The 114,470-nt window shown below is 53.9% G+C and carries 106 protein-coding genes, 5 tRNA genes and 1 riboswitch (1 of these 112 cut by a window edge); of the genes, 62 read left to right on the top strand and 49 right to left on the bottom strand.

Features of this window, described 5'->3' with window-relative positions; genetic code table 11:
* Both AC5TBW_RS13685 and AC5TBW_RS13680 read left to right on the top strand, forming a co-directional pair.
* Positions 1–366, top strand: partial view of a cation diffusion facilitator family transporter gene (locus AC5TBW_RS13685; protein ID WP_495509089.1) — the end only. The gene continues 501 nt to the left of window position 1, outside the view; the window shows 366 of its 867 coding nt (coding positions 502–867); the start codon falls outside the window, past its left edge; it ends in the stop codon at positions 364–366.
* Between the two features lie 100 nt (positions 367–466).
* Complete coding sequence (locus AC5TBW_RS13680) at positions 467–739, top strand: hypothetical protein (protein WP_495509088.1); 273 nt, start codon at positions 467–469, stop codon at positions 737–739.
* A 63-nt stretch (positions 740–802) separates the two neighbouring features.
* Here AC5TBW_RS13680 and AC5TBW_RS13675 read toward each other — a convergent pair whose 3' ends face one another.
* On the bottom strand, positions 803–988 hold the full coding sequence (locus AC5TBW_RS13675) for a DUF3008 family protein (protein WP_495509087.1): 186 nt from the start codon (positions 986–988) through the stop codon (positions 803–805).
* 223 nt (positions 989–1,211) lie between these two features.
* On the opposite strand from AC5TBW_RS13675, the gene ybaK reads away from it, so the two are divergent.
* From ybaK to AC5TBW_RS13645, 6 genes are all read left to right on the top strand, one after another.
* Entirely contained in the window at positions 1,212–1,679 is a 468-nt protein-coding gene (ybaK, locus tag AC5TBW_RS13670) for a Cys-tRNA(Pro) deacylase (RefSeq protein WP_495511971.1), read from the top strand.
* Between the two features lie 87 nt (positions 1,680–1,766).
* Positions 1,767–3,200: an ATP-dependent RNA helicase DbpA gene (dbpA, locus tag AC5TBW_RS13665; RefSeq protein ID WP_495511970.1), complete on the top strand. Its 1,434-nt coding sequence runs from the start codon at positions 1,767–1,769 to the stop codon at positions 3,198–3,200.
* Between the two features lie 33 nt (positions 3,201–3,233).
* Complete coding sequence (locus AC5TBW_RS13660) at positions 3,234–4,109, top strand: PA4780 family RIO1-like protein kinase (RefSeq protein ID WP_495509086.1); 876 nt, start codon at positions 3,234–3,236, stop codon at positions 4,107–4,109.
* A 182-nt stretch (positions 4,110–4,291) separates the two neighbouring features.
* Complete coding sequence (locus AC5TBW_RS13655) at positions 4,292–5,317, top strand: AbrB family transcriptional regulator (RefSeq protein WP_495511969.1); 1,026 nt, start codon at positions 4,292–4,294, stop codon at positions 5,315–5,317.
* 77 nt (positions 5,318–5,394) lie between these two features.
* Complete coding sequence (locus AC5TBW_RS13650; RefSeq protein ID WP_495509085.1) at positions 5,395–7,299, top strand: ABC transporter ATP-binding protein; 1,905 nt, start codon at positions 5,395–5,397, stop codon at positions 7,297–7,299.
* Between the two features lie 35 nt (positions 7,300–7,334).
* Positions 7,335–8,342 carry a zinc-dependent alcohol dehydrogenase family protein gene (locus AC5TBW_RS13645; protein ID WP_495509084.1) on the top strand — a complete coding sequence of 336 codons (1,008 nt, stop codon included), beginning with the start codon at positions 7,335–7,337 and terminating at the stop codon, positions 8,340–8,342.
* 86 nt (positions 8,343–8,428) lie between these two features.
* Here the strand turns inward: AC5TBW_RS13645 and AC5TBW_RS13640 are convergent, their stop codons facing one another.
* Entirely contained in the window at positions 8,429–8,695 is a 267-nt protein-coding gene (locus tag AC5TBW_RS13640; protein WP_495509083.1) for a hypothetical protein, read from the bottom strand.
* A 150-nt stretch (positions 8,696–8,845) separates the two neighbouring features.
* Here AC5TBW_RS13640 and AC5TBW_RS13635 point away from each other — a divergent pair, with 150 nt between their 5' ends.
* The gene (locus AC5TBW_RS13635; protein ID WP_495509082.1) at positions 8,846–10,000 is read left to right on the top strand and encodes a hypothetical protein; all 1,155 of its coding nucleotides are present in this window, start codon (positions 8,846–8,848) and stop codon (positions 9,998–10,000) included.
* 37 nt (positions 10,001–10,037) lie between these two features.
* On the top strand, positions 10,038–10,889 hold the full coding sequence (locus tag AC5TBW_RS13630) for a mechanosensitive ion channel family protein (protein WP_495509081.1): 852 nt from the start codon (positions 10,038–10,040) through the stop codon (positions 10,887–10,889).
* Here the strand turns inward: AC5TBW_RS13630 and AC5TBW_RS13625 are convergent.
* The gene (locus AC5TBW_RS13625; RefSeq protein WP_495509080.1) at positions 10,886–11,620 is read right to left on the bottom strand and encodes a YebC/PmpR family DNA-binding transcriptional regulator; all 735 of its coding nucleotides are present in this window, start codon (positions 11,618–11,620) and stop codon (positions 10,886–10,888) included. The two genes, AC5TBW_RS13630 and AC5TBW_RS13625, sit on opposite strands and share 4 nt — an antisense overlap.
* A gap of 227 nt (positions 11,621–11,847) precedes the next feature.
* Here AC5TBW_RS13625 and AC5TBW_RS13620 point away from each other — a divergent pair, with 227 nt between their 5' ends.
* Together AC5TBW_RS13620 and AC5TBW_RS13615 are read left to right on the top strand one after the other, a co-directional pair.
* On the top strand, positions 11,848–12,465 hold the full coding sequence (locus AC5TBW_RS13620; protein ID WP_495509079.1) for a LysE family translocator: 618 nt from the start codon (positions 11,848–11,850) through the stop codon (positions 12,463–12,465).
* A gap of 57 nt (positions 12,466–12,522) precedes the next feature.
* Positions 12,523–13,014 (top strand): glutathione peroxidase, encoded by a 492-nt coding sequence (locus AC5TBW_RS13615; protein WP_495509078.1) that lies wholly within the window; start codon positions 12,523–12,525, stop codon positions 13,012–13,014.
* Here AC5TBW_RS13615 and AC5TBW_RS13610 read toward each other — a convergent pair.
* Positions 13,011–13,397 carry a DUF7079 family protein gene (locus tag AC5TBW_RS13610; RefSeq protein ID WP_495509077.1) on the bottom strand — a complete coding sequence of 129 codons (387 nt, stop codon included), beginning with the start codon at positions 13,395–13,397 and terminating at the stop codon, positions 13,011–13,013. The genes AC5TBW_RS13615 and AC5TBW_RS13610 overlap by 4 nt on opposite strands.
* A 202-nt stretch (positions 13,398–13,599) precedes the next feature.
* Here AC5TBW_RS13610 and fabV point away from each other — a divergent pair, with 202 nt between their 5' ends.
* The 3 genes from fabV to AC5TBW_RS13595 all read left to right on the top strand — a co-directional run bounded on the left by fabV (position 13,600) and on the right by AC5TBW_RS13595 (position 16,225).
* Complete coding sequence (fabV, locus tag AC5TBW_RS13605; RefSeq protein ID WP_495509076.1) at positions 13,600–14,811, top strand: enoyl-ACP reductase FabV; 1,212 nt, start codon at positions 13,600–13,602, stop codon at positions 14,809–14,811.
* 55 nt (positions 14,812–14,866) lie between these two features.
* Positions 14,867–15,082: a hypothetical protein gene (locus AC5TBW_RS13600; RefSeq protein ID WP_495509075.1), complete on the top strand. Its 216-nt coding sequence runs from the start codon at positions 14,867–14,869 to the stop codon at positions 15,080–15,082.
* 165 nt (positions 15,083–15,247) lie between these two features.
* The gene (locus AC5TBW_RS13595; RefSeq protein ID WP_495509074.1) at positions 15,248–16,225 is read left to right on the top strand and encodes a GlxA family transcriptional regulator; all 978 of its coding nucleotides are present in this window, start codon (positions 15,248–15,250) and stop codon (positions 16,223–16,225) included.
* Here AC5TBW_RS13595 and AC5TBW_RS13590 read toward each other — a convergent pair.
* Complete coding sequence (locus AC5TBW_RS13590; protein WP_495509073.1) at positions 16,217–17,011, bottom strand: SDR family NAD(P)-dependent oxidoreductase; 795 nt, start codon at positions 17,009–17,011, stop codon at positions 16,217–16,219. The two genes, AC5TBW_RS13595 and AC5TBW_RS13590, sit on opposite strands and share 9 nt — an antisense overlap.
* Before the next feature lie 217 nt (positions 17,012–17,228).
* On the opposite strand from AC5TBW_RS13590, the gene AC5TBW_RS13585 reads away from it, so the two are divergent.
* The 6 genes from AC5TBW_RS13585 to AC5TBW_RS13560 all read left to right on the top strand — a co-directional run bounded on the left by AC5TBW_RS13585 (position 17,229) and on the right by AC5TBW_RS13560 (position 24,022).
* Positions 17,229–18,443 (top strand): aspartate aminotransferase family protein, encoded by a 1,215-nt coding sequence (locus AC5TBW_RS13585; protein ID WP_495509072.1) that lies wholly within the window; start codon positions 17,229–17,231, stop codon positions 18,441–18,443.
* 38 nt (positions 18,444–18,481) lie between these two features.
* Complete coding sequence (locus tag AC5TBW_RS13580) at positions 18,482–19,546, top strand: arginine N-succinyltransferase (RefSeq protein WP_495509071.1); 1,065 nt, start codon at positions 18,482–18,484, stop codon at positions 19,544–19,546.
* Positions 19,546–20,577 (top strand): arginine N-succinyltransferase, encoded by a 1,032-nt coding sequence (astA, locus tag AC5TBW_RS13575; RefSeq protein WP_495509070.1) that lies wholly within the window; start codon positions 19,546–19,548, stop codon positions 20,575–20,577. Before AC5TBW_RS13580 ends, astA begins: the two co-directional genes overlap by 1 nt.
* A gap of 53 nt (positions 20,578–20,630) precedes the next feature.
* A complete protein-coding gene (gene astD, locus AC5TBW_RS13570; RefSeq protein ID WP_495509069.1) occupies positions 20,631–22,103 on the top strand; it encodes a succinylglutamate-semialdehyde dehydrogenase in 1,473 nt (490 codons plus the stop codon).
* Positions 22,100–23,467, top strand: coding sequence for an N-succinylarginine dihydrolase (gene astB / locus AC5TBW_RS13565; protein WP_495509068.1), 1,368 nt, complete (start codon positions 22,100–22,102; stop codon positions 23,465–23,467). The genes astD and astB overlap by 4 nt, the downstream gene beginning before the upstream one ends.
* A gap of 129 nt (positions 23,468–23,596) precedes the next feature.
* Entirely contained in the window at positions 23,597–24,022 is a 426-nt protein-coding gene (locus AC5TBW_RS13560; protein WP_495509067.1) for a GNAT family N-acetyltransferase, read from the top strand.
* Between the two features lie 91 nt (positions 24,023–24,113).
* Here the strand turns inward: AC5TBW_RS13560 and AC5TBW_RS13555 are convergent, their stop codons facing one another.
* The 3 genes from AC5TBW_RS13555 to AC5TBW_RS13545 all read right to left on the bottom strand — a co-directional run bounded on the left by AC5TBW_RS13555 (position 24,114) and on the right by AC5TBW_RS13545 (position 27,045).
* Positions 24,114–24,992, bottom strand: a complete 879-nt coding sequence (locus AC5TBW_RS13555; RefSeq protein ID WP_495509066.1) for a DMT family transporter — start codon at positions 24,990–24,992, stop codon at positions 24,114–24,116.
* 187 nt (positions 24,993–25,179) lie between these two features.
* Complete coding sequence (locus AC5TBW_RS13550) at positions 25,180–26,019, bottom strand: PhzF family phenazine biosynthesis protein (RefSeq protein WP_495509065.1); 840 nt, start codon at positions 26,017–26,019, stop codon at positions 25,180–25,182.
* A 156-nt stretch (positions 26,020–26,175) separates the two neighbouring features.
* Positions 26,176–27,045: a LysR family transcriptional regulator gene (locus AC5TBW_RS13545; RefSeq protein WP_495509064.1), complete on the bottom strand. Its 870-nt coding sequence runs from the start codon at positions 27,043–27,045 to the stop codon at positions 26,176–26,178.
* A gap of 88 nt (positions 27,046–27,133) precedes the next feature.
* Here AC5TBW_RS13545 and AC5TBW_RS13540 point away from each other — a divergent pair, with 88 nt between their 5' ends.
* The 6 genes from AC5TBW_RS13540 to AC5TBW_RS13515 all read left to right on the top strand — a co-directional run bounded on the left by AC5TBW_RS13540 (position 27,134) and on the right by AC5TBW_RS13515 (position 32,462).
* Positions 27,134–27,889 carry an NAD(P)H-dependent oxidoreductase gene (locus AC5TBW_RS13540; RefSeq protein ID WP_495509063.1) on the top strand — a complete coding sequence of 252 codons (756 nt, stop codon included), beginning with the start codon at positions 27,134–27,136 and terminating at the stop codon, positions 27,887–27,889.
* A gap of 59 nt (positions 27,890–27,948) precedes the next feature.
* Entirely contained in the window at positions 27,949–28,638 is a 690-nt protein-coding gene (gene bluB, locus AC5TBW_RS13535) for a 5,6-dimethylbenzimidazole synthase (RefSeq protein WP_495509062.1), read from the top strand.
* Positions 28,639–28,698: 60 nt separating this feature from the next.
* Complete coding sequence (locus AC5TBW_RS13530) at positions 28,699–29,175, top strand: GNAT family N-acetyltransferase (RefSeq protein WP_495509061.1); 477 nt, start codon at positions 28,699–28,701, stop codon at positions 29,173–29,175.
* A gap of 124 nt (positions 29,176–29,299) precedes the next feature.
* Positions 29,300–29,527 carry a hypothetical protein gene (locus tag AC5TBW_RS13525; RefSeq protein WP_495509060.1) on the top strand — a complete coding sequence of 76 codons (228 nt, stop codon included), beginning with the start codon at positions 29,300–29,302 and terminating at the stop codon, positions 29,525–29,527.
* Positions 29,520–31,022, top strand: a complete 1,503-nt coding sequence (locus AC5TBW_RS13520; protein WP_495509059.1) for a sodium:solute symporter family protein — start codon at positions 29,520–29,522, stop codon at positions 31,020–31,022. Before AC5TBW_RS13525 ends, AC5TBW_RS13520 begins: the two co-directional genes overlap by 8 nt.
* 117 nt (positions 31,023–31,139) lie before the next feature.
* Positions 31,140–32,462, top strand: a complete 1,323-nt coding sequence (locus tag AC5TBW_RS13515) for a DUF2252 domain-containing protein (protein WP_495509058.1) — start codon at positions 31,140–31,142, stop codon at positions 32,460–32,462.
* On the opposite strand, the gene AC5TBW_RS13510 is transcribed toward AC5TBW_RS13515, so the two are convergent.
* The 8 genes from AC5TBW_RS13510 to AC5TBW_RS13475 all read right to left on the bottom strand — a co-directional run bounded on the left by AC5TBW_RS13510 (position 32,428) and on the right by AC5TBW_RS13475 (position 42,030).
* Positions 32,428–34,269, bottom strand: a complete 1,842-nt coding sequence (locus AC5TBW_RS13510; RefSeq protein ID WP_495509057.1) for a GGDEF domain-containing protein — start codon at positions 34,267–34,269, stop codon at positions 32,428–32,430. The two genes, AC5TBW_RS13515 and AC5TBW_RS13510, sit on opposite strands and share 35 nt — an antisense overlap.
* A gap of 254 nt (positions 34,270–34,523) precedes the next feature.
* Complete coding sequence (locus AC5TBW_RS13505) at positions 34,524–35,576, bottom strand: SPFH domain-containing protein (RefSeq protein ID WP_495509056.1); 1,053 nt, start codon at positions 35,574–35,576, stop codon at positions 34,524–34,526.
* 2 nt (positions 35,577–35,578) lie between these two features.
* Positions 35,579–36,073 carry a nodulation efficiency, NfeD-like protein gene (locus AC5TBW_RS13500; RefSeq protein WP_495509055.1) on the bottom strand — a complete coding sequence of 165 codons (495 nt, stop codon included), beginning with the start codon at positions 36,071–36,073 and terminating at the stop codon, positions 35,579–35,581.
* A 286-nt stretch (positions 36,074–36,359) separates the two neighbouring features.
* A complete protein-coding gene (locus AC5TBW_RS13495) occupies positions 36,360–37,976 on the bottom strand; it encodes a T6SS phospholipase effector Tle1-like catalytic domain-containing protein (RefSeq protein ID WP_495509054.1) in 1,617 nt (538 codons plus the stop codon).
* A 169-nt stretch (positions 37,977–38,145) separates the two neighbouring features.
* Positions 38,146–38,607, bottom strand: coding sequence for a DUF3304 domain-containing protein (locus AC5TBW_RS13490; RefSeq protein WP_495509053.1), 462 nt, complete (start codon positions 38,605–38,607; stop codon positions 38,146–38,148).
* A 38-nt stretch (positions 38,608–38,645) separates the two neighbouring features.
* Positions 38,646–39,074, bottom strand: coding sequence for a DUF3304 domain-containing protein (locus AC5TBW_RS13485; protein ID WP_495509052.1), 429 nt, complete (start codon positions 39,072–39,074; stop codon positions 38,646–38,648).
* 23 nt (positions 39,075–39,097) lie between these two features.
* Positions 39,098–39,961, bottom strand: coding sequence for a DUF4123 domain-containing protein (locus AC5TBW_RS13480; RefSeq protein WP_495509051.1), 864 nt, complete (start codon positions 39,959–39,961; stop codon positions 39,098–39,100).
* The gene (locus AC5TBW_RS13475; RefSeq protein ID WP_495509050.1) at positions 39,958–42,030 is read right to left on the bottom strand and encodes a type VI secretion system Vgr family protein; all 2,073 of its coding nucleotides are present in this window, start codon (positions 42,028–42,030) and stop codon (positions 39,958–39,960) included. The genes AC5TBW_RS13480 and AC5TBW_RS13475 overlap by 4 nt, the downstream gene beginning before the upstream one ends.
* 242 nt (positions 42,031–42,272) lie before the next feature.
* Between AC5TBW_RS13475 and AC5TBW_RS13470 the strand changes: the two genes are divergently transcribed.
* The gene (locus AC5TBW_RS13470; RefSeq protein WP_495509049.1) at positions 42,273–42,995 is read left to right on the top strand and encodes a trimeric intracellular cation channel family protein; all 723 of its coding nucleotides are present in this window, start codon (positions 42,273–42,275) and stop codon (positions 42,993–42,995) included.
* Between the two features lie 3 nt (positions 42,996–42,998).
* Here the strand turns inward: AC5TBW_RS13470 and AC5TBW_RS13465 are convergent, their stop codons facing one another.
* Positions 42,999–46,025, bottom strand: a complete 3,027-nt coding sequence (locus AC5TBW_RS13465; protein ID WP_495509048.1) for a translocation/assembly module TamB domain-containing protein — start codon at positions 46,023–46,025, stop codon at positions 42,999–43,001.
* 109 nt (positions 46,026–46,134) lie between these two features.
* Between AC5TBW_RS13465 and AC5TBW_RS13460 the strand changes: the two genes are divergently transcribed.
* A complete protein-coding gene (locus tag AC5TBW_RS13460; RefSeq protein WP_495509047.1) occupies positions 46,135–46,842 on the top strand; it encodes a DUF3581 family protein in 708 nt (235 codons plus the stop codon).
* A gap of 23 nt (positions 46,843–46,865) precedes the next feature.
* On the opposite strand, the gene AC5TBW_RS13455 is transcribed toward AC5TBW_RS13460, so the two are convergent.
* The 3 genes from AC5TBW_RS13455 to AC5TBW_RS13445 all read right to left on the bottom strand — a co-directional run bounded on the left by AC5TBW_RS13455 (position 46,866) and on the right by AC5TBW_RS13445 (position 53,573).
* A complete protein-coding gene (locus AC5TBW_RS13455) occupies positions 46,866–47,732 on the bottom strand; it encodes a transglutaminase family protein (protein ID WP_495509046.1) in 867 nt (288 codons plus the stop codon).
* A complete protein-coding gene (locus AC5TBW_RS13450) occupies positions 47,729–50,140 on the bottom strand; it encodes a circularly permuted type 2 ATP-grasp protein (RefSeq protein ID WP_495509045.1) in 2,412 nt (803 codons plus the stop codon). Before AC5TBW_RS13450 ends, AC5TBW_RS13455 begins: the two co-directional genes overlap by 4 nt.
* A gap of 82 nt (positions 50,141–50,222) precedes the next feature.
* The gene (locus AC5TBW_RS13445; protein WP_495509044.1) at positions 50,223–53,573 is read right to left on the bottom strand and encodes a transglutaminase family protein; all 3,351 of its coding nucleotides are present in this window, start codon (positions 53,571–53,573) and stop codon (positions 50,223–50,225) included.
* 363 nt (positions 53,574–53,936) lie between these two features.
* On the opposite strand from AC5TBW_RS13445, the gene AC5TBW_RS13440 reads away from it, so the two are divergent.
* On the top strand, positions 53,937–55,418 hold the full coding sequence (locus AC5TBW_RS13440; RefSeq protein WP_495509043.1) for a circularly permuted type 2 ATP-grasp protein: 1,482 nt from the start codon (positions 53,937–53,939) through the stop codon (positions 55,416–55,418).
* 4 nt (positions 55,419–55,422) lie between these two features.
* A complete protein-coding gene (locus AC5TBW_RS13435; protein ID WP_495509042.1) occupies positions 55,423–56,433 on the top strand; it encodes an alpha-E domain-containing protein in 1,011 nt (336 codons plus the stop codon).
* A 4-nt stretch (positions 56,434–56,437) separates the two neighbouring features.
* Here the strand turns inward: AC5TBW_RS13435 and AC5TBW_RS13430 are convergent, their stop codons facing one another.
* Positions 56,438–57,493 (bottom strand): zinc-binding metallopeptidase family protein, encoded by a 1,056-nt coding sequence (locus AC5TBW_RS13430; RefSeq protein WP_495509041.1) that lies wholly within the window; start codon positions 57,491–57,493, stop codon positions 56,438–56,440.
* A 284-nt stretch (positions 57,494–57,777) separates the two neighbouring features.
* Here AC5TBW_RS13430 and AC5TBW_RS13425 point away from each other — a divergent pair, with 284 nt between their 5' ends.
* Positions 57,778–59,277, top strand: a complete 1,500-nt coding sequence (locus AC5TBW_RS13425; protein WP_495509040.1) for a CoA-acylating methylmalonate-semialdehyde dehydrogenase — start codon at positions 57,778–57,780, stop codon at positions 59,275–59,277.
* A gap of 96 nt (positions 59,278–59,373) precedes the next feature.
* On the opposite strand, the gene AC5TBW_RS13420 is transcribed toward AC5TBW_RS13425, so the two are convergent.
* A complete protein-coding gene (locus tag AC5TBW_RS13420; protein ID WP_495509039.1) occupies positions 59,374–60,066 on the bottom strand; it encodes a hypothetical protein in 693 nt (230 codons plus the stop codon).
* A 178-nt stretch (positions 60,067–60,244) separates the two neighbouring features.
* On the opposite strand from AC5TBW_RS13420, the gene AC5TBW_RS13415 reads away from it, so the two are divergent.
* The 7 genes from AC5TBW_RS13415 to AC5TBW_RS13385 all read left to right on the top strand — a co-directional run bounded on the left by AC5TBW_RS13415 (position 60,245) and on the right by AC5TBW_RS13385 (position 67,843).
* Complete coding sequence (locus tag AC5TBW_RS13415; protein ID WP_495509038.1) at positions 60,245–60,847, top strand: peroxidase-related enzyme; 603 nt, start codon at positions 60,245–60,247, stop codon at positions 60,845–60,847.
* 43 nt (positions 60,848–60,890) lie between these two features.
* Positions 60,891–60,997: riboswitch (TPP riboswitch) on the top strand.
* Complete coding sequence (locus AC5TBW_RS13410; RefSeq protein ID WP_495509037.1) at positions 60,987–62,375, top strand: SLC5/6 family protein; 1,389 nt, start codon at positions 60,987–60,989, stop codon at positions 62,373–62,375. (Overlaps the previous riboswitch by 11 nt.)
* A 56-nt stretch (positions 62,376–62,431) precedes the next feature.
* Complete coding sequence (locus AC5TBW_RS13405) at positions 62,432–63,883, top strand: diguanylate cyclase domain-containing protein (protein ID WP_495509036.1); 1,452 nt, start codon at positions 62,432–62,434, stop codon at positions 63,881–63,883.
* Complete coding sequence (locus AC5TBW_RS13400; RefSeq protein WP_495509035.1) at positions 63,880–64,848, top strand: magnesium transporter CorA family protein; 969 nt, start codon at positions 63,880–63,882, stop codon at positions 64,846–64,848. The genes AC5TBW_RS13405 and AC5TBW_RS13400 overlap by 4 nt, the downstream gene beginning before the upstream one ends.
* A gap of 129 nt (positions 64,849–64,977) precedes the next feature.
* Positions 64,978–65,556 carry an NnrU family protein gene (locus tag AC5TBW_RS13395; RefSeq protein WP_495509034.1) on the top strand — a complete coding sequence of 193 codons (579 nt, stop codon included), beginning with the start codon at positions 64,978–64,980 and terminating at the stop codon, positions 65,554–65,556.
* 32 nt (positions 65,557–65,588) lie between these two features.
* A complete protein-coding gene (locus AC5TBW_RS13390; RefSeq protein WP_495509033.1) occupies positions 65,589–66,779 on the top strand; it encodes an alcohol dehydrogenase catalytic domain-containing protein in 1,191 nt (396 codons plus the stop codon).
* Positions 66,779–67,843, top strand: a complete 1,065-nt coding sequence (locus AC5TBW_RS13385; protein ID WP_495509032.1) for a proline racemase family protein — start codon at positions 66,779–66,781, stop codon at positions 67,841–67,843. The genes AC5TBW_RS13390 and AC5TBW_RS13385 overlap by 1 nt, the downstream gene beginning before the upstream one ends.
* Positions 67,844–67,854: 11 nt before the next feature.
* Here the strand turns inward: AC5TBW_RS13385 and AC5TBW_RS13380 are convergent, their stop codons facing one another.
* The 6 genes from AC5TBW_RS13380 to AC5TBW_RS13355 form a co-directional block, all read right to left on the bottom strand.
* Positions 67,855–68,070: a DUF1289 domain-containing protein gene (locus AC5TBW_RS13380; RefSeq protein WP_495509031.1), complete on the bottom strand. Its 216-nt coding sequence runs from the start codon at positions 68,068–68,070 to the stop codon at positions 67,855–67,857.
* A gap of 30 nt (positions 68,071–68,100) precedes the next feature.
* A complete protein-coding gene (gene arfB / locus AC5TBW_RS13375; protein WP_035560043.1) occupies positions 68,101–68,517 on the bottom strand; it encodes an alternative ribosome rescue aminoacyl-tRNA hydrolase ArfB in 417 nt (138 codons plus the stop codon).
* 75 nt (positions 68,518–68,592) lie between these two features.
* Positions 68,593–69,540: a D-2-hydroxyacid dehydrogenase family protein gene (locus AC5TBW_RS13370; protein ID WP_495509030.1), complete on the bottom strand. Its 948-nt coding sequence runs from the start codon at positions 69,538–69,540 to the stop codon at positions 68,593–68,595.
* A 12-nt stretch (positions 69,541–69,552) separates the two neighbouring features.
* Positions 69,553–71,490, bottom strand: a complete 1,938-nt coding sequence (locus AC5TBW_RS13365; RefSeq protein WP_495509029.1) for a TRAP transporter permease — start codon at positions 71,488–71,490, stop codon at positions 69,553–69,555.
* 125 nt (positions 71,491–71,615) lie between these two features.
* A complete protein-coding gene (locus AC5TBW_RS13360; protein WP_495509028.1) occupies positions 71,616–72,602 on the bottom strand; it encodes a TAXI family TRAP transporter solute-binding subunit in 987 nt (328 codons plus the stop codon).
* Positions 72,603–72,786: 184 nt separating this feature from the next.
* Positions 72,787–73,737, bottom strand: coding sequence for a LysR family transcriptional regulator (locus tag AC5TBW_RS13355; protein ID WP_495509027.1), 951 nt, complete (start codon positions 73,735–73,737; stop codon positions 72,787–72,789).
* A gap of 219 nt (positions 73,738–73,956) precedes the next feature.
* Here AC5TBW_RS13355 and AC5TBW_RS13350 point away from each other — a divergent pair, with 219 nt between their 5' ends.
* From AC5TBW_RS13350 to AC5TBW_RS13320, 7 genes are all read left to right on the top strand, one after another.
* Entirely contained in the window at positions 73,957–74,649 is a 693-nt protein-coding gene (locus tag AC5TBW_RS13350; RefSeq protein ID WP_495509026.1) for a GntR family transcriptional regulator, read from the top strand.
* 89 nt (positions 74,650–74,738) lie between these two features.
* Positions 74,739–76,706 carry an aconitate hydratase gene (locus AC5TBW_RS13345; RefSeq protein ID WP_495509025.1) on the top strand — a complete coding sequence of 656 codons (1,968 nt, stop codon included), beginning with the start codon at positions 74,739–74,741 and terminating at the stop codon, positions 76,704–76,706.
* 90 nt (positions 76,707–76,796) lie between these two features.
* Positions 76,797–77,411 carry a flavin reductase family protein gene (locus tag AC5TBW_RS13340; protein WP_035560057.1) on the top strand — a complete coding sequence of 205 codons (615 nt, stop codon included), beginning with the start codon at positions 76,797–76,799 and terminating at the stop codon, positions 77,409–77,411.
* A gap of 256 nt (positions 77,412–77,667) precedes the next feature.
* The gene (locus tag AC5TBW_RS13335) at positions 77,668–78,867 is read left to right on the top strand and encodes an ABC transporter substrate-binding protein (RefSeq protein ID WP_495509024.1); all 1,200 of its coding nucleotides are present in this window, start codon (positions 77,668–77,670) and stop codon (positions 78,865–78,867) included.
* Between the two features lie 59 nt (positions 78,868–78,926).
* Entirely contained in the window at positions 78,927–81,023 is a 2,097-nt protein-coding gene (locus AC5TBW_RS13330) for a methyl-accepting chemotaxis protein (RefSeq protein ID WP_495509023.1), read from the top strand.
* 114 nt (positions 81,024–81,137) lie between these two features.
* A complete protein-coding gene (locus tag AC5TBW_RS13325; RefSeq protein ID WP_495509022.1) occupies positions 81,138–81,707 on the top strand; it encodes a DJ-1/PfpI family protein in 570 nt (189 codons plus the stop codon).
* Positions 81,708–81,833: 126 nt separating this feature from the next.
* Complete coding sequence (locus tag AC5TBW_RS13320; protein WP_495509021.1) at positions 81,834–82,196, top strand: ribbon-helix-helix domain-containing protein; 363 nt, start codon at positions 81,834–81,836, stop codon at positions 82,194–82,196.
* A gap of 42 nt (positions 82,197–82,238) precedes the next feature.
* Here AC5TBW_RS13320 and AC5TBW_RS13315 read toward each other — a convergent pair whose 3' ends face one another.
* Entirely contained in the window at positions 82,239–83,006 is a 768-nt protein-coding gene (locus tag AC5TBW_RS13315; protein WP_495509020.1) for a DUF1499 domain-containing protein, read from the bottom strand.
* An 89-nt stretch (positions 83,007–83,095) separates the two neighbouring features.
* Between AC5TBW_RS13315 and AC5TBW_RS13310 the strand changes: the two genes are divergently transcribed.
* A complete protein-coding gene (locus AC5TBW_RS13310; RefSeq protein WP_495509019.1) occupies positions 83,096–83,230 on the top strand; it encodes a GFA family protein in 135 nt (44 codons plus the stop codon).
* 61 nt (positions 83,231–83,291) lie between these two features.
* Positions 83,292–83,639, top strand: coding sequence for a hypothetical protein (locus tag AC5TBW_RS13305; RefSeq protein WP_495509018.1), 348 nt, complete (start codon positions 83,292–83,294; stop codon positions 83,637–83,639).
* On the opposite strand, the gene AC5TBW_RS13300 is transcribed toward AC5TBW_RS13305, so the two are convergent.
* The gene (locus AC5TBW_RS13300; protein WP_495509017.1) at positions 83,636–83,869 is read right to left on the bottom strand and encodes a DUF3820 family protein; all 234 of its coding nucleotides are present in this window, start codon (positions 83,867–83,869) and stop codon (positions 83,636–83,638) included. The two genes, AC5TBW_RS13305 and AC5TBW_RS13300, sit on opposite strands and share 4 nt — an antisense overlap.
* Before the next feature lie 32 nt (positions 83,870–83,901).
* Positions 83,902–84,786: a LysR family transcriptional regulator gene (locus AC5TBW_RS13295; RefSeq protein ID WP_495509016.1), complete on the bottom strand. Its 885-nt coding sequence runs from the start codon at positions 84,784–84,786 to the stop codon at positions 83,902–83,904.
* A 133-nt stretch (positions 84,787–84,919) separates the two neighbouring features.
* Here AC5TBW_RS13295 and AC5TBW_RS13290 point away from each other — a divergent pair, with 133 nt between their 5' ends.
* Entirely contained in the window at positions 84,920–85,345 is a 426-nt protein-coding gene (locus AC5TBW_RS13290; protein ID WP_071693883.1) for a VOC family protein, read from the top strand.
* A gap of 20 nt (positions 85,346–85,365) precedes the next feature.
* On the opposite strand, the gene AC5TBW_RS13285 is transcribed toward AC5TBW_RS13290, so the two are convergent.
* Complete coding sequence (locus AC5TBW_RS13285) at positions 85,366–86,259, bottom strand: AraC family transcriptional regulator (protein WP_495509015.1); 894 nt, start codon at positions 86,257–86,259, stop codon at positions 85,366–85,368.
* A 232-nt stretch (positions 86,260–86,491) separates the two neighbouring features.
* Between AC5TBW_RS13285 and AC5TBW_RS13280 the strand changes: the two genes are divergently transcribed.
* Positions 86,492–87,553 (top strand): NAD(P)-dependent alcohol dehydrogenase, encoded by a 1,062-nt coding sequence (locus tag AC5TBW_RS13280; RefSeq protein ID WP_495509014.1) that lies wholly within the window; start codon positions 86,492–86,494, stop codon positions 87,551–87,553.
* An 84-nt stretch (positions 87,554–87,637) separates the two neighbouring features.
* Here the strand turns inward: AC5TBW_RS13280 and lnt are convergent, their stop codons facing one another.
* From lnt to miaB, 5 genes are all read right to left on the bottom strand, one after another.
* Positions 87,638–89,116, bottom strand: a complete 1,479-nt coding sequence (lnt, locus tag AC5TBW_RS13275) for an apolipoprotein N-acyltransferase (RefSeq protein ID WP_495509013.1) — start codon at positions 89,114–89,116, stop codon at positions 87,638–87,640.
* A 62-nt stretch (positions 89,117–89,178) separates the two neighbouring features.
* Complete coding sequence (locus AC5TBW_RS13270; protein WP_495509012.1) at positions 89,179–90,084, bottom strand: CorC family transporter; 906 nt, start codon at positions 90,082–90,084, stop codon at positions 89,179–89,181.
* Positions 90,085–90,232: 148 nt separating this feature from the next.
* On the bottom strand, positions 90,233–90,739 hold the full coding sequence (ybeY, locus tag AC5TBW_RS13265) for an rRNA maturation RNase YbeY (protein WP_495509011.1): 507 nt from the start codon (positions 90,737–90,739) through the stop codon (positions 90,233–90,235).
* Positions 90,736–91,815 carry a PhoH family protein gene (locus AC5TBW_RS13260; protein WP_495509010.1) on the bottom strand — a complete coding sequence of 360 codons (1,080 nt, stop codon included), beginning with the start codon at positions 91,813–91,815 and terminating at the stop codon, positions 90,736–90,738. The genes ybeY and AC5TBW_RS13260 overlap by 4 nt, the downstream gene beginning before the upstream one ends.
* Before the next feature lie 98 nt (positions 91,816–91,913).
* Positions 91,914–93,257, bottom strand: a complete 1,344-nt coding sequence (gene miaB, locus AC5TBW_RS13255; RefSeq protein ID WP_495509009.1) for a tRNA (N6-isopentenyl adenosine(37)-C2)-methylthiotransferase MiaB — start codon at positions 93,255–93,257, stop codon at positions 91,914–91,916.
* A 199-nt stretch (positions 93,258–93,456) separates the two neighbouring features.
* Between miaB and AC5TBW_RS13250 the strand changes: the two genes are divergently transcribed.
* The 4 genes from AC5TBW_RS13250 (at position 93,457) to AC5TBW_RS13235 (ending at position 94,403) form a co-directional block, all read left to right on the top strand.
* Positions 93,457–93,532 (top strand) — tRNA-Asn (locus tag AC5TBW_RS13250).
* A 61-nt stretch (positions 93,533–93,593) separates the two neighbouring features.
* Positions 93,594–93,669, top strand: a tRNA-Asn gene (locus AC5TBW_RS13245).
* A 65-nt stretch (positions 93,670–93,734) separates the two neighbouring features.
* Positions 93,735–93,810: transfer RNA gene (locus AC5TBW_RS13240), tRNA-Asn, on the top strand.
* Between the two features lie 227 nt (positions 93,811–94,037).
* On the top strand, positions 94,038–94,403 hold the full coding sequence (locus AC5TBW_RS13235) for a metalloregulator ArsR/SmtB family transcription factor (RefSeq protein WP_495509008.1): 366 nt from the start codon (positions 94,038–94,040) through the stop codon (positions 94,401–94,403).
* A 62-nt stretch (positions 94,404–94,465) separates the two neighbouring features.
* Here AC5TBW_RS13235 and AC5TBW_RS13230 read toward each other — a convergent pair whose 3' ends face one another.
* A complete protein-coding gene (locus tag AC5TBW_RS13230) occupies positions 94,466–96,586 on the bottom strand; it encodes a carboxy terminal-processing peptidase (RefSeq protein WP_495509007.1) in 2,121 nt (706 codons plus the stop codon).
* 138 nt (positions 96,587–96,724) lie between these two features.
* Here AC5TBW_RS13230 and AC5TBW_RS13225 point away from each other — a divergent pair, with 138 nt between their 5' ends.
* Complete coding sequence (locus tag AC5TBW_RS13225) at positions 96,725–98,044, top strand: M18 family aminopeptidase (RefSeq protein ID WP_495509006.1); 1,320 nt, start codon at positions 96,725–96,727, stop codon at positions 98,042–98,044.
* Positions 98,045–98,111: 67 nt separating this feature from the next.
* Here AC5TBW_RS13225 and AC5TBW_RS13220 read toward each other — a convergent pair.
* The 9 genes from AC5TBW_RS13220 to AC5TBW_RS13180 form a co-directional block, all read right to left on the bottom strand.
* Positions 98,112–98,188: transfer RNA gene (locus AC5TBW_RS13220), tRNA-Met, on the bottom strand.
* A 67-nt stretch (positions 98,189–98,255) separates the two neighbouring features.
* Positions 98,256–99,347, bottom strand: coding sequence for a redox-regulated ATPase YchF (gene ychF / locus AC5TBW_RS13215; RefSeq protein ID WP_007113453.1), 1,092 nt, complete (start codon positions 99,345–99,347; stop codon positions 98,256–98,258).
* Positions 99,348–99,450: 103 nt separating this feature from the next.
* Positions 99,451–100,038, bottom strand: coding sequence for an aminoacyl-tRNA hydrolase (gene pth / locus AC5TBW_RS13210; RefSeq protein ID WP_495509005.1), 588 nt, complete (start codon positions 100,036–100,038; stop codon positions 99,451–99,453).
* A gap of 174 nt (positions 100,039–100,212) precedes the next feature.
* Positions 100,213–100,857 (bottom strand): 50S ribosomal protein L25/general stress protein Ctc, encoded by a 645-nt coding sequence (locus AC5TBW_RS13205; RefSeq protein WP_495509004.1) that lies wholly within the window; start codon positions 100,855–100,857, stop codon positions 100,213–100,215.
* A 96-nt stretch (positions 100,858–100,953) separates the two neighbouring features.
* Positions 100,954–101,895, bottom strand: a complete 942-nt coding sequence (locus AC5TBW_RS13200; RefSeq protein WP_009287569.1) for a ribose-phosphate pyrophosphokinase — start codon at positions 101,893–101,895, stop codon at positions 100,954–100,956.
* Between the two features lie 58 nt (positions 101,896–101,953).
* Positions 101,954–102,028: transfer RNA gene (locus tag AC5TBW_RS13195), tRNA-Gln, on the bottom strand.
* 49 nt (positions 102,029–102,077) lie between these two features.
* Positions 102,078–102,932, bottom strand: coding sequence for a 4-(cytidine 5'-diphospho)-2-C-methyl-D-erythritol kinase (gene ispE, locus AC5TBW_RS13190; RefSeq protein WP_495509003.1), 855 nt, complete (start codon positions 102,930–102,932; stop codon positions 102,078–102,080).
* A gap of 14 nt (positions 102,933–102,946) precedes the next feature.
* Positions 102,947–103,594: a lipoprotein insertase outer membrane protein LolB gene (gene lolB, locus AC5TBW_RS13185; RefSeq protein WP_495509002.1), complete on the bottom strand. Its 648-nt coding sequence runs from the start codon at positions 103,592–103,594 to the stop codon at positions 102,947–102,949.
* A gap of 73 nt (positions 103,595–103,667) precedes the next feature.
* Positions 103,668–105,503, bottom strand: a complete 1,836-nt coding sequence (locus AC5TBW_RS13180) for a tetratricopeptide repeat protein (protein WP_495509001.1) — start codon at positions 105,501–105,503, stop codon at positions 103,668–103,670.
* Positions 105,504–105,756: 253 nt separating this feature from the next.
* Here AC5TBW_RS13180 and hemA point away from each other — a divergent pair, with 253 nt between their 5' ends.
* Genes hemA through AC5TBW_RS13155 form a run of 5 tightly spaced genes read left to right on the top strand, consistent with a single transcriptional unit; the run spans position 105,757 to position 110,297 of the window.
* Entirely contained in the window at positions 105,757–107,070 is a 1,314-nt protein-coding gene (gene hemA, locus AC5TBW_RS13175) for a glutamyl-tRNA reductase (protein WP_495509000.1), read from the top strand.
* Positions 107,067–108,155, top strand: a complete 1,089-nt coding sequence (gene prfA / locus AC5TBW_RS13170; RefSeq protein ID WP_495508999.1) for a peptide chain release factor 1 — start codon at positions 107,067–107,069, stop codon at positions 108,153–108,155. Before hemA ends, prfA begins: the two co-directional genes overlap by 4 nt.
* Positions 108,155–109,003 carry a peptide chain release factor N(5)-glutamine methyltransferase gene (gene prmC, locus AC5TBW_RS13165; RefSeq protein ID WP_495508998.1) on the top strand — a complete coding sequence of 283 codons (849 nt, stop codon included), beginning with the start codon at positions 108,155–108,157 and terminating at the stop codon, positions 109,001–109,003. The genes prfA and prmC overlap by 1 nt, the downstream gene beginning before the upstream one ends.
* 33 nt (positions 109,004–109,036) lie before the next feature.
* Entirely contained in the window at positions 109,037–109,537 is a 501-nt protein-coding gene (locus AC5TBW_RS13160; protein WP_495508997.1) for an Lrp/AsnC ligand binding domain-containing protein, read from the top strand.
* A 4-nt stretch (positions 109,538–109,541) separates the two neighbouring features.
* Positions 109,542–110,297: a HesA/MoeB/ThiF family protein gene (locus AC5TBW_RS13155; protein WP_495508996.1), complete on the top strand. Its 756-nt coding sequence runs from the start codon at positions 109,542–109,544 to the stop codon at positions 110,295–110,297.
* 34 nt (positions 110,298–110,331) lie between these two features.
* Here the strand turns inward: AC5TBW_RS13155 and AC5TBW_RS13150 are convergent, their stop codons facing one another.
* Positions 110,332–110,913: a bactofilin family protein gene (locus tag AC5TBW_RS13150; protein ID WP_495508995.1), complete on the bottom strand. Its 582-nt coding sequence runs from the start codon at positions 110,911–110,913 to the stop codon at positions 110,332–110,334.
* Between the two features lie 204 nt (positions 110,914–111,117).
* Between AC5TBW_RS13150 and AC5TBW_RS13145 the strand changes: the two genes are divergently transcribed.
* Both AC5TBW_RS13145 and AC5TBW_RS13140 read left to right on the top strand, forming a co-directional pair.
* Complete coding sequence (locus AC5TBW_RS13145; protein WP_495508994.1) at positions 111,118–111,693, top strand: bactofilin family protein; 576 nt, start codon at positions 111,118–111,120, stop codon at positions 111,691–111,693.
* Positions 111,694–111,825: 132 nt separating this feature from the next.
* Complete coding sequence (locus AC5TBW_RS13140) at positions 111,826–113,505, top strand: methyl-accepting chemotaxis protein (RefSeq protein WP_495508993.1); 1,680 nt, start codon at positions 111,826–111,828, stop codon at positions 113,503–113,505.
* 77 nt (positions 113,506–113,582) lie between these two features.
* On the opposite strand, the gene AC5TBW_RS13135 is transcribed toward AC5TBW_RS13140, so the two are convergent.
* A complete protein-coding gene (locus AC5TBW_RS13135; RefSeq protein ID WP_495508992.1) occupies positions 113,583–114,350 on the bottom strand; it encodes a methyltransferase domain-containing protein in 768 nt (255 codons plus the stop codon).
* Between the last annotated feature and the right edge of the window lie 120 nt (positions 114,351–114,470).

The raw sequence follows: 114,470 nt of genomic DNA, 5'->3' as shown, positions 1-114,470 counted from the left end.
CTTACTTGGGTGTTAACCCAGTCCCCCTGGGCCAGCTATGCGCGATTTGCCGACCCGGTGATGGTGCTGATCATTGCAGGCTACTTCTTGCCCATGCCGATTAGGATGGTGAAAGGGGCGTTACGTGAGCTTATGTTTGGAGGCTCATGCAGCAGCGTACGCCAGAATGTGGTCAAGGATGTCGCCGATTTTGATGTATCCGCCGACGATGTGCGTCTGGCCCAGGTGGGCAGTTTTCTGATGGTGGATATCCAGCTTGATAAGCAACAGTTCAATGATGCCCAGGAAATTGTCGATAGCGTAGAGCAGCGTTGTAAGCGGTTAAATCTGCGTCCGGTGACCAGCCTGACGCTGGTTGCTGGTTAATGTATGCGAAAAATATTGACGTTCTGTTTAAAGCAATGCTATTTAGCGCTACCGACAATAGGTGTCGGCCTAATATTGATACGTTGAGGGTTGTAAAAACATGCCATTGCGCCGCTGTTTACCCGTACTGCTACTGACCGCTATGGTCGCTGGCTGTGCAAGTTCTACCATTGCCCCAAGCTATACCAGTAGCAATCCTGATGTCATGCGGATTGGCGGTGAACGACCAGCCAATCGGGATGCGACGGTCGAAAGCGCCGGTTCGTTCTGCCTGGAAACTACAGAACGTTGGAATGAGCATGGCCGTACACCCGATGATCAAACGCTATGGGCGAAAGACACCCTGCGTAAAGTGGTGCCTTGCAAGCAGTAATCGTTAGTAAAACCACAACCGCCAGCTTCGATAAGCTGGCGGTTTTGTAGGCAAAGGTAAGAGTTAGTCCTGTTTCTTTTCCGGCTTGCCTTTGCGCTTTGTGCTTGCGAACTCTTCTAGTTCCTCCTCGCTCATCGAGTCATACATCTCTTTAGACGAACCATAAAGTTCACTCGGCTTGGTTTCGCCGCGCTTAGCGGAAAGCGCCGCGCCCGCCGCTTTTTGCTGCGCCTTAGAGGTTGCTGGCATTGCTGGACTCCTTTCAGTTAGCTTCCTTCTTACCCACTTCATTATTTAGCACTGTATTATTGAGCATAGTAGCTGAAGCGCAGCTTTCCATAAGCATCAGTCAAACCTTCCATCTGTCCCAATCAGTTGACTTTCTTTTACCTGTCGCGCTATTAACCTAAAGGGCGAAATGCGCCTCCACAGTAAAATCCTTAGCATCAACGCCGTTAACGAAGAGAGCGACATGACACCGGCTATTCATAGCGCGAAACACGCAGGATTTGCCTTTAAGCTTCATGAGTATGAACACGATGCCACCGCAAACTCCTACGGGTTGGAGGCGGCAGAGAAGCTGGGCGTATCGGTTGAGCAGGTATTTAAAACGTTAGTCGTGAAGCTAGATGGTAAACAATTGGCGGTAGGTATTGTGCCGGTGAATCGCCAGTTAGGTTTAAAGCAAATTGCCAAAGCGGCCGGGGCCAAGAAAGCCGCAATGGCAGATCCATCGGAAGTAGAGCGTACCACCGGTTACGTGCTGGGCGGCGTTAGTCCGCTGGGCCAAAAACGGCGTCTTGCTACCTTTATCGATAGCTCCGCAGAAACCTTTGCCAATATTTATGTCAGTGCCGGGCGACGCGGGCTAGAGATTGAACTCTCGCCTAAAGACCTAGCCACCCTGAGTCAGGCTACTTTTGTGCCTCTGGCAACGTGATGGCGGCGCAGGCCGAAGCACTTTCTGGTATGGTGCGGTTACGTTTGTGCGTCACTTGCCCTCCAGGGGGCGCACGCTGTGTTTCTGATGGTCACTCACCTGTGGCCCAAGCAAGGTAATATCGTGTCTGACTCCTCTTTCTCCTCGTTAGCGTTGCCGCAAGCTTTGCTGAGCAACCTTGCGTCCCTTGGCTACCATGAAATGTCGCCAGTGCAGGCCGAAAGCCTGCCACCTATGCTTGCTGGGCGCGATGTGCTGGCGCAGGCGAAAACCGGCTCAGGCAAAACGGCAGCCTTTGGGTTAGCGCTGCTGACGAAGCTGAAGGTAGAGAGCTTTGCGGTACAAGGCTTGGTGCTTTGCCCCACCCGGGAACTTGCTGACCAGGTGGCGGAAGAGCTGCGCCGTTTGGCTCGTGGTATGGCGAATGTGAAGATACTGACTCTTTGCGGTGGTGCGCCGTTTGGGCCCCAGCTCGGCTCTTTGGAGCATGGCGCGCATATTGTCGTAGGCACGCCAGGGCGTATTGACGAGCATTTACGCAAAGGGTCGCTGACCCTCGATTCGCTCTCGATACTGGTGTTGGATGAAGCCGACCGCATGCTGGATATGGGGTTCCAGGCCACAATTGATGACATCATTGCCGACACCCCAACTGACCGCCAAACGCTGCTGTTCAGCGCGACCTTCCCCGATGAGCAGTCATCGGGCGGCCTAACGGTGATGACCCGCGGCGTGATGCGTGAACCGGTGATAGTGAAAATCGCCGAAGTGCATGACGCCAGCACGATTCAGCAGCACTTTTATAGCGTCGCTAATGAAGACGCGCGGTTTGATGCCCTGCGGCAGCTACTGCTGACCTATCGGCCTGCCACCAGTGTGGTGTTCTGCAACACCAAACGTGAAACCCAAGCAGTGGCTGAACAGCTGACTGATGCCGGGTTTAGCGCCGTGGCGCTGAATGGCGACTTAGAGCAGAAAGACCGTGACCGGATACTCATTCTGTTTGCTAACCAAAGTGCCTCTATTCTGGTGGCCACGGACGTTGCCGCCCGTGGTTTGGACATCGCCCAGCTGGACGCTGTGTTCAATTACCAGATTGCCCGCGAGCTTGATGTCCATGTGCACCGGGTAGGGCGCACGGGTCGCGCTGGTGCCAGCGGTATTGCATGTACGCTAGTAACCCCTAAAGAGAGTTACCGCTTAGAGCGGCTAGAGGGTTTGCTGGAACAGCCTATTGCTACTGAAAGTTTGCCTAAGCCCCAGCATTCCGTGCCGTTTGAGCCGCTAATGGCAACGCTGCAATTAGCCGGTGGCAAAAAAGATAAACTGCGCCCCGGCGATATTCTTGGCGCGCTGACCAGCGAAGGTGGCTTGCGCGGCGAGCAAGTGGGTAAAATTAAAGTGCTTGCGCGCAGTGCCTATGTGGCCGTTGAGCGCGACGTGATTCAGCAGGCTCAGGCCAAACTCGAGCGTGATAAATTAAAAGGGCGGGCTTTTCGTGTTCGCCGTATCCGTTATTGAAAGCGTACCAAAGAGGAGCCGACGCAGCTAACCATGAAAATCCCTAAGCGATTACAGCCCCTGGTCGATGATGGCATGATCGACGAGGTGTTGGTTCAGTTAATGAGTGGCAAAGAAGCGCAGGTCTACGTGGTGCGCTGCGGTGAAGAAGTACGCTGTGCCAAGGTGTTTAAAGAGGCTAAACAACGCAGCTTTAAACAGGCCGTTCAGTACCAGGAAGGGCGCAAAGAGCGTAACAGCCGCCGTTCACGGGCGATGGCCAAGAAAACCCGCTACGGCCAGAAAGAGCAGGAGCAGGCATGGCTCAATGCCGAAGTCGATGCGCTTTATCGTCTTGCCTCTGCGGGGGTACGAGTGCCCGAACCACACGGTTTTGTCGACGGTGTGTTGCTGATGGAGATGATCAGCGATGCCGAAGGGAATGTGGCACCGCGCTTGGATGAAGTGACGCTCGCGCCAGAGCAAGCCGTTAACTACTACGCCAAAGTCATTCAAGATGTGGTTAAAATGCTGTGCGCGGGTTTGATTCACGGCGATCTGTCGGAATTTAACGTGCTGGTCGATGCTTCTGGCCCGGTAATTATCGATCTACCCCAAGCCGTCGACGCCGCAGGCAATAACAGCGCCGCAGCAATGCTCTATCGCGATGTGGATAACATGCGCGACTATTTCGGTAAGTATGCGCCAGCGCTTCTGAACACCGAATATGGCAGAGAGATGTGGGCGCTGTATGAAACTGGCGAACTACATCCGGATAGCAAGCTTACTGGCCACTTCGATGCCGACACCCATATTGCTAACGTCGATGAATTGATGGAAGTGATTGACGATGCCAAAGAGGAAGAGGCGGAACGCCAGGCGCGTATGCGCGATGATGATGATGACGGCGAGATCCCACAGCCTTACTGAACCAACGCTGTTGATAGCTCCTGAACAATAGTCCTTGAAGAACAGCCCCGTCCAATAGCCATAGCTGACGTAAATCGATATCCTTAGCTTGTTAACGGTTGTTGGCCGCTCTGCTCTTTACAGGACTGCCCGTGAAAACATGGCTAAGGTGAGGAGTACGTGTGAAGGGCGGCTTAAAGGAGGTGTCGGCAGGGAGTGCAAAAGCGTTATTAACATCGTTAGCCTTTGGCGCCGTCGGCGGCACGCTGTTTCAACTGACCGGTTTACCCCTCGCCTGGATGCTGGGCCCCTTGATTGCCAACCTGCTGGCTTCTTCACAAGGCGTGAAGGTCGCCGTACCAGAACCACTGCGTAACGTATTTCTAGCGGTGATGGGCATGGTCTTGGGTAGCCAGGTGACCCCGCAGTTGGCACACCGCGTGTTGGATTGGCCGGTTTCCGCTGCGCTATTACTGCTGGGGGTGGCAGCGTCCACCGCCGTTGCCGCTGCCTGGTATCGCCGCTGCGGTTTTGACCCGGTCAGTGCCTGGTTTGGCGCTTCTCCTGGCGCCATGACAGCGATGATCCTGCTGGGTGAAAAGTGTGGCGGGGATCCACAGCGCATTGCCGTCGCCCAGTCGCTACGCATCATTTTAGTCATTCTTTTTTTGCCGTCCCTATTTTGGGCCTATGAAGGCGGGGGCGAGGGTATTGGACCTGCGCACAGTGGCTTGGAGCATGGTTGGATGCTACTGCTGATCCCGCTCCTGTTGCCGCTCGGCCGATGGCTTCGCATTCCCAGCTCTGCACTGCTGGCTCCACTGCTGATGGCTGCTCTATTATCTGGCTTTGATATTGCCAGTCTCACTCTGCCTGGGTGGGGAATGAACGTGATGCTATGGGTCTTGGGCAGTGCCATTGGATCGCGCTTTCAAGGTATGACACGCAGGCTTTTTGGCCGCTATTTATGGCAGTCAGGCGTTGCCACGTTGTTAGCGCTGATAGTGTTGGCACTGTTTGCCGAGCTAATCCATCAGCTGTTGGGCGTCGGGCGCGATGTGGCGCTACTGGCGCTGGCACCCGGCGGCATTGGTGAAATGGCGATCTTAGCGGTAGCGTTAAATATCGATCCGGTATTTGTTGCCTTCCACCACTTACTGAGGATGGTCACCCTGATGATCATTGCCCCGTTCTGGGCACGCTGGTTGATGCGCCGCTCCACTTCTTGATACTCGAACAATTCAACGTTAAATCATAAATAACCCAAAGACCGTCAATACCAACGCCAGTGACGTAAGGAAACATCATGCTATCGCGTGTTTTACAGCCGCTATTTCGTTACTTCGAAACGCGGGTTAACCCCTACCCCGAAGGCGAGGTGCAAACACCACCTAAAGGGTTAATTCCGTTTATCGTGCACTTTTCCCGTCCGATGCTGCCGCTGCTGCTGTTAATGACCCTATTCACGGCGCTGGTGTCGGCGGCTGAAGTGGTTTTCTTCAGCTACATGGGCCAGTTAGTGGATTGGTTAGGCAACGTTGAGCGTGCCGGCTTTTGGGCTGAAAACGGGCTATGGCTTTCAGGGCTCGGGTTAGCAATGCTGATCGGCTTGCCGCTGTTAGTGCTGTTGCAGTCATTGGTCACCCATCAAAGTATATTCGGTAACTACCCGATGATCGGCCGCTGGTTATCGCATCGGCATATGCTGAGCCAGAGTTTGGCGTTTTATCAGGACGAATTTGCTGGCCGGGTCTCGCAAAAGGTAATGCAGACGGCACTGGCGATCCGCGAAACCGTGACGAAAGTGATGGGGCTGCTGGTTTACGCCATTGTCTACTTTACCGGTGCGGCCTTTTTGTTAGGTCGGGCGGATCTCTTGCTGCTTATTCCGCTGGGGCTATGGTTGGTGGGTTATTTGGGGATTATGCGCTTCTTCGTGCCGCGCCTGCGCGACGTCTCCATGGCTCAGGCGGATGCCCGAGCGCAGATGACCGGACGTGTGGTGGATAGCTACAGCAATATTCAAACCATCAAGCTATTTGCCGACACCGAGCGTGAACAAAGTTACGCCAAAGATGCCATGGAGGGTTTTATGGTCACCGTTCACCGCCAGATGCGGTTGGTGACGATCATGAGCGTAGGTCTCACGCTGTTAAATACCGCGTTACTGGTGGGCACGGCCGCTATGGCCATCAGCGCTTGGTATATGGAAGCTATTTCGCTGGGCGTGCTGGCGATCGCCATTGCGCTGGTCATGCGTATTCGCTTCATGTCCGACTGGATTTTGTGGGAAGTAGCAGGACTGTTTGAAAATATCGGTACCGTGCAAGATGGCATGAACACCATCGCCCAGGAGCCGACGGTGCGTGATATCCCAGGTGCATTGCCCCTGAATGTACCGAAAGGGGAGATTCGTTTCGACGCCATGCGCTTTGGTTACGAGCAGGCTAAAGGCGAAAGCAAAACCGTGTTTGATGGTTTGAACCTCACTATCGCTCCCGGTGAGAAAATCGGCTTGATTGGACGCTCTGGGGCGGGTAAATCCACCCTCGCTAACCTGCTGCTGCGTTTCTACGATGTGCAGGGGGGGCGTATTCTGATTGATGATCAGAATATCGCTGAAGTGACACAAACCTCATTACGCCACCAGATTGGTATGGTCACCCAGGACACGTCGCTGCTGCACCGTTCGTTGCGTGACAACATTCGTTACGGCAGCCCCCATGCCAGTGACGAAGATGTTTGGAGCGCAGTGTGCCGCGCTCATGCGGACACCTTTATCAATGAGCTGGTCGACCCGAAGGGGCGTAGAGGGTTAGACGCCCATGTGGGTGAGCGAGGCGTTAAGCTTTCAGGCGGCCAGCGTCAACGCATCGCGATTGCCCGGGTATTGCTCAAAAATGCGCCAATCCTGGTGTTGGATGAGGCTACCTCGGCGCTGGATTCTGAAGTGGAGGCCGCCATCCAGGAGCAGTTGGATACGCTGATGGAAGGCAAAACGGTGATTGCCATTGCCCATCGACTTTCCACGATTGCCATGCTCGACCGGCTGATAGTGGTGGATGAAGGCCGTATCGTCGAAACCGGTACGCACCAGGAGCTGCTGATGAAAGACGGTATTTATGCCAGCCTCTGGCAGCGTCAGTCCGGTGGTTTCTTGGGCTTGGACGTGTCAGAAGATGCTTCGTCTGCTAACGTGTCTTACACATAATGCGGTAGCAGCTACTGCTTCGAAGGAGGTACACGATGCAAATGATTACATTGCAGCAGCCCGGCGGGCTAGACAACCTCAAGGTGCAGCAAGCGGAGGCCCCCGGTGAGCCGGGGGCGGGTGAAATCAAGGTCCGTCTACACGCCAGCTCGCTGAATTTTCATGACTACGCCGTGGTCGCGGGGATGATTCCAACGGAAGACCAGCGCATTCCCATGTCTGATGGCGCCGGTGTGGTGGAAGCGGTCGGTGATGGCGTAAGCGAGTTCGCAGTGGGCGATCACGTGGTGTCGACCTTCTTCCCGACTTGGTTGGAAGGCCCAGCCAGAGTGGGAGATTTTCGCACTACGCCTGGCGACGGCGAAGACGGCTATGCCCGTGAGCAGGTTGTGCGCCCCGTTGAGTGGTTTACCCATCAGCCGAAGGGTTACAGCCATGCGGAATCGGCCACGCTAACCACTGCAGGCTTGACCGCTTGGCGGGCCTTGGTCGTCGATGGCGGCATTAAAGCGGGTGATACTGTACTGGTGCTGGGCACCGGCGGGGTGTCCATTTTTGCCCTGCAGTTTGCTCGTCTGATGGGCGCCAACGTGATTGCGACGTCATCGTCTAACGAAAAGCTGGCACGACTGCGCGAGATGGGCGCTGAACACACCATCAACTACAAAGAGACACCCGATTGGGGTAAGCGAGTTAAAGAGCTTACCAACGGCGACGGCGTTGATCATGTTGTTGAAGTCGGCGGCCCGGGCACACTACCGCAGTCCATTGAAGCTGTGAAAATTGGTGGTCATATCGCCCTGATAGGCGTGCTCACGGGACGTGAGGGTGAGGTGCCTACGGCCAAATTAATGGCCAAACAGGCGAGTTTGAAAGGCTTAATTGTCGGCAGTCGTCGTCAGCAGATCGAGATGATTCGTGCTCTCGAAACGTTCGATATGCATCCGGTGATTGATCGCGAATTCCCGCTGGCTGAAATTGCTAACGCTTTCCGCCACCAGGAGTCAGGTCAGCACTTTGGTAAGATCTGCCTGACATTTTAAGACCTTAACAACCTAGGTTTTTAGCAATCGATAAAAGTCAGCTTGCACGCCGTGTCCTGATGGCAGGTTTCAGGGCGTGCAAGGGACTACTCGGGTAGGCGACTATAGACCACACCTTTTACTTCAAGCTCCAGGATCTCATCGTAGGGCACCGTAACACCCTCCACATCCCCAGGCGTTTTGTGGCTGTTTTTCATCTCTGATTCAGGTATTACCTTCACACCTTCTAAACCGACGTGCTGGATTCTGGCACTAAATCGATTGCCTTCATGCTCAATCAGTAAACGCTCACCGGCTATACACTTCTCAAGCTTGTCGTGCAGCTCTTCTTCGCTAACATGAACAACACTCATCGCTCTCTCCTTAAAAATACAATAGTCCTTTATGTGCCCTACTTACTGTCTATAAAGACTTTATTTTAGACCATTAGTTCGTCTGTGAGGTTAGAAGCTGGATGCGCCGTGCTAAAGTGAGCGCTTATCGCTAGCCATAGGGGCAATGTCATGGGGGAGCCATCATCAACAGTCGAGACACCATTGTGGGTAGTCGTCGAGCTTGATCAATTTCGTACCCCCGAACAGACCCAGGCAAGCCAGTGGCGACGCTCGCTACGCTCGGTCTCGACGTGGCTGGGGGGTAAGAATAGCGCTGAGCAGCAGGTGAAAGATGAAAGTGAGTTGCGCGCGCTACCTAAGGTTAAGCTGGCGCATTTAGTGCCGCCCATTGATTGGGCTCCTGCGGCGAAGGCGTTAGGGCAACAGCTCGAAGGCCAGGAAGCGCCGATAACGTTCTTTATTACGACGCCCTACAGCGGTCACGACTCGGTGGTAACCCGTTGGGCTGAAAAGCATCATATCGCCTGCTTAGCGCCGCCCACACTTAGCGAACTCGCCGAGGGGAGCACTCAGTGGGTAGAGCGTTGTATCAATCAACGAGAATGGGCCGTTCCAGCTCTGGAGCGCTACTTTTTACGTCATACCCAGGGCGTTCAGGGCATTCGAGAGTTTCTTGAGCGCGCGTTAAGTGGTCGGTTAGGCAGGGGGGTGATTGGCTGTGACAGCTGGACCTATGCCTTCCTTCAACGGGTGATCGGTATTGATGGAGCACCGGTGTTTACACTTCAATCGATGGAAGGCGAGCAGCTGTCGCGATATTTTGCAGACATCGCGACACATTCGGGACAGCCTTTGCCTGTTTACAGCACGCGAACTGGTAACCAGGTATTGCCTGACTCATCATCCAATCAAAGCGATAAACCCGCAAATTCTAATAAAGAGCTACAGCGTTTAGCGGCCCACTGCCGCGGTCATATAGGCCTTGCTTGGCACTACTGGCGAGAGCGGTTGCGTGAGCCAAAATCAGATGATGTAGAGGCGCTTTGGCTAGTAGATGCACTCGCCGAGGCGGAGCTTTCCACTGATACCGGTGATGTTGCCACGCTGGTACTGCATGCGCTATTGATCCACGGCGGGCTGGATGATCACTCGCTGGGACAGGTGTTGCCATTTTCACACCATGAAGCACTCAATGCCCGATTAGCTTTGCAGCGCAAAGGGATTGTTTCAAGCTGCGAAGGGCGGTGGCAAATTACACCGTTAAGCTATGCAAGTGTTCGCCAACTGCTGGAATCGCGTAATTATTTGGTCGATCCCCTGTAAGCAGCCCTTCTAAAGTGACAGGCCCGCGGAGGGCACCATGGAAGAACAAAAGAAGTACGCACGACTATTCAACGATGTTGATAGCCAAGCGCTGATTACCCTAGGGGTAGTGCTGTTAGGTACCATTGTGCTGATCATCGTCAGCCAGCGTGGGTTAAATTGGCTAGCCAGCCGCATGCACGGTCAAGTACGTTTTCGTATTTTTGCCTTGGTGCCGATGACGCGCTTGCTAATTTTGATTACTGCACTCGCCATCATCGTACCGATTATTATCGAGCCATCGCTACGCAACATGGTAACCCTGATGGGGGCACTAGGCTTAGCCATTGGCTTTGCCATGAAAGATTACGTTAGCAGCCTGATAGCAGGCGTTGTTTCAGCGATAGAACTGCCTTATCGGCCCGGTGACTGGGTTCAAATCGAAGATACCTACGGCGAGGTAAAACACGTTGGCTTACGCACCGTAGACATCCAAACCCCTGACGATGATTTAGTCTATGTGCCGCATTTAAAACTCTGGGATCACGCTGTTTATAATGCCAACAACGGCGGTACAAGCCTGCAGTGCGTGGCGAGCTTTTATCTTCACCCCGAGCACGAAGCTGGCTGGGTGCGCAAAGCACTGCGCGATGTAGCGCTGACCAGCGCCTACCTTAAATTTGACCAACCGATCATTGTGGTGGCCGAAGAGAAACCCTGGGGAACCCACTACCGCATACGCGCCTATCCCGTGGATCCCCGCCAGCAGTTTCTGTTTATTACCGATCTCACCTTACGCGGCAAAGCAGTGCTGAGTGCCGCGGGCATCCAGTCCGCGATGTTGCCACCAGATGCGGCTCTGGATACCCGTAGCGCGGTGGGATCGGCTTCCTCAAGAGGTAATGATTAACTATCACTCTCTTCGGGGAGTTCACCGCTGTGGTAGACGTTTTGTACGTCGTCCAATTCGTTGAGCATGCCGAGGAATTTTTCAAACATTGCCACATCATCGCCTTCAACCGGCGTGGTGGTTTGCGGTAGAAACTGAATCTCGTCAACCTCAAAGTCAATGTCACCGAATGCATCCAGCAGCGCCTGTTTGGCTTTGGCGTAATCGGTATGCGGGGCGAAGACTGTGATGCGTTCGCCTTCCTGCTCAATGTCGGTAACATCGACGTCGGCTTCCATCAATGCTTCCAGCACGCCGTCTTCATCGCTTCCAGTGAAGGAGAAGATAGCGCAGTGGTCGAACATATGGCTAACGCTACCGGGCGTACCAATTTTGCTCTTGGTTTTGGTAAAGCAGCCGCGCACATCGCCAAAGGTGCGGTTGGGATTGTCGGTAAGACAGTCAACAATCACCATCACATTGCCGGGGCCGAAGCCTTCGTAGCGAGCGGTAGAGAAATCTTCACCACCGGCACCACTGGCTTTGTCGAGTGCTTTATCAATGACGTGAGAAGGCACTTGGTCTTTCTTAGCCCGCTCCATTAAACCGCGCAGTGCTAAGTTACCGTTAGGGTCGGTGCCACCAGCTTTAGCGCAAACGTAAATTTCGCGTCCATATTTGCTATAGACCTTGGTCTTTGCATCGGCCGTTTTGGCCATGGATTCCTTACGGTTCTGAAAAGCCCTACCCATGTTGCCGTCCTTTGTTTTCTAAACCTAAGTTTTCTATATGCCCCGCGCATTGAGCAGCGGGGCCGATGTTTTCAAAAGAGTGAAAAAGAGCGAAAAGGTAAATTTTACCCAACAGCGTACCATGCTAACAGCGTTATTTAAGACGCTGGCCGAAGTGTTGCTTGGCTTCGCGTATACTGGCCACTAACGCTACACATTATGATCCCGACCCCTATGGAGAAACTGGTATGCCGTTGACACTGTGGCTTTCGCTTGCCGCCATCTGTGCCATGGGCGCTATGTCGCCAGGGCCAAGCTTAGCGCTCGTTCTGCGTCATACGCTGGGGGGGGGCCGCTTTGCTGGTGTGACCGCCGCAATTTTCCATACCTTGGGCGTGGGTTTCTATGCGCTGCTCACCGTTTGGGGGCTCGGTGCATTAATCGCAGGTTTTCCGCTGCTGTTCCAATTAATTACCTGGTGCGGCGCCGCCTATCTGGCATGGCTAGGGGTTAAAGCGTTACGTGCTGGTCGAACGGGCGCTTTTCAGCCAAGTGCCATTACTGCTAGCCGGGGGCAGGCAGCCAAAGAGGGCGTACTGGTCGCTTTAGGCAACCCAAAGCTGATTCTGTTTTTTGTTGCACTGCTGAGTCAGTTTGTAACGCCGGAAATGAGCGCGCTAGCGAAAGCTATAATAGTGTTAACGGCAATGATTATTGACGGGGGGTGGTACGTGCTAGTAGCCGTGGTGCTTTCCCACTCAAGGATTTTGCCCTGGCTGCAACAGCGTGCTCATTGGATCAACCGCATCACCGGGGTGTTGCTGATTGCGCTGGCACTGAGAGTGGTCGCTGGGCCACTGGTGTGAAAAGCACAGCCGTGGCATGGTGATAGCTATGCCGTTAGGGTTTTGTGGGGCTGAGTAATGCAAATTTACGATCAAGAGTGCTATACCCACCAAGGGCTGCCGTTTAACTTACGTGCGCTGCGCGGCCAGGTGCTGCTGGTGGTTAACGTGGCCAGCCAGTGTGGTTTTACCCCGCAATTAAGCGAGTTTGAGACCCTCTTTCAACGCTACCGGGACCGTGGTTTCACCGTACTCGGTTTCCCGTGCAACCAGTTTGGCCGTCAGACACCGGAAAGTGCCCAAGCCTTCTGCCAATTCGGCGAGCAGAGGTTTGGGGTGAGTTTTCCGCTATTGGAAAAGGTCAACGTCAATGGCAGCGATGCGCATCCTCTGTTTGTACTGCTCAAGCGTGAGGCTCCCGGTGTGCTGGGCACCCAATTGATCAAGTGGAACTTTACCAAGTTTCTGGTCGGCCGTGATGGCAAGGTAATCGCCCGCTTTGGTCCTCGCGACCACGGTGCTCCACTGCGTCTGGCCTTGGAAAAAGCCTTGGATCAGCCTTATCCTTAGACCTGCTCCCCCCGCGCCACGGCCACACGGCTCATGAGCGCGTTCCAGCGATGGCGAACCATCAGGGTCGTTAAGCCAGAAAAAAGCGCCCAGCTTTTGCGTCGCCAGCCCGTCAGGCGCATGTTGTGATTGACCAACTGCTTCATCAGCTTATAGTCGTCAAATTGCCGCCACTCGCTGGCAATTGAGAGCTGGTGGCGAGACATCACCGGCGCCATTTCCAGCCGGAACATCCACTCAAGCTCCTTAAGCGTCATATCGTAGCGCTGCACGACCTCAACCATCCGCGCGTAATCGCGCTCGCTGGGCTCACGGTCTAGCCACAGCGGTGCTAACGCTAGCCAAAGATCGCCGCGTTCATCTACTAGCTGCTGCGCATTCATGGTCGCCTCATTGGGAAGTGGGTGCTTAAGCGGCTATCGTGACGCGAAAGCGGCTGTTTCTCAATGGGGACAATAGCGCAGGAGCGGACAGGGCGCACGGAGACAGCTAGAATAGCCCCACTGAGTCATGACGTTGCTATGGCAAAACGATGTCGCTAGTTATGATGTCAAACGCTAAATCAATCCGATTATGAGGTTCGATGTGATTATTAAACCCAAAGTGCGCGGCTTTATTTGTACCACCACTCACCCTATTGGCTGCGAGCAGAATGTCCGCGAGCAGATTGAAGCAACGCGTGCCCGCGGTTTGGATAAGCAGGCTGGCCCGAAGAAAGTGCTGGTGATTGGTGCATCAAGTGGCTATGGCCTGGCCGCGCGGATTACCGCAGCCTTTGGCTATGGCGCCGACACCCTGGGTGTGTTTTTCGAAAAACCTGCCACCGATAAAAAGCCAGGCACCGCAGGCTGGTACAACAGTGCCGCTTTCGATAAGTTTGCCAAGCAGGAAGGGCTCTACAGCAAGTCGATTAACGGCGATGCGTTCTCCCATGAAGCACGGGAAAAAGCCATCGAGTTGATCAAGCAAGACATGGGCGAGATTGATCTCGTGGTTTACTCGCTGGCATCGCCCGTGCGTAAGCTGCCGGATAGCGGCGAACTGAAGCGCTCAAGCTTGAAGCCGATTGGTGAAACCTACCGCGCCACCGCTATCGACACCAATAAAGACGCGATTATCGAAGCAGAAGTAGAGCCTGCCACCCAGCAAGAGATCGACGACACTATTACCGTGATGGGCGGCGAAGACTGGGAACTGTGGATGGACGCGCTTGATCAAGCCGGTGTGTTGGCAAAAGGCTCGCGCAGCGTAGCGTTTAGTTATATCGGCACTGAAATCACTTGGCCGATTTACTGGCACGGTGCACTGGGTAAAGCCAAGGAAGACCTGGACCGCGCTGCCACGGCGATTGACAGCAAATTAAAAGCGAGTGGCGGTGGTGCCAACGTTGCCGTGCTGAAATCGGTTGTCACCCAGGCGAGCGCAGCGATCCCGGTCATGCCACTTTATATCGCCATGGTCTATCGCATCATGAAAGAGCAGGGCCTGCACGAAGGCACCATTGACCAGTTGAATCGTCTATTCGGTGAGCAGCTCTATTCCACCCAAGGTCAGCGGGGCGAGTTGGTAACTGATGAGGCCGGGCGTTTGCGTATGGATGACTGGGAGTTGCGCGACGATGTTCAACAAGCTTGTCAGGATCTATGGCCAGAGGTGACGACCGAGAACTTATTCGAAATTACCGACTATGCTGGTTACAAGCACGAGTTTTTGAAGCTATTTGGCTTTGAGCGTGACGACGTAGATTACGATGCCGATGTCAACCCAGAGGTGACGTTTGATGTCGTGAATCTGTAAGCCATTCACTGGGGCGGTAGCGCCGCCCAATTCGACCGGTGCGCGGGAGGTGTTTATGGATACTAGGGAAAGCAAAACCCCGGAAGAAGAAAAACAGCACATCATCAATGAGCGGGTGCCAGAGGATTATGAAGCCTCAAAACCGCACCTTCAGCCTGAAGCCAAGCAGCGACCAGGCGGTTTATATAAATTACTCCCGCTGGTGGTCATCATTCTGGGAGTGATTGTGGTGAGTATCATCGTGCTAGGCATCATTAATCGCGGTAACTAACGCTTAACCATGCTTCGTTTTTGCCGGGCCTAGCGCTCGGCAATTTGCGTCCATGCGTCACGTTTTTGCTGCAGTGGTCATAACACTGCGATCCTCTACGCAATTGGGTAAGATGGTCGTTTCCCTTCGCCGATGGCGGTTTTTCATGCAGCTCAGTCACTTAACATGCAGCCCAATCAGTTAACACCACCGGGTACGATACCTCGTCGGCGGGTAGCGTTTATGCTGCTGCCAGGGTTCTCGCTGTTGACCCATGCCAGCGCGCTAGAGCCGCTGCAAATGGCGAACCAGTTGAGCGGGCAGATGCTTTATCACACCGTCACTTTAAGCCTCAGTGATGAACCGGTGCGCAGCGGCGCGCAGCTTTCCCTGATTGCGCAGCATGAGCTGGGGACAGCGCTGGGGCCGCTAGATCTGTTGCTGATATGCGCACCCACGCCGCTTCCCTATACATTGCCAGCAAAGCTTAACGAGTGGTTGCGTGGCCATCAGGGCCGCGGTGTGGCGCTTGGCGGTTTGGCCGGGGGGACGGAAGTGTTGGCGCGCTGTGGGTTGCTGGAAGGCTATCGCGCCACGCTTCCATGGCAGCGCTTTGAGGCGTTTGCGCAAGCCTACCCGCAAGTCACCCTTTCCCAGCAGCTGTTCGAAATTGACCGCGACCGTCTGACCTGCGCCGGTGGGACGGCGGCGATGGATCTGATGCTGACGCTGATAGGTCAGCACCACGGCGCACGCTTGGCTGAACAGGTATCGGAACAGTTCGTATGTGATCGCATTCGTCTGGCGGATGAGCGCCAGCATGTGCCGCTGCGTACTCGTCTGGGGCATGCGCCCAAAAGCCTGGTGGATGCCGTCACACTGATGGAAGCCAATATTGAGGAGCCGCTCTCGACTCTTGAGCTGGCCGAGCACCTGGGGATTTCCCGGCGCCAGCTGGAACGGCTCTTCAAGAAGTATCTGCAGGCGGTGCCAAGCCGGTACTACCTTGATTTACGCCTGCAGGAAGCGCGCAAGCAACTGCGCGAGAGCGACCGACCGGTAGGCGATATTGCTTTCGCTACCGGATTCTCCTCCGGCGCGCATTTTTCCACCGCCTACCGTCATCATTTCGGCATGACGCCAAGGGAAGAGCGTCTAAGTTAAGGTATCGACAATGCCGCCTTCCACACGCAGTGCCGCTCCCGTAGTTGCGCTTGCTTGAGGTGACGCGGCATAGACGCTCATGCTGGCGACTTCCTCAGGCGTGGCTAGGCGCTGGATAATGGAAGAGGGACGGTTCTCTTTAACAAAGCGCTCTTCCATCTCCTGTTGAGAAGCGCCTTCTTTCTCAGCCATTTCGGCAATCATCTTAAGCACCCCTTCTGAGCGCGTAGGCCCCGGCAAGATAGCGTTGACGGTGACTTGGGTGCCGCTGAGCGCTTTGGCCAGCCCGCGCGAAACTGATAAAAGCGCCGATTTGGTCATGCCGTAATGCACCATCTCGGTCGGGATGTTGATGCCCGATTCACTGGAGATAAACTGGATGCGGCCCCAGTCGCGATCGCGCATGCCCTGGGCGTAATGGCGAGAAAGGCGCACGGCGCTCATGACATTGACATCGAAGAACTGTTGCCAGGTCTCGTCATCAACCTCGAAGAAGTCCTGTGGACCGAAAATTCCCACATTATTGATCAGTATATCTGTGCTGGGTTGCTGCTCGATCAGGGTTTGGCAACCTTCAGCGGTGCCGAGATCGACTGCTACGCCTTCTACCTGGGCATCCGGGATATCCTGTTGAATGGTGGCTATTGCCTCATCCACGCGTGCCTGAGAACGGCCTGTGACGACGACCTTAGCGCCAGCGTTAGCAAGCCCTTGGGCAATCGCAAAACCGATACCCGCGGTCGAGCCGGTAATAATGGCGTGCTTACCGCTTAGATCAATCTGCATAGGGTGTACTCCTCTCTTCCTGAGTGTCAGTACGTCGCGATACCTCGCTATCCAAGCATGACTTTATCGCTTGCCAATAAGTATGGGGGTCTTATAGCGTTCTTCAAGGCGTTAGCGCGACGCTATACATAATTTGCCGTCCCATTGCTGAAAGCGGTTGACCGCGTTGGCCCCTTATACTGGTTTCATTCCTTTCCTCCATTGGAGATAACACCCCATGAGCCATACCCCAAGCCGTCAAGATTACGACCACTACATGACGCCCAACTACTCCCCGCAGCAGGTTATCCCCGTGCGCGGTGAAGGTAGCCGCTTGTGGGATCAGCAGGGGCGGGAATATATCGATTTCGCCGGGGGCATCGCCGTCAACTCCCTGGGTCACTGTCATCCGGTGCTGGTCAATGCACTGAAAGAGCAGGGCGAAAAGCTCTGGCACCTCTCCAACGTATTTACCAATGAGCCAGCGTTGAACCTGGCCAGGACGCTGGTCGAGCGTACCTTTGCCGACAAAGTGTTCCTGTGCTCCTCAGGCGGTGAAGCCAATGAAGCCGCGCTAAAGCTGGCGCGCCGCTGGGCGGTGGATAACCACGGCGAACAGAAAGACAAGATCATCTCGTTTTATCAATCCTTTCACGGCCGCACCTTTTTCACCGTGAGCGTCGGTGGCCAGCCCAAATACTCCCAGGGCTTCGGACCGGTGCCGGGCGGTATTCAGCACGCCAACTACAACGACCTGGAAAGCGTTCGCGCGCTGATGGGCGACGACACCTGTGCCATCATGGTTGAGCCCATGCAGGGCGAAGGCGGCATCGTGCCCGCGACACAAGCATTCCTTCAAGGCCTGCGCGATCTGTGTGACGAACACAACGCGCTGTTGATTTTTGATGAAGTGCAAACCGGCGTTGGTCGCAGCGGCGAACTCTACGCTTATAAGAATTACGGCATTACCCCGGATATCCTTACCAGCGCCAAATCGTTGGGCGGTGGTTTCCCCATTGGCGCCATGCTGGCCACTGATGATGTCGCCAAGTCGCTGGTCGTCGGGACTCACGGCTCTACCTACGGCGGCAACGCGCTGGCCTCTGCCGTGGCGCTGGCGGCCGTCGAGTTTATCGATACCCCTGAAGTGCTGGAAGGGGTGAAAAAGCGTCACGATCTGTTCCGTGAGCACCTGGAAACCATCAACCGCAAACACGGGGTGTTCAAGGAGATCCGTGGGATGGGCCTGCTGATAGGGGCCCAGATGTCGGATGCCTATGAAGGCCGCGCCAAGGACATTCTTCCGCTGGCCATCGAAGAGGGCTTGATGGCCTTGATTGCAGGACCCAATGTGCTGCGCATGGCACCTTCGCTGGTGATCCCCGAAGCGGATATCGCCGAGGGCATGGCCCGGCTAGAGCGTGCCATTGAGCGGCTAGTTGCCTCAGCATGAGTGAGCAGCCTACTGGGTTAACAGAGGGGGCGTCGAAGATGCTGGTAGTGCGACCCGTTAAAGCGTCGGATCTTCCGGCGCTCGAACAGTTGGCAGAGCATGCAGTGCCCAGGTTGACCAACTTGCCTGCCAATCGTGAGCGGCTTCAGGAGCGCATTGCGCGTTCCCAGGACGCCTTCAATGGCGAGGTCGAGTTTCCTGAAAACGAGCACTATACCTTTGTGCTCGCTGATGATAGCCGTGAGGAAGTGTTGGGGACGGCCACGATCCGTGCCCAGGCAGGTGCCAATGAGGCTTACTACACCTATCGCCAGGAAACGCTGATTCACGCCTCGCAGCAGTTGAATGTGCGTCGTGAAGTTCAGACACTGGCACTTTCTCACGAAGTGTCCGATGCCACCCTGCTGTGCGCCTTTTCGCTGAATCCCCGCTACAAGGGCACCAGTGCCGAGAACCTGCTGCGTCGCGCGAGGTTGATGTTCATTGCCCAGTACCCAGAGCGATTTTCGCGCATCCTGGCGGTCGCGTTCCCCGGCTATCTGGATACTCGCGGCGAATCGCCATTTTGGGAAAGCGTCGGCAGGCACTTTTTTGCCCGTAGCTTCCAGGACATCAACCACATTGCAGGGGTGCGTTCGAAAAGTTTCATCGCTGAAGTGATGCCCCAGTTCCCACTCTACCTGCCGCTGTTGACGCCCCAGGCGAGGGCTTCGATTGGACGTGAACACCCCGCCCATGAAGAGGCACTTGAAGAGATGCTGGCAGAGGGTTTTGTGCGATCGCGCCATGTGGATATTTTCGATGCTGGGCCGATTGTCAAAGCCGAGAGAGACCGGCTGGAAACCTTTCGCCGCGCCGCCTGGCACCCGGTGCGTATTCGCCCCGAACACGCCTTACCCGACGCTGAACCGGCGATGATTGCCAACCAGAAGCTGGGGGATTTCCGCTGTATCGTCGCGCGTTATGCATTGTCGCCCACGGGCCAGTTGATGCTGTCGGCGGAGCACGCCGAACGGCTGGGCGTTACGGAAGGGCGAGCCGTGCTTGCCGCACCGCTTACATTACCTGCCGCGGTAGACGCCCTTGATGAAGGAGAAATGTAATGCGCATTCGACCCATTGCCCGTAATGATTTGGATGGGCTCCAGGCGCTTGCGCAGCAGGCCGGGGTAGGGTTTACCTCGCTGCCGGATAACCGCGAGTTTCTGGCCGGCAAGATAGAAGCCGCCGCCAGTGCCTTTGAAGAGCGCACCTCGGTGGATGACCGGCTCTACTTTTTTGTACTGGAAGATGAAGTCAGCGGTGAACTTGCTGGGTGCTGTGCCATTGAAGGGCAGGTTGGCCGAGAAGTGCCGTTTTACAACTATCGGCTGGGCACCCTGGCGCACTCCTCCATCCAACTGGATCTTCATCGCACTATCGACACGCTGTTTTTAAGTTCCGACCACACCGGTGATGCCGAAGTGTGCTCGCTGTTTCTGCGTCCGGAGTATCGTGGTGAAGCCAATCGCCACTTGCGCAACGGCGCGCTGCTCTCCAAGGCACGCTGGCTGTTCATCGCCCAATTTCGTGACCGTTTTCCCGATAAAGTGTTGGCGGAAATGCGTGGTGTGTTCGACGAAAATAACACCAGCCCTTTTTGGGAGAGCCTTGGCAAACACTTCTTTCCTATGGATTTCAGCGAAGCGGATCGACTCACCGGCCTTGGGCAGAAGAGCTTCATCGGCGAGCTGATGCCTAAGTTCCCGATCTACACCACGTTTATGGCCGAAGAAGCGCGTGCTTGTATAGGCCAGGTGCATCGCCATACTCGCCCAGCACTGGAAATGTTGAAGAAAGAGGGATTGCGCTGGGAAGGCTATATCGACATTTTCGACGGTGGCCCCACAGTGGAAGCCTACATTGACGATGTGCGCGCTATCCGTAATTCACGGCTTTGCCAGGTGGAAGTATCCGCCGACGCCCGTGAAGAGAGCGTCAGCCGCTGGCTGGCGGCGACCACCCATATGCTGAACTTTACCGCCAGCTGGGTAGGCCGCGCGCCCGCCGACGACCACACCATCGTGCTTAGCGAGCAAGAAGCGAGCCGCTTGGGTGTCACTGCCGGTGACTACCTTCGCCTGCTGGAAACCTGAGCCCGAAAGCCTGTACGTACATGAGCCCGCATTTACACGGCAAGGAGAGAACGATGCACGCCCAACAGCAGCAACTTATCAATGGCGCCTGGCTAGCAGGCGACGCCGCGCCGTTGAGCAAGCACGATCCCGTTTCCGGCCAACTGCTCTGGCAGGCCGCCACGGCCAGTGAGGATCAGGTCGCGATCGCTGTGAAGGCCGCTCGTAGCGCCTTTCCAAGCTGGGCGCGCACCCCCTTTGCCGAGCGCCAAGCCCTCGTCGAGCGTTTTGCCGAGGTGCTGAAAGCCCGTGGGGAAGCGCTGGCGGTGGCGATTGCCTCTGAAACCGGTAAACCCCTCTGGGAAGCGCGCACTGAAGCGGGGGCGATGGTGGGTAAGGTGGCACTATCGGTCAAGGCCTATAACGAGCGTACAGGTGAGCGGGAAAAAGAAGTGGGCAGCGCAAAAGCGGTTCTGCGCCATCGCCCCCACGGCGTCATGGCGGTGTTTGGCCCCTATAACTTCCCTGGCCACTTGCCCAACGGCCATATGGTGCCCGCGCTATTAGCCGGTAACACCGTCGTCTTCAAACCCAGCGAACAGACGCCGCTAACCGCCGACTTAACCCTCCAGTGTTGGCTGGAAGCCGGGCTACCTGCCGGTGTGATTAACCTAGTGCAGGGCGGGGTTGCCGTGGGCCAGGCACTGGCAGGCAACCCCGCGATCGATGGCCTGCTGTTTACCGGCAGTGCCAAGGTGGGCGGCATGCTGCATCAGCAGTTTGCCGGGCAGTTGGATAAAATCCTGGCGCTCGAACTGGGTGGCAACAACCCGCTGGTCGTGAAGGACGTTGATGACGAGCGTGCAGCGGTGCTCACCATTCTGCAGTCGGCATTTCTTTCCGGTGGCCAGCGTTGCACCTGTGCCCGTCGCTTGATGGTACCTGAAGGTGCAGTGGGCGACCGACTGATTGATGCGCTTTCCGAAGCGATCGCCAAGCTACACGTAGCGGGCCAGTTCGAAGAGAATCCTGCCCCATTCTATGGCGGCTTGGTCAGCGTAGCGGCGGCGGACGGCTTACTTAAGGCGCAAGATGAGCTGGAGGCCATGGGCGGTACGGTGATTAACCGCATGCGGCGCCTGGAAGAGAACACCAGCCTGTTGAGCCCCGCGCTGATCGACGTAACGGGCCTGGATGTTCCCGACGAGGAGCACTTCGGCCCACTGCTGAAAATCCATCGCTATCGCGATTGGGATGAAGCGCTCTCGCTTGCCAATAATACCCGCTACGGGCTCTCCGCCGGGTTGATTGGCGGCGATCAAGACGATTGGGACGACTTCCTGCTGCGCATTCGCGCGGGCATCGTTAACTGGAATCGCCAGACCACTGGCGCTTCTGGCGATGCACCCTTCGGCGGTGTGGGTGACAGCGGCAACCATCGTCCCAGCGCTTATTACGCGGCGGACTACTGCGCGTATCCGGTTGCTTCCATGGAAGCCGACACCCTGGAGATGCCTGAAACCCTGCCACCAGGAGTGAGTCTATGAAAGGCCGCGCCTTCAGTCGCATCAGGGAAGTCAATTTCGATGGTTTGGTCGGCCCTACCCATAATTACTCAGGACTGGCAGTCGGTAACGTCGCTTCGATGAGCCACGGTGGCCTGCTCTCCAATCCCAAGGAGGGCGCGCTCCAGGGGCTGGCAAAGATGAAGTCGCTGATGGACGCAGGCTACGCCCAGGGCGTGCTGCCACCTCAGCAGCGGCCTGATGTCGGGGCTCTGCGTGATCTGGGCTTCAGCGGCAGTAATAGCGAAGTGCTGGCCCGCGCTGCTGTCGAGGCACCACAGCTACTGCGAGCGGTATGCTCGGCCTCCAGCATGTGGACCGCTAACGCCGGCACGATTACCCCCAGCGCAGACTCACCGGATGGTCGGGTGCACTTCACGCCGGCCAATCTGCAGTCGAGCTTTCATCGCTATCTGGAGCCGCAAACCACCGGGAGAGTACTGCAAGCTATTTTCCGCGATGAGCAGCGTTTTACTCACCATCCGGTGCTGCCTGCCACACCGGCCTTTTCCGATGAAGGGGCGGCCAATCACACCCGCCTATGCGGCGAATACGGTGAGCCAGGCGTTCACCTGTTTGTGTATGGTCGACAAGCGTTTGGTGACGTGCGTAGCGGCGAGCGCGAACCCCAGCGCTATCCCGCCCGACAGACCCTGGAAGCCAGCCAGGCGGTCGCCCGCCAGCATGGGCTTACGGAAGCGCAAACTGTATTTGCCCAGCAGCACCCGGATGCCATCGATGCAGGCGTGTTCCATAACGATGTCATTGCGGTGGGCAACGGCCCCGTGCTGCTCTACCACGAAATGGCCTTCTTGGATGAAGAGGGCACGCTTGACGAGTTGCGCGCTAAAATGCACACGCCGCTGATTCCCGTGCGCGTGCCAGTCGAGGCGGTAAGCATGGAAGACGCGGTAGCGTCTTATCTCTTCAACTCCCAACTGCTCTCCAACCCGGACGGAACCATGACGCTTGTGGTACCCGGCGAATGTCAGGAGCGAGAAGCGGTCTGGCGGACGATCCAGGATCTCCTCCTGGCGGGCAACAACCCCATCGGCGAAGTAATCGTTAAAGACGTCAAGCAGAGTATGCGCAACGGCGGCGGCCCTGCCTGTCTGCGTCTTCGCGTCGTTCTGTCTGAAGCGGAACGTGCTGCGCTAACTGGCCGCGTGCTGCTCCACGATGCGCTTTATGATGACCTGACTGCCTGGGTGAATCGCCACTACCGCGACCGCCTAGCCCCGGATGATTTGGCCGACCCACAGCTGGCGGAGGAGTCGCTTGCGGCACTGGATGAACTCACCCAGTTGCTCAAGATCGGGCCTGTTTACCCGTTTCAGTTGGGATAGTAATAGCGTAAGCGTGTTGTAGGCGCCAAGGCTAAGGCTTGGCGCTGTGCACTCGCGTATAGAGATGAAATATTGATAGTGTTGATGCGACGCGAAGACTAGACCTGAAGCGGCACCAGGAATCGAGATATGACGCCTATTATTCGGCCGACTGACGACAAGGCGTTCGCGGAAAAATTAATTCGCCAAAATATGTCGGTCTATTACAACCAGCTGGATATGCACTGGGATACCGACCTGTTTGATAGACAGTGGGGCGAGTTAGACAGCTACGCGTTAGTTATAAACGCTACACGCGAGGGGCTGCTATGCATCAATCACGATGAAGAGGCCTACTATATTCGTGAGCTGCAAATTGCTCCGCAGTGGCAGCGCCAAGGCTTGGGTACAGAGGCGATCCGCTTCACGGGGGGCATTGCCCAGCAAGTGGGCATTCACTTACTTCGGCTTCGTGTGTTTTGTATCAACCCAGCCATCGCTTTATACGAGCGCATGGGATTTAGGATATTGAAAACCTCAGAGGGAGTGCACACCATGGAACGTCGCATTCTGTAGCCGTGAAAATAATATCTTTTAATGTCACCTGCTGAGCCTCTCTGCGTGGCGTCCTGCCATGATCATCACCCCGTCCGTATAGGCCCATCGTTTAGGTTGCTCTATCGGACGCTTGCTTAGTTTTACCAATGTTAAGCAGGGCAATACCGGCACCAATCAGTAGGATGCCAGGTAGCAAGCCCTCGGGAGCGGTTTCTCCCTGTAACAGTATGGCGACCGGAACACCCACCACGGCGCCCACGGACCCCAGCAAACTCAGGAATACCGGGCCACCGCTTTTCTGTAGCAGGAAGAGCAGTAAAAACTGACCCGCGAAAACCATCGCCTGTACGGCTATGAGAATAATCGGCAGAGATCGATCCGTGGGGATGTGAAGTGAGAAACCTGGCAGTAGGCCCACCCCCATTAGAAGAATAGAGGCAGCTATCAGCATCCCTGGTGCTAGCGCATCGCTGGATACTCCCACTGGCCAGCGCAGGGTCCGGTAAAGGTTGCCGATGGCCAGCAGCACAGGGCCAATCAAGGCGAGAAGAATCCAGAGATAGTCAGCATCAGGGGCGGAAAGCTTATGGAAAGCCAGGATGAAGGCACCCGCAAGGGCTGACATGACGCCAGCCGCACGCAAGAGCTGAAAGCGCTCCATGTCTAACGTCAAAGCACCGACGTAGGTGAGCAGCGGTGGCAAAGTGATAATCAACGCCACAAACCCTGCGCCGACGTTGGGGATAGCCGAGAAGAAGATCAGGTTGGCACCCGCTACGCCCAGCAGCGCTGAGATCAGGTAGTACTCGACGCTGCGAACGTTCAACGGCGGCAGATTGCGGCGGTAGGCGGCGAGCGTAAGCAGAATTAGTGCCGCCCCCGATATTGACCAATACAGAAAAGAGAGCGCGGTCAGCTGCATATCGTTGGCAAATTTAGCCAAATTAGTCGATAGACCCAGTAATGCACCGCCAGATAGCAGGTACACAAGTGGCGCAAGCCAAGCTCTTTGATGTGCGTTTTTGCGGGTAGCGATTGGTAAGGTCATTAGTCTTTGTACGAAAACTGCCTGAGTACGCCAATGTTGTGTAGCGTGTCGGCCAATTAGCTATTATGTAAACCGCGTATGAAATCAAAGAAATCTAGTGTGAAGGGCGTGGCTTGTGCGGAGCCGTTCAGTTTGAAATCTCGACGGCTGTGCCAGACACTATGATGCCTCCTTGCTCTGGTACTTCAACCTGCAGCAGGCTTAATCGACCCATAGCTTCCCCCTGTTTTATCAGAAATTTCCCAGGTACATCAATCAATTTAGCATCTCGCAAATAGCCACCCAGCGCTGCTGCTGCAGCACCAGTGGCAGGATCTTCTACGACGCCGCCGACAGGGAATGGGTTGCGTGAATGAAATAGGCCGCTGTGCTCACGAAATATTAGCTGCAGCGTTGTCAGCCCCTCTCTCGACATTAAAGCCTTTAGTTTTTCAAACTCGTAATCAAGTTGGCTCAATCGACTTCGAGAGCTAACAGCTAACACAAGATGCCATGCACCCCCATAGGCGAAGACGGGGGGAATAGCCGGATCCAGTTCATTTGGTGGCCATTGAAGTAACGCCAACACGTCATCGACCAGTTCTGCAGTGACAGGTTTATAAGTGGGTTCAACCGAGGTCAGTGCCGCCTGGATCTGACCATCCATTGTCTCTACTTTCACCGGCACCCGGCCTACTGCGGTATCTAACTGATAAGTGCCGGTACCATTTAGTCTCCCTAGCATTACGCCACTGGCAATCGTTGCATGACCACAGAAGCTAACCTCTGCCAGCGGGCTGTAGTAACGGATAGTTCTAACATCCCCGGTTACGGGTGCGATAAATGCTGTTTCTGAGTACCCAACCTCGGCAGCAATAGTTTGCATTGTCTTAGTATCTGGCAGCTCATCGCCAATCCAGACGCCTGCTGGGTTGCCCTTGGTCGGATCTGTAGAAAAAGCCGCTAGGCGATATAAATGTTCGCTCATGATGCTCTGCTCCGATTAGGGAATAACTATGAAGAGTGAATAACTATGAATAGGTAAGCTAGCTAAACCACAAGCGCTAGTTTGACTTTAAATATAGACAGTAGATCTGCTCGGTGTGGCCATGTGTATCTGTAACTCCACACGAAGAACCTGTGACTACTCGCGCAACCCTTCCGTCATCGCCTCCATAAAGGCTCGTACTCTGGCTACATGGCGCAGATCCGGGTGGGTGAGCAGCCAGAGTTGAGTGGTTAACTCCGCAATAGGATCGCTAAGGCGCAATAGCGCTTCATCTGCATCGCCGAGATAGCAGGGCAATACCGCTATGCCCGCCCCATGACGTACGGCTGATTGCATGCCCAGCATACTGTCCAGCCGATAAGCAGCGTTTTTATCCAACATCCACTTTTCCAGCGTTGCGTCGCCCAAATGTACATCTGGGCCTACCCAGTTTTCTATTGGCAGTGACGATGGCTTTAGCGGCAGCGGGGCGTTTTGCCAAAGCGCCTTTTGACCATAAATTGCTTGAGTGATATCGCTTACTTTGCGGCCTACCAGGGTTTCGGGAGGTTTACGGGTCGGGCGGATCGCGATATCAGCCTCCCGTCGCGACAAGCTTTGCAACTGATTGGAGATAACCACTTCCAGCGTAATTTCTGGGTAGCCCTGGCGAAAGCTGGCCAGTAGCGGCGAAAGCAGCCCTGCGAAAAGTGTGTCTGTGGTGGTGATTCGCAGGCTGCCGGTGAGGGTTAAATCCTGCCCAATAATGCGGCGTTCAGCGCCGTTAATCTCACGCTGTACGCGCTTGGCCGAAGCCGCAAGATCATCCCCAGCCAGGGTCGCTATATACCCTGTGCGGCTGCGCTCAAAAAGGGTAACGCCTAAACCTTTCTCCATCTCACTTAAACGCCTAAATACCGTGGCATGGCTGATACGCAACGCTCGGCTGGCGCCGGATAGCGAACCAGCCTCGGCAACCGCTAGCACAATTTGTAGATCGTCCCACCTAATATGCTGTTCATTCATGCAAGCTTATTTCTCATTTTTAGCCAATGTTTAAACACATATGAACAGGTTAGCCTGTCGTCAAACCAATCGATAGAGGAAGTGCAGAATGAATGTATTGATCGTCCTGGCTCATCCTGAACGCAAGTCGTTTAATGGCGGCCTGGTGGATGTAGCGGTAAAGCAGCTAGTGGGTGCGGGCCATGCCATCGAGGTGGATGAGCTTTATGCTGAGCAGTTTGATCCGGTGGAGCGCGCCGAACACTACTCGAATCAAGCGGTTGATGTGGACTACTTTTATCCCCTCAATGAGCAACGGGCCCACTACCAGCAAAACGCATTACCGCAGGATGTTCAGCGGGAGTTGGCGCGGCTGGAGTGGGCTGACTTGGTGATCTTCCAGTTTCCCTTATGGTGGCACGCCCATCCCGCCATTTTGAAAGGCTGGTTTGATCGCGTGCTTGTGTATGGCGGGCGCTACACGAGCCGCATGCGCTACGATAAAGGCTACTATCATGGCAAGAGGGCCATGCTGTCGGTTACCACGGGCTCGCCTGAAAGGGCATTTCAGCCCTTTGGACGTGCAGGTAACATGGTTCACTGGCTTTGGCCGATTCATTCATCACTGTACTACGTTGGCTTTGACGTGCTGGCGCCCCAGGTGAGCTACGGTATCCAGGGCGGTGGTATTCGATATCAAGCGGAAGCTGATCTCATAGACCATCTGGAGGTTTGTAAAGCGGCCTGGGTGTCTCGGCTTAGGAACCTGGATAGTGAACTGCCCATCCCCTTTGCTGGCTGGGAGGACTGGGACGATGACGGCGTTTTACGCCACGCAAGTCCACTACGATGGAGGCTGGGCTGAGCTCGTGTAGACTCTTGACTCGTCTATAAATCCGATCAGCAAAAGGTCCGACAAGCGCTATGACCACCTCTAATTACTGTTTTACCGATGCTGAGCGGCGTGGGCTTTACCGCGCCATACACGAGCGGCGCGATGTGCGTTCACAATTCCTGCCCGACCGGATTCCACCTGACGTGTTAGCCCGCCTTTTGGAGGCGGCCCATCACGCGCCTTCGGTAGGTTTCATGCAGCCTTGGGATTTTATCGTGATTGAGCGCCGCAGTGTCAGAGAGACGGTACTGGCGATGTTTGAGCAGGAGAACCGAAAGGCCGCCGAGCGCTTTGAGGGTGAGCGCAAAGAGCATTACCGCAGCCTTAAGCTGCAAGGCATTCTGGAAAGCCCGCTCAATCTCTGTATTACCTGTGACCGCAGCCGCGGCGGCCCTCATGTGCTGGGGCGCAATAGCATTGTGGAAACCGATCTTTTCAGTACTTGCCTAGCGGTGCAAAACCTCTGGCTGGCAGCGCGAGCGGAAGGCATCGGTGTTGGTTGGGTCAGTATTCTCGACCAAGAGCAGCTAAGCGTGGTGCTGAACTTACCTGAGCATGTTTATCCTTTGGCATATCTTTGCCTTGGCTATGTGAGCGAGTTTTTAGATCAGCCGGAGCTTGAAGCCAAGGGCTGGCGCGCTCGATTGCCATTGAGCGAGCTGGTGCATCAAGATATCTGGGGACAACCATTAGCCACTCGCTGGCTTGACGCACTGTAGCGCTGCCATTTATTTGCCGCTAATGTATTCGCTTCTGCTAAATAAGGCCTGGAGCAAACCATGCAGGGCGATATAACCATCCAACGGCTAAGTGCTGATGACCCAAATGCTGAAATAGTGGCGAGCTGGACATTTGAAGCCTGGGGCCATTTACATCCTGGGCTCACGCTATCGCAAGCTATTGAACGTTTAAAGACCGAGTGTGGGCAGGGCGGTGTGCCTTCTATCTTTGTAGCCATGCAAGGCAGAACCCCCGTTGGTACTGCCAGCCTAATTGCTGATGATATGAGTATTTGCCGTGAACTTACCCCCTGGCTTGCCTCTGTATTCGTCGTGCACGAATGGCGAGGGCTGGGTATTGCCTCTGCATTGGTGAAATGGGTAGAGCTGGAAGCAGTAGAAAATGGTATAGGACAATTTTATCTCTATACCCCAGATCAGCAGGCGCTCTATCGACGCTTGGGTTGGCAGGATGTAGAGAGCCTTGAGTACCGTGGGGAAGTCGTCACGGTGATGTCACGACAGTTGGGGCTCTAAGAGGCGCTTATCATCAGCGGCCGTGCCTTGCGCTAATTCGATACGCTGGCCCGGTGCCGTTCACTGCACTAAGCTGCCGCTGGAATTCAATAGACCGGTCGTTAGGGAATTAAGGGAAATATCGATGCGACGTTTGATCGTACTGCCTACTTCCCGTTCAGGGTGGGGGGTGTTAATCGCGTTCGTGGCACTGTTAATGGCGGGAATGTGGCCGATAATCGGCTTGGTCAATCGGGCTACGCTGGTATTGGGAATGCCGCTGATGGTGGTGTGGAGCTATCTGGTAATTTTTGCCTGTGTAGCGGTCATGCTGATCGGCAACCGTATTGTAGAGCGGGACGACCATGAATAGCCCATGGCCACTGCTGATTACTCTGGCTTATGTGGCTATCGCGATGGTGATTGGTCTGCGCGCACGCGGTGTGCGTGCTAACAGAGTGGATATGAACAGCCTGGAGGAGTGGGGCGTGGCGGGGCGCAGTATGGGACCGGTAACGCTCTACCTGCTGATCGCCGCCGGTAGTGTGAGTGCTTACACCTTCATGGGTGCGCCCGGTTGGGCTTATTCCAAAGGCGTCGCGGTATTTTATGTAGCGATCTACCTTGCCTATCTCGCGTTGGTCGCGTGGTACTTCGGCCCGAAGGTGTGGCAATTCGGCGAGCAGTTTGGTCACGTAACACAAGCAAGCGCTATATCTGACCGTTACGAGAGCCCTGCACTGGGGGCGCTGGCGGCACTCGTGATGGCGATCGGCTCTGTTGCCTATGCGGTACTGCAAACGATCGGCTCGGCTTATATTCTGTTTGTGATGAGCAGCGGTTTTATTCCCATTTGGTTGGGGGTTGTGCTGGTGCTGGCCTGTATTGCGGTGTATCTCTACGTCAGCGGACAGCGGGCGATTGGCCGTACCAATGCGTTTCAGGGCGTATTGATGCTGATTGTCGCCTGGGCAGTTGGTCTGTGGGCCGTGCAAAGCGCTACCGGTGGGTTAAGTTTTGCGGGGGTATTTGAGCGTATCCAGACTGAGAATAGCGAGTTTCTCACCCTGCCCGGGGCGGGAGGCGACATGAGTTTTAGCTTCTGGACAACCTCGATTATCGTTTCGATGTTCTCGTTCATGCCACCCGTTTGGACGCAGTGGATGAGTGCCTCATCGGCGCGTACCATTCGCCGCAGCGCTACGTGGTTGCCTACTTACTATGTTGTCATTCTACCCATGGTGGTGGTGGGTTTTATCGGTATTTTCAGCCTGCCTGAGTTGGAACGGGCGGATACCGTGGTGCTGGAATACGCTATGCAGCACTTGCCTGTAGTCCTGGTCGGCCTGCTGGGAGCGGGTACTCTGGCGGCCTCGATGTCCTCTAGCGAACCCTTCATTCATTCGGTGTCATTGTCGTTCAGCAAGGATGTGCTTCAGCCAATGTTGAAGCTATCCGACGCGGTCACCGGCAGGTTGGCGCGGCTGTTGATTTTACCCATCATGTTTCTGGTGATAGCCCCACTGGCGATTGCGGAGCCCGGTAGCCTAGTGATGATTCTGCTGGTGGGGCTGGGCTTTGCCTCTCAGGTACTACCTGCATTCATCGGAATGTTCTTTTGGCCGCGAGCTTCTCGCTTGGGTGTAATGGCGGGTATCGTGGCGGGTTTTCTGATTACCACGGCATTGACTACCCTTTGGCCACACCCGATGGGTATTCATGCGGGATTTTGGGGGCTAATGGTCAATTTGCCGATATTCGTCACCGTCTCATTAATGACGCCCTCTACTAATGCAGAAGTGGTTGAGCGCTTCTTTCGTATCGCGGCTCCTCGCGGGTTAACACGCTTAGGGCGCAAAGGTGGATAGTAAACGCTGACTTAATCTGTTCATGTTCATCGCTTACCCTTGCAGATAACCGCTTTGATGCACCGAGCGCTTTTTACGCACCGGGCAGACAGAATGAATACACTAAAAGGCAACGCAATGAGCCATGCACTGACTGGACATAACCGCCCTCAGAAAGTGATTGAGGCAACCCATCAGGCGAACAAGACATTGGCCACGGCCACCCGCCAAGCCAAGTACGCCAAAATGGCAGCGTCGCCTTACCGGTTTTATCGGGGAAGCAATCATCTTTTCTGGCAGGACGTTTGGCACGATTGGCGCTTTGCCCTGTTTGGCGGTTGGCCGGAAACCCAAACCTGGCTGCAAGGCGATGCTCACGCCTATAACTTTGGCGCTTATGGGCATCATGATGATCAGGTGCGCTATGGCATGGATGACTTCGACGATGCGTTAATTGGCGATTACCAGTACGACGTTTGGCGACTGGCTATCAGCGTGGTACTGGATGGTCGCGAAAACGCGGAGCTGGATGCCAAGGCGATTGATAAAGCGCTTGAAAAGCTAATAGAAGGCTATTACCAAACGCTGGCGGATCACGTCGATGGTAAGCCCATACACGCCGTGACGCTCGACACCGCCAAGGGCCCGCTGAAGCCGTTTATGAATAAGGTGGCGGATAAACAGAGCCGTGCACGGATGCTCGAAAAGTGGACGACGCTTGATGAGCAGAAAGGCCGCCAGTTCGCCGAACGTCCCGGCAAACTTGCCAATTTGCCGGCCGATGTGGCCAGCCAGTTGCGCCGTCTCATCGAGCAGGAGTATCAGCAGACACTGCAACACGCCATTAAAGAGAGTGATCCACACCATTTTCGCGTGAAGGATACGGCGCGACGTCTGGATGCCGGTACCGGTTCGCTGGGCGTGGAGCGTTACTACGTATTGATTGAGGGAGGCGTTGAGCACGAGCACGACGATATCATTCTGGATATCAAAGAGCAGGTGCCGCCAGAAGCGTTCTGGCTGATGGACAAGCCGCAGCAGCAGGCGTGGCGCAAGCTGTTTCCCAACGAAGGTATTCGCCATGCTGCTGCATTCCATGCCATTGCCGAGCACCCAGATGCCTATCTTGGCTGGCTGACGATGAACGGGAAGGTATTTTCGGTACGCGAACGCTCGCCGTTCAAGAAAGACATGCCGACCCATAAACTCTCAGGCGGTAAGTCGTATAGAAAGCTGGCGCAGCAGTGGGGAGAGATTCTTGCCCGCGAACATTTGCGCGGTGCCCAGGTGCTTAATCAGGGCGACGCGACCCGTTTTGCCAAGGCCGTTTGCCAACGACTGAAAGGTCGGGAAACGCAGTTCGTCGACGTCGTTTCAACGCTTGCGGTGGCCTATGCAGACTGCACCGAACAAGACTATGCGGTGTTTATCGATCACTTTCTGGCGACCGACTCACCCTAACTAAACCGCCGGGAACACCTGTTTGGGCTAGCGTAAAGGCCTTTGCTTGGCGCGTTTTAGTCCACACAACACAGCGGTTTCGACCGCTATGTTTGGCCTGGTAAAGCGCTTCATCAGCGAGCCTGAGTAGTTTCTGTGGTTCTTCGGTATGGCTTGGGAAAGCGGCGACGCCGCAGGAGAGAGTGATACTCCCCAGCGGTTCCTCATGATAGTTCAATGGCTGTTGAGAAACTGTATTCAGAAGGGCATTGGCGTGTTCTGTCGCTTGGTCGACGGTTGTTGCTGGCAACAGCGCCACAAATTCTTCACCACCGAACCGGCAGACAACGCCGACCCCCTGAAAGTGTTGCCGGAGTCGTGCGGCAATTTCCACCAGTACGTTGTCACCTGCGTCATGACCAAACTGATCGTTAATCAATTTAAAGTGGTCCACATCCAGCATCAGTAGCGATAGGTGGCTGTTATCCTGCTGCGCTCGGCGACACTCATGTTCGAACACAGTATTGAAATGGCGACGGTTATGAAGCCCTGTCAGGGGATCTTCGAAAGAGAGCCCTTCTAGTTCGCGCACCAATCCATCTAGTTCGGCAGTACGAGAAGCTACCTGTCGTTCGAGTGTTTCGTTGGACATCGCCAATTCTTGCTGAGTACGGCGGTAGTGCCACAGAAAAATAGCGGCGTTAGCAAACGAAAAAGCCAGTGTTCCATAGCTTAGTGGGATGGGGCGCCAGGGGAGAAATCCGTGGGCTACCAGTATATCGGTGATCAGCAGCGGCGCGAAAAAGGTGAAACTTAGCACCAGTAAACGCTGATCCAGATTGAGCTTTGGGAAACGGAATAGGGCCAGTAACAGCATGACAGGGAGAGTCACGATCAACAGGACGTCGAATATCGGAAACGTCACCGAAAGACTAATAATGCCGAGCTGAACCAAGCTAATAGCCACTACCACATAAGCGAAGTGTAAACGCCAAAGCTGGGTCAGCCAGCGTTTGGCAGAGCCTTCAAGCCAATGGCTCAATAGCAGGCCTAGCGCAACCGGTAGCATGTAATAGCTGCCTGCCCGAAGCGTATCCCAGGCAAGGGCGTTACTGGCGATCAATTGTCGAGCAGGGGCTTCCGAGATCAACATGAACCCCGCTGCGTAAGCAAACAGGGCGATGGCGCCAAACCCTCTCCGTTCAGGTCCAATCAGCGCGAAAATGGTGGCTAGAATCGCCAGCACCAGAACCAGTGCGCTAACGCCCAGATCCTGAGCAGAGTCATGAATAACCTGCTTCAAAACATCAATGCGCTCCATCATCTTAACCTCGCCCCACAAACCGATGCTGGTGTAGTAAGAGTAAAGTCGGAAAGTGAGTATTTGGCCCGCAGCGTCATCGGGTAAGTCAATCATGTGCCAGGGCCATCCCGCAAAATCGCCGCGCCCCTCATCATCGAACTCGCCATATTGATAGATCAACCGATCACCCAGATAGGCCTGACCAATCAGGTTAATACTGGTAATAAATAGTACTGAGTCATTCAATTGACCTTCTGGCAATGTGGTGCGTAACCAAAGGTGTTGATGCCCATCACGTCCTGGCGGATTGGAAGGGGAGGCCGTTGGTTGCCATTCGAGTGCATCACTATAGAGCCATGCCGGTGTGCCATCCACATTGGGCGGGGAGTCGCCCCAGCGATATTCCCACTGATTAAGTGGTAGGGGCGACGTGCTAGCTTGAAGCGTGCAAGAGATCACCATCAGGATGGCAAAGGCCATCATGAGCAGAGTGTCACGGCATTGAGAGTTACTACTAAACAGCATGGTAAATGTCCTGATTTACAGCAAGATCGACTACTATGATGTTTGCATCAACCGATGACACACTGATGGCTTATGCAGCATGGTGCACAACTTTTTGAGCGGCGATAGCCAGTTTAGCGAAAAAATTAGCCTAGGCGATGATGTTTACTTCAACGCTTGAGCACCGGTTATTTAGCCACCTTGGACACAAAAAAACCGGATCGCTCAGAATCCGGTTCACTCTTTATCTGTACCCTGGCGTAGGGCTATTAGTATTAGTGACCGCTGACGGCACCACCGACTATCCCACTACGAAAATCGCTATCACCACCGCTACGATTTTTAAGATGATTGGCCACCGTATCTTCCGGTGATCCTGCCATCTCGCGAAACATGCCCATTGAACCTAACAAAGCAGAGGATTCATAAGGCACGAAAACCCGTTCACCATCTTTTGCCATATTGGGTAATACCTTGATGTAGCTCTGGCCGAGCAGATAGCCCACCACCGTGCGCTTGTTCTCTTCGCTATCGCCAATGGCACTCAGCACCAGCTTGATCGATTCCTGCTCACCTTGGGCGCGCAGAATAGCGGACTCTTTATCGCCTTGAGCGTTAAGAATCGAAGATTCACGCTGGCCTTGGGCCATGGCAATTGCCGCTGATTTTTCACCCTCGGCTTCGGTGACGGTGGCACGGCGTTTACGCTCGGCGGCCATCTGCAGGCGCATGGCGGTTTCCACTTCTTCTGGCATGGCAATATCCTGCACTTCGACACGGGAGATTTTGACCCCCCACTTGGAAGCAGGCTCTTCCATCGCCGCCTGAATCTCGTTATTGACCTCTGCACGGGACTCAAACAGCTTATCCAGTTCCATCTTGCCGACCACTGAGCGTAGCGTGGTCTTCGCAAGTACTTCGACGGCCTGGCTCATGTTTTCGACTTCATAGACCGCCCGCTTAGGGTCGATGATTTGATAGTAGAGCGCGCCGTTAATGCGCACGGTGACGTTATCGGTGGTAACGACCGGCTGGCCTGGGAAATCCATCACCGTTTCGCGGCGATCGATACGGGTTTCATCGGAGGTGATGGCGGTGTAGTCCTCACCCATTTTGCGGTAACGCAGCATGGTGATTGCGCGGGGTTGTTCGATAAACGGAATGATGATGTTGATGCCGCTTTCTAACACACGGTGGAAGGAACCAAGGCGTTCAACCACCATTACTTCCGATTGGCGAATAATGATCAATCCTTTAGAAATGATCACTACCGCGATCAGTACAATAATAAGGCTTATTAATAAACCGGGGCTAATAGGTAAATCCATTATTAAGGCTCCTTGCGTTGGGAATTGTCATCTTGAGGGTCGATGTCTGCAGGCTGAGGCAACGTGACCAGCGCAGTGGCGCCCTCAAAACGTTGGAACACGACCGGTGTTCCATTGGGTAAATCCGTTTCACCGCTTTCAAGCACACGTAAACGGTAGAAATCGCCGTTTACCTTAATGCCGGTGGCATCATCAAAATCCCGGCGCAAAGTCGTATAGCGATTGCCTTTTTCGACGCCCGTGCCGGTGGTGCCATAGGCAACACCACGAGGAGAGAAGCGTGGACGAATGACCATGATGCATAGCGGCAGCAGCACTCCTGCAAAAATAGCCATGCTGAGTAGTTGCCAGGGGAGCGTTAATCCCAACGCTGTAACGGCGGCGGTAAGTGCCGCGGCAATGCCCAGCGCAAGCAGCACCATTGCGCCAGAAGTAAGCTCTGCCAAACTTAATAGCAAGGCGAGTACTAGCCAGCTGTAAGCCGGGTTCCAATCCATATGCACTCCAATGCTAGCGACGAGGGTTGCTCAACAGAGTAACGTACTTAGCTCAACTTGGCCTGTGGGCAGCCTGTAAGCTTTAAACTTTCATTACCGCTATTGCCGATAACAGCATTGTTATGCCGATTTATGCCAACCACCATTGCCCATTCCTCGAACCCACTTCGCTTTGAAGATGGCTACAAGTCTATGTGTAATAGCTGGAGTGATAGTCGTGCGTCTGTCTATGCAGAGAATCTTGACAGTCATGGCGGGCTCTGTAAGCGTATTGCTTGGCGACATTTTATCCTTCAGGCTGATCAATACCCCGCCACGTCATAAACCGATAACCGCCAACAAGCTGTGAGGGCTGTCGATTTCGATAGGTCATCTCTTCGGGCTGCTTGTCATGCAATCCATAAGCAAACAACAGCCCTACTGGCTCGGGTAACTCAGGCGGCGACTCTTCCCTTGTCCACTGATACCAACTGTTAGCTAACTGAGAGTGATGACGAAGCGTAGCCCGCGCATGCAAATAGGTGTTTCTGTCAGTTGAACGTTCGCGGCGGCGTATATCCTGCGCCTCGCTGTCAACATCCTCGAGCCAGCCCCAAGACTGCTGTAAGGAGGCTATAGCCGCATCAATTTCGGCTTGCTCAGCCCTCTGAAGTGACCACTCTTCTTGCTCTCCAGAAATAGACGCCACCAGTGAACCAATGGTGCGATGGTAATAACGGTTTGGCAACGCATCTTCGCGTGCTTCTAGAGCGGCTAGCGTATCCTGATAGTCGCGGTAACGTTGAGCTAGCCAGGCCAGATAAACCAGGGTATGGGAGCGGAAGTTTTCAGCTGTAGGGCTTTGTAGAGAACTGGTATATCGTTGATAGTGACGTGCTAAGGCGGGTAATGAATAGCCTTCGATTTGATCGTTCAGCTCAAACATTTCAGCAAAACGGCGACCTCTAGAAACCAAACTATCCAACGGCGGAAAAGGGACGCCGGCGATAGTGGCACGGCGATACATGCGATGCAGGGCAGCACGCGATAATTCTGCGCTGGCTTTCTGTTCGTCGGCTACTAGGCCACCGCCAATATCTTCGCTAATGCCGGGGCACAGTTCTTCATTCCACTGCGAATTTTCCGCTCCAAGCGGACGGCAGAGGCGGTAAAAAAGCCGCTCATGGGCTGCGGCTAGATGCAGCGCTCGCTGGCAACCTGGATGTAACTCTCCTCCATCATCAAGCACCGGGCTTAATGGGTGAAACCAATCCAGCAGTCCCATCTCGGCATGGGTACGGTCTACACAGTCCAGCAAGCCTACGAATACCACTTCCACATCACTGTCCTGATAAACAAAACGTTCTCCATCCTGATCACACACTTCCTCCAGCAGCCGCCGTACAAATGCTTTAGCCATGGCGGCACCAAAGTCGAAGCCAAAGACAGAGACGCGTATTCTGGCCAACGGTAGCTCACTATTTTGCTTGATATCAGCAACGCTGTTGTGGAAATCGCGAACAGCGGAGGAGAGGCGGGTGTGGCTCCCACTCATCAACAGGTTAGCGGCAATGGAGGTGTCCCTGATAGGCGCAGCGGCTTCAATACCCGTGCGAATAGCGGCATCCCGGGCCGCTTTTACCCAGTTCCAGGGTTGAGTAATGGATACTTTAAATGAACGCCCAAAAACCTCGTACCAGCGCCCCGAGCCACCACCGGAGAGAACTTCTTTTGCGGCATCCGTGCCACTGGAACGCAACTGCCCTTCACCCGTTCCGACGGCTTCGCCAGGAACGCGGTGCGCAGCACCCACCACATCATCGGAAAGGCTGGAGTCGAATGGAGTACCTAGTCCGGAGTAGTAATGCTTACGAAAAGCATTACTTATTTGGTCGTCTTCACCCCAGAAGTGGGCTAAAAACATTGCCGCTATATTGCTAATTTTTCCCCTAGATAAATCACTCTCAAGATTTCGATTTATCCCATCAAAGAAAAAACTAATATCAAGAGCTTTTCGGCAGTCTGCACCATATATATTAGAGGTGCCATATGCATTTCTAGCGTCAATAGCCTGGATGCATTCTAAAGTAATTTCATTCACTCCTACTCTCCCCTTTGTTCCGGTAATACTCTAATTTTGGGGAGCGGATATTGTTGCTCCATATTAAATCAACTTTATTGTTGGGTAAGAAGTGAACATGTAAATACTGATCATCTCGCTTATATTCTGGCATGGGCAGGGTAATGCTATGTCTTTCTTCTTCCAATCCTGCCTCGATGTCATCGGGAGTAACATCCAGAATCCACACTACCTCGACAGTATCTCCTTTGAAAGACCAGCAGCAGGTGGTGCCTCCATTTCCTCCCCAATTACCATCGACCCAATAACTAAAAATAGGTCTGTTAGTGTGGTTATATCCTGCTAAAGAGCCACTTTTTGATGAATTAAAAAGCATGCTCCAAGCTACCCATGTGACTCCTAAACCAGCCAGTATGAATTTAAGCCAGTTAGGTAGTAGGCGCATATAACGGCTTATTGCCCAGCGTACTAACATGGTAAATAATTCCTTTTTTTCATAATGAATTCCGCACATTAATCATAGCTGTGATACTTATCCTTTAGCCGTTCAGAAAGCGGAGATTGTAAGTCTGGACTCCAAGCAATCTCGACTTGATTGTCAGGGAGAAAGTGGACATGCAAATACTGATTTTCTCGGCTAAACACTGGCATAGGGAGGTTTAAGATATTTCTTTCTATCTCTAAGCCCTGACGACGCTGCTCTCCAGTTACACTTAAAATCCATTCCACTTCGATAGTATCTCCACGGAAAGACCAACAACAGGTTGTGCCTCCATTTCCTCCATAATTACCATCTACAAAATACCTTCCTAAAGGTCGGTCAGTATGGTTATGGCCGACCAAACTTCCACTCTTTGATGTATTAAAAACTATTCCCCAGGCAAACCATATAATGAAAAAGGCAGCCAACACTACCTGAAGCCAAACAGGCATCAGACGCATGTAGCGGCTTATTACCCAACGGACTAACACTCTTCAGCCTGCTGGTAAGTGGTTGTCAGTAAGTCAGCCAGCGTGGCTTCATCACTAGACGCGCGCTGTAAAAGGCTTTGCATATCATCTGATGCCCAGGCGTCGTTACCCTGGCTTAATTGCACATAGAGAAAGGTTCTTTTGTCGGCAATGGCGGTCAAACCATGGTTGCTGGCTTGCATTAGCGCTTTAGCCACCTGACCGGGTCGCTCGCAAAGACATATCCCTTCAAATAATGACGGTGAAAAATCGACTAACTCGGCGGTTAATTGCATAACCTCCGGATCACCGTGTAGGGATTGCCAGCGGGCTTCATCTACTGTCAGTTGCCACGGAGGCAAACTCTCTGGCAAGGCGTTCCCTTCAAGAGCCGTCCAGCCTAATGTTGCATCTCGATACCACCAGCGAGTAACACCTAAAAACAGTGTGTTTGTTGGATTCTCAAGCGCATCCTCGTGCAACTGGGTAATGACATCGGGGAGATAAAAGCGTAGCAATGAGCGCTGCTTGTGCGGGTTTTCCACCGCCATGGACGGAGCTAAATGGCTAGCCAGTTCAGTTCCGATAAGTGGACTCTCGATCCAGCCTTGTAAAGCACATACGATGCCGTCAAGCGTTAGCAGTTTATCAAGTTTGTCTTGCCTAACCTGTAACACCCACGGGCCTTCGCGCTGCAAATGGGGCTGGCTTTCATCTTTAATTAGCGGCCAATACTGGCTGTCTTGAACCAGCTCATTGAACAGTGTCGTTCTTGCGGCTACGGGTAGGTGTGCTAGCTCAATTAAGGCATAGCGCTCTATTTCAGAGGCTTGTGATGATGAAGAGCGTTGCCATGGCGGAAGAGTGTCAGCTTTCATGCTTGTTCCCCAGGTATCGCGCTCTGGCCTTCAGCTAATGCTTTCTGCCAGCACTCTTCGCATACCTCTGGCAGCTTAAGGTTGGTCTTCAATAGTGCAACTTGTGAAATATTATCGATTCGCTCATGCACCTCCGCCATCGCATGCCCCGGAAGCAGTGGGCTTTCTACCGCCTGCCCCGAACCATTGCCAGGGCTACCGCCTGCATTGACGCGTACTTTAGGGCCGACCATCGTAACGCCGCCGCCATCCAGTTTGAGAAAGCTACCCCCTGCGTTCAGGGTGAGTTCGTCACCGGCTTCCAGTACTACTTTGTGGCCTGCTTTGATGTGCAGTTCGCGGCCGCTTTCGCTGAGCCATGCTTGGCCTGCGCTGATATGCAGTGTCCCTTGTACCGTGAGGTGCTGCTGGCCTTCGGTGTGTTCAAAACGGTTGCCGTGCACCGTGTGGTGATCGTCGTTATCGATCTCGCTGATGCGGTCGTTATTGACCTTCAAGAAACTGTCGTTGCGAATCTCTTCGATGCGGTCATTAAGCGTGAGCAGTTCTAAGTCTTTCTGGGCGTGGAGCCAGATTTGCTCCTCTCCCGCTTGGTCTTCAAAGCGCAGTTCGTTGAAGCCTTCAGCCTTGTGGCTTTGGGTGCGCAGCACCGTGCGGGTTTTGTGTTCTGGCAGCGGGTAGGGCGCGGTGTTGACGGCGTGGTAGGTGCGCCCGGTGATTAAGGGCTGATCAGGGTCGCCTTCCAAAAACGAGATGATGACCTCGTGGCCGATACGAGGAATGGCGATACTACCGTAACCGCCACCTGCCCAGCCTTGAGCCACTCGCACCCAGCAGCTGGCTGTGTCGTTGGGTTCGGCGTAGCGATCCCAAGGAAACTGTACTTTGACCCGGCCGTGTTCGTCGCAGTGAATCTCTTCGCCTTCGGGGCCCACCACAAAGGCGACCTGGGGACCGTCTACCCTAGGCTTAGGGTTGGGCGTAGCTCGCCACGGGGTATCACCGGGGATGAGGGTGACTTGATTGTGATAACGCGTCATACCATTCGCGTCACCTTGTGTCATGCCATCTTCTTCCAACGCCTGGGGCTGTTCGCCATGGTGGACCACTTCAATGGCTTGCCAGTCGTGGTTGAGGCTGTCGGTGTCGTGGTCGGTGAGGGTAAAGCGCACGCCAGGGGCGAGTTCGGGCAGGTCGCTTTCGGCGTTGGCGGTGAGCGCTTCACGGCGTAGCTGTTCCAGGCGAATACGGGTAAAGGGCTTGCCGGAGGCGTCCTGCTTGTAGCGGCCGGGGTAGTCGTAGTGTTCGTAGTCAGCATTCTGACCATGCGCTTCTACATCGCGGCCTAGGTGTTCATGCAACTGCGCGTAGGCCGGATTTTTAAAGCTGTAATCTTTGAGCGTGGCGGAAGCGGCAGCCACTCGCGCTTTGTGACTAAGCTTGCGAACATGGCGGGTGGGGGCGGTGCCACCTGCGCGGCTGTTATAGGGCCGTTCGCCGAAATTGGTAAGCACCTGAGGATCATCAGCGAAGACCAGCCGGTGGCTGTGCTCTTCAAATTCATGGAAGTAGAACAGGCCTTCTTCAGCGGCCAGGCGTTCGATAAAAGCGAGGTCGGTCTCGCGGTACTGTACACAGTATTCACGCTGCTCCGGCTCACGATTAAGCGCAAAGGTCACATCGGTAATGCCCTGCTCGTCGCACAGGGTGTTAATGATCGTGAGCGGGTCGATTTTTTGGAAAATACGCGAGTTCTGGCGCAGCGAGAGCCGCCATAGCGCGGGGCGCAACACTAAAGAGTAGAAGGTGCGGCGATGGCCTCGGTCGCCTCGGCCTAATGCGCTGATGATGCCGTGTACCCGACGTAGTACTTTGCCACCTTGCCAGATGGTTAGTGACGCGTCGCGATCCAACAGCTCGGCGGCATCCAGGTTGCCATCTTTACTGGCTACATTGAGTACCAGCTCAAAGGGCCGGGAGAGGGCTTCACGGTGGGTGAAGTCGACCACGGCAATTTCGTCAACGCCGGGTAGCATCACGGTAAAGTGTAGTCCGGTGCTGAGTGTCATGCCCCCTCCAGGAGTAATCGCTAATCGTAGCCAAGATAAATGAGAAACGATCAGGATAATGTCCTAGCCTGGGACGACAACCCCCGGTGGGAACCTAACGGCAATGTCTTACAAAGCGTGTCGTCAATGTCTTACAAAATAAGAGGATGATGGTTAAAAAGTGATCAATTTTGCACTCGTGCATGGTGGGAGAGGTGCTATCCTGCCAATCTCTATCGATAGAGAGCATCAAGGAGAAGCGAGTGTCAGGCGTGGTTTACTGGCTGGATATGGCAGGTGTCATCGTGTTTGCGCTGTCGGGCGTGATTTTGGCGTGCCGTTCGCGCATGGATCCGATCGGTATGCTGGTGCTGGCGTCAGTGACCGGTATTGGCGGGGGCACACTGCGTGATTTAGTCCTCGGCGTTCGGCCGGTGTTCTGGGTGACAGACCCGACCTATCTGTGGGTGATTTTAGCCACCGTGGGCGTATCAGTAATGGGGTTTCACTATATCCACCGCCTGTCCCGGGGCTTTTTGCCCATCGCTGACGCGTTTGGCCTTGCGCTGTTCACCGTTATTGGTGCCCATAAAGCGTTGCTGCTGGGCACATCTGGCATGGTGGCCGTATTGATGGGCATGATGACCGGTGTGGCCGGTGGCATGATTCGTGATGTATTGGCCCAGCGGGTGCCCATGGTGCTGCGCGAAGAGATTTACGCGACGGCCGCGATGGCGGGGGGGATTGTTTACGTGGCACTACATGCTTTGAGTGTGCCGCTCGCTATAGCGATTGCCGCTGCATTAAGCGTGACATTAGGGCTACGTTTGGCGGCGATCCATTGGCACCTGGCATTGCCGGTCTTTGCCTGGGTGACGGTGCCGCCAAAAACCCTTGATGAGGCGGCGGCGCCCCTTTCTACGCCACAAAAGGCCAAAGAGCGGGTGAGGATGATTCGCCGCGATCGCAAAAAGACGAGGGATTAATGATTACGGTCTAGGAAAATGGTGCGCGTCCCGCCAGCGATCAAACCAGCGGCGCGGTTGAATAACCCGCAGAGTTGGCTCGCTATCTCTCAGTTCCACACCTAATCCCAGTACTCCAAGACGCGTATAAAGTGCACCATTAGCGCTGCGGTCTGCCAACGTGATATCGGAAAGCAGCAGCAGCGGTCCGCCGGTCAGCGTCAAGTCTTGCAGGCGAATGTGCTCGCCGCTGATATCGAGTTGCGCGTTACCCTCGATATCATGGACATTCAACAAGCGTCCTAGCCAGTCGCTATCCCTTGCACGAGCTAGAAATAGCCGTGCGAGCAACCCCGTGTCGCGCATCTTCAAGCGTAGCTGACTGGCCAATCGAATAGGGTCTTCCCACGCCAATGCTGCCTCTTCCATGGAGAGTTGCACCCACCAGCCTGCATCCTGGGTGCTGTCCTCGCTTTGCCGAAAGACATTTTCCAAGCGTAAAAGTGAATCATTGGCGGTAAAGCGTCGGGTTTCCAGGTCGCCTTCGGTTAAATGTAAGTAGAGATGCAAATCGCCGCGAAGCCGTTGGTCTAGGAGTGCTAACTCGGCACCAAAGGCGCGCAGCGTTATTTCTCCCTGGGCGTTTAGTCCTTCCAGTAACCACTCGCTTTCAAGGCTGGCTTGCCCGCCAAGTAAGGTGATACCCGCTCCTTCCGGCAAGTAGCGGTTATAGCGAGTGAAATCGGGCACCTCGGTAATGGGTAGCGCTATGCGGGTGGTGAAGTGCTCGGGCCGAGGGGATTCGCGCACATCGCTAAAGTGCTCGGTTTGCGTCGTCAGGGCAAAATGCCGACCCTCCAGGTGCGGGCTGTCATCACCTTGACGTCTTAAAGCAAAGCGGGGTATGCCAAGCGAGAGTTGGGCCTGCTCGGGGCTATCTAATTGGGCGGTAAGCTCTCCTTGGCCGGTGACGAGATAGTCTAAAAACGTGACTTCTAGCTGGTTGGCATTCACCCGTAACCGAGTGGGAGCCTGCAAACGGTCATTGCTAAAGGCGCCCTGGGCAAATAGCTGGCCTTCACCGGCGATAGTCAGTCCATGAGCGTCAGGTAAGAATGTATTTAAAAAACTGAGCTGCTGCACGCTTCCTGCAAGCGTAAATTGGCCACTAGGCTCTCCATTGCGTCGCTGAAAACGGCCATCGGACAACACTAAAGTGCTGTCTAAACGCTCGCTTGGTTGGTTGATATCGGCCACTTGCCAGCTTAGCTGGGCACCGCTGATATTCAGCGCAGTGCCATCCATCAAGGCCTGCTGAATAGGCAGGAATAGCTGCATATCACTGGTGAGCGTGCCCACCTGATCACCGTGCTGCCAGCGCGTGGTAAGCCCGTTTCCAGCTATATGTATCTCTCCGCTTAGTTGTTCTGAAGCGATAGTGAGCTGACCGTGACTACTGGCTTGCCCACTAAGTAACTGCAGTGGCGCTGGATCTGGCAGTATTGCGTTTAAGTAGGTTTGTAAAACACCGATATTCGGTTGGCGAGCCGCTTGCCAGCTTAGCGTTGCCGATGCCTCTTCACGAGCTGTTTTCGCTTCGAGGGGGCTGGTGGCGACGATATTAATATCAGCATTGGAAAGCAGTTGGTGCTCTTGGTGGTGTAGCGTGGCATCAGCAAAACTCAGCGTGGCCTCAATAATCTCCTCTGGCGTAAGTTGGGCGTTAAGTGAGCCACTGCCTTGAGCGATAAAACCGTGCGTATTGGCGGTTAGTGCCGGTGCTTGAATGTTCAGTTGGGCATCATAGGGGCGCGAGTGACGAATGCTGGCTGAGGCCTCAATTTGGCCATGCCCGGTAAGGCGGATCGCCTGTTTTGCATAACCGGGCCCGTCACTATCAGGCCCATCGCTGCTGTCTTGTTCAACACCAGCTTCTTTACCATCAAGCGTCAGATAGCGGTCAAGCATATCCAAACGAGTGATGTCACCCCGTAAGGCTAGCGTCGCTGAGGTGGGAAGGTCGAGTTGATCCAGACGCTGATTAGGAATTTGAGTATTAAGGCGTAGCTCGGCGTGCTCTGCATAAGGGTGCGTATCGGCCAGTTCTACATCGGTAAGCTGCGTGGAAAAATGCAGCTGTTCGTTCTCGACTGCCAAGCGAACGCGCCCTGCGCCGGTAGCGGTATGGCGTGGCGAAGGGTTGTCTGCAATTAGCCAGCGGGGTGAGTCACTGGGGCTACGCAAACTGGGGCTGCGCAAACGTTGCTCATCAACGGCTAAGCGCAGCATGGGCGCATCCAGTATGAGTTCACTATCAGGCTGTAATGTTCCGGCTGTTAGCGTTAGTGTCCCTGATAGTGTTCCTCGTCCCTCCAGGGTTAGCCAGGGTAGGGCATCTAGGTAGGGCATAAAGACATCCCAGGCATCTGCCTGTGCATCCAACTGAAGTTGTGCAGAAAGCGCTGTCAATAGATTGGCGTTCAGTTCGCCGCTGCTGGCGTCAACAGAGGTTATCGAATCGAGCGTTGCATCAGCGTTAAGATTAATATCACGCACTAAGTTCGCTTGATCACTCAAGCGAACTAAACGACCATTGGTAATGGCGAGAGAAATATTAGGAATCGCGAGGGTGTCGCGAGTTAGCGTGGTCTCCGCTATTTCCAAGTGGCCGTCAGCTTCAAGCGCGATATCCCCCACGGTCAGGCGGCGAATACCCTCGGCATCAAGTGCGTCGATATGCAGCTCGCCGCGTAATAGGGACAGCAGCGAAAGTGACAGCGTGGCGCGTTCGGCCTCAATGGAGATGGGGAGTGCTTCATCCTGGCGGGCGAGATAGAGTCCCTCTACTTCCCAGCGGCCAGGGTGGCGGCTGACGCCTTTTTCCCATTGAATATCAATGCCTTCAAATTGTGAAATACGTTTAGGCAGCCATTGACTGTTGAGTAGCCAATAGCTACCCACCACCCACATAAAGATGAAAAATAATAGGCCAATCAACACCCTCAGCAGCATGCGAGGTAGGCGATTTTTACGAGTGTTCGCGTCTGACATAGTGGCTTCCCTAGCAGATGACTCCTGTTGGGGCGTGTTTTATGGCATTATGCGCGGCGTTGGGCAGTGACGGGTTTTCGATTTCAACGCTAGGCAGGCAACAAACGCCATGTTCAAGGATTTTTACGCGCAGCGCGGAGAGTATGTAGTGATCTCTGCAGAGCAGGCCAGTCGTTTCGCCAAAGGCGTAGCTGGTGATTACAACCCTATTCATAATCCAGAGGCCCGTCGTTTTTGCGTCCCCGGCGACCTTCTGTTTGCACTGGTACTCACAAAGTTTGGGTTGTCGCGACAAATGGAATTCCGCTTCACCAACATGGTGGGTGCCGATACACCGCTAAAGTTCAGCGAAGCAGACAACGGTACACTTCATGTCTGTGATGAGAACGGCAAAGGTTACCTACAGGTGGTGCGTAGTGGTGACATTACCCACGATCCCGATGTGGTGGAAGCGTTTGCGCGTTGCTATGTCGCGTTTTCAGGTAAAAATTTTCCGCACTATCTCAAGCCTTTAATGGAGCAACATGGGGTTATGTTTAACCCTAAACGTCCATTGGTGATCTATGACAGCATGGGGTTTTCGCTTGAACGTTTGGATGGTTGCTCCCCGGGGTTAACGCTCAATCACTCTTCGTTAGAAGTTAACGGAAAACGTGCCGATGCGCGGTTGGAGTTCTCGATTGAGTCTGCCGGTGAAGCGGTGGGGGTCGGTTCCAAGAAACTCGTAGTGAGTGGCTTGTGTGATTACGACGCTGATGAAATGGCCGCTATCGTCGAAGAGTTTTATCGTCTCAAGGCTGCATACGAAAAGGCTTGATGGCTCGACTCATCCCTCTGGTTTTAGCTTGCCAGAGGCATGACATCGACTTCAACCTCCAATCGATGCTCGCCGCCGCCGTTCATGACCCCTTTGAGCGGCGCGACATCTGCATAATCTCGCCCCCAGGCCAGCACTGGGTGCTGTTCACCGGCCACGGCGCCATTGGTGGGGTCTAGCGCCAACCAGCCCCAGTCGGGGATCCAGGTCGCCAGCCAAGCATGGGAAGCATCCGCGCCTACTAACCGCGGTTGCCCGGGCGGCGGCTGGGTTTCCAGGTAGCCGCTGATATAGCGCGCGGCGAGGCCTACTGAACGCAGTGCACCGATCGCTAGGTGCGCGAAATCCTGGCATACGCCACGGCGATTAGTGAGTACATCGCTTAACGGTGTTGCCAACGTGGTGAAGCTAGGGTCGTATTCGAAGGTAGTATGAATCAGCTCATTGAGTGCTAGCGCCGCCTCAATAAGTGGCCTGCCAGGAGTGAAGCAGCTACGCGCAAAGTCGGCTAGCTCATCGTTACGGCGGATAAACGGCGAGTCCAGTCGGTAGAGCTGTACATCAAAGCTGTTATCCTGGCTAAGCTTTTCAGCGACGCTTTCCCATGTTGGCGAGACGTTGGGTAAAGCGGCTAAGGGTTGGGTATTCAGCGGCGTTATGACAGTGACATCCAGAGTTTGATGGACTTCTTCCATAGAGAAATAGAGCACCCTGTTGCCAAATACATCGCGGCGCTCCATCTGTACTTGGGGCGCGGGGCTAATCTGCAATTCCGAAGCACCACACTGCTGATGCGGCGTTTTGCGTGGTAACACCCTCGCTTCACTATGGCACAGCGTCACCGGGGCGCTGTAGTGGTAGCGGGTGGTATGCCGCAACGTGTAGTTCATGCGTCTGGCTCCATGCTGACTAGCTGTCGAGGCCGCTCTACATGGCTGAAATGGCTTTGACTAATCGCTTCCGAAAGTGCGTTCAAGGGTTCAATCAACGCATCCAGCAGTTGCTCTAAGGCGTCTTGCGCTTCGGGGGTATCGGCCAAATGGCTTAAGCGATCAATATCGGCAAGATGAAGTGCAGCATTCGCCTGAATTAACAGTCGACGTTCAGCATTACGGTAGGGCGATGTAGTGCCGGGAAGACGATCCATTTGTCGCTCTATACGCTTTAGCATATAGCCCACCGACCGGGGGTTGGTTTCGTCGAAGAGGAGTAGATCTAGAATAGCCGCAGGGTGAAGCTCGCTGCGGTAGCGGCGACGATAAGCGGTAAAGTTATCGGTCGTCGCGAGTACAACCTCCCACAGCGCCAATCCCGGTGAATGGGGAGCATTCAGGGTAAGTTTAAGCAGCGACAGAAGCCCCAGCACACGATCCAGAAAGCGGCCGATATCCATAAACCGCCAGCCATAATGATGCGGCATGGTTTCGTTGCACAGGCCAAAGAACGCCGCTAACTGCGCGGAAAGTCCTTCGCAGGCCCGCCTTGCCGCGCTGGCACCCAAGCTGGGGTTAAACGTAGCCATGCGCTGGCGCAATTGATGCACCACTCGCCAGGAGTCGTCGCCTAGATGGTCACGCACGCTGCGCGCATTACGCATTAATTGTGAAAACAGTGGCTGCAGCGCCTGGGGTTCCACGTCATCAAACTGAGCAAGCAGCGCTGTACGCTTTTGATCAAAGCCAGCTAACGGTGCCTGTAACCGGTGCTCGTCATCTTCATTGAGCGTAGTTATATCCAGTGCTAGCAGCAGCTCATCCAACAATTGATCTGCGATCTCGTCCTGATCATACTCCATCAGCCTTAGTAGGGCTTCACGCAGCAGGCGTGCTCGGGTATCCAAACGCTCGCCGTAGCGGCCTAACCAAAACAGACTTTCAGCCACTCGGCTGGGTAGGTCGGTGCCGTCGCGAGTGGCTACTACTGGGCCGCGCGCCTGACGCAACTGACTAACATGTGGCTGGGGTGAGGCTGCAGTCACCCATACGTCTTTGACGATGGTGCTACTCAATGAGTGGGAACCAGGCTCGCCCACCCAGGCCAAACCGCCAGGCATGACTTGATATTCGTTCGCGCCATTTTGTTTGATGGTGGCGCTATTCGGCGTACGGGTCACGAAGCAACGCAGGTTAAGCGTCGTGGGTTCCAGGCGCTGTAGATAGCTATCAAAGACCGGGGCAGTAGCTGGCCGGGTCGTGGCATCGGCATTGGGCAGCAGCAGGGTCTCACCCAGCAGGTGCTCGCAGAGTGCGGGTAAGTAATCAGCCAATACAGGCGCTTCTAGAATACCCACGCCCAATGCATTCGACAGGGCTACCCCGCCTGCACGCATGGCCTGTAGTAGCCCAGGCACACCAAGTTGCGAATCTCCGCGCAGTTCAAGCGGGTCACAGTAAGCATCGTCGCAGTGGCGTAACACCACATCCACTGGCTGCAAACCGCCTAACGTGCGAAGCCATACCTGAGTATCGCGCACGACTAAATCCTGCCCCTCCACCAGGGCAATATTGAGGTAGTTGGCTAAATAGGCGTGCTCAAAATAACGTGGGCTCGCTGGCCCCGGGGTTAATAAAATAAGCGTTGGGTTATCGCGATGCTGATAGGCCATCGCGATTAAAGTTCGGTGATGCAAATCAAGAAAACCCGCCAACCGCTTCAACGGTGCATTGCGGTACATATTGGGTAGCGCGCGGGCCATTAAAATGCGGTTTTCGAGTGCGAACCCTGTACCAGAGGGTGCCTGCAATCGGTCTGCTATGACCCGCCATTGGCCATGAGTGTCCTGAATGACATCCACACCATGAAAAGCAATTGGCGCGCGATCATTGGGGAGCGAACGGTGGCAGGGTAGTAATAATTGCGCTGAAGCGAGCAATTCTTGAGTGGGCAGCAGGCCTGCTTCAAAAAGGGTCCGTGGGCCGTAAATGTCGTCATAAAGTGCGGTCAGCAGTCGACTTCGCTGAGTAAGCCCTGCTTCCAGCGCATGCCACTGGGGTTCATCAATGACCCAGGGTAGCGGGTCGAGCCGCCACGAACGCCCCTGGGTTTCATCATGCATATTAAAAATCACGCCATTTTCAGCCAGCAGGCGCTGAATCTCTTCATGCTGTTGGTGCCGACCTGTCGGGCCAAGATCTTCCAAAGAGCCGAGTAAGCTCTGCCAACCAGGGCGTAACTGCCCTTGGCCATCGAGCATGGCGTCAAATATGCCGGGCTGTCCCTTGCCTAGCTGGTTCAAGTAATCCTCCACGAGCCCGTTAGCCACGGGCGCGAGAAGCGAGGGAGAGACAGGGGCCGTCATTATCCTTGTAATCCTGAGAGGTAAGGGGCGGATTATCCTGTACCGGGCGTTAAGAGAAAAGCCTTAGCTTTGTTAAAAAACTTTAACTAGGCGTCCAACGCAGGTCGAGGGTCTGCGGCAGTTCCAGGCTGGGCGTTTCCAGCTTGGGAACCTGATGGCCATGGCGATGGCCACTGTCACTAAAACGCCCCAGCCTTCGCGCTTCGGCTTCAAACGCATTGACCGGGAAGGTGTCGAAATTACGCCCTGTGGGGTGCACCACGTAGTAGGTACAGCCCGCTACTGAGCGCTGGTTCCAGGTGTCGATGACATCAAACACCAGCGGCGCGTGAATGGGAATTTGTGGGTGCAGCGCCGAGGGCGGCTGCCATGCGCGGTAGCGAACCCCGGCTACCGCTTCACCATTTCGACCGGTCGCTGAAAGAGGCACGCGACGGCCATTGCAGGTCACCACGTAGCGATCGCCACTCATGCCGCTGACTTTGACTTCCAGCCGCTCCACCGAGGAGTCCACATAACGGGCAGTACCGCCAGCTGAAGCCTCTTCGCCCAGTACATGCCAGGGTTCGATGGCTTGACGCAGCTCGATATCGAGCATGGGGGTGTGCAAGCGTCCATGCAGCGGGAAGCGGAATTCAAGGAAGGGGGCAAACCACTCCAGGTCAAAATCGAAGCCATGGTTGCGTAAGTCACCCAACACATCGTCGAGATCACTCCACAGGTAATGAGGCAGCATCCAGCGATCCTGTAATGCACTGCCCCAACGAACTGGTTTAGCTCGGTAGGGGGTTTTCCAGCAGCGTGCTACCAATGCCCGGATCAGCAGCATCTGCATTAGCCCCATACGCGCATGGGGAGGCATCTCGAAGCCGCGTAGTTCCAGTAATCCAAGGCGCCCGCTATCACTATCGGGTGAGTAGAGTTTGTCGATACAGAACTCGGCGCGGTGGGTGTTGCCGGTTAAATCCGTTAACAGGTGGCGCAGTAAGCGATCCACCAACCAGGGTTGTACCACGTTGCCCTCAGGCATTTGTTGCAGCGCAATTTCCAGCTCATAGAGCGCTTCATGGCGCGCTTCATCCACCCGCGGCGCTTGACTGGTCGGGCCAATAAACAGGCCTGAAAACAGGTAAGAGAGGCTCGGGTGATGCTGCCAATAGGTCACTAAGCTGGCGAGTAGGTCCGGACGGCGCAAAAACGGCGAATCCTCAGGCGTCAACCCGCCCAGGGTGACATGATTGCCACCGCCGGTACCGGTATGGCGCCCATCCAGCATAAATTTTTCGGTGCCCAGGCGGGTTTCCCGCGCTTCGGCATACAGCCGTTCGGTTTGTGCCACCAGGGTTTGCCAACTGGCCGCGGGCATAATATTTACTTCGATCACGCCGGGGTCGGGGGTGATCATAAAGTTTTCCAGGCGCGGATCTCTGGGCGGTGAGTAACCCTCTACCATCACCGGACAAGCAAGTTCTTTAGCACACTCTTCAACCGTACTGAGGAGGTCTAGGTAGTGCTCTAAGCTGGTGAGCGGTGGCAGGAAAATATGTAGACGGCCCTCACGTGGTTCTACACATAAACTGGTGTGAATAATGCCGCTTTCACGGTCGCTGTCAGCCTTTGGCTGCTGCTGAACGGATTCGCCCTCAGGATGTGATGGACTAGGGTGGCTGGAGCGACCCAGGCGTTCAGCATCGCTGATATGCAGCTGTTCAGCATTACGGCGGGCGACTTCGCCGTGAATATCGCCCAGTTCCGGGCGCGGCGCGAACAGTGATTCAGGTTGGGGCTGCTCTTCAGGATCAGCCCAAGGCAACGCCGAAAGCGGTAAGCGCAGGCCCATAGGCGAGTCGCCGGGTACCAGGAAGAGATGGTCGCGTTTAAGTGGCCAACGGCCGCTTTCCCACCGGTGAGCTTGGCTAATTGAATGGCGCAGTGGCAGGGCATAGCCCACGACTTCGTCTAAGCCTTGCTCCAATAGGCGGGCTAAACGATGACGTTCCGCATCATCTTTAAGATTCACTTCACGTGGGTCAACGTTAACTGGCAGCGACTGCTCTTTCCAAAGGTAGTAGTAAGCATCTTCATACGCCGGAATCCAGTACCGTTCGGCCACCCCTAAACGTTCGCTCAGCGCCTTGGTAAAACGTTGAGCCGTCGCGCTATCAGCGTCTACTTTCGGTGCGCCTTCCATACAGGCTAACCATTTTGGATCTCGCCATAGCGGCACGCCATCTTTACGCCAGTAGCAGGCCAACGCCCAGCGTGGCAGGGGTTCACCAGGGTACCACTTGCCTTGCTGCTGTTGAATTGCACTGCCTGGGGCGTAGGCGGCCTGTAGTCGCGTTAGCAGCGCTTCGGCCCGCTCGCGCTTATGATCACCTAGCGCTTCGGTATTCCACTGCGGGCTTTCCATATCGTCGACTGATACAAAGGTAGGTTCGCCACCCATGGTCAAACGCACATCTTCGTGAAGCAGCTCTGCATCCACTTCGTCGCCTAGAGCGCAGATACGCTGCCACTGCTCGTCGCTGTAGGGCTTGGTGACCCGAGGGTCTTCGTGAATACGCTCCACTTCCATGGTCACATCAAAGGTGACTTCACACTTATCGGAAAATCCGGTGATGGCCGCCGCGCTACCCGTCGTTGGCGTTGCCGCAAGCGGAATATGGCCTTCGCCCGCGAACAATCCTGAGGTGGGGTCAAGGCCCACCCAGCCAGCGCCAGGCAGAAATACTTCCGTCCAGGCGTGGAGATCGGTGAAATCGACTTCTGTACCGCTTGGGCCATCAAGAGCTTTGACATCAGATTTAAGCTGAATGAGATAGCCCGATACAAAGCGCGCTGCGAGGCCAAGATGGCGGAAAATCTGCACGAGTAGCCAAGCGCTGTCGCGGCACGAGCCGCTGGAAAGCGTGAGGGTCTCTTCACAGTTCTGTACGCCAGGCTCTAAGCGAACCAAGTAGCCGATGTCGTCTTGCAGGCGCTGATTAAGCGCCACCAGGAAGTCGACGGTGGTGGTGGGCTCGCGGGGAACGGCCTTAAGCCACTCCATTAACATCGGCCCAGACTCGGTTATTTCGAGGTAGGGGCTTAGTTCTTGGCGCAGCGCTTCCGGGTAAGCAAAGGGAATGGTTTGCGCAATGTCATCCAAGAAGAAATCGAATGGGTTAATCACCGTCATTGGAGCAATAAGCTCGACGGCAATGGTTAGTTCCTTGCGCGGCTCGGGAAATACGACGCGTGCATTGAAGTTGCCAAACGGATCCTGTTGCCAATTTAAAAAGTGGTCGTCTCCCGAGAGTTTGAGTGAATACGCTTCAATATGCGTGCGGCAGTGGGGCGCCGGGCGCAGCCGAATAACATGGGGCGAAAGACGCACCGGACGGTCAAAGTGGTAAGTCGTACGATGATACAAGGCAACGCGAATGGTCATGGGCCACCCTCAAGAGAACCGTTATCAACCGGTGGTCGGCTGGGTTAGGGAATAACCGAACGTTTCGCAAGTATCGTTCCACTTTTACTTTTTTGCAGCCGCTATCTTAACTAAGGCGTTTAACTAAAGTGGAAATGGCGGTATGCACCAATTTGAAGCCACTTTGTTGCACCGGAATGACTCATAAGCGCGCTTTAATGGGCTCGAAATCGCTGTCAAGTTGCGTTTGAGTAAGCAAACGTTGAAATATCGCAAAAGATGGTACGCATATTGCTCTCAATTGTTTGATTGTTTTGCGCGCGGCAGGCCTACACTGAGCATTGAGGAAGTTGCCGCTTCCACCCCTGCGCCAGGAGAGCGCCCATGAGCCAAGTGAATTGGAATAACTATGCGTGTCGTGACTATTACGATGAGCTGATGGCCGCACCCGGTCAGCCACGCGAGTCAGCGGGTGAATTGTGCAACATGTTGGCAAGGTTCAGCGCGGAAGAGTTAGCCGAGCGGAAAACTGCGGCGGAGATCGCAATCCGGACGATGGGTATCACCTTCACTGTCTATTCGGAAGGTGCAATGATCGATCGTGCTTGGCCTTTTGATATCGTGCCACGGATTATTCCCGCCAGTGAGTGGCGCAAAACCGAGGCGGGCCTCAAGCAGCGCGTGCAGGCGCTGAATTTATTTATTGATGACCTGTACCACGACCAAAAGGTCATCAAGGACAAGGTGTTGCCAGCCGAAGTGCTGGCTCAGTCAGTCAATTTTCGTCCCCAGTGTGTTGGCATTAATCCCCCTCACGGCGTCTGGGCCCATGTGTGTGGGTCAGACCTAGTGCGCGATGGGGATGGCACGCTCTATGTGCTGGAGGATAACTTACGCATTCCTTCCGGCGTCTCTTACATGCTGGAAAACCGCAACGTCACTAAGCGGGTACTGCCTGAGCTGTTTGCATCTGGCAAAATTTTGCCTGTTGATGATTATGTAGCTCAGCTTTACGACATGTTAGCCGCAATGTCGCCACGGCCTGGGGATGATCCACAGGTGGTAGTGCTAACCCCGGGAATCTATAACTCTGCCTACTTTGAGCACGCCTACCTTGCTCAGCAAATGGGCGTTGAGCTGGTACAGGGGAGCGACCTACTCGTTGATGACGACGATGTGGTGTACATGCGAACAGTTGAGGGCATGCGCCGCGTTGATGTTATCTACCGCCGTGTCGATGACGAGTTTTTAGACCCGGAAGCGTTTAACCCTGAATCTATGCTGGGCGTGGCAGGCTTAATGCGCGCTTGGCGGGCAGGTAAAGTAGCGCTCGCCAATGCGCCGGGCGCAGGCGTGGCGGATGACAAAGTTGTTTACGCCTTTGTGCCCGCCCTGATCCGCTACTATCTCGATCAAGAACCGCTGCTGCCGAATGTACCCAGCTACCTGTGCATGTTCGAGGACGACCGCCGCTATGTGCTCGACCACCTGGATGAACTGGTGGTGAAGCCTGCCAACGAGTCTGGGGGCTATGGCATGCTGATTGGTCCTCGCTCGACCAAAGAGACCCGCGAAGAGTTTGCCCGTTTGATTAAGGCGAACCCGCGCAACTACATGGCGCAGCCCACCCTGGCACTTTCCACTACGCCTACGCTGGCGAATGGGCTACCGCAGCCACGCCATGTGGATCTGCGTCCCTTTATACTCTCAGGCCCTGAAATTCATGTCACTACTGGGGGGCTTACGCGGGTAGCACTCATTGAGGGCTCATTGGTGGTGAACTCCTCCCAGGGTGGCGGCAGTAAAGATACCTGGATTGTAGAAACCGACGATAAGGCGGCAGCGGCCGCGGTGAAAGGAGCCTGACGCCATGCTGTCACGCGTTGCAGAGAACCTCTACTGGATGGCGCGCTATATCGAACGAGCGGAAGACACCGCGCGCCTATTGAGTGTCAATAGTCACCTTATGCTGGATCTGCCGGGGCGCTTGCCGCTAGGTTGGGCCCCGCTTATCGAAATGACCGGCAGTCTGGAAGCCTTTAGCGCACGCCATGATGATTTTGATGAGCGCAATGTCGTGCATTTTTTATGTGCCGATAGCGATAACGATATTTCGATTATCTCCGCCCTCGCCAGTGCCCGTGAGAACCTCAGAACCACTCGGGATGTGGTGCCTCGGGAGATTTGGGAAGAGGTCAATCAGCTCTATCTGAGCGTGGCCGATCATGCTGAAAATGGCGTGAGTCCGCGCCGCCGTGACAGCTTTCTCAAGAGTGTCATCCGTGGCTGCCAGGCGTTGACGGGCCTAATTGAAGGCACGTTAAGCCATGGCCCTGCGCGCACCTTTATTGAGCTGGGGCGTCAGTTGGAGCGAGCGGATATGACGACTCGTATCGTTGACGTGCGCTCCGCCAGCCTGCTGCCCCAGAACCCTGAAGAGTTGCTGCCGTTTGAAAACCTGCAGTGGATGAGCGTGCTTAAATCACTCACCGCCTACCAAATGTACCGTCAGCAGGTGCGCTTACGCGTGCGGGGGCCTGACGTACTGCGCTTTTTGCTCCAAGACCCTAACTTGCCACGTTCGATTGCCTGCAGCCTTGAGACGCTGGGTCATGAGCTGACGCTACTACCACGCCAGGATCGTCCGGCGGCGACCGTTTCGCTGGTTCGCGCCGATGTGGTGGATGCCGATATTCAAGCGTTAGCCCATTCACCCAGCAAGCTGCATGCGTTTATTGATGAACTGCAGATTGGCTTTGCCGCTATCCACGATACGCTTAGCGCTACCTATTTCGTGAATGACGATAGTGTGCCCCGCGTTACACAGACACAAAGTCAGAGCCAGAGCCAAAGCCACGCGGGGGACAACGACAACGATTGATACACTAGCGCTCGATAGGGCTGGCGGCCTGTATCAGTTGATGCAGGTACGCCAGCTTATCGCGCACGGCGGGGGCAAGTACCGCCGGTGACAGGTCGAGTAGCCCCATATCCCGGTTGAGCTCGTTCACCGCCATGCCTACTTGGTGAAAGGCAAGCAGCATGCTGTCCAAGCTGCCGTCGTATTCAACGTGGGTGATTCCCATGTGCAGTGCCGTATCCAGCACGGCCACCATATCCAGGTAATAGGCGAAGGTTTCGGCGAAGTCTTCCCAAGGGTGCATGGTGGCGTAAGCGGAGATGAAACGGTTAGGCCAATCACTTGGCGCGCCCTGTTGGTAGTAACGCTCAAGCGCTTCGGCATAGCTTGGCCGATGGTGGTTGCCAAACACAGCGCGACACGCCTCTTCATCGCGATCCTTTACCAGTACATCCCAGTAATAGTGGCCAATTTCATGGCGGAAGTGGCCGATGAGCGTGCGGTGTGATTCGTTCATATCGACGCGCAGGCGTTCGCGCTCAACGTCATCGGCTTCTTTGACGTTAATGGTGATATGGCCTGACGCATGGCCGGTGTACACCTTCTCTTGCTTCGCGGTAGAGCGCCATAAGCCCTGGTCAGGAAGGGCATCGGCCATAAAGGAAAAGCTTAGCGGCACGTTAATAGCATCGTCTTTGGTGCCGTGCGGCAGCTTGAGTAGATCGAGGGTATGAAATAGCCGCCGCTTTGCCGCTTCGAGCGCCGCCCAGCGTTCACGATGACCTTCAATATTGAGGTCGGGAATTACCTCGTTATAACGGCAGCAGTCGCATAGTGCATCCGCTTGGCCATGCGCCATTACCACCATACGATTACAGACGTTCTCAACGGCGTAGTTGTGGCACTTCATCAGCGCCGTATCGCAATCTGGGTGGGTACAGCGATACCCACCGTTGTCCAGTGGCTCAATCGCGACAATATTGCTACAGGAGGGGCACCATCCGACATCTGACTGGCAGGTAAGGCAGTGGGTGTTTTCATAAAAGAGTGGATTGCCACAGCGGCAGCTGAAGGTCTGCATCGTTAATTCCCTGTGTTAAACACGCTATGCGTAGCGTTTGCCGTGAGCGGCTTGAACAGCCACGGCGCCCCTGATTAGCCGAAGCATAGCCAGCACAGGGTCACAATGGAAAGGCTAATTGACGCCCCACTGTAGATTTTGTCTACTTGTAATATACCTGGTTGACGTTAACGTCAACTTGCTGCTATACCCAGTGTTCTCGACTTACCGTGATATGCTCTTGAAAACGGTTTTTAGTAACAGACACGACCATAACAACCACAATCATAGATAGGAGCAATGCTATGTCCGTTCGCGAAATTCCCATGTATATCGACGGTCAGCCCGTACAGTCGCAAAGCCAGGAGTGGCGCGATGTCGTCAATCCTGCAACCCAAGAAGTGGTGGCTCGGGTTCCGTTCTGTACCGCTGACGAAGTAGAGCGCGCTATCAGCAGTGCTAAAGAGGCCTTTAAAGAGTGGCGTAAAATGCCACTAGGCAAGCGCATGCGCATTATGCTCAAGCTTCAGGCGTTGATCCGAGATAATACGTCAGAGCTTGCAGCACTGATTACAGAAGAGCATGGCAAAACCCTGCCCGATGCTGAAGGCGAAGTGGGGCGCGGTCTGGAAGTAGTGGAGCACGCCTGTTCGATCACGTCGCTGCAGTTGGGTGAGTTGGCAGAAAATGCTGCCAACGAGGTGGATGTTTACACCATGCATCAGCCTTTGGGTGTGGGCGCAGGGATTACCGCTTTCAACTTCCCCATTATGCTGCCCTGCTTTATGTTTCCGCTGGCGATAGCCACCGGTAATACCTTTGTTCTTAAACCGTCGGAGCAAGATCCAAGCTCCACCATGCGTCTCGTGGAACTGGCCCATGAAGCGGGTATCCCGCCGGGCGTGCTCAATGTGGTGCACGGTGGCCCAGATGTTGCCAATCAAATCGCTGATCACCAAGATATCAAGGCGCTCTCTTTCATCGGCTCTACCCACGTGGGTTCGCTGTTGTATAACCGTGCCGCCGCAGCGGGTAAGCGGATGCAGGCGATGATGGGGGCCAAAAATCACTGTGTGGTGATGCCTGATGCGAACCGTAGCCAAGCGATCAACAATCTGTTGGGCTCAGCTTTTGGCGCGGCGGGCCAGCGCTGCATGGCGAATTCGGTGGTGGTGCTGGTCGGTGAGGCACGCGAATGGCTAAGCGACATTGTTGAGGCGGCGCGGGCAATGAAAGTAGGTCCAGGCACCCAGCTGGATGCGGATTTGGGGCCGCTGGTGTCGCCAGCTGCTCGTGACCGTGTGCTGCGTTTAATCGATGCAGGCGAAAAAGAGGGCGCCAAACTGATGGTCGATGGGCGCAACGTTCAGGTTGAGGGTTACCCCAACGGTAACTTTGTAGGACCGACCCTGTTTGCTGGCGTTACGGCAGATATGACCATTTATCGCGAAGAGATTTTTGGCCCCGTACTTTGTGTCGTCAGTGTTGAAACGCTGGATGAGGCGATTGCCTTTATTAATGCCAACCCAAATGGCAATGGTACCTCTATCTTTACCAACTCAGGCTGGATCGCAAGGCGTTTTGAGACGGATATCGATGTTGGTCAAATTGGGATTAACGTGCCGATTCCCGTGCCCGTTGCGTACTTCAGCTTCACCGGATCGAGGGCATCAAAGTTGGGGGATTTAGGACCCAACGGCAAACAGGCGATTGCTTTCTGGACGCAAACGAAAACCGTAACGGCGCGTTGGTTTGAACCTGAGAATGTCTCCAGCGGTATCAATAGTACGATTTCGCTTGGCTAATTGAAGCAATGTTAATTCCTGCATACTGGCCCTGCTTTAAGCGGGGCCAACTAAAAGCAGGCGGTGGACAGGGCCAATGAAACGATATTGCGTCCTTTAAAAGTTATCAAACAGGGGCAGGCTTTCCTCAAGCAATTGTTCTATCGGACCGAGTTGGCTTTCGTGTAAAACCAGTAAGGAAGGTTCGCTCTTGAAGTGTGGCCCTGGTGGCACGAGTAGCGCGAACTCACCCTCTTCGAGGTGAAATTCATGTATCTCTCGCATACCAAGGGGGGTAATACACTGAGCACAGCGATAAGTGTCGTCTTCGCCATAAACAAGGCGGTGATACATTTTAAACAGTGTATATAGCGCCAAGCCACCCTCAAACGCTTGCCATCGTGCTGGCGAGTTGCGGATGTCATTAGGGAAACTTTGGCCCTCAGCTTCGGCGTCGGCGATTGCATCTTTTAAAGGGGCGGCAAGTATGGCGGTATTGTCTGCGGGTAGCCGTGTATTGTGCTTGGAGGCGTGTTCAAAATCCTGCACTGCGCGCTTGAAGTCAGGGACCCCTGTGAGTGGGTAGTCGACATGCTGAAGGTCTTCCGGCTCAAAACCACCATTCTCCCAACCATGAATCACCCGCAGTGTCATTTGCCCCCGAGTCATTGGTCGAGCAAGGAGCATATGCAGCATGATACGAATATGTAACTGACGCTCGTCAGTATCATTTTCAAACGCTTGGTAGGGGTCAGCAAACAGCTCGTTTAGACGACCGGGGGTATGTTCCTTGGCTTCGTTATGACTCATGGCAGTGTCCCTTTGAGCGAACTGTTTATTAAGAGTGGTGCGCGGTTTTTATCACAGATCGATAGTTCAGTATGGCGAGCAGGACGGTTGATTAAAAGTCACTTAAATTAGCTTTTTGTTACTCAACCGCGAAGCCGTTTTTTATGAGATGGTTAAACTTAACAATAAAGAGGTGGTTATGTCTGCTCCATTAAGTCGCTTTAATGTGCCTGCCACGTTGGATGACCTTCCAGAAGATATTCGTACCACGATTTTAGCTGTCCAGGAAAAAGCAGGGTTTGTGCCCAATGTGTTTCTAATGTTGGCCCACCGCCCAGCCGAGTTTCGTGCTTTCTTTGCCTATCATGATGCACTAATGGAGCGTGAGTCGGACTCGCTCACTAAAGCAGAAAAAGAGATGATCGTCGTCGCCACCAGTGCGCGTAACCGATGTTTGTATTGCGTCGTAGCGCACGGCGCCTTGGTGCGAATTTACAGTAAAAACCCGCTGCTTGCCGACCAGGTCGCGATTAATCATTGCGTGGCGCCGATTAGCGAGCGCCATCGGGTGATGCTTGATTTTGCGATGCACTGCGCTATCGATGTCGGTGAAATGACGGACGAGTGGCTCACACGCCTCCTGGCGGTAGGCTTTAGCCAGGAGGATTGCTGGGATATTGGCGCCATCGCGGCATTTTTTGGCTTGTCGAACCGCTTGGTGACACTCGCGGGAACACCGCCCAATGAGGAGTTTTACTTAATGGGGCGTGTACCCCGCCATGATGCTGCAGGCTCTGCTTAAGCTTTACTAAGGCGCTTTTATCATTGAGGATAGCGCCTCCATTCACTGTCGCCAGGGGAGCCGTGTCATAAAGGCTGAGAATGCGTATCGCGCAGACCCTGGAACCTGATCCGGTTAGTACCGGCGGAGGAAGTGCGACATGCTTTACCTGACGTCAGCCGTGCTTGGCGCGGCGCTTTGCTGCTTTGTTTATTTAGGTCTCCGTGCTCGCTGGGTAGATGGTCCGCTGGATGACTACGTCACTGCCCGTAACTCGCAAACCGCCTCTACCCTTGGGCTCTCATTTCTCGCATCCGGAATGGGTGCATGGATCCTTTTTGCGCCACCTGAAATTGGTGCATTCGTTGGCCCCCTTGCATTAGCAGGTTATGCACTGGGGTCAGCGCTACCGTTTATTGTATTAGGACTGTATGGGCCGAAGATCCGCCGTGCTCTTCCTGAGGGGCGCAGTATCGCCGAGTTTGCTGAAGCCTGCTATGGCTTGGGCGTGAGGCGCTGGGTAACTCTGGTCTCGGTTGGCTATATGGCCTGCTTTTTAGCCGCTGAGCTAACCGCTATTGGTGCGATCACCGCGCTACTATCCGATGTACCACCTGCGCTGGTGATTATAGGGGTTGCCCTTACCACTCTGGTTTATACGGCGGTTGGGGGACTGCGCGCTAGCCTTGCCACGGACCGTTGGCAAGCATGGCTATTGCTGGCGCTACTGTTGGCGGTGGCGAGCGTCACGTTGTGGCGGTTGCCTGCCATGCCTAGCGAGACAACACTGCCGTCTATTCCTGTTGCCGGTGCACTCAGCGTCGCGTTAACGCTGGTGATCGCAGTCACGGCGGCTAATCTCTTCCACCAAGGGTATTGGCAACGCGTATGGGCTGCGCGTGACGATCAAAGTCTGGGGCGTGGGGCATGGCTAGGCGGCGCCATGACGGTTGTTGTCGTTATGTTGATTGGCGGTCTGGGTATGTTGGCCGCGATGAGCGGTATGTCATTAGGGGAGCCGCCGATGCCATTTTTTGCCCTGCTAAGTGATGCTCCCATTTGGCTGACGCTACCTTCCCTTGTGTTGGCGGTGACCTTGGTAGCCTCCAGCGTTGATACGTTACAAAATGGTATTGCCTCGCTCGTCGTCACGCGCAGCGAGGGGCGGGGCGTTTCACTGACCACTGCTCGTTGGGTCACGATTGCTCTGATGATTCCGGTCGTAGTGATTGCCTTGCAGGGGTTATCCGTTCTGCGACTCTTCCTTATTGCTGACTTGCTGTGTGCCGCCATTGTGGTGCCCGTTCTGTTGGGTCTATGGCCGCGAATGACCCCAGTAGCAGCTATTGCGGGGGGCATTGCAGGATTATTGGGGGCAATTATTCCTGAAGGAATAAGTCAAGGCAGTCTTATCGCGGGCGTAGTGGCTGCCAGTTTTCCGGGCAGTATCCCCACCTTAGGGCCATTCGTTGGCGCATTAGCAGCCTCAACGCTGGTCAGTCTGTTGCTGGCTAATATGACTAAAAAAGCAGTAAGTATTAAGCATTAAAGTACTGGTCGCGATATGCTGGCAGATATACACCTGCCTCAATGGGTGACATAACAATGAGCTACCCCATAGCATCTGATGAAGCGGCGCGGTTAGCCGCTCTTTATGAGCTTGAGCTGCTGGATACTCCGGATGAACCCGCCTTTGACCGCGTCACAAGGCTGGTGACCCAGTTGCTGAACGTGCCGATATCAACGATAACGTTAATTGATGCCGAACGTCAGTGGATTAAGTCTCGTGTCGGCATAGAAACTCGCGAGACATCTCGTGATGTGGCTTTCTGTGCTTACACGGTGACTGCCTCAGAGCCGTTAATCGTTGAAGATGCTCGCCAGGATCCCCGCTTTGCGCAAAATCCTCATGTGACGGCTACTAAGGGTATTCGCTTTTACGCGGGCATTCCCTTGAGTACCTCCAGTGGGCTCGCGTTGGGATCACTCTGTGCAATCGATACCCAGCCTCGTGTACTTAGTCAGAACGAGCTGGCGGCATTAAAGGATTTAGCGGCAATAGTCACAGATGAGATTCGTCTGCGTGAGCGGCTGATCAGAGAAAGAAAAAAAACTCATGCATCTCAGCTAGCGCTGAATGAGTTACACCGCAGTATGGAGAGCCAAATTGAGCGGCGTACTAATGAGCTCAATCTTGTTATCGAATCTGCCTATGACGCCTATATCAGTCTTGATGGAGAAGGCGTCATTCTGGATTGGAATCGCGCTGCAGAGATAATGTTTGGTTGGCCACGCAAAGCGGTGCTGGCAAGGTCGATCACCCAACGACTGTTCCCCAATGGCTTGCCAATCGATAGTGATCAGGTTCCTATCACCTATACGGCTCGGCGCTATGATGGCACTGAGCTGCCTGTCGAAGTTCGTGTCAAAAAATTAATAATTGATGGGCGCGAGCGAACAAGCCTGTTTATTCATGACATTACCGAACGACAGCAGTTAGAGCGCTTGCGTGACCAACAGGCCCGTGAGGATGTATTAACCAAACTGCCTAATCGGCGAGCGCTAGATGAGCATTTACCCAATGCAATGGCCCGCACTCGACGTACCTATAAGCCCTTAGCAGTTCTGTTTATGGATCTGGACGGTTTTAAAGCAATTAATGATACTCACGGTCACGCCATGGGTGATGAGTTGCTGCGGGTAATGGCTAAACGATTGGTCCAGGCCGTCCGAGAAACCGATTATATAGCGCGCTGGGCTGGGGATGAGTTTGTCATGCTCTTGGAGGGCAGTGAGCGATCGGCAATTGAGGGTTTGGCTAATAAATTAATCCCCGTAATTGAAGAACCACTAGTCACCAGCGAGAGGTTGTTAAATGTCAGCGTTAGTATTGGTGTTGCTATTTACTTACCTGCTAGCGCTGAAACGGCGAATGAACTGCTAAAGCGCGCCGATGTTGCTATGTATGAAGCTAAGCGCTTAGGAAAAGCCCAAGTGCGGATTGCGCAGCCTGCGGACATTGCGTCGATTCCAGATAAAACTCAAGGACGATCATGATTCGAACGATTCTCACCACCCCTGATGGTAAAACTCAAGAGGGCGGCGAACACCTGATAACCGTTTGGCAGTCTATACCTGAAAGCCATATCTGGATTGATATGCAGGGTGAAACCCAGGAGAGCGAACGCGCTATTTTAGAGGCCTTTGAGTTTCACCCAATGGCGATTCAAGATGCCCATAAAGAGCGCCATCCGCCTAAAATTGAAGAGTTTGATAACCATACCCTGATTATTTATCGCGGCATCTCCTCCTTCGATGCCGAACTGAATTATTTGCCTCAACAGGTTTGTTTTTTTGTGGGCGAAAGGTTTTTGGTTACGCTTCATCCGGGTGAAGCGTTAAGCATTGAGCGACTGTTTAACGAGCACGGCAAAGCACTTTTGGCTCATTCGCCGGAGCAGGTCGCGCTGCGTGTTATGTATATCTCTGCTGGGTTTTATATCGATAGCCTGCTTGAGTTTGAAACTGAATTAAGCGATTTAGAAGATGAGCTGTTAGAAAATGGTAATGATGTATTGATGCGCAAGATCATTACCTATCGATCTCGGCTGGTTAAAATGCGTCGCATTTTTAGTTACCACAAAGGGATTACTCAAGAGTTGACGGCCTATGACTATGAACATTTGCCGCGGGATGAGAGTGAAACGCTGCATGCAATCAATGATGTAGCGGATCGCTTTGAACGTCTCTATACCTTGACCCAGATGTACTACGATATTTGCGGCGACTTAATCGATGGCTATATCTCTATTTCGTCGCATCAGCTAAATATTACTATGCGCGTTCTGACAGTCATTACCGCCATCTTTGTACCATTGACGTTCATTGCCGGAATTTATGGTATGAACTTCGAAAATATGCCCGAACTGCGCTATGAGTACGGCTACTTTTTTGTATGGGGCGCGATGCTGGGTATTGGCGGGGTGTTGATTTGGCTGTTTAAGCGCAAGCATTGGTTTTAATTAGCCTCGCCAGCGAACGAAAAGTTGATGCACGCATAGGTGCTCGACGGCTGAGTGTGGCATCCTCTCCAGCGACCAAGACAATAAGGCATAAAGCCGTCGACTAGCGTTTTCACTGGGAGTTGTTCCATGACGATTATGATTATCGGGCTGCTGATTTTTTTAGGCAGCCACTCTGTACGTATTTATGCTGAAGACTGGCGTCAGCAGCAGGTTGCGAAACACGGCGAAACCACTTGGAAAGTAGCCTATTCAGCGGTATCGATCGTTGGCCTGGCCATTGCGATTTATGGTTTTGGACAGATGCGCCTCAACCCCATTGATGTTTGGTATCCCCCGATGGGCATGCGTCATGCCGTCGCGCTGCTGATGCTGCCTGCCTTTATCATGCTAGCAGCGGCGTATGTTCCTCGTAATGCGATTAAGGCCAAGCTTGGCCACCCGATGATGTTGTCAGTAAAAATTTGGGCGCTTGCTCACCTGCTGGCCAACGGGCGCTTAGGCGATATTATCTTTTTTGCTGCCTTTCTTATATGGGCTATCCTGGCGTTTAAAACCGCCAAAAAGCGCGATCGTCTAACGCCGCCTGCGCCCGTTAGTACCACTAAAATGGCCACTATTGTTACCGTATTAATAGGCCTGGTAGCGTATGTTGTATTTGCCTTTTACTTGCACGCAGCGCTGATTGGCGTCCCTGTATTTAGCTAATCTTTGTTCAGCCCTCAAATAGGAGCCAGTCCATGGCCGAAACTGCACACTCCATGCCGACGACAATGGCCGCCATGCTTTTGATGGGACACGGTGATATCGAAAAGCTGGAATACCATCAGGATGTCGCCACGCCGCAGCCCAAGGCAGGCGAAGTGTTGGTTCAGGTAACCGCGACAGCGAAGAACAACACCGACCGAAAAGCCCGCGAGGGTTTATACCCCACTAAAGATAAGGCTGAGGTCACTTCGTTTGCTATGGGGGGGACGCCGACCCTTACCTTCCCACGGATTCAAGGCGCCGACGTAGCTGGCCGCATAGTGGCGGTCGGGGAGGGCGTTGACGCCGAGCGCATTGGCCAGCGAGGGTTACTCGATTTTAATATCTACGCTGATGAGCGCCGCGATATTAACCTAACCCCAGACTACTACGGCCATGGAGCCGACGGCGGGTATGCCGAGTATATCGCCGTGCCTGCTGATCAGTTTTATCATGTGCCGAACCCAGAACTGCAGGATGCCGAGCTGGCTTCAATGGGTATGTGCTCGTATCAAACCGCCTACCACATGATGACGGCCGCTAAGGTAAGTGCCGGAGAACGCGTACTCGTCAGTGGTGCCAGCGGCGGTGTAGGCACTGCGCTGATTCAGCTCTGCCGGATTGTGGGCGCTATTCCTTATGCGGTTAGCCAACTAGACAAAGCCGAGGCGTTGAAAACGCTAGGTGCAGAAACGGTGATTGACCGGGGCGACTTGCCAACGTTTGTTGACCGGGTGCTGGAAACGACGGGCGGTAAACCTATCGATGCGGTGATGGATTTGGTGGGTGGTGAGATGACTAACCTGTTTATCGACACCATGATTGTTGATATGCAGGGCCGTAAGAGCTATCCGCGCCTCTCTATTGCCGGCGCCAGCGGTGGTAATCTTAGCGAAATGATGTGGACCCGTGTTTATCTTTATCAAGTGCAGATATTTGGCGTTTCCCACGGCACCCGTGAAGAGGCTGAACAGCTGGTAGCATGGATTCGCAGCGGTGAGTTAAAGCCTGTACTGCATGCAGCGTTTAAGCTTTCCGAGCTACATGATGCCGAGCGCTACTTCGTCAATCGGGGCAGCAACTATCTGGGCAAAATTGTGCTTGTTCCCGATGCTCAGTGGGCATCTCACGGTGCGCCGTTCGCGCTTGAAAATTCCTCTTCTACCACCGAGGAGCGCCGCTAGTGCATAACCTTCACACGATCCAGCTTATGGATACCCATGCCGGTGGCGATGTCAGCCGTATTGTTACCGGAGGTATTGACCTGCTACCGGGCGCCACTGTGCGCGAGCAGATGGAGTACCTGCGTGACGATGCCGACGGTTTGCGTCGATTGCTGCTGGAAGAGCCCTACGGCATTCCGGAAATGTCGGTGGATTTATTGGTACCTCCCAGCCACCCGGAAGCGGTAGCGGGCTATATCATTATGGAAGTGATGGGGTACCCCATTTACTCTGGCTCCAACACGCTGTGTACCGCAACGGCGGTACTGGAAAGCGGCATTGTGCCCAAGCAGGAAGGCATACAGCGCTTTAAGCTGGAAGCGCCTGCAGGCTTAGTGCAAATCGAAGCCAAGGTGCACAACGGCGTAGTGGAGTCAGTCACCTGTGGCGGCTTGCCCAGCTATATCGACACCTATCGGGATACGATTAATGTACCGGGTATTGGTGACGTCACCTATTCCATCGCCTACAGCGGTGGTTTTTACGCCTTGGTCGATGCCACAGAGCTGGGTTTTAGGCTGGTGCGTGATGAGGAGCGCGCACTTTCGGAGTGTGCCTATAAAATTGTCGAAGCAATTAAGGCCAAGCGAGGCTTTTCCCACTACACCCTGGGCGATGTAGGGCCGCTGCCATTTTTGCACTTTATGGGGCCTGAGGAGCAAGTAACGGAAGGTTATATACGCTCACGCTCGACCACCTATGTGCACCCAGGCGTTATTTGCCGTAGTACCACAGGCACCGGCACCTCAGCCCGCCTGGCGTTGATGAATTATGAAGGGCGGCTGAAGATAGGCGATAAATTAGAGACGGTGTCACTGCGTGAGACGGGGTTTATCGGTACCTTTATTGGCACTCATCAAGAGGGTGCTTATCAGGTAGTGGAAAACACCATTACTGGTCGCAGTTATGTACTGGCGCATTCGGATATTGTTATCAACTGCGATGACCCAATGGTAGCTTGCGGTGAGCTGCATCATATATTGAGCGACCGTCATCAGCCGACGGCACTGTCATCAGAAACCTAATCATCAAAAACCTAGTCAGTAGAATCCTGGCCATTACACACATAACCTTCGCTTTCCAGGCGTTCCCATATCGGGGCTTTCTCGGCCTCGGTCATGCTTCCCCAACAGGCAATTTCATCCAACGTACGACCACAGCCTTCGCAAATCGACGTTGAGGGTTCGATCTGACAGATTTGCACGCACGGTGACACTGGTCGCGCGGCGTAAGAGGTGGAGCGTATCGTCATTGGATGAGGCCTTCGGAACAAATTCGCGTATTAAGAGGCAGGCACTTTACCACGTAGCGATTTGATCTTGCCTTTGCGGGTTTTGTGATCGACGCGGCGGCGCTGGGAGCCTTTAGTCGGCTTGGTGGCACGGCGCACTTTTTGCGGTTTGGTGGCACTCTGGATCAGCTCTTTTAAACGTGCCAGCGCATCTTCTTTATTGAGCTCAAGCTTGCGATGACTTTGGGCTTTAATAATCACCACACCCTCTTTGCTGATGCGTTGATCCGAGAGCGCCATCAAGCGCTCTTTATAGAGGGGTGGTAGCGTGGAGCTAAGGATATCGAAGCGCAGGTGTACCGCTGAGGCGACTTTATTGACGTTCTGACCGCCCGCACCTTGGGCGCGAATCTGGCTGATATCAATTTCCCAGTCAGCGAGGGTAACGTTGCTAGAAATGGTGAGCATTAATGGCCCCTGTGTGACTCGTGAACCCATAAGGCTAGCACAATTGGCACAGAGGCCTCTATTTAGCGCGCTCTATTAACTCGCTAAATTATTGACTGGCCGACCATCTATATAGTCCTGCAGATTGCTAAACGCATCGCCAAAGTAGAGCTCGTAGCTATCTTTTTCCACATAGCCAAGGTGTGGCGTAGCGACGAAATTGGGCAGTGCCAGCAGTGAGTTTTCTAACACAGGTTCTGCATCGAAGACGTCTACTGCTGCCTGACCTGGGCGGCCAGCTTGAAGTGCCTGCTCAAGTGCGCCTGGCACCACTAACTGAGAACGGCTAGTGTTTACCAGCAGTGATGTAGGCTTCATTTGGGCGAGGGATTCAGCGCTGACGATGTCGCGGGTATCATCGTTCAAGCGAAGGTGCAGGCTCAGAACATCTGAGCGTTGAAACAACGCTGCCTGGCTTTCGGCCACTTCAAGTCCAGCAGCGGTCGCGCGCTGGCGGGTGCCTTCCCGGCCCCAGACCAGTACATTCATTTCAAACGCCTGACCATAGCGTGCTACCAAGCTGCCGATTTTCCCATAGCCAAAGATGCCTAGCGTACGCCCTTTAAGGCCCGTGCCTAACGTGCGCTGCCAACGACCCGCTTTCAGGTTCTCAACCTCTGCCGGTATATGACGCATAGCCGCCAGCACCAACCCCCAGGTTAATTCTGCTGCGGCGTAGGGCGAGCCAGTGCCCGCCATCACGGTAACGCCGTGGCGACGGCAAGCCTCCATATCCACATGCGCCGCACCGCCCCCCGTCTGGCTAATAACTTTCAGGTTGGGCAGGCGCTCCAGCAACGCCGCGGTAATCGGGGTACGTTCGCGAATCAGCACTAACGCCTCGGCGTCCTGAAAACGCGCACTTAGCGCGTCCAGGTCGGTAAGAGTGTCGTGATAGATCGTTACATCGTGGCCTTCTAGCTGTTTGAAGGCGTCTAAGTTGCGCACACAGTCCTGATAATCATCGGGAATAGCAATTTTCATTGAGTCGATTCCTTAGCTGGGCAGAGATACGCTTGTCCTATCATTACGATTCAGGTGGTATTGCCATGCAAACAGCCCCGCGATAAGCACAATGCCGACTACATCGGTTATCACCATGCCGTTAATCAGCATCAGCGCTGCCGCCAGTAACAGTCCGCGTTCCAGCCAACTGCACGGACGTAAGAAGAAACCGATTGTCGATGCCGCTAGCGCCACTATGCCTACCACGCCAGAGGCCACAGCGAGAGCAATTTCAAGCGGAGTACCATTGCCTAGCAGCGGAGGGTGGTAGATAAACATAAAGGGAATCAAGAAGCCGCCAAGGGAGATTTTCGTCGCCGTCAGGGCAGTTTTGAACCAGTGTGAACCAGCAATGGCACCACCGATATAAGCCGCTAACGCAACGGGTGGTGTGACCCCCGAAAGAATCGCAAAGTAGAGGATAAACAGGTGCGCTGAAAGACTGGGTAAGCCCGCTTCAATGAATGCCGCGGCCACTACAGACGCCGCCAGCATATAGGCTGCTACTGTCGGTAGGCCCATGCCTAGAATAATCGCGACGACCATGGCCAGCAGCAGGGTAACCAATACATCGCCGCCGCTGACGACAAGAATCACCGATGAGACTTTCAGGCCTAAACCGGTAAGGCTGATCACCGAGGCAATAATCGCAACGCTACCGATGATAACGGCGATCATAGCAGCGGTCATGGCACCTGCTTCCAAGGCAGCAGGGATCGACTTCAAACGATCCATAAAACTGCCTGGGCTACGCCAGGAGAAGAGGTAGATCAGCAGTGCGGTGAAATACGCGGCTACAGCGGCGGTAGTCGGGGTGTAACGCAGCACCAGCATAGTGATCAGTACGATAATCGGTAGCAGCAGCGTTTCAATATTGAACAGGCCTTCGCGTAACGTCGGGCGCTGATCTTTAGGTATTGGGTTTAGTCCCAGACGCTTAGCTTCAAAGTGAACGCTCATCCAGATGGCGAGATAGAAAAGCAGCGCGGGAATAAGAGCAGCACCAATGATTTCGAGATAGCTAACAGAAATAACGTCGGCCATGACAAACGCAGCCGCGCCCATGATGGGAGGCAAAATTTGTCCACCTGTAGAGGCCGAAGCCTCAGTGGCTGCCGCAAAGCGAGGGCTATAGCCGCTTTTTTTCATCAACGGAATGGTGAACACGCCCGTGGTGGCCACGTTGGCAGCGGTACTGCCGCTGATGCTACCAAACAGGGCGCTACATAGGGTGGCGGCTTTAGCCGGACCACCTGCCATACCGCCCGTCACAGAGTTAGACAACCGCATAAAAGTATCGCCACCACCTGTCGTTACCAGTAGCGCACCAAACATAATGAACACCACAATCACCGTCGAGGAGGTACGCATCAAACTGCCGTAGATACCCGTCGGGCTCATATAGAAAGTGGCCACCAAGTCTGCCCAGCCAAATCCCCCATGACCCCAAATACCCGGCAAGTGGTTACCAAAATAGGCATAGGAGAGGGCAATAAGTACCAAGATAGGGAATGCTAGTCCAATGGCACGTCGGCAGGCCTCGAGGAGAAGCAGAATTGCCAATAAGCCAAACACCAAGTCATAGGTGGTCGGCATTAGATAGCCAAGCTCATAAATAATGCGATCAAACTGCATGATGTAATAGCCACTCACTGCGACCGCAAGCACTACCGGAATGACATCAAACCAGGGGAGACGCTGGTTATCCTTTGCGCGACAGGAGTAGCCCAAGAAAATTAACGGCAGTGCGAATAGCAGGTGAATGGCGTTTTGGGTATTCACTGCCCCTGTTATTGCCGCGTAGAGGTGGAAAACCGCCATCGCCACCGCGATTAGACGCATCACTAAAAACCAGAAGCCCGTTAGCTGACGCTTACCCGAATCTTCCGAATATTTTTCAACAATTTTATTACTTTCAAGGGTATCCATCGGATGGCTCCCACGCCACTTTGCTGTTAGGCAATTACTATGGGCGTGTCAAAAATGAGGTGTTAATGAGGGGATGGCATTAAAACACTCGCAGACAAATGGATGCCTACGAGTGTAAGCAGCTGTTAGCGTGCTTCGGGAGGAATAACGTCTTCAGGAATCTCAAGACCCAGTTCCTGGTAATAGCGCAACGCACCCGCGTGGATCGGGAAGGTGGCATTATCAATGACGTCTTGTGGGGTCATTCCTTTTGCAGGCGCAAAAGACGCCGAAACTTGATCATGATTTTCCCAATAGGCTTGGGTGATGTCATAAACAATATCGTCATCTAGCGTGCTATTGGCTGACACGCCCATATAGATACCTAACGACGTTGCTTCATCCATGCCACGGTAAGTGTCCGCAGGGATGATTGATGGCGATAAGAAGGGAAGCTCTGCGGTGACAGTCTCAAGCTGCTCTTCTGAAAGTGACAGAAGCTGCAGAGGGCGAGATGAGTGAACTTCAGTGAACGCAGGAATAGGCGGGATGCCATTATAGCTGAAACCGACTAAACGACCGTCGATCACACCTTCTGCCGCATCATCGATGCGCATGCGCTGAAAGTCGGGTTCAACCCCTAGAATATCAAACACTAATTCGGTGATGTACTCGCCGCCGCCGCCAATACTGCTGGGATTAAAGCGCTTACCAGCAAGGTCTTCAAAAGTGTTGATCTCAGCATCTTGGCGCACTGCCCAGTGCATGGTGGAAGGCGCGATCCAGTACACTAAGCGTACGTTTTCGTTAGGCGTGTCTTCAAAGCGGCCAATACCGTTGTACTGCTCATAGCCTACCAGAGCTTCAGTAAAAGCAAGATCCAGTTCATCGCGCCCTAAACGAATAGCATTTTCACGGGTGCCGCCAGTCTCGCGTACGGTAATTTCGTAAGGTGTATTGGCACTGATAACCCGCGCGCCTTCGGAAATACCGAAGAACCAACCGGTGCCAGTGGGAACAGCACCAATATTCAAAGCATCTTCCTGGGCCTGTACAACGGCGCTGGTAAGCGTACCGAATGCCAGGATGGAAGCAGGAATAAGCAGACGTGATTTTTGAGCAAAGTATTTCATTATTATTACCTCAAGCATTGGAATGCTTTTATTGTCATGATTGTCATGGACGGTTTGTTGTTGTGATCAAACGGTGTATTACATAACCACCTCCAGACTATAAATACCCGTTGTCACCGCATTTGGGTACTGGTGATTGATGAACCTGCTTTCGTGAACCGAGAAGGCAGGCATAAAGTTAACGCTAAATCAAAGAAGCTTTTAAAGCCATGTCACTCTTTTCTATTGCTGGCTGTTGCTTAGAATTATTCGAAGATTCAATTAGATGATCCACAAAAAGCCTGGCTGCCATCGAAATTCGATCGATGTTATTGACGTAAATACACAGCGGTCGTTTTGCCCAGTCATCTCGAATAGGCAGTACACGTACTTGTAACCCCCCCACGTATTGACGAATGGCGCCTCTCGGAACTACCCCGATCCCTAACCCTGCTTGAACCATCAAGCACAACGCGTCGTAGCTTGTGACTTGAATGCGCAGTCTTAACGGTCTGTTGGCTAAGCTGGCGGCCTTTAAGAGCTGGAGATTGATAGCGCTTGAAGAGTGTAGCCCAACATAGGCGTGTTCTAGGCTGTCGCGAAAATCGATGGCATCGCGGTTGGCAAGAGGATGGTTTAACGGCGTGACAAGCACCAGCTCATCGGTGTGGTAAGGCAGCTCAGCTAAGTCATAGCCATGAGGGAGTTTGGCGCATATACCAATATCCGCCCCGTTCGCCATAATTTCCCGGGTAATCACTGGGCTGACTTTTTCTTCGAGTTGCACTCCAATATCGGGATGTTTTTCGAAAAATGCCTGGGTCTCGCCGGGTAAGTACTGAGTGATGGCGGACATATTGGCAAAAATGCGAATAATGCCGCGCTCACCGCTAGTGTAATCACGCATCTGTAGATCTAAGTCTTCCAGGTTATGCAGCACTCCACGGGACAAGTGCAGCAACGCGTTACCTGCTGGTGTTAACTCTACGCCTCGGTTATTGCGGTGTAACAGCGGCGTACTGAAATGCGACTCAAGCTCACTTAACCGCTTGCTAACCGCAGAAGTTGCAATGAACTCAGCATCAGCTGCACCGGTTATGGTGCCCATCTCTGCTACCCGCACAAATAGCCGTAAAGACGTGGGGTCGAGTTTCATTTTGAACTCCTATTTTATGGCAAGAGTACCCACCTGGATGAGCAATATACAAATTATTGTATGCAACTAGGCTCGATTTTTGACAAATGTAGGCCTATATTGGCCATCTGCGCAACAAGTCGTACACAATTAGCTTGACGACCTTAGTCGTTAGGATCCAATTAAATACGCATCAGCAGTGATATAAACCAAGTCGCTGGAACGTTCTGGAGTGTCGTTATGACTGCAGCCGACCGTGTTTACCACATCATCAAGCAGCGCATCCTCAATGGTGGCTACGCTGCGGGTAGCTATGTACGTGAAGCGGCTATCGGAGAGGAGCTTGATTACAGCCGCACCCCCATTCGCGAAGCATTGCGTCGTTTGGTATCCGATGGCTGGGTTGAAGCTATTCCCCACCATGGCGCTCGTGTGGTGGGTTGGACACAGCATGACGTGGAAGAAGTGTTTGAATTGAGAGTCTTGCTAGAGCCCCAGGTGGTGAGACGGGCCGCTAAACGTATTGGCGAGGCACAACTCTCCACGCTGAGTCATTTTGCCGATCAAATGGAAATACTTTGCCAGCAGGATGATGAGCGGGCGGTGGATGAAATCGCCGTGCTTAATAATCAGTTCCACGCTGAACTGGTGACGGCGGCGGATAGCCCCCGCCTCCAACGATTATTAGAAACGATTGTGCAAGTGCCGGTATCTCGGCGCAGTTTTCACCATTACACCCGTGAGGAGCTGCTGGGCAGTATGCAGCACCATCGAGAAATTATTCGTGCCTTGCAACACGGCGATGGTGAGTGGGCGGCTGCCATTATGCGTGCGCACATATTAGCGGCACGAACTGCACAAATGCGCCAAAAACAGCCCGACAATAAAGTTGAAGTCGCGCATCGGTTTAGTAAGGAATTGTTAATTAGTTAGTAAGACTAATAATTAAAAAGAATCATTGAAAACAATATGGTTAGTCGCTTTTCTCTTTAATGATAATAAAAAACATTAGGACTTCATCTATGACTTCTCAAGCCTCCCCTGTAGCCCCTCTTAACTTAGCTCAAAAATTGATCAGTGATCATTTGGTCAGCGGTGAATTGCTTCCTGAGAGCGAAATTGCCCTGCGCATCGACCAAGCGTTGTTGCAGGACGTGCTTGGTACTTTAGTGATGCTCGAGCTTGAAGCTATGGGCATTGACAGGGTGCACACTCAGCCGAGCGTTCAGTATATCGATCACGGACTTGTCCAAGCCGATAACCTCAATGCCGAGACCTATCTATTTCTAAAGAGTGCCTGTGAACGCTTTGGCGTTTGGTACTCAGGCCCTGGCAATGGCATTAGCCACCCCGTGCATATGGAAAATTTTGGTGTGCCTGGCCAGTCGCTGGTCGGTTGCGACAGCCATACGACTTCGGCGGGTGCATTGGGAATGCTGGCCATCGGTGCAGGTGGTATTGAAGTCGCTATGGCAATGGCCGGTGAGCCGCTGTATATCACCATGCCGCGGATTTGGGGCATCCGCCTGGAAGGGCGTTTGCCAGACTGGGTATCGGCTAAAGATGTGGTTCTGGAGCTGCTTCGTCGACATGGCGTGTCGGGCGGCAAAAATAGCATTCTCGAATTCTATGGCCCAGGACTTGATGAACTCTCGACCATGGATCGTCTAGTCATCGCCAATATGGGCACTGAAATGGGGGCCACGACCAGTGTGTTTCCTAGTGATGATAGTACGCGACGCTTTATGGCAGCCCGGGGACGCGAAGGCGATTGGCAGCCGTTCGCAGCAGACCCCGGTTGCCATTACGATGTGGAAGAGGTGATCGATTTATCCACGCTGGTGCCGCTCATTGCACTGCCTTCTAGCCCCGATAAGGTCGTGCCTGTGAGTGAAGTCGTCGGACAGCCGTTGCACCAAGCTTATATTGGCTCGTCGGGTAATCCTGGTTATCGTGACTTTGCTATCGTGTCGAGCATGGTAAAAGGGCGCTCGGTGGCAGACGGCATATCGCTGGACATCAATCCCTCGTCGCGCCAAGTACTTTCCACTTTGATTCAAGAAGGCTATTTAGGTGAGTTAGTGGCTAGTGGTGCACGCTTACACCAAGCTGGCTGTAACGGCTGTATTGGAATGGGGCAGGCACCTGCCGTAGGGCGCAACAGTTTACGTACGGTACCGCGTAACTTTCCCGGCCGGTCCGGCACGCGAGAAGACAGCGTCTTTTTATGCAGTCCAGAAACAGCTGCTGCCTCAGCGTTGGCTGGGGTGATCAGCGATCCTCGTAATATGCAAATGGACTATCCGCGTATTAGTGAGCCTGACGCTATGGTGGTTAATCGCGATGTCTTTACGTCGCCACTGCCGCTTGAGCAAGCCCGCTTAACGCCGCTACAAAAAACCGACAACACACCTGCACTACCGACACTCCACCCGCTACCCGATCGTTTGGAGATCCCCGTGTTGCTCGTCACGGGCGATAACATCTCAACCGATGACATCATGCCTGCTGGTCAGCGCGTAATGCCGTACTGGAGTAGCATCTATGCTTCCGTACCTTTTACCTTTGAAGCCGTCGATGCTGAGTATTCACAGCGTGCGGAGGCAACGCGTAACTTAGGGGGGCATATTATTGTGGGGGGGCATAACTATGGCCAAGGCTCTAGCCGTGAGAATGCCGCTCTTGTGCCTCGTTACCTTGGCTTACAGGCTGTATTGGCAAAAAGTTTTGCACGAATCCACTGGCAAAACTTAATCTGTTTTGGCGCACTGCCGCTGACATTTATCAATGAAAATGATGCTGAGCGGTTAGCTCCGGGCGATAGCGTTGTGATTGAGAACGTGCATACGCAAATAGCAAATGGCCCTACGCTAGAGGCAGAAATAGTCGGCAAAGGCATAATTAGCCTCCATCATGGGCTGAGTGAGCGTCAGCGTGAGCTTTTGCGGGTAGGTGGTGTAATTAATCATCTCAAAGCACGCCAAGCCTAAGCCCGTCTATCATGTACAAGCGTATCTATCATGAATAAGCAGTGAGACCGATTGGACAACAGCCATTTCACGACTGAAGAGCAAGCCAAAATGAGCGATTACCTATTAGATGAATCCCTCTTAAGCCCCGGTGTCATTTATCGTTTGTTATCCGGTGCTGTGTGCCCACGGCCTATTGCCTGGGTATCTACCCAGGATAAGCATGGAAATGCTAATTTAGCGCCGTTTTCTTTCTTCAACGTTGCGAGTGTAAACCCACCCGTGCTGGCGTTTTCGCCACTGCTTAATGGCAGCGGTGAGCTGAAAGACACGGTGCGTAACCTAAATGAAGTCGCAGAATGTGTTGTACATGTGGGGAGCGAAGCGTTGATTGAAGCGCTTAACACCACCAGTGCCAGCCTGCCGCCAGGAGAGGATGAGTTTACCCTGGCCGGGCTTGAAAAAGCTGATATGCCGGGCGTTAGCGTTCCGCGGATTGCCAACGCCCCCGTCGCGTTTGGTTGCAAACTCTACGATATGATTCGATTTGGCGACCAACCGTTGGCCGGCACATTAGTGCTGGCGCAAGTGGTCTCTATTCATATCGATGACACTCTTTGGGACGGCCGCCATATTGATATGGATAAGCTCAAACCCGTGGGTCGCCTAGCGGGCAGCGATTACATCCGAATCAGTGACCGCTTTGCTATTGAGCGCCCCGATTAGAAGTGTTTAGCCTGTTTAAGGTGATGATTAGTAATACTAATTTTGATTTCATGACCAATAATTGCCAAGTCGTTACAGTTGGCCAACAATAATTACTCAGTAATTAACGATAATTAATCTTTAGTCGTATATTCTCCTGCCGATAGTAAGGGGTAACGGATCGGTAATGTAAAAAACAGGCCATGGTTCCCATTGTCTGTTTTCAACATGCCATTTATCGGGTGGAGAAGTGATCTAGCGAGTAAGGAGCAGATCAATGCGACGATTGGGAACGCTATTGTTACAAAAAGGGGTGTTAAAAACTCCGCTATTAAAAGTAACTTTATTCGCCGGGCTATTGGTGTCACCGCTGGCCCAGGCGGAGCTTACTTTTGGTATTGTCGCTCCTTCCAGCGGTGGTGCAGCGCCACTTGGGCTGGGCATGCAAAAAGGGATAGAGACCTACTTTGCCGAGGTGAACGTGGCGGGTGGTGTTAATGGTGAAACGCTGGCGTTGCTTGCGCGGGATGATCAGTACAAACCGCTGCAAGCTGCCAGCAATACCCGAGAGCTTATTCAAGAAGATGAAGTGCTGGCTGCGATTGGCAACGTCGGCACCCCGACGGCTACCGTTACCATTCCCATTTATAACGAATATAAGACCCTTCTTTACGGGGCGTTTACTGGTGCAGGGGTGTTGCGCCGGTCACCGCCTGACCGCTATGTGATCAATTACCGAGCTAGCTACGTACAAGAAACCGCCGCAATGGTGGACGGGCTCTTGGAAGCAGGTATTTTACCCGAAGAAATTGCCTTCTTTACCCAAAACGATAGCTTTGGTGATGCAGGATACAACGGCGCCACAAAAGCATTAACCGATCATGGAGTGAATAATATTGCAGCGCTGGCCCATGGCCGCTTTACTCGTGGTACCCGTAATATTCACCAGGGTTTAGCGACCATTCTGGAAGCACCGGTGACACCCCGTGCCGTTATCATTGTCGGTACCTATGGCCCCGCTGCTGATTTCATTCGTGAAGCGAAAAATGACCTCCCTGACGCGGTGTTTCTGAACGTCTCCTTTGTGGGCAGCCAAGCGCTAATGGATGAACTTGGCGATCTGGCAGAAGGTGTCATTATTACTCAGGTAGTACCGCCGCTAAATGCCGACCTGCCTGCCGTTGAGTCCTATCGGCAAGCGCTGGCAACCCATGCGCGCGGTAGCGAACCAGACTTTATTTCCCTCGAAGGTTACCTCGCCGCAAAGCTGTTTGTTGAGGGTGTTAAGGCTGCAGGCTCAAACCCGGACCGTGAAGCTATCGTGGATGGCTTGCTCGGCCTGGGAGATATCGACATAGGCTTAGAAGAGCCGCTCAGCTTGGGACGAAATGACCACCAAGCTAGCGATGCGGTGTGGCCAACCATTATCACTAACGGCCGTTTCGAGTCGGTGGAGTGGGCGAGCCTGTTGCCATAACGGTTACGTTACTAAAGCTGATGTTACCTGTAAGACCCTGACACAAGTGAAAACAGATAATGAAAAAAACGTTAAGTATTAGAGCCATGCTGATCAGCCTGTTTTTAGCGGCAGTGCTGGGCGCCGTGGTGCTCGCGGCAACAGGTTGGACCACTAACCAGCGGTTAATCGACTCGCAGCGCTATATAACCGGTGAAGTTTTACCCCTTCAGGGTGCCAGCCGGGACATGGTGCTAACGATGGGGGCGTTTGGTCAACGTCACGCGGATTTACTGGCCGCAGAAAATGCCACCAGCCTAGATGACGTCACCACACAAACCGCATTAGATGAACGCTTTCGCGATGCACGAGGGGAACTTAGTGGTGTTGATCAATCTGAAGGTTTGAGTGAACTGGACAGTCATTATCAGGCGTTGCTAGACGGTGATACTTCGCTGGAAGCGGTGCGCCGAGAAGAGCTGAGCTTACAAACTCAGATGGCCGAGCGTATTGGTGCTATGCAAGCGCTGATTAGTCAAGTGATGCTAAGTGCCGAAGATATGGCCGGGCGCACGGCACTGGCCCAAGTGCGTAGTGACCGGGAGCAACGCGAGTTAATGGAAGCCTGGCGTGAAGATGGCATGACCACGCTGCCTACCCAGTTGCTTGATAATATGTTTGCCCCACAAGCGGATATTGGACGCTTAAGCGGTAACGCGCGCATGGCATTAGCGCAGTTATCTGACCTTGGTCGCCAGATGATGCAAACGAATAGCGCCGATGCGCTGGTCAATTTGCGTCACAATGAAATTGCCCAGCAGGTTGGGCTAGCTAGGCAGTCATTGGCAGCGATCGCAGATGCACCCAGCACTGAAGTAGAGCAGCGCGAACTCATCAATGACTTAGATAATGTCATTGTGGAGCTGGATGGGTTGATGGTGTCTGATGACAACGCTGTGTATGAGCTTCGCTTGCAACAACTCGCGTTACACGCGCAAGTGCAAGCGGCGCTGGAGAATGTTGCCCAAGCCATGAATCAGATGCGTGGGGCGCTGACCGATGTTGAAGCCTACACCGTGGATCAAGCGGACAGTGCCGCTACTCAGGCAGAGGCGCTAGCCAATGCGGGCCGTTCGTTACTGATTATAGTGACCCTGGTCGTGATTGTATTACTGGCGATCTTTGGCTGGCGCACTCTGGTTCGCGTACTGGGACCACTCGTGGCAATGCGTCGACAAATGGAAGATATCAGCGGTGCAGCTGGAGAGGGTGCCGACCTTTCAATGCGACTTGAGCTAAAGCGTAATGATGAAGTGGGCCAGACCGCTCAAGCATTTAACAACATGATGGATACCTTTGAAGGTATGGTGGCGCAAATTCGTCAAAGCGCCGAAGCGATTGCAACCAGCAGTCGTCAAATTGCCGCCGGGAATGAAAACCTCTCTCAGCGCACCGACCAGCAAGCGGCCTCGTTAGCTGAAACGGCCTCAAGTCTGGAGGAAATCACCGCGACTGTTAAGCAAACGGCTGAATACGCTGATCAGGCCAAAGATGCCAGCGGTAATGTTGACCAGCGCGCCCGCGCCGCTGGCGATGTTTCAACGCGCACGACGGCAGCAATGGGAGATATCCGCGAGGCTAGTGAAAAAATCACCTCCATCATTAAAGCAATCGACGATATTGCCTTTCAAACCAATTTGCTCGCGCTAAACGCTTCCGTTGAAGCCGCCCGGGCAGGCGAGCAGGGGCGTGGATTTGCAGTGGTGGCGCAAGAAGTGCGCAAACTCGCCGGACGCAGCGCTGAAGAAGCGGCCCAAATTCGTCATTTGGTCGACGACAGTGTCGCCAAGGTGAGCGAGGGCGAGCAGCTTGTAAGCGCCTCAAGCAAACACCTGCAGGAAATCATTGATAGCCTGGGTGAGGTGACGCGCTATGTTACTGAGATTGCAGGGGCGACCCATGAGCAATCCGCCGGTATTGATCAGATCAACCAGGCGATTTCGCAGTTGGATCAAGTGACGCACCAGAATGCGCAGTTGGTGCAAGAAGCGACCACCGCCAGCCATACGCTGGATGATCGTGCCGGGGATATGCATGCACTGGTAGGTCGCTTCCGTGTCAGCGACACGGCAGGACAGCGACATCTAGCTCTTCCACAGAAGGAAGAAATTATCTAGTAGTAAGCAATTACTACCTGTTGTCGTAAAGCGCTTGCTAGTCTCATTTAACACGCCTCGCGTGTGCTCACATACTCGATCGATAACCATAAGATAGATAAGAGGAGCACTGAGATGAGCAGCAAGCGCATTTTAATGATCACCGGCGACTTCACTGAAGATTATGAAACCATGGTGCCATTCCAGGCACTGATGGCAGTTGGCCACCGTGTTGATGCTATCTGCCCTGGGAAAGCCTCGGGTGACACCGTGGCGACCGCGATTCATGACTTCGAAGGTGATCAAACCTATTCCGAAAAGCCCGGCCACCGCTTTGCATTGAATGCCGATTTCGCCAGCACTAATCCCGCTGATTACGATGCCTTGGTAGTTCCTGGCGGCCGCGCACCTGAATATCTTCGCTTGAACAAAGAGGTGCTAACCATGGTTCAGCACTTTTTTGAGACCAACAAACCCGTGGCTGCGATTTGTCACGGTGCTCAACTACTCGCCGCTGCAAAGGTGCTGGAAGGAAAGCAGTGCTCCGCTTACCCGGCCTGTCAGCCGGAAGTAGAGCTTGCGGGTGGTCACTTTGCCGACCTGGAAGTGACCGATGCAGTCACCGATGGCAACTTGGTTACCGCTCCCGCATGGCCTGCCCACCCGGCCTGGCTTGCGCAGTTTATGACGCTACTGAATAAGTGAGACTGACCGCGATAACCCAACTACATTTACGCCCAGCTTCCCGCTGGGCGCTCTGATTTGCTGTGCCAATAATTGCCGCTATGCTAATAATTCGAGTGGATGCGAATACGCCGAGAGACAATACCCATGTGTAAACTCTTTATTCAAGCCGACCCTGAATTGTGGCGAAGTGCAACTCACTCCCTGCGTATCGATGGCATGGTGACCAGCGTGCGAATGGAGAATTATTTTTGGCACATTCTCGAAGAGATCGCCCAGCGCGATGGTATGAACACGGCTCAGATGATTACCCGGCTGTATCACGAATCTATCGATGCAGGGCACGATTTGGGTAACTTCACTTCGTTTTTGCGGGTGTGCGCACTGCGCTATCAAGCGCTTCAATTAACGGGCGATATCCCTACGCAACACCAGGTGCCCATCGCAACGCTGGACGCTGAGCACATTTTAGCTCGCGAGGGCGGCCGCAGGCCTGGTTCACTGCATTAACAGGCTATTCAAAGACGCTTGAAAACGCGTTTAGTAAGCGCCTTATTCAAGCCGAGCTTCCAGCGCACTTAAAAACGCTTCAATGCGCGCCGCGTTGGTGCCCACATCGCTGGCGCCCAGGCGCGATGCAGAACGCATATCTACCTGCACACCGTTGTCGACTTCTGTTAAGCGAATAACCACGTCGTCTTCAAAACCGAACCAGCGGGTCGTTGCCGTGGCTTCTATGCGATTGCCGGTGATGCGGGCAATGCGCCAGCCAGCTTCTTCCGCTTCTGCTTGAGCAGCTGCGAGAACGGTTTGTGGCGTTTCATCGATAACCAATGGTCCAACGTTAGGGTATGCCGCGCGTTGCTGTTGGGCGGTGGCTTCGCCTGAGTAGTCGACCCCGTTTGGTGCTACCCGACGTGCCTCGGCTAGGGCTTCAAAAGCAGGCGGAGTCTGCGTATCGGTTGTTATATCATGAATAGCAGGCACCTCTTGAGCGCGTTGCCAATGTTGCCAGGGCACAAAAAGCAGCGCCGCGGCACCGATGATGACAAGGGAAGCCACTAAGGCAGAGGTAAAACGGCGAGCAAACATGCCCCACAGTAGTGCGATAACACTGAAGGCCACCGCACCGCCCGCAACGTAAACGCCGTTGCGCAACCAGTTAAACGCCTCGCCTAGGCTGATGAGTTCGCTTCGATAAGCAGGTCCCGCACCTGCCATCATCAATGCCGCTGCTGCGAGCAGTAGAATAGCTAAGCCAGCCAGCACGCTTGGCCATCGGCCACCGCGGGGGCTTGGTACTTTTAATTGCGATGTCATGTTCTCTCCTGATCACTCCCTATGCCGCTATCCTTTTCAGCTATTCTTAGCACAAATGCTACTTCAATAGCCAAATTAAGGAGTTTCAGATGCTAAAGGGCAGTTGCCTCTGTGGCAGGGTCGCCTATCAGTATGACGGAGAAATGGAAGAGATATCGATATGGCGTTGCAAACAGTGCCAAAAAGCCCACGGTAATGCGTTTGTGAGTTCCAGGGCGTCATGATTTAGTGTTGACGATGACTTGCCGAAATTTGAGCGTTTTAAAACCTGATCAGAGAATGTTTATGAGTGATAACGATGCTGCTCTTCGTCAGTTACTGCATAGCGTGCCACGTGATGCCCTGCCATTGACCTATCAACAGGTGGCTACCGAGTTGGGGCTAACGCCGCCGCGCACCATTGGGCAAGTGACCCAGGCACTTGAGCAGTTAATGCGTGAAGACGCCGCGCAACACACTCCTTTCATTGCTGCCTTGGTGGTTAGCCGCCGGGGCGAGGCGTTACCCGCTACGGGCTTTTTTGAGTTAGCTGTTGCTTTAGGCCGCTTCCCCAAAGACCCGACCCTCCATGAGTCTGCTTACCGGGCCGAGTTTCAGCGCGCCCTAAACGGACGCGGCAATCACCATCGTTAAGTTTCGCCGCGCTGGCTGGGCGTTTTACGCAGCGGGTCAAGCAGCGGGCCAAGCCCGTTATGATCGATTTCATGCATGAGATGCAATAGCTGACCAATCTCACTAGCTCGAAATCCCTCCCGGGCAAACCAGTTTAAATAGGGGCCTGGAAGATCCGCTATAAGGCGGCCTTCATACTTGCCAAAGGGCATAGTGCGCGTTACCAACTTTTCCAGATCCTCTGGTTTCATGCATTGACTCCTTTGATCTTAAACCAAACACTTTAGGTGCCATTATCGGGGTGCTGGGCGATTTCGCCAATCAATTGAGTAAGCGCTTTTGCGGGTTCGCTCAAATGACCACTGGTAGGATGAATCAGTCCTATATCGCGGTGAAAGGTGCGCTCGCCTAAATCAATGGCACGTACTCCAGTTGGCCAGCGATGCTGCGCAAATGCCTGGGGAACCAGGGCTACGCCTACGCCTTTGGCAACCAGTTTAATAATCGCTTCAAGTTCATCAACTTCGCATACTTCCCGCACGTTGCAGTGATTGGCGCGTAGAAAACGATCGACCTGACGTCCGCCAAAGGAGGCGCGATCGTAACGAACAAACGGCTGACGGGTGACCAGTTCACGCCATTGATCACCGTTAATAGACTCCGGAACGATCAGCCGAAAAGGCTCGTGGGCCAGGGGTGTCCAGCGCAGATCGCTGTGCAATGAAAAGGGCGGGCGAATAATCACCGCCATATCCAGCTCGCCAGCGTCGACTTGATTCACGAGTTCCATGGAAAGCCCCGGTACTACACGCGTGCGGCACTCGCCATAGCGGTGATGAAAGCGCGCCAAGGCATCGGGGAGTAGTGACCGCTGTATGGAAGCAATCGAGCCAATGTTGATTCGTTGCGTGGCTGGTTGTCCGGCAGTAGCCGCTCCCAGCGTGCTATAAAGCGTCAGCAGGGCATGAGCTTGCCTCAGTGTTTCTTGCCCGCGCTGGGTCAATATGGCGGCACGCCCTTTACGTTCAAACAGGGCGATACCCAGCTCTGCCTCGAGACGTTTCATTTGTGCGCTGACCGCCGCCTGAGTCAGGCCAATTTTATTACCTGCCGCGGCAAAGGTGCCTTCCTGTGCTACCGCAATCAGCGTTTTCAGCTCGCGGATCATTGATCAATCCTTTTTGTGAATCAGCCAAATAGTTATTGATTTTATTTTCCCATGCGCCGCCCTAGGATGAATACAGCGTGGCAGCATAAAGTGCCATTCAACCCCCTAAAAGCCTAATAAGCTGGAGATGACAATGAGCCTTTCACCCTTTCATTTGGCTATTCCTGTTTACGATGTAGCACTGGCACGGGCGTTTTATAACGATGTGTTCGGCTTGGAAGAGGGGCGTTCCAGCGAGCAGTGGGTCGACTTTAATTTCTTCGGCCATCAGTTAGTGATTCATGAGCAACCCAAAACACCGGGCCAAGAGAGTGCCCACACTAACCCGGTAGACGGGCACAACGTACCGGTGCCGCACTTCGGTGTGATTTTAGAGTGGGATGAGTGGGAAGCCCTAGCTGAGCGTCTGAAAGCACGCGATACGCAGTTTGTGATCGAACCCTATGTTCGCTTTAAAGGTGAAGTGGGTGAACAGGCCACCATGTTCTTGCTCGACCCCTGCGGAAACGCCCTAGAATTTAAGGCGTTTAAAGACATGAGCCAGGTGTTTGCCAAGTAAAAGCTGCATTGAATCTCGTTTTAAGCGCGTAATGCCTGCTCTTGACGGCGATGCTGAAGCGGGGTATCGCCAAAGTAGCGCTTATAGTCGCGGCTAAACTGAGGCACGCTGCGGTAACCCACCGCCGCAGCGGCCTGATTAACGTTGTGATTATCCTGCAGCAGTAACTGCTGCGCTTTGATTAAGCGAAGCCGTTTCAAATACTGGGCCGGGGACGAGCGAGTAATCTGCTTAAAGTGCTGGTGAAACGTCGACGCACTCATATTGGCCTGTGCAGCCAGCTGTTCCACGCTGAAGTCCTGGGCAACGTTAGCATGGAGTTTGGAAAGCACCTGCACAATGCGTGAATAGCTGCCATGGCCCAATACCAGTGCCCTCAAGGCTTGGCTTTGCTCTCCCTTTAGCGCCTCAAAAACCACATCACGGATACGTGCTGTGCCCATCGTGTTGCACTCTACCGCTATATTTAGCGTGCGTGCCAAGCGCAAAACGGCGTCCTGCATGCCCTCTGTCATGGCTACTGAAGCCATTGGCAACGGTGCTTGGTCGTGATGTCCGGTATCACCCATGGCTGTGACCATCTCGCTTAACAGTGCCGGATCCAGGCGTACCGATATGCCCAGCAGCGGGGCTTCCGGTGAGCCGTAGGTTTCACACTCAAAGGGCAGTGGTAGCGTTTGGACTAAATAGTGACCGGGGTCGTAATAGATTTCGCGATCACCTAGATAACCCACTTTGCGTCCCTGGGCAATGATGGTCAGGCTTGGCTCGTAAAGAAGCGGTGTCCGAACCTGATGGCGGCTTAAACAGAGCAATGACACGCCCGGCAGCGGGGTGTCACTGATACCATCACGCTTAATGAGAGGGGCGATAACAGCAGCCAGCGCATTGCCAGCCTGAGCGGTTGAGGCCATAGTCGTTCTCTCTAGTTTCTGGTGGCTATTGTATAATCATAACGATTTTTGGCTTTTTTTTGTTATTTTATTACGTGCTATCGGAGTAATTGGCAAAAATGGCGTAGCTTCGTTCATCGCTATCCTCATGGATTAGGCCAATACTATCGACATACCTCGCACGCGAGGTTTACTGCTGATTTTGAAAGCAGTCTTTTAGGTCTAGTTGTAAAGATAAGAGGGAGTCCTACCGATGAACCAAGCCAAATCCTATGCGGCATTTGCTGCTGACAAACCGTTAGCACCGTTCAACTTTGACCGTCGCCAGCCGCGCCCCGATGACGTAGCGATTGAGATTCTTTACTGCGGCGTTTGCCACAGTGACCTGCACTTTGCGCGTAACGATTGGGGCATGAGTCAGTACCCCGTCGTGCCCGGCCATGAAATTGTCGGACGCGTGACCGCTGTCGGCGATAAAGTATCGCGTTTTAAAGCCGGTGATCTAGTAGGGGTCGGTTGCATGGTCGATTCATGCCGTACCTGTGCCGCCTGCAAAGATGGCGTAGAACAGTACTGCCTGGAAGGCTTTACCATGACCTACGGTAGCGAAGATCGTCAGGATGGCACTATGACTCAGGGTGGCTACTCCGACTCTATCGTAGTGAGCGAGCACTTTGTGCTACAGATGCCTGATGGTATCGATCTAGCCTCAGCAGCGCCGATTCTCTGCGCCGGTGTGACAACCTATTCACCGCTCAAGCATCACGGTGTAGGCAAAGGCCATAAAGTCGGTGTGATCGGTATGGGTGGTTTAGGCCATATGGGCGTCAAACTGGCCAAAGCGCTGGGTGCTGAAGTTACGGTCTTTACTCGTTCCGACGCTAAAGTTGAAGAAGCGAAGCGCAACGGTGCTGATCACGTGGTAGTTTCCAGCGACCAAGCACAAATGGATGCCGTCGCAGAAACCTTCGACTTTATGCTCGATACCGTGCCCGTACAGCACGATCTTAACCCCTACCTAACGTCGCTGAAGTATGACGGTACGCATATCCTTGTTGGCTTATTGGAGCCCATTGAGCCTGCCATTGAGGCGTTCAACCTGGTCTTTAAACGTCGTGTGGTGGCCGGCTCGCTCATTGGTGGCATTGCAGAGACCGAAGAGCTGCTCAAACTGTGCGCTGACCAAGGCATTACCTGTGATATCGAGATGTTGGATATCAACAACATTAACGAAGGCTTCGAGCGCATGGAAAAAGGCGATGTACGCTATCGTTTCGTGATCGATATGGCGACGTTGAAAAACAGCGCTGCCTGATTTATTGGCATTCGCTTGACCCAACGCAATGGCCCGCGTTCTATAAAGAACGCGGGCCATTTTTCTACTGGCGAGCACTAAGGCTCAGCTTTTTACTTCACGTTTGCGGCGCGGCGCAACAACGCCGGGTAACAGCATCAAGCCAGCCAGTAGCCAGGCGGGCCAACTGCCTGAACGGGTAAACGGTGTCAAACCTTCCATGGCGTAGAATTCACCGGTTATCAGAGTCGTTTCGAACTGCGGTGCGCGCTCCACGATGTGACCATTGGGATCGATAATCGCGGTAATGCCGTTACTGGTGGCGCGCACGACATAACGCCCATTCTCAAGCGCCCGTAGGCGTGCCATCTGAAGATGCTGATGGGGCCCGATAGACGCGCCAAACCAAGTGTCATTGGATACCGTCATAATGACACCGCTGTCTTGGGCGCGGCGAGCGACGAGTTGTGGGTAAATAATCTCATAGCAAATGGCATTGCCAATATTAATCCCGGCAGCTTGCATCGGTATTTGCTCATGCTCACCTTTGGTAAAGGTCGACATGGGAAGATCAAAAAAATCGATCGCCCCACGTAACACACTTTCCAACGGCAGGTACTCCCCGAAGGGCACTAGGTGCTCTTTCTGGTAGCTTCCCTCTACATTGCCAACGCCAATCACGCTATTGAAGTAACGCTCTTGTTCGTCGCGCTGAACAATGCCGGTCAGCAGGGCGACATCGGGCGGTAGGTTCGCTTGCACGCGTTCCAGGACCGGGCGTGCCTGGGTTTCCATCATTGGCAGAGCGGTCTCAGGCCAGATGATCAGGTCAACTGAGTCGGCGACTTCACGGGTGAGTTCGCTATAGGTGTTCGCCGCCGCGCGTTGCCCTTCTGGCGTCCACTTCAATAGCTGAGGCAGATTGCCTTGCAGTAGAGCCACCCGGGTAGGTTCGCTGACGGGGGTGGTCCACTGCTGCGGCAATGCCAATGGAATTAACCAAATAGCGGCTAGAGGGGCGAGTGCCCACCATTGACGGCGGAGTAGCTCTGCAGCGAAGGTGCCGCTAAGCGCTACCAGTAATGAAAGCAGGTAAACACCACCAACGGGCGCCCAGGCGGCCAGCGGCGAGTCGACGTAGCCAGAGCCCAGCAGTAGCCATGGAAAGCCGGTAAATAGGTAGGTACGCAATACCTCGCCCAATACCCAGGCACCGGCAAAGCTAATAAACGCAAACCGCGCGGAGGTGAAGCGGCGGTATAGCCAAAAAGTACCGGCAAAAAAGAGCGCTAAAATCGTCACGAACAGGGCGGTGAGGAAAACGGCTAACGGGACGCCGGTATAGCCATAGTCGTGGATAGAGACATAGACCCAGGAGGTGCCGCTGGCGAACAGTGCCACACCGTATAACCAGCCCTTCAAGGCCGCCTGGGCGGGAGTTAAGGTGTGCAGGCCGACGTAGAGCAAGCCTATTGCCACCGGGCCCAGCCACCAAAGCTCAAAAGGAGAAGCCGTAAGAGTGGTAAAACCGCCTGCCACCAGGGCAGCAAGCAGCTGTAACAAAAACGCGGGGGGTAAACCCATAGCGATAAACCTATCGTCGGTTAAGGTCGAGGATGTGCAGAGAGAGAATTGACTAGCGCAGCCTAATCGCGAGTGTCTTCCTGGTCTTCATCTTTCTCTTTTTCATCTTCACTACGAGTGTCGCGATAGGCTTCGAGCAGACGAATACGCCGAGTATCGGCATTAAGAATGACAAAGCGCCAACCGCCTAGAATGGTGTGTTCACCGCGCCGAGGTAGATGGCCAAATTGCTGCATCACGAGGCCGCCAACGGTATCGAACTCGTCGTCGGAGAACTCAGTGTCGAAGCGTTCGTTAAAGTCTTCGATGGGGGTTAACGCGCGAATGGCATAGCGGCCGTTTTCAATCTCACGGATATCGTCCTCTTCATCGGTATCATGCTCATCTTCGATGTCACCGACGATCTGCTCAAGAATATCTTCGATGGTGATAATGCCTGCGGTGCCGCCATACTCGTCAACGACAACCGCCATATGATTGTGCGTATCACGAAACTCTTTAAGCAGGCTGTTTAGACGTTTTGATTCAGGGATAAACATCGCCGGGCGCAAGATGTCATCAAGCTTAAAAGCATCTCGCTGTGCCTGGGTTTGGGAGAGCAGTGGTAAGAGGTCTTTTACCAGTAGAATGCCTTTTACATCATCCAGGTTTTCGCCAATCACCGGGTAACGGGAGTGGCCGGTCTCCTGAATAAGGGGCAAATAGCCATCGCTTGTTTGGTCAAGCGCAATGGCCGACACCTGGGAGCGCGGTATCAATACTTCCCGAACCTGCTGATCGCTGATTTCAAGCGCGCCTTCGATGATCATGATGGCGTCTTGATCCAGCTTCAATTTCCCTGCGGTATGGCGTAAAAACGTCATCAGCTCATCCCGTGAGCTGGGTTCGTCATTGTCTCCGGAAAGGGCGCCAAAGAGTTTCTCGAGCCAGGATTTTTGATTAGGGTTGCTCGATCGGTCTTCGCTCATGCGTCAATTCTCTCGTTTGCTGGCAGTCAGTTGCTATGTGTTAGCTACGTCGTCAGGTAGCTGTTTTATCACTGAAGCGGGGCATAGTACCAGATTCATTGTTACGTGAATTAACGCAACCATCGTCGAATAATCAAGACGTAAGCGTTTAGGCGTCATCACCATCGGGTGCTTGGAGGCTATCGGAGTAGGGATCGGGAATATTCAGCTCGGCCAACAGCTCACGTTCGAACTGCTCCATCTCCTCAGCTTCTTCATCATCAATATGATCGTAGCCCATTAAATGCAAGATGCCATGCACGACCATATGCGCATAGTGATGCTCAAGCGGTTTGCCTTGCTCGCTGGCTTCATGAGCCACCACTGCATGACAAATCACCAAGTCGCCGAGTAGGGGCAAATCGACACCCGGAGGGCTTTCAAACGGAAATGACAGCACGTTGGTGGTTTTATCTTTGTCGCGGTAATCGCGATTAAGCGTTTGGCTTTCACGCTCATCCACAAACCGGATCGTCACTTCGTGGCGCTGATCTTCAGGGTGGTGTGCAAAAACACAGCCCACCCAGTGGGTGAGCTGTGTCAAAGAGGGCAGGAGGGGTTCGTCGATCGCTGCCTGTCGGTCAACGATGAGCCCATCTACACTGGCTTCGCTCATCGCGAACCATCCCACGAGCCTTCACGCGACTGCATGCGGGCATCGCGCTCCTGCTGGCGCACTTCGCGGCGGGCACGCTCTTCAACTTCCTGCTGGGATTCAAACATGTCGTAGGCTTCAATAATGCGTTGAACCAGCGGGTGACGTACCACATCTTTGGCGGCAAAATGCGTGACACCAATCCCCGGCGTGTCTTTTAGTACGTCGAGCACCTGAATTAGCCCTGAGCGTTGCCCCTTAGGTAGATCGACCTGGGTGACATCGCCGGTAATCACGGCGGTAGAGCCAAAGCCTATCCGGGTAAGAAACATTTTCATCTGTTCCGGGGTGGTGTTCTGACTCTCATCCAAAATGATATAGGAGTTATTGAGCGTACGACCGCGCATATAGGCCAGCGGGGCAATCTCAATCACCTGACGTTCAATCAGTTTCGCCACTTGCTCAAAACCGATCATCTCATACAGGGCGTCATACAGCGGGCGCAAATAAGGATCGATTTTCTGAGCTAAATCGCCAGGTAGAAAACCCAGCTTTTCACCCGCTTCAACGGCGGGACGCACCAGCAGAATACGCCGTACTTCCTGCTGATTGAGTGCTTCAACTGCGGCAGCGACCGCTAGGTAGGTTTTACCTGTGCCCGCAGGGCCAACGCCAAAATTAATATCGTGTTCGCGGATACTTGAAACGTAGCGTTGCTGATTTAGGCCGCGAGGTTTGATCATGGTACGCGGTGTGCGCATGATCACTTCGTCACTGCTGCCGCTACCTTCCTCTTCATCGTCTATCGCTTCAAGCCCCGACTCCTGCAAGAACAGGTGAACGGTATCAGCGTCTAACTCACTAGCCGCCGTTTCGCGGTAGAGGTGTTCCAACACATTCGCCGCTGCCTTAATGCGGTTGCCGGGGCCTGCCAATTGAAACACATTGCCCCGATTGCGCAGCGTCACTTCCAGGCGGCTTTCAATCAGCTTCAAATGCTCGTCCTGCTGGCCGCAAAGGCTAGCAAGGCGCTGCGGATCATTGGGTTCAAGGCTTAAGGTGATGATGCGATTGGCCTGAGGTGTTGGCTGGCTCAAGAGTGGGGGACCCCTCGTTAGTGTGTGTATCGTTCAGCTTACTGCCCCGACCCAGGCCGGGGCAATTACCTGTGTTAATTGTTGGGCTGAAAGAACGATTAATAGCGCTCGGGTGAGGCTAGTTCACCGCGCAGCGAGTTGGGGAATGCTTCGGTGATCTCGACATCGACAAAATAGCCGATCAGCTCGGTTGGGTTAGCGGCGCGGAAGTTAACCACGCGGTTATTCTCTGTCCGCCCTGAGAGCTGGCCGGGGTCACGAGGAGAAAAACCGTTCACCAGTACACGCTGAGTGCTGCCGACCATGCGGCGGCTAATTTGCGCGGTTTGCTGGATGATACGCTCTTGAAGGATCGCCAAGCGCTGCTTTTTAACGCTTTCTGGCGTTTCATCCAGCAGACCAGAGGCTGGGGTGCCAGGGCGTGCAGAGTAAACGAAGCTGAACGAGTGATCGAAGCCGATTTGGTGAATCAGGTTCATCGTGGCCTCAAAATCCTCTTCCGTCTCGCCGGGGAAGCCAATAATGAAGTCAGAAGAGAAGCTGATATCCGGGCGATTGGCGCGGATGCGCTCCATCTTCTCGATGTATTCGGCCGCCGTATGCCCGCGCTTCATGGCGGTAAGAATACGGTCGGAACCCGACTGCACCGGTAGGTGAAGGTGGCTGACCAGCTCAGGAATATCGGCAAAGGCGTCGACGAGGCTGTCGGTAAACTCCACCGGGTGCGAGGTGGTGAACCTGACGCGATCAATCCCATCGACCGCCGCTACGCAAGCAATCAGCTCGGCTAGGTCGATCTCATCGCCCAACTGGTTCTCACCGCGGTAAGCGTTGACATTCTGACCCAGCAAGTTAATTTCACGTACGCCCTGGTCAGACAAATGGATAACTTCATCCATGACGGCTTCAAAGGGGCGCGAAACCTCTTCACCACGGGTGTAGGGCACCACGCAGAAGGTGCAGTACTTGGAACAGCCTTCCATGATCGATACGAAGGCGGTGGCGCCATCGGAGCTAGGCTTAGGTAAATGGTCGAACTTTTCAATTTCAGGAAAAGTGACATCCACGGCGGCAATCTGATTGTTGCTGCGAGCATCCAGCATCGAAGGAACGCGATGAAGGGTTTGTGGCCCAAATACCATATCTACGTGCGGCGCCCGTTTGCGAATGGCTTCGCCTTCTTGACTTGCCACGCAGCCGCCAACGCCAATCACTAGATCGGGATTGGCATCCTTAAGTTTTTTCCAGCGTCCCAGCTGATGAAAAACTTTCTCCTGCGCTTTTTCCCGAATTGAGCAGGTGTTTAACAGAATGACATCGGCTTCACGCTCATTATCAGTGAGTTCGAGCTGGTGAGATTCGCCGAGTAGATCCGCCATGCGGGAGGAGTCGTACTCGTTCATTTGGCAGCCGTGCGTTTTGATGAAGAGCTTCTTCGCCATCGGTACCTGTCATCTATGAGTCGTCAAGGGACGAGGATGAATGGAGTGTTTTGTGCGGTTGGCCTTAAGTATGGTGCCAAGCCGTCATCATTAGTAGGCGCATTATACGGATTGAAGAAACCAGCGGCTAGCGTTCATCTATAATCGATACTTGACCCTCATCTTTCTATGGGTATACTACGCACCGTGTTTGAGCAGTTCCTCGATAGCTCAGTTGGTAGAGCAAATGACTGTTAATCATTGGGTCGCAGGTTCGAGTCCTGCTCGAGGAGCCAATCGCATTGTTAATGTCTATTAGCAATCTGGCTTCGCTTAACACACCACAACTTAAAATGTTCCTCGATAGCTCAGTTGGTAGAGCAAATGACTGTTAATCATTGGGTCGCAGGTTCGAGTCCTGCTCGAGGAGCCAAGTTGAAAAGTTATTATGACCGCTTTAACTATCTTTTTCGGTTGCCCGTTTAGGTAGCGCACGATTCCTCGATAGCTCAGTTGGTAGAGCAAATGACTGTTAATCATTGGGTCGCAGGTTCGAGTCCTGCTCGAGGAGCCAACTAATTCCCTCCTATTTGCTTTTCAGTAGCGACATGTTTGTTGTGCGTTAATTGAAGCGCTTGTCTCCTTTGCTCTATCTGTAGTCGTATCCAACGCCCGCTAATACTTCGGCGTCTTTTTCGTGTCTGACGTTTCTAGCCCGTTAAACACTGGATATAGTGGCGCTTACCGTCAACCGCTTTAGTGACGTAAACTATTTTGATAATCCATTGGTTTGGGAAATTTATGGTGGGCTACGTCACTGCGCCCCAGGCGCTGCAGGTATTTAAGTGTTTAAGCGATGAAACGCGTTTGATGCTGGTGCTATTGATTGCTCAAGAGCAGGAGCTTTGCGTATGTGAAATGACCCATGCGCTGCAGGAGTCGCAGCCAAAAGTGTCGCGGCATTTGGCTCAGTTACGCCAATGTGGGCTGCTTAGCGACCAGCGGGAAGGGCAGTGGGTCTACTATCGTCTTGCCCCTAGGTTGCCTGCCTGGACCCACGATATTGTTCGAGCGGGTGCTCAAGGCAGTGCTGCTCAGCTAGCGGCACTTTCGCAGCGCTTAACCCGCATGGGTGATCGGCCTGCTCGTCTTGCGGCGCTTTGCTGAAGGGGCAAACTAAAACGCCGACCCCTATGAGGAGGCCGGCGTGGATCTTTTACTCGAGCAGATTAGCGTTTAGCCGCTAACCGTTGCGTCTCTTGGAGATGCGCATAATCGAGTAGGATTTCAGCGGATTCCAGCACGTGGGCACGTTCCACGGCCATTGCTTCATCCTCTTCGCTTTCTTCACCATCTTGTGGCGTTTCAGCGTCGTCTAGGCCTTCTGAGATGCCCTCCGTACCTTCTGTGCGGGCATCCATCCATTCGTCCAGTTCATCGAGGCCCAGCGCTCGGCGACGTTGGTTTTCCAGGGAGAGCTGTTCGGCTTCCTGGGCTTCCATTTCGCGCTGACGCTGTTCGCGATTTAAGCTCACGCTGGTGTGCTGCTCGCGTAGCTGACGGGCAAGCGTGGACTGGCGTTCTAGATAGCGGAAATTGGCATTATCCTGTGCACGTGCATCGTGCTGGGCAATGAGTTTATCCAGCACGTTTTCAGGCTCGCCGTAGCGACGGTACTGAACATTTTGAACGGTATCCCACGCCAGTGCATTATCCAGGCTGCTTTCGCCAATACGTTCTGGGTCGATTAAACTGGGGAAGTTGATGTCCGGCTCTACGCCCCGGTTCTGCGTGCTATCGCCAGAAATACGGTAGAACTTGGCACGGGTTAGCTTGATCTGACCATGGCTCAGCTCGTTAAGCGTCTGCACGGTGCCTTTGCCAAACGTTGGCGTACCTAGTACCAAGCCACGGCCGTAGTCCTGAATCGCGCCCGCAAAGATTTCCGAGGCGGAGGCGGAGAGGCGATTCACCAAGACGCCTAATGGACCGTCATAAAGCGTGCCTGCTTCGCTGTCGCCATAGAGCTGAATACGTCCCTGGGCGTCGCGCACCTGTACGGTGGGGCCGCGGTCAATAAACAGGCCGATGAGCGAGTTAGCTTCCTGAAGAGCACCGCCGCCGTTGTTGCGCAGGTCAAGCACGATACCTTCTACGCCCTCTTCTTTCAGGCGCTCGACTTCTTTGGCGACATCGCGCGTGGTGCTGCGATACTCCTCTTCTCCGGCTTGCCAGGCGTCGAAATCAACGTAGAACGTGGGAACATTGATCACGCCAAGACGGTGAGGTTCGCCGTCGCGTTCCACTTCAATCACTTCGCCGTGGGCGGCCTGATCTTCAAGGCTTACGGTATCGCGGGTGATTTCGATGATTTGCGAGCGGGTCGTATCGACCGCTTGGGCAGGCACTACATCCAGGCGAACAATAGAGCCTTTGGGCCCGCGAATCAGGTCTACTACATTGTCTAGGCGCATGCCGACCACATTGACCATGTCGCCATCTTCCTGGCCAACCGCAATGATCCGGTCTGCGGGTTCCAGTACGCCCGCGCGCTCTGCCGGGCCTCCGGAGACTAAGCTTGCGACTTTAACGTATTCGCCATCTGATTGAAGTAGGGCGCCGATCCCTTCAAGAGAAAGACTCATCTGGATATCAAATGACTCACCCTGGCGGGGAGAGAGGTAGCCGGTGTGCGGGTCAATGCTGCTTGTGACTGCTGCCATTAACACGCCAAAAACGTCTTCCGACTCGGTTTGCTCCAAGCGCGTCAGTTGACCTTCATAACGCTGGCGCAGATTGGTTTCAATCTGCTCATTATCCTGATCGGTTAAGGCAAGCGTTAGGGCGTCATTTTTGAGTCGCTTGCGCCATAGTTCATCGAGCTCACTTTGCCGCGAAGCCCATGGGGACTCCTCGCGATCAATTTCTAAGCGTTCATTATTCTCGAAATTAAAATCAAGGCCTTCATCGAGCTGGGTAAGCAGTGACTCAAGGCGAGCGCGTTGCCGATCGCTAAACACATTATAGAGACCAAAGGCTTCATCCAGGTCGCCATTAAAAATGGCGTCTGACATATTAGTCTCTAAGTGGCGGTAGGGCTCGATATCACTGCGCAGCAGGTAGGCGCGCTGGCCGTCAAGAATATCCAAATAGCGTTGGAATGTATCTTGTGACCATGCTTCGTCAAAATTTATATCAGCATAGTGTCCGTAGCGGAGCGAGTCCGCGATTTCCACTGCCGCCTGGCGTTGTTGGTCTGTCGGCTCAAGTTGCGCTAAGGCGGCTGGGCTGGTAACAACCAGCATGACAGCCAGGGCGACCGAACGCGAAAGCGTTGCAAACAAGCTCATCAGTCAAGCTCTCCCGGATTTGTGTACACTCATTCTTCCCTAGACTCGCATATGACCCATGAGTTGCGTAGGTCGAGGGAGTATTGTAGCAGGTCGCCTGCGCTATGAGACTCAATCATTACTGTTACGAGGATTTCCATGTCCGAGACTTTCAACGCTGATCGTTTAACACGTCTATGCGATTTTCTGCGCCAATCACCGACCCCGTGGCACGCTGCGCTTAATATGGCCTCGCGATTGGAGCAAGCCGGTTTTCAGCGGCTGGAAGAAAAAGCGAACTGGCAGCTTACACCAGGCAAACGCTACTACGTTACCCGTAATGACTCAGCCATTATTGCGTTTCAACTGCCTGAGTCAAAATTATCTGAGCTACGCATGATTGGTGCTCATACCGATAGCCCTGGGCTGCATTTAAAGCCTAACGCTACTCAGCGCTCTGCTGGCTGGCTGCAGTTAGGTGTACAGGTATACGGCGGTGTACTGTTGGCGCCATGGTTTGACCGTGACCTAGGATTAGCCGGTCGTGTGCATGTGCGCCACGCCGATGGGCGTTTAGAGAGCGTGCTGCTCAATGTCGATCGCGCTATTGCCACCGTACCTAGCTTGGCTATTCACCTTGACCGGGATGTGAACAATGGTCGCCCGCTAAATCCGCAGACGCAAATGGCGCCTGTGTTGCTGCAGAGTGAAACAGCCACATTGCCTGAGCTGGTGGCGCAGTGGCTGAAAGAGCAGCACGGCCTGGGCAACGTTGAAATAGTGGATTTCGAGCTCGGTTTTTACGATGTTCAGCCACCCTCGCTGGTGGGCGTTAAGCAAGAACTAGTAGCGAGTGCTCGGCTGGATAACCTGCTTTCCTGCTTTATGGGGTTGGAAGCATTATTGGATAGCGATGGAAGTCAAGGTGCCGTGCTGGTGGCTAATGACCACGAGGAGGTCGGTAGTGCGAGCGCCTGTGGGGCTCAGGGACCCTTTCTGGCAGATGTGCTTAAGCGTATTAATAGCCAAGTGGGTGGGAAGAGCGGCGAGAAGGGCGGTGACGAGTCGCTGATCCAGCTGATCCAGTCGTCGTTAATGATCTCTTGCGATAATGCTCATGCGCTGCATCCTAACTTTCGTGACAAGCATGATGAGCGCCACGGCCCGGCGATTAACGGTGGTCCGGTCATCAAAGTGAATGCTAGCCAGCGTTACGCCACTAATAGTGTTACGGGCGCTTTTTTCCGGGATGTCTGTCGTGAAGCGGATGTGCCGGTACAGTCGTTTGTAACGCGTGCGGATATGGGGTGTGGCAGCACAATAGGCCCGATTACCGCGACAGAATTAGGTGTGCCGACCATTGATGTGGGCGTGCCCCAGTGGGCGATGCACTCAATTCGAGAAACCGCAGGCACTAAAGATGTCGAGTACCTAACTCGCGCCCTGACGCTATTTTTAAACCGCCCGACGTTAAGCTAATCACTGAATCTAATTGAGTAAAGCAAAAAGCCCGCTGACATGAGTCAGCGGGCTTTTTTATAAGCTTTGGTGGCTACGCCCTGATTTGAACAGGGGACCCCATCATTATGAGTGATGTGCTCTAACCAGCTGAGCTACGTAGCCTTTCAACGGGGGCGAATGATACTGATAAATCCGCTGCCCGTCAATTTTTTATTGCTGGACTTGCCAACTACACGTTAAAACGGAAGTGCACCACGTCGCCATCTTTGACAATGTATTCCTTGCCTTCCAGGCGCCATTTGCCAGCATCTTTGGCTCCCTGCTCGCCACCTAGCGATACAAAATCGTCGTAGGCGACAACTTCAGCACGGATAAAACCTTTCTGGAAATCAGTGTGGATCACGCCAGCGGCTTCTGGAGCCGTTGCACCCTCTTTTACTGTCCAAGCGCGAACTTCTTTAACACCGGCAGTGAAGTAGGTTTGTAGACCCAGTAGCGAGTATCCTGCGCGAATGACTCGGTCAAGGCCCGGCTCATCCATGCCCATCTCGCTCAGAAACATGGAGCGTTCTTCATCATCCAACTCGGCGATTTCAGCTTCCAGTTGATTGCACACGGGCACTACCAGCGCGCCTTCTTCTGCGGCAATTTCATTAACAATATCCAGGTAGGGATTGTTTTCGAAACCGTCTTCATTGACGTTAGCGATGTACATGGTGGGCTTCAGGGTCAAAAAGCCGAAGCTCTTCACCTGGCGCTGCTCTTCCTCGCTCAAACCAAAGCTGCGCAGCGGCAAGCCCTCTGCAACGTGGGGCTGAATACGATCAAGAATCGCCTTAGTGGCAATAGCGTCTTTATCGCCGCCTTTTACCGAACGAACCAGGCGTTGACTGGCTTTTTCGACGGTATCCAGGTCGGCCAGCGCCAACTCTAAATTGATCGTTTCGATGTCCGCACGAGGATCGACCTGATTGGCTACGTGGATAACATTGTCGTTATCGAAGCAGCGCACCACGTGGGCAATTGCCTGGGTTTCACGGATGTTAGCCAGAAATTTGTTGCCCAAGCCTTCGCCTTTGGAAGCGCCAGCGACCAAGCCCGCGATATCAACGAACTCCATGGTGGTCGGCAGCACTTTTTGCGGTTTGACGATCTCGGCAAGCTTATCAAGACGCGGGTCGGGCATCGGAACAATACCGACGTTCGGCTCAATGGTGCAGAAGGGGAAGTTTTCTGCATCGATGCCTGACTTCGTCAGCGCATTAAATAGTGTCGACTTGCCGACGTTGGGCAGACCGACGATGCCGCAATTAAAACCCATAAAATGTTCCTGAAAAAAGATGGTAGGGCGTAAAAGTAACCGCCATTCTACGAGATGCGCTAGCCGTCAGCCACCGGTAGCACTCGCCAGCTTTCGAATGAGTCTACTCTGGCTTGAGGCTGTGTAACTGGTTCATGGCTTTGGCCCAGTCACCTGCGAGCGCTAGCGGAAGTGTGGCGATGCACTCATCCAGGGCGCGAACAATGGCTTCGTGTTCGGTCTTGCCGGGGCGCCCTAGTACATAATTAGTAACCTGACGAGCTTCACCGGGGTGGCCAATGCCAATCCGTACTCGGTGAAACTGCTTCTGACCGCCTAATGCACTGATAATATCGCGCAGGCCGTTGTGACCACCGTGCCCACCGCCAGTTTTGTAGCGTGCCTGGCCGGGAGGAAGGTCAAGTTCATCATGGGCGACCAGCAAGTTTTCAGGAGCCAGTTTGAAAAATTGACTTAAGGCTGCCACCGCGGCACCACTGCGGTTCATAAAGGTGGCGGGGTTGAGTAGGTGCAGCTCATGGTCACCTAGGCGTACTTTGGCGTAGTGGCCGAAAAATTTCTTTTCCGGGCGTAGCTCCGCATGGGCGCTATGCGCAATGGCGTCTACTAGCCAGAAGCCGGCGTTATGGCGCGTGGCGTCGTACTCCGCGCCGGGGTTACCTAATCCAATAATGGCTGTTACCTGGCTCATCTTCGCACCTCATGCAAAATATCTGGAAGACCAAACTGTCCAGAAGGCATTGTTGACGCCGCGCCAGCGTCGGGCCTAAAAAAAATCAAGCGCCGAGGCGCTTGATTCTAACATCATGTCAGCATCACGAGGGCCATGCAGGCATGGCCCTCTGAGAATGCTTAACGGGACTGCTTACTCGGCGCTGGTGTCTTCTTCGCCTTCGCTTTCACCTTCTTCATCATCTTCTTCAAGACGCTCTTTCATCTTGGTGACGTTGAGAATGGCGTTGTCGTGATCTTCGCCGTGAGACAGGTCAACAGATGTGACGCCAGCCGGCAGTGCAAGATCAGACAGGTGCAGCGTGGTGCCAATTTCAACACCAGAGATGTCGATTTCCAAGTAATCAGGCAGGTCTTTCGGCAAGCAGCTGATCGCAACTTCGTTGGCCAGTACGTGCAGTTCACCGCCTTGGTCTTTAATGCCTACGCACGCTTCTTCGCCCGTTACGTGCAGTGGCACGTTCATGGTGATTTCGTGAGTTGCATCAACGCGCAGGAAGTCGGCGTGGGTCAGCAGCGGCTTGAACGGGTGACGCTGCAGGTCACGAACAACCACTTGCTCTTCTTTACCTTCAATCATCAGTTTGATGACCGAGGAGAAGAAAGACTCGTCTTCAATCGCCTTGTAGAAAGCGGTTTTTTCGACAGAGATAGACTGCGCGCCTTTTTCGCCACCGTATACAACGGCAGGTACTTGCTGGTTCGCACGACGCAGGCGGCGGCTCGCACCTTTCCCCAGGTCGTTACGAACGCTGGCTTTTAGGATAAAATCAGACATGGAATTGCCTCTTAGTTTAAGTAAGGAAGACGCCGCCGACCGCGACCAGACGTCGACGTTTCCGTGGCCCCAAAAGGGGGCTGTATCGTCAGCCGATTAATGGAACATCGCGCTGACAGATTCTTCGTTGCTGACCCGACGAATCGCTTCTGCGATCAGACCGGCAACGCTCAACTGGCGAATTTTACCGCTTCGACGTGCAACGTCAGAGAGCGGGATGGTGTCGGTCACCACCACTTCATCCAGTACGGAGTTGGTAATGTTATCAACCGCTGGACCGGATAAAATCGGATGCGTTGCATAAGCCACGACGCGCTTGGCGCCGTGATCTTTGAGCGCTTCACCGGCTTTGCATAGCGTGCCTGCGGTGTCGATCATATCGTCGACCACGACACAGGTGCGGCCTTCAATTTCACCAATGATATGCATCACCTGGGCTTGGTTAGCCTGGGGGCGACGCTTATCGATAATGGCGAGATCGGCATTCAGCTGTTTGGCAATAGCGCGGGCGCGAACAACGCCGCCTACATCAGGAGAAACCACGACGAGGTCGCTGTAATTCTGACGCTCGATATCATCCAGCAGGATGGGTGAACCGTAGACGTTATCGACCGGAACATCAAAGAAGCCTTGGATCTGATCAGCGTGCAGATCCATGGTCATCACGCGGTCAACGCCTGCTTTAACCATCATGTCCGCCACTACTTTGGCGGAAATCGGCACCCGTGCGGAGCGCACGCGGCGATCCTGGCGGGCATAGCCAAAGTAGGGCAGTACCGCGGTAATGCGAGTTGCCGAGGCGCGACGCAGTGCGTCGACCATCAAAATCAACTCCATCAAATTGTCATTCGTCGGTGCACAGGTGGATTGCAGGATGAAAACATCCTTACCGCGCACGTTCTCATTGATCTCGACTGCAATTTCACCGTCGCTGAATTGACCCACCGTAGCGTTGCCCATACGGCTGTCTAAGCTCTCGGCAATTTTTTGAGCGAGTGCGGGATTAGCATTCCCGGCGAAAACCATCAATTTTGACACGCGCAGCCACCTTTGCAGTGTTGGGAATCAGGGGTAAAAACGCAGGCCATTGTTGGGTTGGCTGGGGTACCAGGATTCGAACCTGGGAATGCCGCTACCAAAAAGCGGTGCCTTACCACTTGGCGATACCCCAGCAATAACCTAACGCGCTGACCGGGCGCTTTTAGCTGCCCAGAGCGGGACTATAAATAGCCCAGAGCATCATGTAGGGGGGAGGTGTTGAGCCCGCGTGCTACCCATGTCGGCCAATGTTGAGCCGCTAGTTGCGCGATGGCTTGTGCCGATTGCTGAGTCTCAAAAGCAGCAAACACACAAGCGCCCGTGCCGGTCAACCGACTAGGTGCGTGCTGTGCCAGCCAGTGAAGGGCTTCCGCAATTGGCGGATAGCGCTTCTTTACTACGGCTTCACAGTCGTTGCGCCACTCCGGCGCTCCCCCCTGCAGTGCGCGCGCCATAGTAATGGGGCGGCTGTCACGTGTCAATTGCGGGTCTTGGAAGACCCCCGGCGTAGAAACGTTTATGCCTGGGTGGATAATGACGAACCAGGGGGTATCAAGTGTCACTGCGGTAAGCTGCTCGCCTACCCCTTCAGCCCAAGCACTATGGCCGTAGATAAACACAGGGACATCGGCACCCAGCTGGAGCCCTAGATGTGCTAATTCATCAAATGGCAGGTTGAGCTGCCACAGGTGATTAAGGCCAAGAAGAGTGGTGGCCGCGTTTGAGCTGCCGCCGCCCAAGCCGCCTCCCATAGGCAATTGCTTGTCGATAGCCAGCGTAGCGCCTAGCGGGGTACGGCTGTGATGCTGAAGCAGACGCGCGGCGCGAACGATCAGGTTGTCATCGTGATGGACACCTTCGATAGCACCGGTTAGTTGGATTACGCCGTCATCCCGGGAAGCCAGTGTCAGGTGATCATTAAGATCGATGAACTGAAAGAGTGTTTGCAGCGTGTGGTAGCCGTCTTCTCGACGGCCCACGATATGCAACATGCGGTTAAGTTTGGCCGGTGCTGGAAGCGTTAATGGCGCGTTCATTGAAACGGTTACCTTTACTCTTCGCTAGCTTGCCACTGGTTGACGACCAACGTAATGCGTACATCGTCGTAATTCATGACCATGCGCCGTGGCAGCCATAAATCGTCGACTCTCTCCCAGTCGCGGTAGTCGATTTCCCAGCCGTCTTGGACAAGATGGCTCGGGAAGCCAAACTCATCGGTTTCTAACTGGAAACTATCATGGTCACCGGGTAGTCCGCGTACCCAGTCAGGCATAGCGCTCACAGGAAGCGCCCAGCCAAGCTGTTCCTGCATCAACGCTTCTGGGGTTTCTGCTTCAAAACGCCCTTCGCTGTTCGACAGGGAAAAGCGCCCCTCGCGACCTTCAAGCACATTGCGCCCGCCGCCAAACGGGCCACTGATCAGCATGCGGAAATAGTAGGGGGTTTGATTCCAGTCCAGGTTGGCGCTGACATTCTCTTCAGAGGTTCGCAAGCCCGCTTTGCCGACCAGTGTCCAGGTGTCGAATGCTTCAACCTCAGCCAATTGGCGCTCCCACTGGCCTGCTTGACGGCCGCTTTCATCTACGGGGGCCTGGGATGCACACCCTGCGAGTAGTAATAGGGCAATGCCCGCAGCCCAAAGGCGTGAAGAGTGGCGCGCTAGTGACCAGCGCGGTGAGGGGGACGTCAGTGTCAACATAAACAGGCTCCATGTTTGGTGTGTCGGCGCAAGGGTAACATGATTGGTGCACATAATAAGGCGGTTTGCAGGGTTAGGGGGCCCCTGGTGGCGTTAGTTCAGGATAGCGTTCCAGTAAGTCGTCAATCTGCGGATGCAGGTTGGTTCGTTGCATAATTTGCTGGATCAATCGTCGTGCTTCCTCGTCGCGCCCCAAGGCCTGCAATACTTCGGCAAGGTGCGCGGCAACTTCTTGATCAGGTAGCTGTATGTAGGCACTTTCAAGCCAGAGAAGTGCTTCATCAGGCTGTCCAAGCCGAAAATACACCCAGCCCATACTATCGAGTACGGCAGGATTGTCAGGGTCGGCTTCGTAGGCGCGCTCGATAAGCTCAAAAGCCTCTTGTAAACGGTCTGGTAAATCAAGGTCTGCCAGCGTATACCCTAGCGCATTGAGCGCTTCTGAATTGTTGGGATCGGTGCGAAGAATCTGGCGTAAATCTTGCTCCATTCCCGCAATGTTACTTTCTGCCCAGCGGCGCATGGCGCGCATATAAAGCAGCGAGGCATCATCGGGCGTACGGCTAATTTCGCGATCCAGTAGCGCATTTGCATCCGCCGGTTGGTTTATCTCGTCCAGAAGTTGAACTTCGAGGATTACCAGTTCGGTAAAGTAACTGTCATAGCGCATGCGCTCAATGCGCAGAAACGCCCGGGCATCTAGTAGGCGATCTTCCTTGATCAACATTTGCGCGGCCGCCGCACGAGCAGGCAAGAATTCATCACCCTCGCTGACTTGACGGTAATAAAGCAGCGCGTTATCGGTATCGTTTTGTGCTTGGGTAATAGCGCCCAGTAGGTAATAGGCAAGATTCGGCACATCAGATTGACCGATTAGCGGCTGAAGCAAGCGTTTAGCGGGTTCGGGGTGTCCCTCCTCCAAGTAGAGCTGAGCCAGCGATAAGCGCAGATCCTGGTTGCCACCATGGCTTTCTAGCAACGCATTGGTTTGTATCTCGGCAGCACTAATGTTGTTAAGGCGAATTTCTGCTTGCGCGAGTAGTAAGATAAATCGTACATCATCGGGTGCAAGTTCCAGGCCTTGCCGTGCCGCACGTTGAGCGGTCGGGTAATCTTCAACCTCTAGCGCAAGGCGGGCTCTCACCAGCCATAAAGCGGCAGATTCAGGGTCGAGTAGCTCAACTTGATCCAGCCGTCGCTGGGCAAGCGCTGTGTCGCCAAGCGCTGCCTCTATTAAGGCTGTGCCTAGCAATACATCGCTATGGTGTTCCAACTGGTCAGCGTTGGGTCGAGCTAGGTGCTCGCGGAGTTGTTGAGCAATTAACGTGAGTGGCGCTTCCTCAGCTACCGCAATCTCTGCAAAAGCGGTCAAGTCGCCATGACCGCCTGCTTCAGCAATATCAAGACGCTGCTCAAGGCTGTCGAGCCAATCACCCCGCTGTAGGGAAAATGCCGCCAGTAAGCGATTGGGCGCTTCTGCCTGGGGAGCTAGCTCACGCCAACGTAGTGCTGAAGCCTCAATCAATGAAGCTTCATTGCCAAAGCGGGCAGCGAAGGTCGCGCGCTCGGCAAGCGCTGGCTCTTGGTAGCGTTGCGCCGCCTCCAGATATCCCTGGCTTGCCGAGCGATAATCGCCGCGCTGGCCAGCAAGTTCAGCGCTGAGCAGCGTGCTGAGCCCAGCGGCATCTAGCCCACGGGTAATCGGAGGCGCTTCGCGCATCGGGTCGTCGGCCCAAGCGCCAAGAGGACCATGTTGCGGGCTAGAGGTGGATTGGCAGCCGCTCAACAGCAGCGCAGCAGCGGCCACGGGTAGCAGCGTTGATTGCCTTAAAGCCAAGCCCGAGAATGAAAAGCTCGGTAGTGTGAAGCCCAAAACAGTAGAGCCCAGAAGTGTAGAACGAGGTCGCATGCGTCTCTCGATTAAGTGGCCGATTGCTCAGCATAGCGGCTTGCATGCCTGCGGCAAAGTGGTGTGGGCCAGATGATAGCCTGCTGTGATAGAATGTTCCTCCTTGAAAAAGTGGCCTGCAATCTTTATGCATACTTATATGCACCGCTTGAGCCACCCCTAAGACTTGTTATAGCAAGCCCTAATTGACGGTGCGGCCGCTTAAGATCGGCGGTCGGCGAAAGTCCGACACACTAGCGAAGACGCATAACGCATGACGCTTCTTGCCCTGGGAATAAATCATCGTACCGCCAGCGTGGCCGTGCGTGAGCAGGTAGCTTTTTCACCCGCGCAGCTTGAAACCGCGCTGGATGAATTGCGTAACCTGCCACAAATCAGTGAAGCCGCGGTGCTATCGACCTGCAACCGCACGGAGCTTTATTGCGTCACGGATGCTGCTGGCGAACAGGCGGTATTGAATTGGCTCGGACGCTTCCATAACTTGCGCGTCGATGAGCTGACTCGCTGTGCCTATCATTATTTAGACAACGATGCGGCGCGCCATTTAATGCGCGTGGCGGTGGGTCTGGACTCTATGGTGCTGGGCGAACCGCAGATACTGGGTCAATTGAAAGATGCTTACCAACAGGCCAGGCAGTCAAAAGGCTTGGGTGGTGAGCTAGAGCGCCTGTTTCAGCATACCTTTGCGGTGGCCAAGCAGGTACGTACCGAAACGGGTATCGGTAAAAATCCAGTGTCAGTAGCCTACGCGGCGGTCAGTATGGCCAGCCGTATTTTTGATGATTTTAGCCGTTCACGCGCACTACTAATTGGCGCTGGTGAAACCATTGAACTGGTCGCCCGTCATTTACACGAAGCAGGCGTTCGCCAGCTTACCGTCGCCAATCGCACCCGTGAGCGCGCCGAATTAGTGGCAGGCCCCTTGGGTGGTACGGCGATTACCCTGCAGGAAATTCCTGACGCCCTGGAGCATGCCGATATCGTTATCTCGTCCACCGCGGCTCCGCTACCTATTCTCGGTAAAGGTATGGTGGAGCGGGCGCTCAAGAAACGCCGCCACAGGCCGGTGTTTATGGTCGATATTGCCGTCCCGCGGGACATCGAACCCGAAGTGGGCGAGCTGGCTGATGTATTCCTTTATACCGTTGACGATCTAGAAGAGGTGATTCAAGAGAATCGCCGCCATCGTCAAGTCGCCGCCGATCAAGCTGAGTCGCTGATTGAACACGGGGTGGGCAGTTGGCAGCATGAGCGACGCATTCGCAACGGCGGAGAGTTGATTCGCGACTATCGTCAGCATGGCGAAGCGCTGCGTGATCTTTCACGCGATCAAGCGTTAGAGCGGCTGGCGCGTGGTGAAGATCCTGCTAAAGTCATTGAGCGCTTGGCGCATCAGTTGACCAACCGCCTGCTGCACCAGCCGACTCAAGCCATACGTGATGCTGCATCAGCAGAGCATCACGACTTGCTGAATGCCGCACCGCGCCTGCTGCTGCCAATAAAACCAGCCTTTGAAACCACGCCTGCGCCCCCGGCTAACCGCCAGAAGGATGATACGCCCGCATGAAAGAGACTTTGCGCCAACGCTTAGACAGCTTTACAGAACGTTTTGAAGAGCTGGCGATGCTGCTGTCAGATCCTGAAGTGATCAATAACCAGCAGCGTTTTCGCGACTACTCACGTGAATATTCTGAGCTGGAAGAGCTAGTGGCAGCTTGGCAGCGTTATCGTGATATCGAAACCAATATGGATGAAGCCGAGCAGCTTAGCCGCGATAGCGACGCTGATATGCGTGAACTGGCAGAGATGGAGCTTAGCGAAGGGCGCGAAAAATTAGCCGAGCTAGATACCGAGCTTAAACGTCTATTGGTACCCAAAGACCCCGATGATGGGCGTGGGGTGTTTTTAGAAGTTCGTGCCGGTACGGGGGGTGACGAGGCCGCCATCTTTGCTGGTGATCTGTTTCGTATGTATTCACGCTATGCGGAAAAGCGCGGCTGGCGGGTCGAGATTGTTAGCGCTAGCCATGGCGAGCAGGGTGGTTACAAAGAGATTATTTCCCGTGTCAAAGGCGATGGTGTTTATGCCCAACTGAAGTTCGAGTCTGGCGCCCACCGAGTTCAGCGCGTACCTGCGACCGAATCACAGGGCCGCATTCACACGTCTGCCTGCACCGTTGCGGTCATGCCTGAAGTCGATGATGTGGGGGACATCGATATCAACCCGACCGATTTGCGCGTGGATACTTACCGTTCCAGCGGTGCTGGTGGTCAGCACGTTAACACCACCGATTCCGCGATCCGCATTACTCACCTGCCGACTGGTGTGGTAGTGGAGTGTCAGGAAGAGCGTAGCCAGCACAAAAACCGCGCCAAGGCGATGTCGCTGCTGGCAGCGAAGCTTAAACGCAACGCGGTGGATTCCCAGCGTCAGGAGCAGGCTGATGCCCGCCGCTCGCTGGTGGGCTCAGGGGATCGTAGCGAACGTATCCGCACCTACAACTTCCCGCAGGGCAGGATTACCGACCATCGCATTAACTTGACCCTGTACAAACTGAATGAAGTGGTCAGCGGCGAGCAGTTGGACGACGTGATTAATCCGCTGATTCACGAGTACCAAGCGGAACAGCTTTCAGCCCTTCAGGACGCCTGATGTCGCTTGATGCGCTGCTGAAGCAGGCTGCCCAGCGGTTGCACGCAGCGGGGTCTATCTCACCGCGTGTGGATGCTGAAGTCCTGATGTGTCATGTCCTCAAGCGAGATCGTACCTGGCTTTACACTTGGGGGGATAAAGCGTGCCCCCTATGGGAGCAGGCCCGCTTCGATGCGTTAGTTGCCGCACGTGCCCAGGGAACGCCGGTAGCTTATCTTACCGGTGAGCGCGAATTTTGGGGCCTGCGTTTAGAGACCTCTCCCAATACGTTAATTCCCCGTCCCGATACTGAAACATTAGTCGAGCTTGCGCTTAGTCGAGCGACGCTTCCTGCTGGTCGACTGCTTGACCTTGGAACAGGCACAGGAGCTATTGCGCTGGCGTTTGCCAGTGAGCAGCCCTGCTGGAAAGTGCTAGGTGTGGACGTGCGTAATGAGGCGGTTGAGCTGGCAGCCAGAAACGCGAAAGCGTTGGGCGTGATGAATGCGCAATTTTTGCAGAGTGATTGGTTCGGCGCGCTGGAAAGCTATGCTGAGGCCGATATGCTTTTCGATATTATCGTTAGTAACCCGCCTTATATTGCGGCCGATGACCCTCATCTTGCTGAAGGCGATGTGCGCTTTGAACCTCTTTCGGCGCTGGTTGCAAACGCTGATGGCATGGCGGATTTGTTGCACCTGGTGCAGTCCGCTCGACACTATTTAACAGCGTCCGGCTGGCTGCTTCTTGAGCACGGCTATGCCCAAGCGGAAAAGGTACGCATGGCATTGAGCAGCGCTGGCTATCAGAACGTTGAAAGTGTTCGTGACCTGGGAGGGCATGAACGGGTTACCCTAGGGCACCTTTAATAACTGCCTGATTCATCAGTATTGGATCCTGCCATGAAACCTAAAAATAGAACGCTGGACCGTATCGACCTTAAAATCCTGCGCTGCCTGCAGGAAAATGCGCGTATTTCGTATGTTGATTTAGCCTCGGAAGTGGGCTTATCCACAACCCCTTGTCTCGAGCGTGTCAAGCGCTTGGAGAAGGCTGGCATTATCCGTGGCTATCAGGCGATTCTCGACCCGCGTGCCTTGAAGGCCAATTTATTAGTCTTTGTCGAAATCAGTTTAGAAACGCAATCGCCCGCCGTCTTTGATGAATTCCGCCGCGCGGTCGAGAAGCTCCCACAGATTCAAGAGTGTCATTTAGTATCAGGTCAGTTCGACTATATTTTGAAGTGCCGTATCCCTGAAATGGCCGCCTATCGGCAGCTGTTGGGCGATGTAGTGTTAACGCTTCCCGGAGTGAAAGAGTCGAAAAGCTATGTGGTGATGGAAGAGGTGAAAGAGAGTTCCAATTTGCACATTCCCGCCTTCGAGGAATTTGAGGATAAGTAAGAAAATGATGGATGATCAGGCGCTGCTGCGCTATAGCCGTCAAATCATGCTGCCCGAAGTGGATATCGAGGGCCAAGAGCGCCTGCAGTCTGCTCACGCACTGATTATTGGTGCAGGTGGCTTGGGTTCGCCGGCGGCGCTTTATTTAGCTGCAGCGGGGGTAGGGCATATTACGATAGCCGATGCCGACCATGTCGAGCTTTCCAATCTTCAGCGCCAAATAGCACATCAGCAGGAAAGCTTGGGTTTAAACAAGGCGCTCTCAGCCCAGGCCAGCATGCAGGCACTTAATCCGCATTGTGAGATCGTGGCGTTAGACCAGCATGTAGAAGGTGAAGAGCTGGAGCGCTTAGTGGCGTCAGCGAATGTGGTGCTGGACTGTACGGATCGCTTCTCAAGCCGTTATGCGGTGAACGCAGCGTCGCAAAAGGCCGGGGTACCACTGATTTCCGGCGCCGCCATTCGTTTTTCAGGACAGCTGGCCGTCTTTGATCCCCGAAATGCGATTTGCCCCTGCTATGCCTGCCTGTACCCACCAGATGAGAGTGGCGACGAAGCCCTTAGTTGTGCAGAAAGTGGGGTCATGGCGCCACTGGTAGGCTTGATAGGCTGCTTTCAGGCAGTAGAAGCATTTAAGCTGCTAAGCGGCGCAGGCACTGCCCACCAGGGGTTATCTACGTTTGATGGGCTCAGTGGTCAATGGCGACATTTTCAAGTCCCCCGCGATCCCGCCTGTAGCGTATGTGCTCAATACCATTAGGCGTGCAAATAACAATAGGGCTGCTATCCTCCGTTTAAACTTCAGTTTGATCGTGCTGGACAGCTTGATTCTTAGTAGCAACAGGTTTGTTAGTAGTCGATTTTTGAGGAGCAGCAGCGTCGGTGTTGTTCAGAGGAGATGACTGTTTAGCGCTGGCTGACACATCGTTAAAAGCAGTTTTTAATATCTCATTATTAGGGTTCATATCGATGCTGCCGTGAAAAACGCTACCATCTTCCAGCACCAGGGATGGAGCAACAATCGCGCCTGAAACTTGGGCTCCCTTGTGAATGGTTGCTCTATGAAGTGCCACTAAGTTCCCTTTTACCTCGCCCGATACATGCAGTGTGTGAGCATAGACATCGCCCTTAATCCGGCTATTAGTGCCTAGCGTCACCGTGTGCTGTTTGCATGTGATAATGCCGCTGACGCGTCCTTCTACCGTCAAATCTTCATCACTATTAATATCGCCTTCCACTTGTGTGTTGCTACCGATGACCGAGAGGCTTGAACGCGCACTATTACCTGACGAGAGCGAAGGTGCTGAACGCGGCTCGGTAGCGATCAGCGTCGCAGATTTATTCTCTGGCGGGGCATTCTTAGCTTTATTAAACATCGGTTGACTCCAGTTGAAAGTCGTCAGAGCGTCTTACTAGGCGCACGTTAGTCTAAACATTCATCTAATACTTTAATCTGCTTATTTACATAACAAAGCCTGGAGTTAAGCCAAGTGAGGGTGCCTATTCACGCTGCTGACTTCGTTTTAGAGCGAGTATAACGTTAACTCGGATAATCACATTTAAGGCGACAGGGTAGCGGTATGGGTATTCAAGCATGGTTTATTATTCTAGGCGTTGGTGCCATGACGCTAATTGTACTGGACGGCAAGCGTTGTAGGAGAGCACAGCGCATTGCTGGTTTATCCAATCGTCCGCAGCATTTATCTGCCGTCGGTACTTCGCCTATTCGTAACGAACCGCTTGAGGAGGTGACACCGCTACAATCGGTTGACGCTACCGCTGTGGAAGTCGCATCGGAACACTCCCTTCAAGGAAGTCGAATTGGGGCGGCTACCTATATTGCAGGCAAAGTAATCGCCGATGAGCCCATACTCATTAAAGGGCATGTAATAGGGACAGTAATTGCGCCTAATCACACGGTTTCGGTGACCGCCACCGGCTATGTAACGTCCTATGTGGAAGGGAGTAGTGTCGAGATTGATGGTCACGTGGTAGGCACCCTGAAAGCCAATACCAAGGCCACGCTGCAAGCACGAGCTCGAATACAAGGTGTGATCGAAGCACCCCGGTTAGCGTGTATGTCGGGAGCTTGGCTACAGGTGGAGGTAGCCCCGCAGTCTTGTCGTCATCGACCAAAAGTTGCCATGGTGTCTTAAAGGCTGTCACCGCGCTCCCTTTTTACGCCACAAAGTATACAAACGTCTGAAATCACCCTAAATCATTTCAGTTGTCTTGACCCTCGCCGATACTTAACTGAATGACTTATAAATGAAAAAGGGATCAATGGGATGAAGCACCTCTCTATTAAATGGAGTCTGACTGCCGCGTTAGCCTTGCTGGTGCTGATGATTGGGTTGATCAGCGGGCTTGGATTCTATGCGAATCATAATAGCTCTCAAGCACTTGAGGAACTGACAAACACTAACGTACGGCTCACGAACTTAGCCAATCGTACACAAGTGCACTCGCTGAGAGCGCAAACTTTTCTAGACCGTGCGGCAAGTTTTAGCACCCAAGGTAATCCAGAAAAAGGCCAAGAGAGCCTTGCTATGGCAGCAGAAGCAGTCGCTGCTGCAGAGGCGCGTTTTAATGAATTTAGGGCTGTGCCAGTCGATCCCGAAGGCACACTTGCGCCTCACCGCGATGCGATTATCAGCGCCTATGAAGCCTTTGTGACAGAGGGCATTTCCCCGTTGTTAGAGGCCGCTCCTTTTCAAATTCAGCGTCGGCAGGAAGAGTTAGGCATATTAAGCGCCAATCTGGATGCGGCAATGGGTGCATTTATTGCCTATACCGAAGGGCGCGGGGCTAGTGTCCTACAACAGGTGGACCACTTAGCCACTGTTATCGGTGTCATTGCCATTACCCTGTTAGTGATTTCACTCTTGGCAGCGGTGGTCATTAGATGGGCAATGATGCGTAACGTAGTAAGGCCTCTGCGCGACGCCAGTGCGCATTTCGACCGAATTGCCGGTGGCGATCTAACGGGCCACATTGAGGACCGTGGTCGCAATGAAATTGGCCAGCTATTCAGTGGTCTAGCGGCTATGCAGGAGAAATTAAAACAATTGGTGGTTTCTTTGCGGGGCAGTAGTGAGCGTGTTTTCAGTGGAGCAGGCAATATTTCAGCGGGGAGCCAGGATCTCTCTTCCCGAACCGAGCAGCAGGCTTCATCACTACAACAGACCGCTTCTAGTATGGAAGAGATGTCGGCAACAGTGAGTAAAAATGCTGAAACGGCTCAAGAGGCGGATCAGCTTTCAGTGGCGGCATCACAGTCTGCGGAGTCAGGAGGAGAAGAGGTAGAGCGTACGGTGCAATTAATGCGTGAGATTGCAGCTAGCGCGGGCCAAGTAAACGATATTATTGGTGTTATTGATTCTATTGCCTTTCAAACCAACATCTTGGCACTCAATGCATCTGTCGAAGCCGCGCGTGCAGGCGAGCAAGGTCGTGGCTTTGCAGTGGTCGCCAGCGAAGTCCGTTCATTAGCGACGCGCAGTGCAGACTCAGCGAAAGAGATACGTAGTTTGATTGAGCAAACCACCACGAAAATTAACGGTGGCGCTGAACAAGCAGAGCGCAGTGGAAAAACGATTCATCAAACGGTGGCCGCGATTCGTCAAGTCACCGCACTAATGGGTGAGATTTCGACCGCGACACGGGAGCAGAATAGCGGCATTGAGCAGATTAATGCTGCCCTTACCGAAATGGACTCGGTCACTCAGCAAAATGCTTCTCTGGTTCAACAAACCAGCGCCGCCGCAAGCTCTTTAGAAGGACAGGCACGCGAGCTATCCGATTTGATGGCTACTTTCCGCATTGATGAAAGCGCTGCCAGTAATGGTGCACTAACAGGCTACGATACCAGCCAAGCGCCAGCAGCCAGTCGTCTCGTTGAGACAGCCCCCCGTCAGCAGACGATGCAAAGCCAAAAAGCCACTGTCGACGAATGGGACGAATTTTAGGTCTTATTTAAGTAAACGCCGCCGAAATTAAAAAAACCACTATCGGCGGTGTTTAACGTTCAGAAGATCGAAAAGCTTCACGCGCGGGCAGATACGCGCAGACGAACATAGTCGGCCGTCCAGTTACCTTGCTCATCACGTAGGCTGTGGCCCAGTAGTGTTAAGGTATTTTCCAGCACGGCCTCTCGCACATCTTCATCAAGCCCATGTAGAAAAGGACTGGCAAAGGTTTCAAGCCATCCAATCATGCCGGTAGGTAATGGAGTAGGGCGAGGAATTAGCTCAATGCTTTCAACTTTGAAGCCGACTGTTTCCAGCATGCCAGCATACTCATGCGGAGTAGGAAAGTACCAAGGGTGACGGCCACGAGCGCTAATGCCACGAAACTGCAGGGCCGCAATCAGCGCGGTGCAAATAGCAGCAACATTGCCATGACCTCCAAACTCGGCCACAAACCGTCCTCCTGGTTTCAACGCTCGCTTAACCCCAGCTAGAACCGCCTGGGGATCAAGCATCCAGTGCAGGGCCGCATTGCTGAATACGGCATCGAATTCGTGATCAAAGGGCAACTGATGGCCATCGACCACGCGGGCAGTAATGCCACGCTGACGTGCTGCAGTGACCATCTCTTCTGAAGCATCGATCCCTAGGACATTAGCTCCTAGCTGCACTAAGCGCTCTGTCAACGCGCCATCGCCACAGCCAAGGTCCAAAATGCGTTCACCGGGTTGAGGTGCCAACAGTTTGACGACGTCGCTGCCTAGCTTAGGCACAAAATTAGCATTTTGGGCGTAGTCGCTGGCATTCCACTCTTGCCCGGGTGCGTTTTGAGAGATATTGGTCATGTCGGCTTCCTGCGTCGTTATTATTCCATCAAGGGGTAGCATAAACATATAGCCTTAGCAGTATAGCCTGCCGATGGCTAACTTATTAGATAGACAATAAAATTCTAATAAATACTGTGG

This window comes from Vreelandella sp. ssv, assembly GCF_059448525.1.
Note: the sequence above shows the minus strand (reverse complement) of the source record. Positions and strands in the feature narration are given on the sequence as shown.

Coding starts and splice junctions, on each gene's coding strand:
- AC5TBW_RS13435 (WP_495509042.1), top strand. CDS start 55,423: ATGCTGTCACGCGTTGCAGAGAACCTCTACTGGATGGCGCGCTATATC.
- AC5TBW_RS13465 (WP_495509048.1), bottom strand. CDS start 46,025: ATGTCAGACGCGAACACTCGTAAAAATCGCCTACCTCGCATGCTGCTG.
- AC5TBW_RS13550 (WP_495509065.1), bottom strand. CDS start 26,019: ATGAGCGAACATTTATATCGCCTAGCGGCTTTTTCTACAGATCCGACC.
- AC5TBW_RS13310 (WP_495509019.1), top strand. CDS start 83,096: ATGCTAAAGGGCAGTTGCCTCTGTGGCAGGGTCGCCTATCAGTATGAC.
- AC5TBW_RS13155 (WP_495508996.1), top strand. CDS start 109,542: ATGATGGATGATCAGGCGCTGCTGCGCTATAGCCGTCAAATCATGCTG.
- AC5TBW_RS13545 (WP_495509064.1), bottom strand. CDS start 27,045: ATGAATGAACAGCATATTAGGTGGGACGATCTACAAATTGTGCTAGCG.
- AC5TBW_RS13150 (WP_495508995.1), bottom strand. CDS start 110,913: ATGTTTAATAAAGCTAAGAATGCCCCGCCAGAGAATAAATCTGCGACG.
- prmC (WP_495508998.1), top strand. CDS start 108,155: ATGTCGCTTGATGCGCTGCTGAAGCAGGCTGCCCAGCGGTTGCACGCA.
- astB (WP_495509068.1), top strand. CDS start 22,100: ATGAAAGGCCGCGCCTTCAGTCGCATCAGGGAAGTCAATTTCGATGGT.
- astD (WP_495509069.1), top strand. CDS start 20,631: ATGCACGCCCAACAGCAGCAACTTATCAATGGCGCCTGGCTAGCAGGC.
- AC5TBW_RS13460 (WP_495509047.1), top strand. CDS start 46,135: ATGTTCAAGGATTTTTACGCGCAGCGCGGAGAGTATGTAGTGATCTCT.
- AC5TBW_RS13355 (WP_495509027.1), bottom strand. CDS start 73,737: ATGAAACTCGACCCCACGTCTTTACGGCTATTTGTGCGGGTAGCAGAG.
- AC5TBW_RS13345 (WP_495509025.1), top strand. CDS start 74,739: ATGACTTCTCAAGCCTCCCCTGTAGCCCCTCTTAACTTAGCTCAAAAA.
- AC5TBW_RS13315 (WP_495509020.1), bottom strand. CDS start 83,006: ATGACATCGCAATTAAAAGTACCAAGCCCCCGCGGTGGCCGATGGCCA.
- AC5TBW_RS13500 (WP_495509055.1), bottom strand. CDS start 36,073: ATGGATTGGAACCCGGCTTACAGCTGGCTAGTACTCGCCTTGCTATTA.
- AC5TBW_RS13135 (WP_495508992.1), bottom strand. CDS start 114,350: ATGACCAATATCTCTCAAAACGCACCCGGGCAAGAGTGGAATGCCAGC.
- AC5TBW_RS13235 (WP_495509008.1), top strand. CDS start 94,038: ATGGTGGGCTACGTCACTGCGCCCCAGGCGCTGCAGGTATTTAAGTGT.
- AC5TBW_RS13410 (WP_495509037.1), top strand. CDS start 60,987: ATGCTTTACCTGACGTCAGCCGTGCTTGGCGCGGCGCTTTGCTGCTTT.
- lnt (WP_495509013.1), bottom strand. CDS start 89,116: ATGGGTTTACCCCCCGCGTTTTTGTTACAGCTGCTTGCTGCCCTGGTG.
- AC5TBW_RS13280 (WP_495509014.1), top strand. CDS start 86,492: ATGAACCAAGCCAAATCCTATGCGGCATTTGCTGCTGACAAACCGTTA.
- AC5TBW_RS13140 (WP_495508993.1), top strand. CDS start 111,826: ATGAAGCACCTCTCTATTAAATGGAGTCTGACTGCCGCGTTAGCCTTG.
- hemA (WP_495509000.1), top strand. CDS start 105,757: ATGACGCTTCTTGCCCTGGGAATAAATCATCGTACCGCCAGCGTGGCC.
- bluB (WP_495509062.1), top strand. CDS start 27,949: ATGACCACCTCTAATTACTGTTTTACCGATGCTGAGCGGCGTGGGCTT.
- AC5TBW_RS13440 (WP_495509043.1), top strand. CDS start 53,937: ATGAGCCAAGTGAATTGGAATAACTATGCGTGTCGTGACTATTACGAT.
- miaB (WP_495509009.1), bottom strand. CDS start 93,257: ATGGCGAAGAAGCTCTTCATCAAAACGCACGGCTGCCAAATGAACGAG.
- AC5TBW_RS13625 (WP_495509080.1), bottom strand. CDS start 11,620: ATGGGTAGGGCTTTTCAGAACCGTAAGGAATCCATGGCCAAAACGGCC.
- AC5TBW_RS13540 (WP_495509063.1), top strand. CDS start 27,134: ATGAATGTATTGATCGTCCTGGCTCATCCTGAACGCAAGTCGTTTAAT.
- AC5TBW_RS13595 (WP_495509074.1), top strand. CDS start 15,248: ATGCAGCCCAATCAGTTAACACCACCGGGTACGATACCTCGTCGGCGG.
- AC5TBW_RS13425 (WP_495509040.1), top strand. CDS start 57,778: ATGTCCGTTCGCGAAATTCCCATGTATATCGACGGTCAGCCCGTACAG.
- AC5TBW_RS13225 (WP_495509006.1), top strand. CDS start 96,725: ATGTCCGAGACTTTCAACGCTGATCGTTTAACACGTCTATGCGATTTT.
- AC5TBW_RS13325 (WP_495509022.1), top strand. CDS start 81,138: ATGAGCAGCAAGCGCATTTTAATGATCACCGGCGACTTCACTGAAGAT.
- AC5TBW_RS13530 (WP_495509061.1), top strand. CDS start 28,699: ATGCAGGGCGATATAACCATCCAACGGCTAAGTGCTGATGACCCAAAT.
- AC5TBW_RS13560 (WP_495509067.1), top strand. CDS start 23,597: ATGACGCCTATTATTCGGCCGACTGACGACAAGGCGTTCGCGGAAAAA.
- ybeY (WP_495509011.1), bottom strand. CDS start 90,739: ATGAGCGAAGCCAGTGTAGATGGGCTCATCGTTGACCGACAGGCAGCG.
- AC5TBW_RS13270 (WP_495509012.1), bottom strand. CDS start 90,084: ATGAGCGAAGACCGATCGAGCAACCCTAATCAAAAATCCTGGCTCGAG.
- AC5TBW_RS13415 (WP_495509038.1), top strand. CDS start 60,245: ATGTCTGCTCCATTAAGTCGCTTTAATGTGCCTGCCACGTTGGATGAC.
- AC5TBW_RS13450 (WP_495509045.1), bottom strand. CDS start 50,140: ATGACGGCCCCTGTCTCTCCCTCGCTTCTCGCGCCCGTGGCTAACGGG.
- AC5TBW_RS13350 (WP_495509026.1), top strand. CDS start 73,957: ATGACTGCAGCCGACCGTGTTTACCACATCATCAAGCAGCGCATCCTC.
- pth (WP_495509005.1), bottom strand. CDS start 100,038: ATGAGCCAGGTAACAGCCATTATTGGATTAGGTAACCCCGGCGCGGAG.
- AC5TBW_RS13495 (WP_495509054.1), bottom strand. CDS start 37,976: ATGTTTTTAGCCCACTTCTGGGGTGAAGACGACCAAATAAGTAATGCT.
- arfB (WP_035560043.1), bottom strand. CDS start 68,517: ATGCTCACCATTTCTAGCAACGTTACCCTCGCTGACTGGGAAATTGAT.
- AC5TBW_RS13335 (WP_495509024.1), top strand. CDS start 77,668: ATGCGACGATTGGGAACGCTATTGTTACAAAAAGGGGTGTTAAAAACT.
- AC5TBW_RS13510 (WP_495509057.1), bottom strand. CDS start 34,269: ATGCTGTTTAGTAGTAACTCTCAATGCCGTGACACTCTGCTCATGATG.
- AC5TBW_RS13370 (WP_495509030.1), bottom strand. CDS start 69,540: ATGAAAATTGCTATTCCCGATGATTATCAGGACTGTGTGCGCAACTTA.
- AC5TBW_RS13580 (WP_495509071.1), top strand. CDS start 18,482: ATGCTGGTAGTGCGACCCGTTAAAGCGTCGGATCTTCCGGCGCTCGAA.
- AC5TBW_RS13295 (WP_495509016.1), bottom strand. CDS start 84,786: ATGATCCGCGAGCTGAAAACGCTGATTGCGGTAGCACAGGAAGGCACC.
- AC5TBW_RS13480 (WP_495509051.1), bottom strand. CDS start 39,961: ATGAAAGCTGACACTCTTCCGCCATGGCAACGCTCTTCATCATCACAA.
- AC5TBW_RS13660 (WP_495509086.1), top strand. CDS start 3,234: ATGAAAATCCCTAAGCGATTACAGCCCCTGGTCGATGATGGCATGATC.
- AC5TBW_RS13330 (WP_495509023.1), top strand. CDS start 78,927: ATGAAAAAAACGTTAAGTATTAGAGCCATGCTGATCAGCCTGTTTTTA.
- AC5TBW_RS13640 (WP_495509083.1), bottom strand. CDS start 8,695: ATGAGTGTTGTTCATGTTAGCGAAGAAGAGCTGCACGACAAGCTTGAG.
- AC5TBW_RS13505 (WP_495509056.1), bottom strand. CDS start 35,576: ATGGATTTACCTATTAGCCCCGGTTTATTAATAAGCCTTATTATTGTA.
- AC5TBW_RS13405 (WP_495509036.1), top strand. CDS start 62,432: ATGAGCTACCCCATAGCATCTGATGAAGCGGCGCGGTTAGCCGCTCTT.
- prfA (WP_495508999.1), top strand. CDS start 107,067: ATGAAAGAGACTTTGCGCCAACGCTTAGACAGCTTTACAGAACGTTTT.
- AC5TBW_RS13650 (WP_495509085.1), top strand. CDS start 5,395: ATGCTATCGCGTGTTTTACAGCCGCTATTTCGTTACTTCGAAACGCGG.
- ychF (WP_007113453.1), bottom strand. CDS start 99,347: ATGGGTTTTAATTGCGGCATCGTCGGTCTGCCCAACGTCGGCAAGTCG.
- lolB (WP_495509002.1), bottom strand. CDS start 103,594: ATGTTGACACTGACGTCCCCCTCACCGCGCTGGTCACTAGCGCGCCAC.
- AC5TBW_RS13305 (WP_495509018.1), top strand. CDS start 83,292: ATGAGTGATAACGATGCTGCTCTTCGTCAGTTACTGCATAGCGTGCCA.
- AC5TBW_RS13420 (WP_495509039.1), bottom strand. CDS start 60,066: ATGAGTCATAACGAAGCCAAGGAACATACCCCCGGTCGTCTAAACGAG.
- AC5TBW_RS13645 (WP_495509084.1), top strand. CDS start 7,335: ATGCAAATGATTACATTGCAGCAGCCCGGCGGGCTAGACAACCTCAAG.
- AC5TBW_RS13620 (WP_495509079.1), top strand. CDS start 11,848: ATGCCGTTGACACTGTGGCTTTCGCTTGCCGCCATCTGTGCCATGGGC.
- AC5TBW_RS13430 (WP_495509041.1), bottom strand. CDS start 57,493: ATGCAGACCTTCAGCTGCCGCTGTGGCAATCCACTCTTTTATGAAAAC.
- AC5TBW_RS13515 (WP_495509058.1), top strand. CDS start 31,140: ATGAGCCATGCACTGACTGGACATAACCGCCCTCAGAAAGTGATTGAG.
- AC5TBW_RS13285 (WP_495509015.1), bottom strand. CDS start 86,259: ATGGCCTCAACCGCTCAGGCTGGCAATGCGCTGGCTGCTGTTATCGCC.
- AC5TBW_RS13205 (WP_495509004.1), bottom strand. CDS start 100,857: ATGTCTGATTTTATCCTAAAAGCCAGCGTTCGTAACGACCTGGGGAAA.
- AC5TBW_RS13320 (WP_495509021.1), top strand. CDS start 81,834: ATGTGTAAACTCTTTATTCAAGCCGACCCTGAATTGTGGCGAAGTGCA.
- AC5TBW_RS13340 (WP_035560057.1), top strand. CDS start 76,797: ATGAGCGATTACCTATTAGATGAATCCCTCTTAAGCCCCGGTGTCATT.
- ybaK (WP_495511971.1), top strand. CDS start 1,212: ATGACACCGGCTATTCATAGCGCGAAACACGCAGGATTTGCCTTTAAG.
- AC5TBW_RS13680 (WP_495509088.1), top strand. CDS start 467: ATGCCATTGCGCCGCTGTTTACCCGTACTGCTACTGACCGCTATGGTC.
- AC5TBW_RS13635 (WP_495509082.1), top strand. CDS start 8,846: ATGGGGGAGCCATCATCAACAGTCGAGACACCATTGTGGGTAGTCGTC.
- AC5TBW_RS13400 (WP_495509035.1), top strand. CDS start 63,880: ATGATTCGAACGATTCTCACCACCCCTGATGGTAAAACTCAAGAGGGC.
- AC5TBW_RS13390 (WP_495509033.1), top strand. CDS start 65,589: ATGGCCGAAACTGCACACTCCATGCCGACGACAATGGCCGCCATGCTT.
- AC5TBW_RS13160 (WP_495508997.1), top strand. CDS start 109,037: ATGAAACCTAAAAATAGAACGCTGGACCGTATCGACCTTAAAATCCTG.
- AC5TBW_RS13590 (WP_495509073.1), bottom strand. CDS start 17,011: ATGCAGATTGATCTAAGCGGTAAGCACGCCATTATTACCGGCTCGACC.
- AC5TBW_RS13630 (WP_495509081.1), top strand. CDS start 10,038: ATGGAAGAACAAAAGAAGTACGCACGACTATTCAACGATGTTGATAGC.
- AC5TBW_RS13675 (WP_495509087.1), bottom strand. CDS start 988: ATGCCAGCAACCTCTAAGGCGCAGCAAAAAGCGGCGGGCGCGGCGCTT.
- AC5TBW_RS13615 (WP_495509078.1), top strand. CDS start 12,523: ATGCAAATTTACGATCAAGAGTGCTATACCCACCAAGGGCTGCCGTTT.
- AC5TBW_RS13445 (WP_495509044.1), bottom strand. CDS start 53,573: ATGACCATTCGCGTTGCCTTGTATCATCGTACGACTTACCACTTTGAC.
- AC5TBW_RS13360 (WP_495509028.1), bottom strand. CDS start 72,602: ATGAAATACTTTGCTCAAAAATCACGTCTGCTTATTCCTGCTTCCATC.
- AC5TBW_RS13180 (WP_495509001.1), bottom strand. CDS start 105,503: ATGCGACCTCGTTCTACACTTCTGGGCTCTACTGTTTTGGGCTTCACA.
- AC5TBW_RS13145 (WP_495508994.1), top strand. CDS start 111,118: ATGGGTATTCAAGCATGGTTTATTATTCTAGGCGTTGGTGCCATGACG.
- AC5TBW_RS13290 (WP_071693883.1), top strand. CDS start 84,920: ATGAGCCTTTCACCCTTTCATTTGGCTATTCCTGTTTACGATGTAGCA.
- AC5TBW_RS13585 (WP_495509072.1), top strand. CDS start 17,229: ATGAGCCATACCCCAAGCCGTCAAGATTACGACCACTACATGACGCCC.
- AC5TBW_RS13610 (WP_495509077.1), bottom strand. CDS start 13,397: ATGAATGCGCAGCAGCTAGTAGATGAACGCGGCGATCTTTGGCTAGCG.
- dbpA (WP_495511970.1), top strand. CDS start 1,767: ATGGTCACTCACCTGTGGCCCAAGCAAGGTAATATCGTGTCTGACTCC.
- AC5TBW_RS13365 (WP_495509029.1), bottom strand. CDS start 71,490: ATGGATACCCTTGAAAGTAATAAAATTGTTGAAAAATATTCGGAAGAT.
- AC5TBW_RS13600 (WP_495509075.1), top strand. CDS start 14,867: ATGGATACTAGGGAAAGCAAAACCCCGGAAGAAGAAAAACAGCACATC.
- astA (WP_495509070.1), top strand. CDS start 19,546: ATGCGCATTCGACCCATTGCCCGTAATGATTTGGATGGGCTCCAGGCG.
- AC5TBW_RS13395 (WP_495509034.1), top strand. CDS start 64,978: ATGACGATTATGATTATCGGGCTGCTGATTTTTTTAGGCAGCCACTCT.
- AC5TBW_RS13490 (WP_495509053.1), bottom strand. CDS start 38,607: ATGTTAGTACGCTGGGCAATAAGCCGTTATATGCGCCTACTACCTAAC.
- ispE (WP_495509003.1), bottom strand. CDS start 102,932: ATGAACGCGCCATTAACGCTTCCAGCACCGGCCAAACTTAACCGCATG.
- AC5TBW_RS13380 (WP_495509031.1), bottom strand. CDS start 68,070: ATGACGATACGCTCCACCTCTTACGCCGCGCGACCAGTGTCACCGTGC.
- AC5TBW_RS13485 (WP_495509052.1), bottom strand. CDS start 39,074: ATGCGTCTGATGCCTGTTTGGCTTCAGGTAGTGTTGGCTGCCTTTTTC.
- AC5TBW_RS13520 (WP_495509059.1), top strand. CDS start 29,520: ATGAATAGCCCATGGCCACTGCTGATTACTCTGGCTTATGTGGCTATC.
- AC5TBW_RS13300 (WP_495509017.1), bottom strand. CDS start 83,869: ATGAAACCAGAGGATCTGGAAAAGTTGGTAACGCGCACTATGCCCTTT.
- AC5TBW_RS13475 (WP_495509050.1), bottom strand. CDS start 42,030: ATGACACTCAGCACCGGACTACACTTTACCGTGATGCTACCCGGCGTT.
- AC5TBW_RS13525 (WP_495509060.1), top strand. CDS start 29,300: ATGCGACGTTTGATCGTACTGCCTACTTCCCGTTCAGGGTGGGGGGTG.
- AC5TBW_RS13230 (WP_495509007.1), bottom strand. CDS start 96,586: ATGAGCTTGTTTGCAACGCTTTCGCGTTCGGTCGCCCTGGCTGTCATG.
- AC5TBW_RS13455 (WP_495509046.1), bottom strand. CDS start 47,732: ATGAACTACACGTTGCGGCATACCACCCGCTACCACTACAGCGCCCCG.